The organism is Bacillus sp. YH3-2-B2 (assembly GCF_053663335.1).
Genome location: NZ_JBSJQE010000003.1, coordinates 686,646 through 801,988, shown reverse-complemented (window position 1 = coordinate 801,988; position 115,343 = coordinate 686,646). Strand labels below are relative to the sequence as shown.

The 115,343-nt window shown below is 47.6% G+C and carries 110 protein-coding genes, 2 tRNA genes, 1 pseudogene, 1 riboswitch and 2 other annotated features (2 of these 116 cut by a window edge); of the genes and pseudogenes, 95 read left to right on the top strand and 18 right to left on the bottom strand.

The features are described 5' to 3' along the window. The 11 genes from ytfJ to ACWJJX_RS14125 form a co-directional block, all read left to right on the top strand. Window positions 1-3: the end of a GerW family sporulation protein gene (gene ytfJ / locus ACWJJX_RS14175; RefSeq protein ID WP_003152423.1), read on the top strand. The gene continues 438 nt to the left of window position 1, outside the view; only the last 3 of its 441 coding nucleotides appear in the window; its start codon lies beyond the left edge, outside the window; the stop codon is at window positions 1-3. Between the two features lie 115 nt (window positions 4-118). Then, window positions 119-622 (top strand): thiol peroxidase, encoded by a 504-nt coding sequence (gene tpx / locus ACWJJX_RS14170; protein ID WP_007613091.1) that lies wholly within the window; start codon window positions 119-121, stop codon window positions 620-622. A gap of 61 nt (window positions 623-683) precedes the next feature. Further along, the gene (locus ACWJJX_RS14165) at window positions 684-1,670 is read left to right on the top strand and encodes a class I SAM-dependent methyltransferase (protein ID WP_173613153.1); all 987 of its coding nucleotides are present in this window, start codon (window positions 684-686) and stop codon (window positions 1,668-1,670) included. Window positions 1,671-1,981: 311 nt separating this feature from the next. Beyond that, window positions 1,982-3,169, top strand: a complete 1,188-nt coding sequence (locus ACWJJX_RS14160; RefSeq protein ID WP_003152426.1) for an acetate kinase — start codon at window positions 1,982-1,984, stop codon at window positions 3,167-3,169. Window positions 3,170-3,268: 99 nt separating this feature from the next. Continuing rightward, window positions 3,269-3,781 carry a MogA/MoaB family molybdenum cofactor biosynthesis protein gene (locus ACWJJX_RS14155; RefSeq protein WP_003152427.1) on the top strand — a complete coding sequence of 171 codons (513 nt, stop codon included), beginning with the start codon at window positions 3,269-3,271 and terminating at the stop codon, window positions 3,779-3,781. A gap of 151 nt (window positions 3,782-3,932) precedes the next feature. Beyond that, window positions 3,933-5,144: an argininosuccinate synthase gene (locus ACWJJX_RS14150; RefSeq protein WP_003152428.1), complete on the top strand. Its 1,212-nt coding sequence runs from the start codon at window positions 3,933-3,935 to the stop codon at window positions 5,142-5,144. Further along, window positions 5,141-6,517, top strand: coding sequence for an argininosuccinate lyase (gene argH, locus ACWJJX_RS14145; RefSeq protein WP_454023056.1), 1,377 nt, complete (start codon window positions 5,141-5,143; stop codon window positions 6,515-6,517). The genes ACWJJX_RS14150 and argH overlap by 4 nt, the downstream gene beginning before the upstream one ends. 74 nt (window positions 6,518-6,591) lie before the next feature. Continuing rightward, window positions 6,592-6,720: a hypothetical protein gene (locus ACWJJX_RS14140; RefSeq protein WP_003152430.1), complete on the top strand. Its 129-nt coding sequence runs from the start codon at window positions 6,592-6,594 to the stop codon at window positions 6,718-6,720. Between the two features lie 137 nt (window positions 6,721-6,857). Next, window positions 6,858-7,625 carry an SDR family oxidoreductase gene (locus tag ACWJJX_RS14135; protein ID WP_071391504.1) on the top strand — a complete coding sequence of 256 codons (768 nt, stop codon included), beginning with the start codon at window positions 6,858-6,860 and terminating at the stop codon, window positions 7,623-7,625. Between the two features lie 60 nt (window positions 7,626-7,685). After that, on the top strand, window positions 7,686-8,372 hold the full coding sequence (locus tag ACWJJX_RS14130; RefSeq protein ID WP_003152432.1) for a metal-dependent hydrolase: 687 nt from the start codon (window positions 7,686-7,688) through the stop codon (window positions 8,370-8,372). Between the two features lie 139 nt (window positions 8,373-8,511). Further along, the gene (locus ACWJJX_RS14125) at window positions 8,512-9,828 is read left to right on the top strand and encodes a CBS domain-containing protein (RefSeq protein WP_003152433.1); all 1,317 of its coding nucleotides are present in this window, start codon (window positions 8,512-8,514) and stop codon (window positions 9,826-9,828) included. A 28-nt stretch (window positions 9,829-9,856) separates the two neighbouring features. Here the strand turns inward: ACWJJX_RS14125 and ACWJJX_RS14120 are convergent, their stop codons facing one another. Next, a complete protein-coding gene (locus tag ACWJJX_RS14120; RefSeq protein WP_003152434.1) occupies window positions 9,857-10,159 on the bottom strand; it encodes a YtpI family protein in 303 nt (100 codons plus the stop codon). 116 nt (window positions 10,160-10,275) lie between these two features. On the opposite strand from ACWJJX_RS14120, the gene ACWJJX_RS14115 reads away from it, so the two are divergent. Continuing rightward, window positions 10,276-11,217 (top strand): DHH family phosphoesterase, encoded by a 942-nt coding sequence (locus tag ACWJJX_RS14115; protein ID WP_003152435.1) that lies wholly within the window; start codon window positions 10,276-10,278, stop codon window positions 11,215-11,217. Window positions 11,218-11,234: 17 nt separating this feature from the next. On the opposite strand, the gene ACWJJX_RS14110 is transcribed toward ACWJJX_RS14115, so the two are convergent. The 3 genes from ACWJJX_RS14110 to ACWJJX_RS14100 form a co-directional block, all read right to left on the bottom strand. Further along, window positions 11,235-11,426 carry a hypothetical protein gene (locus tag ACWJJX_RS14110; RefSeq protein ID WP_003152436.1) on the bottom strand — a complete coding sequence of 64 codons (192 nt, stop codon included), beginning with the start codon at window positions 11,424-11,426 and terminating at the stop codon, window positions 11,235-11,237. Window positions 11,427-11,531: 105 nt separating this feature from the next. Next, window positions 11,532-12,035, bottom strand: a complete 504-nt coding sequence (ytrI, locus tag ACWJJX_RS14105) for a sporulation membrane protein YtrI (protein WP_454023055.1) — start codon at window positions 12,033-12,035, stop codon at window positions 11,532-11,534. After that, window positions 12,032-12,373 carry a YtrH family sporulation protein gene (locus ACWJJX_RS14100; RefSeq protein ID WP_003152438.1) on the bottom strand — a complete coding sequence of 114 codons (342 nt, stop codon included), beginning with the start codon at window positions 12,371-12,373 and terminating at the stop codon, window positions 12,032-12,034. Before ACWJJX_RS14100 ends, ytrI begins: the two co-directional genes overlap by 4 nt. 142 nt (window positions 12,374-12,515) lie before the next feature. Here ACWJJX_RS14100 and dnaE point away from each other — a divergent pair, with 142 nt between their 5' ends. The 7 genes from dnaE (at window position 12,516) to ACWJJX_RS14065 (ending at window position 22,831) form a co-directional block, all read left to right on the top strand. Further along, window positions 12,516-15,854 carry a DNA polymerase III subunit alpha gene (dnaE, locus tag ACWJJX_RS14095; RefSeq protein WP_454023054.1) on the top strand — a complete coding sequence of 1,113 codons (3,339 nt, stop codon included), beginning with the start codon at window positions 12,516-12,518 and terminating at the stop codon, window positions 15,852-15,854. Between the two features lie 139 nt (window positions 15,855-15,993). Continuing rightward, complete coding sequence (locus ACWJJX_RS14090) at window positions 15,994-17,226, top strand: NAD(P)-dependent malic enzyme (protein WP_007613079.1); 1,233 nt, start codon at window positions 15,994-15,996, stop codon at window positions 17,224-17,226. Between the two features lie 328 nt (window positions 17,227-17,554). Then, window positions 17,555-18,427, top strand: a complete 873-nt coding sequence (gene accD, locus ACWJJX_RS14085; protein ID WP_003152441.1) for an acetyl-CoA carboxylase, carboxyltransferase subunit beta — start codon at window positions 17,555-17,557, stop codon at window positions 18,425-18,427. Next, window positions 18,412-19,389: an acetyl-CoA carboxylase carboxyl transferase subunit alpha gene (gene accA, locus ACWJJX_RS14080; protein WP_454023053.1), complete on the top strand. Its 978-nt coding sequence runs from the start codon at window positions 18,412-18,414 to the stop codon at window positions 19,387-19,389. The genes accD and accA overlap by 16 nt, the downstream gene beginning before the upstream one ends. A gap of 191 nt (window positions 19,390-19,580) precedes the next feature. Continuing rightward, complete coding sequence (gene pfkA, locus ACWJJX_RS14075) at window positions 19,581-20,540, top strand: 6-phosphofructokinase (RefSeq protein WP_003152443.1); 960 nt, start codon at window positions 19,581-19,583, stop codon at window positions 20,538-20,540. Window positions 20,541-20,579: 39 nt separating this feature from the next. After that, complete coding sequence (gene pyk, locus ACWJJX_RS14070; RefSeq protein WP_017418349.1) at window positions 20,580-22,337, top strand: pyruvate kinase; 1,758 nt, start codon at window positions 20,580-20,582, stop codon at window positions 22,335-22,337. A 110-nt stretch (window positions 22,338-22,447) separates the two neighbouring features. After that, window positions 22,448-22,831 carry an FxsA family protein gene (locus tag ACWJJX_RS14065; RefSeq protein WP_003152445.1) on the top strand — a complete coding sequence of 128 codons (384 nt, stop codon included), beginning with the start codon at window positions 22,448-22,450 and terminating at the stop codon, window positions 22,829-22,831. A 32-nt stretch (window positions 22,832-22,863) separates the two neighbouring features. Here ACWJJX_RS14065 and ytvI read toward each other — a convergent pair whose 3' ends face one another. Then, window positions 22,864-23,979 carry a sporulation integral membrane protein YtvI gene (gene ytvI / locus ACWJJX_RS14060; RefSeq protein WP_003152446.1) on the bottom strand — a complete coding sequence of 372 codons (1,116 nt, stop codon included), beginning with the start codon at window positions 23,977-23,979 and terminating at the stop codon, window positions 22,864-22,866. Between the two features lie 97 nt (window positions 23,980-24,076). On the opposite strand from ytvI, the gene ACWJJX_RS14055 reads away from it, so the two are divergent. After that, on the top strand, window positions 24,077-24,541 hold the full coding sequence (locus ACWJJX_RS14055) for a DUF441 domain-containing protein (protein WP_077722694.1): 465 nt from the start codon (window positions 24,077-24,079) through the stop codon (window positions 24,539-24,541). 422 nt (window positions 24,542-24,963) lie between these two features. Further along, window positions 24,964-25,374, top strand: a complete 411-nt coding sequence (locus tag ACWJJX_RS14050) for a YjdF family protein (RefSeq protein WP_077722693.1) — start codon at window positions 24,964-24,966, stop codon at window positions 25,372-25,374. A 479-nt stretch (window positions 25,375-25,853) separates the two neighbouring features. Here the strand turns inward: ACWJJX_RS14050 and ACWJJX_RS14045 are convergent. Beyond that, a pseudogene (locus ACWJJX_RS14045) lies at window positions 25,854-25,962 on the bottom strand (peptidoglycan-binding domain-containing protein); the annotation flags it as partial. 454 nt (window positions 25,963-26,416) lie between these two features. Here ACWJJX_RS14045 and citZ point away from each other — a divergent pair. The 9 genes from citZ (at window position 26,417) to coaE (ending at window position 37,737) form a co-directional block, all read left to right on the top strand. Then, window positions 26,417-27,535, top strand: coding sequence for a citrate synthase (gene citZ / locus ACWJJX_RS14040; RefSeq protein ID WP_017418343.1), 1,119 nt, complete (start codon window positions 26,417-26,419; stop codon window positions 27,533-27,535). 160 nt (window positions 27,536-27,695) lie between these two features. Beyond that, complete coding sequence (icd, locus tag ACWJJX_RS14035) at window positions 27,696-28,967, top strand: NADP-dependent isocitrate dehydrogenase (RefSeq protein ID WP_003152454.1); 1,272 nt, start codon at window positions 27,696-27,698, stop codon at window positions 28,965-28,967. Window positions 28,968-29,012: 45 nt separating this feature from the next. After that, the gene (mdh, locus tag ACWJJX_RS14030; RefSeq protein ID WP_003152455.1) at window positions 29,013-29,951 is read left to right on the top strand and encodes a malate dehydrogenase; all 939 of its coding nucleotides are present in this window, start codon (window positions 29,013-29,015) and stop codon (window positions 29,949-29,951) included. A 215-nt stretch (window positions 29,952-30,166) separates the two neighbouring features. Then, window positions 30,167-30,886 (top strand): response regulator transcription factor, encoded by a 720-nt coding sequence (locus ACWJJX_RS14025; protein WP_003152457.1) that lies wholly within the window; start codon window positions 30,167-30,169, stop codon window positions 30,884-30,886. Next, window positions 30,879-32,618: a two-component system histidine kinase PnpS gene (gene pnpS / locus ACWJJX_RS14020; RefSeq protein ID WP_454023052.1), complete on the top strand. Its 1,740-nt coding sequence runs from the start codon at window positions 30,879-30,881 to the stop codon at window positions 32,616-32,618. Before ACWJJX_RS14025 ends, pnpS begins: the two co-directional genes overlap by 8 nt. 246 nt (window positions 32,619-32,864) lie before the next feature. Then, window positions 32,865-35,504, top strand: a complete 2,640-nt coding sequence (gene polA, locus ACWJJX_RS14015) for a DNA polymerase I (RefSeq protein WP_156735640.1) — start codon at window positions 32,865-32,867, stop codon at window positions 35,502-35,504. 24 nt (window positions 35,505-35,528) lie between these two features. After that, entirely contained in the window at window positions 35,529-36,359 is an 831-nt protein-coding gene (gene mutM / locus ACWJJX_RS14010; protein WP_454023051.1) for a DNA-formamidopyrimidine glycosylase, read from the top strand. A 136-nt stretch (window positions 36,360-36,495) separates the two neighbouring features. Beyond that, complete coding sequence (gene ytaF / locus ACWJJX_RS14005; protein ID WP_071391517.1) at window positions 36,496-37,128, top strand: sporulation membrane protein YtaF; 633 nt, start codon at window positions 36,496-36,498, stop codon at window positions 37,126-37,128. 15 nt (window positions 37,129-37,143) lie between these two features. Further along, complete coding sequence (gene coaE / locus ACWJJX_RS14000; protein WP_031379146.1) at window positions 37,144-37,737, top strand: dephospho-CoA kinase; 594 nt, start codon at window positions 37,144-37,146, stop codon at window positions 37,735-37,737. A gap of 38 nt (window positions 37,738-37,775) precedes the next feature. On the opposite strand, the gene ACWJJX_RS13995 is transcribed toward coaE, so the two are convergent. Continuing rightward, window positions 37,776-38,618 (bottom strand): aldo/keto reductase, encoded by an 843-nt coding sequence (locus tag ACWJJX_RS13995; RefSeq protein WP_003152464.1) that lies wholly within the window; start codon window positions 38,616-38,618, stop codon window positions 37,776-37,778. Window positions 38,619-38,676: 58 nt separating this feature from the next. After that, window positions 38,677-39,876, bottom strand: a complete 1,200-nt coding sequence (locus tag ACWJJX_RS13990; protein WP_063174673.1) for an MFS transporter — start codon at window positions 39,874-39,876, stop codon at window positions 38,677-38,679. Window positions 39,877-40,059: 183 nt separating this feature from the next. Here ACWJJX_RS13990 and ACWJJX_RS13985 point away from each other — a divergent pair, with 183 nt between their 5' ends. The 9 genes from ACWJJX_RS13985 (at window position 40,060) to thrS (ending at window position 49,393) form a co-directional block, all read left to right on the top strand. Further along, window positions 40,060-40,446, top strand: coding sequence for a winged helix-turn-helix transcriptional regulator (locus ACWJJX_RS13985; RefSeq protein WP_003152469.1), 387 nt, complete (start codon window positions 40,060-40,062; stop codon window positions 40,444-40,446). A 207-nt stretch (window positions 40,447-40,653) separates the two neighbouring features. Next, window positions 40,654-41,676: a glyceraldehyde-3-phosphate dehydrogenase gene (locus tag ACWJJX_RS13980; RefSeq protein WP_454023050.1), complete on the top strand. Its 1,023-nt coding sequence runs from the start codon at window positions 40,654-40,656 to the stop codon at window positions 41,674-41,676. A gap of 238 nt (window positions 41,677-41,914) precedes the next feature. Further along, entirely contained in the window at window positions 41,915-42,295 is a 381-nt protein-coding gene (gene speD, locus ACWJJX_RS13975; protein ID WP_003152471.1) for an adenosylmethionine decarboxylase, read from the top strand. Between the two features lie 248 nt (window positions 42,296-42,543). Further along, a complete protein-coding gene (gene nrdR, locus ACWJJX_RS13970) occupies window positions 42,544-43,002 on the top strand; it encodes a transcriptional regulator NrdR (protein ID WP_003152473.1) in 459 nt (152 codons plus the stop codon). 111 nt (window positions 43,003-43,113) lie between these two features. Continuing rightward, a complete protein-coding gene (locus ACWJJX_RS13965; protein WP_063174675.1) occupies window positions 43,114-44,523 on the top strand; it encodes a replication initiation and membrane attachment family protein in 1,410 nt (469 codons plus the stop codon). Between the two features lie 24 nt (window positions 44,524-44,547). Continuing rightward, on the top strand, window positions 44,548-45,483 hold the full coding sequence (gene dnaI, locus ACWJJX_RS13960) for a primosomal protein DnaI (RefSeq protein WP_007408085.1): 936 nt from the start codon (window positions 44,548-44,550) through the stop codon (window positions 45,481-45,483). A gap of 31 nt (window positions 45,484-45,514) precedes the next feature. Then, window positions 45,515-46,156 carry a TVP38/TMEM64 family protein gene (locus tag ACWJJX_RS13955; RefSeq protein WP_070082726.1) on the top strand — a complete coding sequence of 214 codons (642 nt, stop codon included), beginning with the start codon at window positions 45,515-45,517 and terminating at the stop codon, window positions 46,154-46,156. Window positions 46,157-46,221: 65 nt separating this feature from the next. Continuing rightward, a complete protein-coding gene (gene ytxC, locus ACWJJX_RS13950; protein WP_003152478.1) occupies window positions 46,222-47,052 on the top strand; it encodes a putative sporulation protein YtxC in 831 nt (276 codons plus the stop codon). A gap of 409 nt (window positions 47,053-47,461) precedes the next feature. Next, window positions 47,462-49,393, top strand: coding sequence for a threonine--tRNA ligase (thrS, locus tag ACWJJX_RS13945; RefSeq protein ID WP_015417978.1), 1,932 nt, complete (start codon window positions 47,462-47,464; stop codon window positions 49,391-49,393). 53 nt (window positions 49,394-49,446) lie between these two features. Here the strand turns inward: thrS and ACWJJX_RS13940 are convergent, their stop codons facing one another. Beyond that, window positions 49,447-50,241 carry an HAD family hydrolase gene (locus tag ACWJJX_RS13940; RefSeq protein ID WP_454023049.1) on the bottom strand — a complete coding sequence of 265 codons (795 nt, stop codon included), beginning with the start codon at window positions 50,239-50,241 and terminating at the stop codon, window positions 49,447-49,449. 184 nt (window positions 50,242-50,425) lie between these two features. Here ACWJJX_RS13940 and ACWJJX_RS13935 point away from each other — a divergent pair, with 184 nt between their 5' ends. From ACWJJX_RS13935 to ACWJJX_RS13900, 8 genes are all read left to right on the top strand, one after another. Then, the gene (locus ACWJJX_RS13935; protein WP_031379151.1) at window positions 50,426-52,207 is read left to right on the top strand and encodes a sensor histidine kinase; all 1,782 of its coding nucleotides are present in this window, start codon (window positions 50,426-50,428) and stop codon (window positions 52,205-52,207) included. Beyond that, window positions 52,185-52,919: a LytR/AlgR family response regulator transcription factor gene (locus ACWJJX_RS13930; protein WP_058906272.1), complete on the top strand. Its 735-nt coding sequence runs from the start codon at window positions 52,185-52,187 to the stop codon at window positions 52,917-52,919. Before ACWJJX_RS13935 ends, ACWJJX_RS13930 begins: the two co-directional genes overlap by 23 nt. 129 nt (window positions 52,920-53,048) lie before the next feature. Further along, the gene (gene lrgA, locus ACWJJX_RS13925) at window positions 53,049-53,489 is read left to right on the top strand and encodes an antiholin-like murein hydrolase modulator LrgA (protein ID WP_454023048.1); all 441 of its coding nucleotides are present in this window, start codon (window positions 53,049-53,051) and stop codon (window positions 53,487-53,489) included. 12 nt (window positions 53,490-53,501) lie between these two features. Then, window positions 53,502-54,185 carry an antiholin-like protein LrgB gene (lrgB, locus tag ACWJJX_RS13920; RefSeq protein WP_063174677.1) on the top strand — a complete coding sequence of 228 codons (684 nt, stop codon included), beginning with the start codon at window positions 53,502-53,504 and terminating at the stop codon, window positions 54,183-54,185. A 181-nt stretch (window positions 54,186-54,366) separates the two neighbouring features. After that, window positions 54,367-54,497: a sequence feature (ribosomal protein L20 leader region), on the top strand. A gap of 58 nt (window positions 54,498-54,555) precedes the next feature. Next, window positions 54,556-55,077, top strand: coding sequence for a translation initiation factor IF-3 (gene infC / locus ACWJJX_RS13915; protein WP_071543361.1), 522 nt, complete (start codon window positions 54,556-54,558; stop codon window positions 55,075-55,077). 12 nt (window positions 55,078-55,089) lie between these two features. Beyond that, complete coding sequence (rpmI, locus tag ACWJJX_RS13910) at window positions 55,090-55,290, top strand: 50S ribosomal protein L35 (protein ID WP_003152493.1); 201 nt, start codon at window positions 55,090-55,092, stop codon at window positions 55,288-55,290. Between the two features lie 31 nt (window positions 55,291-55,321). Beyond that, complete coding sequence (rplT, locus tag ACWJJX_RS13905; RefSeq protein ID WP_003152495.1) at window positions 55,322-55,681, top strand: 50S ribosomal protein L20; 360 nt, start codon at window positions 55,322-55,324, stop codon at window positions 55,679-55,681. 57 nt (window positions 55,682-55,738) lie between these two features. After that, entirely contained in the window at window positions 55,739-56,005 is a 267-nt protein-coding gene (locus ACWJJX_RS13900; protein WP_003152496.1) for a DUF1294 domain-containing protein, read from the top strand. 13 nt (window positions 56,006-56,018) lie between these two features. Here the strand turns inward: ACWJJX_RS13900 and ACWJJX_RS13895 are convergent, their stop codons facing one another. Beyond that, entirely contained in the window at window positions 56,019-56,411 is a 393-nt protein-coding gene (locus ACWJJX_RS13895) for a hypothetical protein (protein ID WP_003152498.1), read from the bottom strand. 183 nt (window positions 56,412-56,594) lie between these two features. On the opposite strand from ACWJJX_RS13895, the gene ACWJJX_RS13890 reads away from it, so the two are divergent. The 12 genes from ACWJJX_RS13890 (at window position 56,595) to cstA (ending at window position 71,382) form a co-directional block, all read left to right on the top strand. Then, window positions 56,595-57,680 carry a M42 family metallopeptidase gene (locus ACWJJX_RS13890; protein WP_454023047.1) on the top strand — a complete coding sequence of 362 codons (1,086 nt, stop codon included), beginning with the start codon at window positions 56,595-56,597 and terminating at the stop codon, window positions 57,678-57,680. Window positions 57,681-57,822: 142 nt separating this feature from the next. Further along, window positions 57,823-58,788, top strand: a complete 966-nt coding sequence (locus ACWJJX_RS13885) for a glycoside hydrolase family 43 protein (RefSeq protein ID WP_015387871.1) — start codon at window positions 57,823-57,825, stop codon at window positions 58,786-58,788. Window positions 58,789-58,972: 184 nt separating this feature from the next. Beyond that, window positions 58,973-60,466 (top strand): L-arabinose isomerase, encoded by a 1,494-nt coding sequence (gene araA, locus ACWJJX_RS13880; protein WP_102421663.1) that lies wholly within the window; start codon window positions 58,973-58,975, stop codon window positions 60,464-60,466. Between the two features lies 1 nt (window position 60,467). Next, window positions 60,468-62,153, top strand: coding sequence for a ribulokinase (gene araB, locus ACWJJX_RS13875; RefSeq protein ID WP_146284234.1), 1,686 nt, complete (start codon window positions 60,468-60,470; stop codon window positions 62,151-62,153). Then, a complete protein-coding gene (araD, locus tag ACWJJX_RS13870; RefSeq protein ID WP_003152509.1) occupies window positions 62,146-62,835 on the top strand; it encodes an L-ribulose-5-phosphate 4-epimerase in 690 nt (229 codons plus the stop codon). The genes araB and araD overlap by 8 nt, the downstream gene beginning before the upstream one ends. Then, a complete protein-coding gene (locus ACWJJX_RS13865) occupies window positions 62,813-63,619 on the top strand; it encodes an HAD-IIA family hydrolase (protein ID WP_414017890.1) in 807 nt (268 codons plus the stop codon). The genes araD and ACWJJX_RS13865 overlap by 23 nt, the downstream gene beginning before the upstream one ends. Next, the gene (locus ACWJJX_RS13860; protein ID WP_146284238.1) at window positions 63,616-64,800 is read left to right on the top strand and encodes a sn-glycerol-1-phosphate dehydrogenase; all 1,185 of its coding nucleotides are present in this window, start codon (window positions 63,616-63,618) and stop codon (window positions 64,798-64,800) included. Before ACWJJX_RS13865 ends, ACWJJX_RS13860 begins: the two co-directional genes overlap by 4 nt. Window positions 64,801-64,831: 31 nt before the next feature. Further along, window positions 64,832-66,127, top strand: a complete 1,296-nt coding sequence (locus ACWJJX_RS13855) for an ABC transporter substrate-binding protein (RefSeq protein WP_173613161.1) — start codon at window positions 64,832-64,834, stop codon at window positions 66,125-66,127. A gap of 41 nt (window positions 66,128-66,168) precedes the next feature. Further along, the gene (locus ACWJJX_RS13850; protein WP_003152513.1) at window positions 66,169-67,110 is read left to right on the top strand and encodes a carbohydrate ABC transporter permease; all 942 of its coding nucleotides are present in this window, start codon (window positions 66,169-66,171) and stop codon (window positions 67,108-67,110) included. Window positions 67,111-67,128: 18 nt separating this feature from the next. Continuing rightward, window positions 67,129-67,956 (top strand): carbohydrate ABC transporter permease, encoded by an 828-nt coding sequence (locus tag ACWJJX_RS13845; protein WP_007612991.1) that lies wholly within the window; start codon window positions 67,129-67,131, stop codon window positions 67,954-67,956. 18 nt (window positions 67,957-67,974) lie between these two features. After that, window positions 67,975-69,474, top strand: a complete 1,500-nt coding sequence (gene arfA / locus ACWJJX_RS13840; RefSeq protein WP_454023046.1) for an arabinosylfuranosidase ArfA — start codon at window positions 67,975-67,977, stop codon at window positions 69,472-69,474. A gap of 111 nt (window positions 69,475-69,585) precedes the next feature. Then, window positions 69,586-71,382, top strand: a complete 1,797-nt coding sequence (gene cstA, locus ACWJJX_RS13835; protein WP_044053510.1) for a carbon starvation protein CstA — start codon at window positions 69,586-69,588, stop codon at window positions 71,380-71,382. A gap of 68 nt (window positions 71,383-71,450) precedes the next feature. Here cstA and ACWJJX_RS13830 read toward each other — a convergent pair whose 3' ends face one another. From ACWJJX_RS13830 to sspI, 4 genes are all read right to left on the bottom strand, one after another. Next, on the bottom strand, window positions 71,451-72,779 hold the full coding sequence (locus ACWJJX_RS13830) for a (Fe-S)-binding protein (RefSeq protein ID WP_156735627.1): 1,329 nt from the start codon (window positions 72,777-72,779) through the stop codon (window positions 71,451-71,453). Next, window positions 72,776-74,188 carry a glycolate oxidase subunit GlcD gene (glcD, locus tag ACWJJX_RS13825; protein ID WP_416405734.1) on the bottom strand — a complete coding sequence of 471 codons (1,413 nt, stop codon included), beginning with the start codon at window positions 74,186-74,188 and terminating at the stop codon, window positions 72,776-72,778. The genes ACWJJX_RS13830 and glcD overlap by 4 nt, the downstream gene beginning before the upstream one ends. A 99-nt stretch (window positions 74,189-74,287) precedes the next feature. After that, the gene (locus tag ACWJJX_RS13820) at window positions 74,288-75,373 is read right to left on the bottom strand and encodes a CdaR family transcriptional regulator (protein WP_102421654.1); all 1,086 of its coding nucleotides are present in this window, start codon (window positions 75,371-75,373) and stop codon (window positions 74,288-74,290) included. A gap of 61 nt (window positions 75,374-75,434) precedes the next feature. Further along, window positions 75,435-75,650: a small acid-soluble spore protein SspI gene (gene sspI / locus ACWJJX_RS13815; RefSeq protein WP_003152527.1), complete on the bottom strand. Its 216-nt coding sequence runs from the start codon at window positions 75,648-75,650 to the stop codon at window positions 75,435-75,437. Between the two features lie 120 nt (window positions 75,651-75,770). On the opposite strand from sspI, the gene ACWJJX_RS13810 reads away from it, so the two are divergent. The 3 genes from ACWJJX_RS13810 (at window position 75,771) to pheT (ending at window position 80,341) form a co-directional block, all read left to right on the top strand. Next, window positions 75,771-76,517: a TrmH family RNA methyltransferase gene (locus tag ACWJJX_RS13810; protein WP_007408111.1), complete on the top strand. Its 747-nt coding sequence runs from the start codon at window positions 75,771-75,773 to the stop codon at window positions 76,515-76,517. Between the two features lie 361 nt (window positions 76,518-76,878). After that, the gene (gene pheS / locus ACWJJX_RS13805; RefSeq protein ID WP_003152530.1) at window positions 76,879-77,913 is read left to right on the top strand and encodes a phenylalanine--tRNA ligase subunit alpha; all 1,035 of its coding nucleotides are present in this window, start codon (window positions 76,879-76,881) and stop codon (window positions 77,911-77,913) included. Between the two features lie 13 nt (window positions 77,914-77,926). After that, window positions 77,927-80,341, top strand: coding sequence for a phenylalanine--tRNA ligase subunit beta (gene pheT, locus ACWJJX_RS13800; RefSeq protein ID WP_094247676.1), 2,415 nt, complete (start codon window positions 77,927-77,929; stop codon window positions 80,339-80,341). Between the two features lie 36 nt (window positions 80,342-80,377). On the opposite strand, the gene rnhC is transcribed toward pheT, so the two are convergent. Continuing rightward, on the bottom strand, window positions 80,378-81,319 hold the full coding sequence (gene rnhC / locus ACWJJX_RS13795) for a ribonuclease HIII (RefSeq protein ID WP_012118136.1): 942 nt from the start codon (window positions 81,317-81,319) through the stop codon (window positions 80,378-80,380). A gap of 133 nt (window positions 81,320-81,452) precedes the next feature. Here rnhC and zapA point away from each other — a divergent pair, with 133 nt between their 5' ends. From zapA to ACWJJX_RS13770, 5 genes are all read left to right on the top strand, one after another. After that, the gene (gene zapA / locus ACWJJX_RS13790) at window positions 81,453-81,710 is read left to right on the top strand and encodes a cell division protein ZapA (protein WP_003152533.1); all 258 of its coding nucleotides are present in this window, start codon (window positions 81,453-81,455) and stop codon (window positions 81,708-81,710) included. Window positions 81,711-81,717: 7 nt separating this feature from the next. Next, window positions 81,718-82,251, top strand: a complete 534-nt coding sequence (locus ACWJJX_RS13785; RefSeq protein ID WP_003152534.1) for a CvpA family protein — start codon at window positions 81,718-81,720, stop codon at window positions 82,249-82,251. A gap of 105 nt (window positions 82,252-82,356) precedes the next feature. Beyond that, window positions 82,357-84,069: a DNA polymerase/3'-5' exonuclease PolX gene (polX, locus tag ACWJJX_RS13780; RefSeq protein WP_077723170.1), complete on the top strand. Its 1,713-nt coding sequence runs from the start codon at window positions 82,357-82,359 to the stop codon at window positions 84,067-84,069. Between the two features lie 20 nt (window positions 84,070-84,089). After that, window positions 84,090-86,447, top strand: coding sequence for an endonuclease MutS2 (locus ACWJJX_RS13775; RefSeq protein ID WP_454023045.1), 2,358 nt, complete (start codon window positions 84,090-84,092; stop codon window positions 86,445-86,447). 16 nt (window positions 86,448-86,463) lie between these two features. Then, window positions 86,464-86,868 (top strand): DUF350 domain-containing protein, encoded by a 405-nt coding sequence (locus ACWJJX_RS13770; RefSeq protein WP_229154299.1) that lies wholly within the window; start codon window positions 86,464-86,466, stop codon window positions 86,866-86,868. A gap of 138 nt (window positions 86,869-87,006) precedes the next feature. Here ACWJJX_RS13770 and ACWJJX_RS13765 read toward each other — a convergent pair whose 3' ends face one another. Further along, window positions 87,007-87,684, bottom strand: a complete 678-nt coding sequence (locus ACWJJX_RS13765; RefSeq protein WP_454023044.1) for a DUF2711 family protein — start codon at window positions 87,682-87,684, stop codon at window positions 87,007-87,009. Between the two features lie 105 nt (window positions 87,685-87,789). Here ACWJJX_RS13765 and ACWJJX_RS13760 point away from each other — a divergent pair, with 105 nt between their 5' ends. The 9 genes from ACWJJX_RS13760 (at window position 87,790) to ACWJJX_RS13720 (ending at window position 98,418) form a co-directional block, all read left to right on the top strand. After that, window positions 87,790-89,478, top strand: coding sequence for an AMP-binding protein (locus ACWJJX_RS13760; protein ID WP_454023043.1), 1,689 nt, complete (start codon window positions 87,790-87,792; stop codon window positions 89,476-89,478). Window positions 89,479-89,566: 88 nt separating this feature from the next. Next, complete coding sequence (locus ACWJJX_RS13755) at window positions 89,567-90,151, top strand: TetR/AcrR family transcriptional regulator (protein ID WP_007408119.1); 585 nt, start codon at window positions 89,567-89,569, stop codon at window positions 90,149-90,151. A 13-nt stretch (window positions 90,152-90,164) separates the two neighbouring features. Further along, on the top strand, window positions 90,165-90,944 hold the full coding sequence (locus ACWJJX_RS13750) for an enoyl-CoA hydratase (RefSeq protein ID WP_454023042.1): 780 nt from the start codon (window positions 90,165-90,167) through the stop codon (window positions 90,942-90,944). Window positions 90,945-90,957: 13 nt separating this feature from the next. After that, window positions 90,958-91,731 (top strand): electron transfer flavoprotein subunit beta/FixA family protein, encoded by a 774-nt coding sequence (locus ACWJJX_RS13745; protein ID WP_017418310.1) that lies wholly within the window; start codon window positions 90,958-90,960, stop codon window positions 91,729-91,731. 31 nt (window positions 91,732-91,762) lie between these two features. Next, complete coding sequence (locus ACWJJX_RS13740; RefSeq protein WP_454023041.1) at window positions 91,763-92,740, top strand: electron transfer flavoprotein subunit alpha/FixB family protein; 978 nt, start codon at window positions 91,763-91,765, stop codon at window positions 92,738-92,740. Window positions 92,741-92,948: 208 nt separating this feature from the next. Further along, window positions 92,949-94,439 carry an alpha-N-arabinofuranosidase gene (locus ACWJJX_RS13735; RefSeq protein ID WP_454023040.1) on the top strand — a complete coding sequence of 497 codons (1,491 nt, stop codon included), beginning with the start codon at window positions 92,949-92,951 and terminating at the stop codon, window positions 94,437-94,439. A gap of 152 nt (window positions 94,440-94,591) precedes the next feature. After that, entirely contained in the window at window positions 94,592-94,906 is a 315-nt protein-coding gene (gene trxA, locus ACWJJX_RS13730) for a thioredoxin (protein WP_003152560.1), read from the top strand. A 143-nt stretch (window positions 94,907-95,049) separates the two neighbouring features. After that, window positions 95,050-96,822, top strand: a complete 1,773-nt coding sequence (gene uvrC, locus ACWJJX_RS13725; protein ID WP_071391533.1) for an excinuclease ABC subunit UvrC — start codon at window positions 95,050-95,052, stop codon at window positions 96,820-96,822. A 61-nt stretch (window positions 96,823-96,883) separates the two neighbouring features. After that, window positions 96,884-97,063, top strand: a riboswitch (Lysine riboswitch). 125 nt (window positions 97,064-97,188) lie between these two features. Then, window positions 97,189-98,418 carry an aspartate kinase gene (locus tag ACWJJX_RS13720; RefSeq protein WP_454022409.1) on the top strand — a complete coding sequence of 410 codons (1,230 nt, stop codon included), beginning with the start codon at window positions 97,189-97,191 and terminating at the stop codon, window positions 98,416-98,418. 46 nt (window positions 98,419-98,464) lie between these two features. Here the strand turns inward: ACWJJX_RS13720 and ACWJJX_RS13715 are convergent, their stop codons facing one another. Next, window positions 98,465-98,911: a YslB family protein gene (locus ACWJJX_RS13715; protein ID WP_176283450.1), complete on the bottom strand. Its 447-nt coding sequence runs from the start codon at window positions 98,909-98,911 to the stop codon at window positions 98,465-98,467. 296 nt (window positions 98,912-99,207) lie between these two features. Between ACWJJX_RS13715 and sdhC the strand changes: the two genes are divergently transcribed. The 14 genes from sdhC (at window position 99,208) to ACWJJX_RS13645 (ending at window position 108,657) form a co-directional block, all read left to right on the top strand. Beyond that, window positions 99,208-99,816 carry a succinate dehydrogenase cytochrome B558 gene (gene sdhC / locus ACWJJX_RS13710; protein ID WP_003152571.1) on the top strand — a complete coding sequence of 203 codons (609 nt, stop codon included), beginning with the start codon at window positions 99,208-99,210 and terminating at the stop codon, window positions 99,814-99,816. 33 nt (window positions 99,817-99,849) lie between these two features. After that, on the top strand, window positions 99,850-101,610 hold the full coding sequence (gene sdhA, locus ACWJJX_RS13705) for a succinate dehydrogenase flavoprotein subunit (protein ID WP_003152573.1): 1,761 nt from the start codon (window positions 99,850-99,852) through the stop codon (window positions 101,608-101,610). 2 nt (window positions 101,611-101,612) lie between these two features. Further along, entirely contained in the window at window positions 101,613-102,371 is a 759-nt protein-coding gene (sdhB, locus tag ACWJJX_RS13700; RefSeq protein WP_003152575.1) for a succinate dehydrogenase iron-sulfur subunit, read from the top strand. Window positions 102,372-102,430: 59 nt separating this feature from the next. Continuing rightward, on the top strand, window positions 102,431-102,868 hold the full coding sequence (locus ACWJJX_RS13695; protein ID WP_003152577.1) for an acyl-CoA thioesterase: 438 nt from the start codon (window positions 102,431-102,433) through the stop codon (window positions 102,866-102,868). 120 nt (window positions 102,869-102,988) lie between these two features. Beyond that, on the top strand, window positions 102,989-103,213 hold the full coding sequence (gene gerE / locus ACWJJX_RS13690; RefSeq protein WP_003152579.1) for a spore germination transcription factor GerE: 225 nt from the start codon (window positions 102,989-102,991) through the stop codon (window positions 103,211-103,213). Between the two features lie 186 nt (window positions 103,214-103,399). Next, a complete protein-coding gene (locus tag ACWJJX_RS13685) occupies window positions 103,400-103,840 on the top strand; it encodes a MarR family winged helix-turn-helix transcriptional regulator (protein WP_003152580.1) in 441 nt (146 codons plus the stop codon). Window positions 103,841-103,847: 7 nt separating this feature from the next. Continuing rightward, window positions 103,848-104,666, top strand: a complete 819-nt coding sequence (gene racE, locus ACWJJX_RS13680) for a glutamate racemase (protein ID WP_012118125.1) — start codon at window positions 103,848-103,850, stop codon at window positions 104,664-104,666. Between the two features lie 107 nt (window positions 104,667-104,773). Further along, the gene (locus ACWJJX_RS13675; RefSeq protein WP_003152582.1) at window positions 104,774-105,859 is read left to right on the top strand and encodes a GerMN domain-containing protein; all 1,086 of its coding nucleotides are present in this window, start codon (window positions 104,774-104,776) and stop codon (window positions 105,857-105,859) included. Between the two features lie 109 nt (window positions 105,860-105,968). Continuing rightward, on the top strand, window positions 105,969-106,706 hold the full coding sequence (gene rph, locus ACWJJX_RS13670; protein ID WP_146284267.1) for a ribonuclease PH: 738 nt from the start codon (window positions 105,969-105,971) through the stop codon (window positions 106,704-106,706). Window positions 106,707-106,717: 11 nt separating this feature from the next. After that, entirely contained in the window at window positions 106,718-107,314 is a 597-nt protein-coding gene (locus tag ACWJJX_RS13665; protein ID WP_101562325.1) for an XTP/dITP diphosphatase, read from the top strand. Window positions 107,315-107,329: 15 nt separating this feature from the next. Then, on the top strand, window positions 107,330-107,839 hold the full coding sequence (locus ACWJJX_RS13660) for a YfcE family phosphodiesterase (RefSeq protein WP_146277271.1): 510 nt from the start codon (window positions 107,330-107,332) through the stop codon (window positions 107,837-107,839). Between the two features lie 113 nt (window positions 107,840-107,952). Next, window positions 107,953-108,026 (top strand) — tRNA-Arg (locus tag ACWJJX_RS13655). A 122-nt stretch (window positions 108,027-108,148) separates the two neighbouring features. Next, window positions 108,149-108,222 (top strand) — tRNA-Arg (locus ACWJJX_RS13650). 249 nt (window positions 108,223-108,471) lie between these two features. Then, window positions 108,472-108,657, top strand: coding sequence for a hypothetical protein (locus tag ACWJJX_RS13645; RefSeq protein WP_007408136.1), 186 nt, complete (start codon window positions 108,472-108,474; stop codon window positions 108,655-108,657). A 39-nt stretch (window positions 108,658-108,696) separates the two neighbouring features. Here ACWJJX_RS13645 and ACWJJX_RS13640 read toward each other — a convergent pair whose 3' ends face one another. Next, window positions 108,697-109,047 carry a hypothetical protein gene (locus ACWJJX_RS13640; protein ID WP_020954258.1) on the bottom strand — a complete coding sequence of 117 codons (351 nt, stop codon included), beginning with the start codon at window positions 109,045-109,047 and terminating at the stop codon, window positions 108,697-108,699. 422 nt (window positions 109,048-109,469) lie between these two features. Next, window positions 109,470-109,721, top strand: a binding site (T-box leader). 119 nt (window positions 109,722-109,840) lie between these two features. Between ACWJJX_RS13640 and ilvB the strand changes: the two genes are divergently transcribed. The 5 genes in view from ilvB to leuB are tightly spaced (at most 22 nt apart) and all read left to right on the top strand, a layout consistent with a single transcriptional unit that may run on beyond the window. Then, window positions 109,841-111,565 (top strand): acetolactate synthase large subunit, encoded by a 1,725-nt coding sequence (ilvB, locus tag ACWJJX_RS13635; protein WP_146277269.1) that lies wholly within the window; start codon window positions 109,841-109,843, stop codon window positions 111,563-111,565. Continuing rightward, complete coding sequence (gene ilvN, locus ACWJJX_RS13630) at window positions 111,562-112,080, top strand: acetolactate synthase small subunit (protein ID WP_003152598.1); 519 nt, start codon at window positions 111,562-111,564, stop codon at window positions 112,078-112,080. Before ilvB ends, ilvN begins: the two co-directional genes overlap by 4 nt. Window positions 112,081-112,102: 22 nt before the next feature. Beyond that, window positions 112,103-113,131, top strand: coding sequence for a ketol-acid reductoisomerase (gene ilvC, locus ACWJJX_RS13625; protein WP_003152600.1), 1,029 nt, complete (start codon window positions 112,103-112,105; stop codon window positions 113,129-113,131). Further along, the gene (locus tag ACWJJX_RS13620) at window positions 113,118-114,674 is read left to right on the top strand and encodes a 2-isopropylmalate synthase (RefSeq protein ID WP_156735616.1); all 1,557 of its coding nucleotides are present in this window, start codon (window positions 113,118-113,120) and stop codon (window positions 114,672-114,674) included. The genes ilvC and ACWJJX_RS13620 overlap by 14 nt, the downstream gene beginning before the upstream one ends. 20 nt (window positions 114,675-114,694) lie before the next feature. After that, window positions 114,695-115,343: the 5' portion of a 3-isopropylmalate dehydrogenase gene (leuB, locus tag ACWJJX_RS13615; RefSeq protein WP_003152604.1), read on the top strand. Its footprint extends 449 nt past the window's final position; 649 of the gene's 1,098 nt are visible here — the first part of the coding sequence; its start codon is at window positions 114,695-114,697; the stop codon falls past the right edge of the window.

Genomic DNA, 115,343 nt, shown 5'->3' with positions numbered 1-115,343 from the left:
TAACAGAAAAGTTAACTGCCGCCCGCAGTTAGCTTTTTTTACGATGCGGCATAACCTTTGCAGTTTGCATAAAACTCGACTATGATAGAGCTATACATAGATAAAGGGAGGAATCAGAATGGCTGAAATTACATTTAAAGGCGGAGCCGTGACGCTGATCGGACAAGAAGTGAAACCGGGTGACCAAGCTCCTGACTTCACGGTTTTGACAAACGGATTAGAAGAGAAGACATTAGCAGATATGAAAGGGAAAGTAACGATCATATCCGTTATTCCTTCCATTGACACAGGCGTATGTGACGCGCAGACACGCCGCTTCAACGAAGAAGCCGCAAAACTCGGTGATGTGAACGTTTATACAATCAGCGCCGACCTTCCGTTTGCACAAGCGCGCTGGTGCGGAGCGAACGGAATTGATAAAGTGGAAACATTATCGGATCATAAAGAGATGTCATTTGGTGAAGCATTCGGTGTTCACATCAAAGAACTTCGTCTTTTGGCACGTTCCGTATTTGTCCTTGATCAGGACGGAAAAGTCGTTTACGCGGAATACGTAAGCGAAGCGACAAACCACCCGAATTATGAAAAGCCTATCGAAGCTGCAAAAGCGTTAATCAAGTAAAGAGAGAAAAAGAGCTCCGGGTGCTGCCGCGGAGCTCTTTTCATGGCAAGGAGGAAACAGCATGCAACACGACCATGTCGGTCAGATTTATGAACTTTTAGATGAAGCCGCCCAAGTGATAGCAGAAGGCCTTGAGATTTCTTATATTGAGGGGCTTGCGGAGGCGGGAGAGATGTATTTTCTTGAAACGGCCGACCAGCTTCCGCTTCAGGAAAAGCAAGCCGGCGAGCTTAAAAGCCTGCTTGCGAAAGCAGACTTCAGAAAATGGGAGCATGAATGGATCCGCAAGGCGTTCCAGCTCGCCATTTTAAAAGGACTGAAAGATAAGTCCCATCCGAACAGACAGATGACGCCTGATACGATCGGCCTTTTCATCAGTTACCTCGTGAATAAATTTACGGGCGGCCGAAAAGGCCTGACATTGCTGGACCCCGCCTGCGGCACCGGAAATCTTCTGCTGACCGCGGCAAACCAGCTTTCTGACAAAGCGGCAAAAAGCTTCGGCATTGAAATCGACGATGTCCTTCTGAAGATCGCTTATGCTCAGGCGAATCTGCAGGAAAAAGAAATGGAGCTGTTCTGCCAGGACAGTCTTCAGCCGTTATTTATCGAACCGGCCGATGCGGTTATCTGCGATTTGCCGGTCGGCTACTATCCGAATGACGAAGGCGCTCAAGCGTTTGAGCTGAAAGCGGATGAAGGCCACTCATTTGCTCACCACTTATTTATTGAGCAGAGCGTCAAACATACAAAACCGGGCGGATACTTATTTTTTATGATTCCGAACCATCTGTTTGACAGCGCGCAAAGCGATAAACTGAAGCGGTTTTTTGCGGAAAAAGTGTATATCAACGCCCTTCTCCAGCTGCCGGCTACGATGTTTAAAGACGAAGCGCAGGCAAAGAGCATTTTAATCTTGCAGAAAAAAGGCGAAGACACAAAGCCGCCGAAACAAGCGCTTTTGGCGAATCTTCCTTCTTTTGCGAACCAGCAGGCGATGCGGGAGATGATGGCAAAATTGGATCAATGGATTCAAAAAGAAAAATAATGACGAAAAAGCAGTGTGAGACGCAAAATCCCGCGCTGCTTTTCGCTTTTTAAAATGAATGGAAATCAGGGCGAAAACACAAATTAAGGAAAGAAAATAATATTCCGTAAGGCCGTGCCGTCCATTTGGCACAAATGAGATTTATCAGAAAATATCGACTTCGTGTTGTAAGCGGTACCAATGTGGATGTTGACTTGAAATGCTGGGTTGACAATGTTTAAATGGAAAAGTCAGATATTTTTTGGACCGCAGTTATGGTCTGGGAAAAAAGAACGAACAAACGAAGAAGAATTTTGATAGGAGCGTCATTTATGTCTAAAATTATTGCAATTAACGCAGGAAGCTCATCTTTAAAATTTCAGTTATTCGAAATGCCTTCAGAAAAGGTGCTAACAAAAGGTTTAGTAGAACGGATCGGTATCGCCGACAGCGTTTTCACTATCTCTGTTAACGGCGAAAAAAATACAGAAGTGACAGATATTCCGGATCATGCGGTTGCGGTGAAGATGCTGCTTCACAAGCTGACTGAATTCGGTATTATAAAGGATTTAAATGAAATTGACGGAATCGGCCACCGTGTGGTTCACGGCGGAGAAAAATTCAGCGATTCTGTTTTGCTTACGGATGAAACAATCCGTGAGATTGAAGAGATTTCAGAACTTGCGCCGCTTCATAATCCGGCTAACATCGTCGGCATTAAAGCCTTTAAAGAAGTGCTTCCGGATGTGCCTGCGGTTGCAGTGTTTGATACGGCGTTCCACCAAACGATGCCTGAGCAATCTTACCTGTACAGCCTTCCGTACGAATACTACGAGAAATACGGCATCCGCAAATACGGTTTCCACGGCACTTCTCATAAATACGTGACACAGCGCGCAGCTGAGCTTCTCGGCCGCCCGCTTGAAGATTTGCGTCTGATTTCCTGCCACCTCGGTAACGGCGCAAGTATCGCGGCCGTAGAAGGCGGAAAATCCATTGATACGTCAATGGGCTTCACACCGCTTGCGGGTGTTGCGATGGGAACACGTTCAGGAAACATCGACCCTGCATTGATCCCGTACATTATGGAAAAAACGGATCAGACGGCAGATGAAGTATTAAATACGTTAAATAAAAAGAGCGGACTGCTTGGCATATCCGGTTTCTCCAGCGACCTTCGCGATATCGTAGAAGCTTCAAAAGAAGGAAACGAAAGAGCGGAAACGGCTCTTGAAGTGTTTGCAAGCAGAATCCATAAATACATCGGTTCTTACGCTGCGAGAATGAGCGGCGTTGACGCGATTATTTTCACTGCGGGTATCGGTGAAAACAGCGTTGAAGTCAGAGAACGCGTGCTTCGCGGCTTAGAATTCATGGGTGTATATTGGGATCCTGCGCTGAACAACGTGCGCGGCGAGGAAGCGTTTATCAGCTACCCTCACTCTCCTGTCAAAGTCATCATCATTCCGACTGACGAAGAGGTCATGATCGCACGCGACGTTGTCCGCCTTGCACAGTAATGATCGAAAAAAGCACATCCTTTAGGGTGTGCTTTTTTATTGAATGCCCCAGAGTCAAACGTTACGATATGTTTAATACATAAACGATGAGGTGAAGCAATGAGTGTGCATGAACATAAACAAGAAGCCCCGTCAGCCGTGCGCTGCAAGGTGATAACAGTCAGCGACACGAGAACGAAAGAAACCGACAAAAGCGGTCGCGTCATGATGGATTTCATCAGAGAAGCGGGATTTGAAACGGTCGCTTATGACATTGTAAAAGATGAAAAAGATGAATTGCAGAAAGCCGTTTTATCCGGCTGTATGGATGAATATACAGATGCGGTGCTGTTAAACGGAGGGACGGGCATTGCCGAAAGGGATGTCACAATTGAAGCGGTCACGCCGCTGTTTTCAAAAGAACTCCCGGGATTCGGCGAGCTGTTCCGCATGCTGAGCTATACGGAGGACATCGGTTCCGCCGCCATTTTGTCCAGAGCGGCAGCGGGTGTGATCCGAAATACCGCAGTCTTCTGCACGCCCGGCTCCTCAGGCGCCGTAAAGCTTGCAATGAGTAAACTGATTATTCCTGAACTGCCTCATGTGCTCCGGGAAATCCGAAAAGATTTATAAATGTATAAAAAGGCTTTGCTCCGCTCAAAAAATTGGGTGGGGTTTTTTTTATAAAAGGCTTGAAAAAACAGAATTTACTTGTTACAGTGTATACATACAAAATGCATTTTTATTAATTAAAACTAATTTTTATACAAAGGGAGCTTTTAACATGGCAGAACAAAAAAAGGTTGTATTGGCATACTCAGGAGGTCTTGATACTTCTGTAGCGATAAAATGGCTGCAAGAACAGGGATACGATGTTGTTGCCTGCTGCTTAGATGTTGGGGAAGGAAAGGATTTGGCATTCGTTCAGCAAAAAGCGCTGGAAGTTGGCGCCGTAAATTCGTATGTGATTGATGCGAAAGAAGAATTCGCCCGGGAGTACGCGCTCATTTCTATGCAGGCCCATACAATGTATGAAGGCAAGTATCCGCTCGTATCTGCACTATCCCGTCCGTTAATCGCGAAAAAACTCGTTGAAGTGGCGGAAAAGGAAAACGCGGTGGCCGTAGCGCACGGCTGCACGGGAAAAGGCAACGATCAGGTTCGTTTCGAAGTATCCATTAAATCATTAAATCCTGATCTGGAGGTCATTGCTCCGGTCCGTGAGTGGCAATGGTCGCGTGAAGAAGAAATTGAATACGCTGCAAGCCGCGGCATACCGATTCCGATCAATCTTGACAGCCCGTATTCCATCGACCAGAACCTATGGGGACGCGCCAATGAATGCGGTATATTAGAAGATCCGTGGGCGGCGCCGCCTGAAGGGGCATATGACCTGACAGCATCTCTTGAAAACACGCCGGACGTTCCGGAAATCATCGAAATCGCATTTGAAGCCGGTGTTCCGGTTTCAATCGACGGCGTAACCTACCCGCTCGCTGATTTAATTCTCAAGCTGAACGAGACTGCCGGGAAACACGGCATCGGCCGGATTGACCATGTGGAAAACCGCCTGGTCGGCATTAAGTCCCGTGAAGTTTATGAGTGCCCGGGCGCCATGACTTTGATTACGGCTCACAAAGAGCTTGAGGATCTGACTTTAGTGAAAGAAGTGGCCCATTTCAAACCGGCAATTGAACAAAAACTGTCTGAAATCATCTATAACGGTTTATGGTTCTCGCCGTTAAAAGACGCGCTGCTTGCATTCCTGAAAGAAACCCAAAAGCACGTCACCGGCGTTGTGCGAGTCAAGCTGTTTAAAGGCCATGCCATTGTAGAAGGACGTAAGTCGGAATATTCACTCTACGATGAAAAACTTGCGACATATACAAAAGACGATGCGTTTGACCATCATGCGGCAATCGGCTTTATCGAGCTTTGGGGACTGCCGACAAAAGTAAACAGCATTGTGAAAAAGAAGGAGCAGATTGAAGCATGAAGAAGCTTTGGGGAGGCCGTTTTCAAAAAACACCGGAAAAGTGGGTCGATGAGTTCGGCGCATCCATCACATTCGACCAAAACTTAGTCAAAGAGGATATTACAGGATCTCTCGCTCATGCGGCAATGCTAAAAAAATGCGGCATTCTGACGGAAGAAGAAGAAGGCGCCATCCGACAGGGGCTGCAGACCCTCCTGCAAAAAGCAGAGGAAGGAACGCTTGAATTCTCTGTTGATTATGAAGATATCCATTTGAATATTGAAAAAATACTGATCGAAGAAATCGGACCGCTAGGCGGCAAGCTCCATACCGGCAGAAGCCGGAATGACCAGGTTGCGACAGACATGCATTTGTATTTGAAAGATCATGTCTCGCATATCATCGTGCTGATTGAACAGTTCCAAAAAGCGCTGATCGAAAAAGCGGAGGCCAATGTCGAGACCATTCTGCCGGGGTACACCCATTTGCAGCGGGCTCAGCCGATTTCTTTCGCCCACCATCTGCTTGCTTATTTTTGGATGCTTGAACGGGATAAAGAGCGTTTTCGGGATGCTATGAAGCGGATTAACATATCGCCGCTCGGATGCGGGGCGCTTGCCGGAACTACGTTTCCGATAGACCGTAACTATTCGGCGGAGCTGCTCGGTTTTGACTCCATTTATGAGAACAGTCTTGACGGAGTCAGTGACAGAGATTTTATTCTCGAGTTTTTAAGCGGCAGCAGCATGCTGATGATGCACCTTTCACGTTTATCAGAAGAAATCATTCTATGGTGCTCGCAGGAATTCAGATTCATTGAACTGGATGATACGTACGCGACGGGAAGCAGCATGATGCCGCAGAAGAAAAACCCCGACATGGCGGAGCTGATCCGCGGTAAAACCGGACGCGTATACGGCGATATGATGGGTCTTTTCACGATTATGAAAGGGCTCCCGCTCGCTTACAATAAAGACCTGCAGGAAGATAAAGAGGGCATGTTTGACACGGTGAAAACCGTAGAAGGAAGCCTTCAGATTTTCACGGGCATGATTGAAACGATGAAAGTAAACAAAGACATCATGAAACAAGCGACAAAACAAGATTTTTCAAACGCGACGGAACTTGCCGATTATTTAGCTAAAAAAGGCATGCCGTTCAGAGAAGCGCATGAAGTGGTCGGCAAGCTTGTGTACAGCTGTATTGAAAAAGGAATCTATTTAAGTGATATGGCATTTGAAGAATTCCTTCAAGCCAGCAGTCTCTTTGAAGAAGATATCTATACAGTGCTAGATCCGCATCATGCGGTTGAAAAAAGAATGAGCGCCGGCGGAACGGGTTTTCAGCAGGTAGAACAGGCGCTCGTAAAAGCAAAAGCCTGCGCCGGCATTTAATTTGCTGAAATTTCCTTCATATTTTCCCATCATATCAGACACCCTACATCTATAAAAGATGGGAGGTAGAAGGAATGCGCAAAGAACAAGACCGTTACATCTATGATGAAAAAGAAAGTGAAGAAACGGCCAGGCTCATCTCAGAGGCATACCAAAGCGGTTATGTCGGCATGGAGGAAGCCTCTGCTCCTTCAGAAAATTAAGCTGTCTGTAAAGACGGCTTTTTTTTCGTGCAGACGAAGTGCAAAAAAGTGATATTGCCGTTTGTTTATAGTAAAGTAGAGGGAGAAACGTCTTGATTTTATTGAAGCGGCTACGTTGCCTGGGGAGGGTATTCAATGTGCGACATGCTCTAATCACTGCCGGTACAAAGGGATTGGGCCGAAAAGTGACTGAAATGCTTCTGGAAAAAGGATTTTCTGTCACAGTGAATTACAGACAGGACGAAGAAGCGGTCGCTTGTCTGAAGGCGGATTATCCCGGGTGCCATGACAGATTGCAATTCGTTAAGGGCGATGTAACCCGGAAAGAAGATCTCATGCGGATCGCCGATGCAGCCCTTCAGCAGTTTGGAAGGATTGACATACTGATTAACAATGCCGGGCCGTACATATTTGAGCGCAAAAAGCTTGCCGATTACTCCGATGACGAATGGTATGGCATGCTTGAAGGGAATTTAAGCGCCGTTTTTCATCTGTTTAAAGCGGTTATCCCGGTCATGAGACAGCAGCGGTTCGGCCGGATTATTACATACGGTTTTCAAGGAGCGGACCATGCCCCCGGCTGGCTTCACCGTTCCGCTTTCGGAGCGGCTAAAGTCGGATTGGCTTCGTTAACGAAAACCATTGCGATTGAAGAAGCCGAATCAGGCATTACAGCCAATATGGTCTGCCCGGGCGATATTGTAGGAGATATGAAAGAAGCGTCTATAGAGGAAGCAAGACAGAAAATCGGCAAAGAAAAGACGCCGATCGGCAGGTCCGGAACCGGAGAGGACATTGCGAGAATCATCGCCTTTTTATGTGAAGAAGATTCCGATCTTGTAACCGGAACGGTCATTGAAGCAACAGGCGGGCTGAATGTGATTAACAGGCATCAATCCCTGTAAGTTTTTTCGTTTGTCAAAAAGGGAACTTGATAAATATTAATTTTTTATGAGGTGAAAACGATGAAAGTGACTTATCACGGACATTCTGTCATTCAAGTGGAAACGAAAACCCATAACATTATTTTTGATCCGTTTCTGACCGGAAACAGTCTGACAAATTTGAAACCGGAAGAAGTGAAAGCGGATGTCATCCTGCTTACTCACGGACACAATGACCATGTCGGAGATACAGAGCAGATCGCCAAACAAAACGATGCGCTCGTCATTGCGCCGAACGAGCTGGCCGTTTATCTCGGCTTTAAAGGTTTAAAGGTCCACCCGATGCATATCGGAGGGGCGCACCAATTTGATTTCGGCAAAGTAAAACTGACACAGGCGTTCCACGGATCGGCGGTCACTGATGAAGAAAACAAAACCATCACATACACCGGGATGCCGGCCGGGATTTTATTAACGATTGACGGCAAAACGATTTTCCACGCCGGCGATACGGCGCTGTTCTCAGATATGAAACTGATCGGGGAACTGAATCACATTGACCTGGCGTTTCTGCCGATCGGTGATAACTTCACCATGGGGCCTGAAGATGCGAAACTCGCGGCTGAATGGCTGAGAGCGAAACAGGTCGTTCCCGTTCATTACAATACATTCCCCGTCATTGAACAGGACCCTGACGCTTTCGCTGAAAGTCTGCCCGGAGGCGTCGGCAAAGTCATGGCGGTCGGCGAGACCATTGAGCTTGCCTGACATATGTGTCAAAGACCTTCTGAATCAAGCATTCAGAAGGTCTTTTTTGTGATGCCGCCTTTTTTCGGGCGTCTCATTGCGAATGAATCCCCCGTACCCTTATAATAAAAGCAGAAGACTGTCCTTAGAGGTGAAACGCTTGGCAACAAAGCATGAACAAATCCTATCATACATAGATTCGCTTCCTGTCGGTGAAAAAATTTCGGTCAGAAGAATTGCGAAAGAAATGAAAGTCAGTGAAGGAACGGCTTACAGAGCCATTAAGGAAGCCGAAAACAAAGGATTCGTTTCCACTATTGAACGTGTGGGGACCATCCGGATTGAACAGAAGAAAAAAGAAAATATTGAAAAGCTGACATACGCTGAGGTCGTCAATGTGATCGACGGCCAGGTGCTCGGCGGAAAAGCAGGTCTGCATAAAACGTTGAATAAGTTTGTGATCGGGGCGATGGAGCTTGACGCGATGATGCGTTATACGGCGGCGGGGAACCTGTTAATCGTCGGGAACCGAATCAACGCCCACCGCCAGGCGCTTGAAGCGGGCGCGGCCGTTTTGGTAACAGGAGGGTTTAATACCGACGACAGCATTATCGAGCTGGCCGATATGCTTGAGCTTCCGATTCTCTCCACGAGCTACGATACCTTTACGGTAGCCGCGATGATCAACCGGGCGATCTATGATCAGCTCATAAAAAAAGAGATTGTGCTCGTGGAAGATATTTTGACGCCCGCAGATCGGACAGTGACGCTGTTCCCTAAGGATAAACTGGAGAAATGGTACGAAAAGAACTATGAAACCGGACACGGCCGCTTTCCGGTTATCGATCAGCAGATGAAAATCCACGGAATCCTCACGCCGAAAGATATCGCGGGGCATGACCGGTCAGTTCCCATTGAAAAAGTAATGACCAAAAACCCTGTCACGGTGATCGGAAAAACATCTGTCGCCTCAGCGGCTCAAATGATGGTTTGGGAAGGAATTGAAGTGCTTCCGGTGACAGACGGGCATCACAAACTGATCGGAATGATCAGCCGCCAGGATGTCTTAAAAGCGCTTCAGATGGTTCAAAAGCAGCCTCAGGTCGGAGAAAAGCTGGATGATATTGTTTCAAGGGGATTTAAAGAAGAGGAAGATAACAAAACGCCGGCCGTTTATCAATATGAAGTCACGCCGCAAATGACCAATCAGCTCGGCACGATTTCTTACGGGGTGTTTACCACGATTTTAACCCAGGCCGCCAGCCGATTTTTACGCTCCCGCAAACGCGGCGAGCTGGTCATTGAAAGCATTACGATTTTCTTCCTGAAGCCCGTACAGATGGAGTCGGTCATTGAAGTGAAACCGCGCATTTTAGAGGCGGGCCGGAAATTCGGGAAAATGGAAGTGGAAGTGTCAAGCCAAAGCGGCATCGTTTCAAAAGCGATGCTCATGGTGCAGCTGATGGAGAGAAGTTAAGGGACACACCCGGGTCCCTTGGCATTCATTATGCGTGGTCCCTCTCCGCTTCCTTTGCATGGATGGGCTCATAATGCTTATAGGCTTTATACCCGGCCCATGCGCTGCCTGCTCCGATTAAAATGAAGACGCCGCCGATGACCAGGGTCAGAACGGAGTGGAACAGAATCATTTGGTTTACTCCGTACAAAAGCACCAGCGCGCCTAATGCCATACTTGATTTAGCCGAAAAACATTCCTTCTCCAGCGCCCGTTTCGTCTGGATTCCTTTTACTTTGTAATACACGTAAAAGCAGGCAGAAAGCCCGATGAGAAAAACAAAAACCAGCATAAATGAAATCCTCCATTATATGAGTTTGCAAAACCGTTTATACCGTTGCTGAAAGATTTTCCTTTTCCATGGATAAAGAGTATGATTAAATGAATAAAAACGAAAAGGAGAAAACGATGAAATCCGAACTGATCAGAACCATATCATTATATGACACCATTATCTTACATAGACATGTGAGGCCTGACCCGGACGCCTACGGTTCGCAGTGCGGCCTTACGGAAATCCTGCGGGAAACGTATCCCGAAAAAAATATTTTTGCCGTCGGACAGCCTGAACCGTCCTTGTCTTTTTTATATTCCCTCGATGAGGTGGATGACGAAACCTATAAAGATGCTCTTGTCATCGTGTGCGACACCGCAAACCAAGGCAGGGTCGACGATCAGCGCTACCATTCCGGCGCAAAGCTCATGAAAATAGACCACCATCCAAATGAAGATCCGTATGGCGATCTGTTATGGGTCGATACGAATGCAAGCTCCGTAAGCGAAATGATCTATGAGCTGTACCTGGAAGGAAAGCAGCACGGCTGGAAACTGAATACGAAAGCAGCTGAGCTGATCTACGCGGGTATCGTCGGTGATACGGGGCGCTTCTTGTTCCCGAACACCACAAAAAAGACATTAAAATACGCGGGAGAGCTCATTGAGTTCCCATTTTCATCGTCAGAGCTGTTCAATCAATTGTATGAAACAAAGTTAAATGTGGTGAAGCTTAACGGCTTTATTTATCAAAATGTGTCACTGTCTGAAAACGGCGTCGCTTCCGTTTTCATTAAAAAAGACATTTTGGAGACATATGGAACCACCGCTTCTGAAGCGTCGCAGCTTGTCGGAACACTCGGAAATATTTCGGGTATCCGCGCTTGGGTGTTTTTCGTAGAAGAAGACGATCAAATCAGAGTCCGGTTCCGTTCAAAAGGTCCGGTCATCAACGGAATTGCCCGGAAATACAATGGCGGCGGACATCCGCTTGCGGCCGGCGCATCCATCTTCAGCTGGGATGAAACCGATCAGATTCTTGCTGATCTGGAAGAGGTATGTAACGAACACAAGTAGAGGGGAGACCCTCTTTCTTAGTGTTCATCTGTCACGGGGATGAACCAGCAGCCGAATTCAGTCAGGTCTTCGTAGACGCGGAGATTACAGATTTGGAGTTCTTTTTTTATGAGGGAAGCGAGTGTGTCTGTTTCTGCATATGCGGAATAGCCTTGTCTGATTCGGGCTGCATGATCTTTTGCCAAGCGGCGTTCACTAAAAACCTCCATTTTCCCTTCCTCCCTTCAGAATCGTTGAAAATGTCTCATCTACAGTTTATAAAAAAGCGGAGAAAAAAGCGACAGATCTATGGAAAATTTTTAAAAATGACATAATTACGTCGCAAAAGAAATATGAATTTCGACAGACAATCTCGTATAAATCGTCAGTTCCTTTACTTCAGCTTTAAATTCCTTCTCATTTATGGTGTATATTTTGTTTTCGATCGTCCGTTTTAAAAGTTCCTTTGTTTTATACACGCTTTCAATATCCTTTGTGATGACTTCAGAAATATTATCTTTCACCTGCTCCTCAAATTTCATCTTGTCAGGCTGGGTAATTCTGTATTTTTCCCCATTAATCAGCTTCACATCAACACTTTGGATGAGAAGTCTTTGCTTATTATCCTCATTTAATTTATGAAGATCTTTCTGATAGATGGAGATTTGGTTTTTTAAATCCCGCGCGTGCTCCCGCTGCTTTTCAATTAACGTCACCTGTTCTTCCTGAAACGTTCCGTATGTAAACAGAAAGAACAGCCAGCTGACGATGGCTCCGCACATCATTCCCGCAAAAAAACGCTGCCATCCCGGTTTTTTATAATACTCTGGAATTCTCATGATGACATATTCTCCTGGGTCAGCCATGAAATAATCAGCCAGCCGGTCTGCGCGCCGCCCATTGCTGAAATAATTAAAAGAAGCTGTTTGAAGATGTCGCGCGTGTTGCCTTCAAACAGCCCCCGCTCGAAACTGTATACCGCGTCAAATGTTCCCCCGATGGCCGCGACAAGCGCCCAGATCTTCAGTCTGTTCGCCAATTTTGTGATCGCCGTCAGCGGAGGCTCGCCTGATAAATAAGCTCCTAGTCCGCCGATCAGCGCGCCTCCGAGCAACACACCGAGAGCGATAAAATAACTGCTGATGAAATTCGCCATAAAGCCGGCTTCCTGATCCATATATACACCACCTCACTTTTCTATCATATTGAGCGAAACGGACAAGTATGATGATGAGTCAAAAAAGAACATTTGTTTCTTAAGAAAACCCGTCTTATAATGTAGAAAGGCAAAATGAACGTATGGGAAAGGAGTGGCGGCATTGTCTTTTGTTCACCTGCAAGTACATAGCGGCTACAGCCTGTTAAACAGCGCCGCTTCTGTAAAAGAGCTTGTTACACAAGCGAAGAAACTCGGATATTCATCATTGGCGCTGACGGACGAAAATGTGATGTACGGCGCCATTGAGTTTTATAAAGCATGCAAATCAAACGGAATTAAGCCGATTATCGGTCTGACGGCTTCTATATACACGGACGATACAGAGCTTGAAGCACACCCGCTCATTCTTTTAGCGGAGACAAACACCGGTTATCAGAACCTGGTGAAAATCTCAAGTGCGCTGCAATCCATGGCAAAGGGCGGCATGAAGCGAAAATGGATGAAGAGCTATCATGAGGGGCTGATCGCCATTACGCCCGGTGAAAACGGGTACATTGAAAGCCTGCTTCAAGCCGGGAAGTTTGAAGAAGCTGTCCGGGCTGCCGAAGGATTCCGGGAGCTGTTCGGAGACGGCCGTTTTTATTTAGGGTACCAGCCGTTTAAAGGACATGAGACGCTATCAGAAGAGATTCTCCGCCTGTCAGCCGAGACGGAAATCGCTGTCTGCGCTGCGGGGGATGTCCGCTATATCAAGAAAGAAGATCAAGATGCGTACCGCTGTCTGTGCGCTATTAAAGCCGGAGAGAAATGGGAGGATCAGAGCGGGAATCTGCCGGACTTATACTTGAGGGCGCCTGAAGAAATGACAGAGCTTTACACGCGGCATCCGGAGGCGATTGAAGCAGCCTCGCGTATCGCCCGGCAATGCCGGGTCGATGTCAGCCTCGGACAGACACAGCTTCCGTCTTTTCCGGCGCCGGACGGCAAATCAGCCGATGACTATTTGGCGGAAGTCTGTCATGAGGGGCTGCGTCTCCGTTTCGGCACTCCTGATGAGCGGGCTGTCCGCCGGCTTGAATATGAGCTGGACGTCATCAGGCGCATGAAATTCAGTGATTATTTTCTCATCGTATGGGACTTTATGAAGTACGCGCATGAAAAGGGCATTGTGACAGGCCCGGGAAGGGGGTCCGCGGCAGGCTCGCTTGTCGCTTACTCGCTTTTCATTACCGACGTGGATCCGCTTAAACATTCTCTGCTGTTTGAGAGATTTCTTAATCCCGAGCGGATCAGCATGCCGGATATTGATATCGATTTCCCTGATACGAGAAGGGATGAGGTCATTCAGTATGTGCAAAATAAGTACGGGGCCATGCACGTCGCCCAGATTATCACCTTCGGGACATTGGCCGCAAAGGCGGCGTTAAGGGATACCGGGAGAGTGTTCGGAATCAGCCCGAAAGAAGCCGACCAGCTTGCCCGCCTGATTCCGTCAAAACCGGGAATGACGCTTAAGGAGGCGAGGCGGCAGTCCGCTCAGCTGAACAGGCGGCTGTCCGAATCCTCCGTTCTTCATAAAGTGTTTCAGATCGCAAGGAAAATTGAAGGTCTTCCGAGACACACGTCAACACACGCGGCCGGGGTCGTTCTCAGTAAAGAGCCGCTTTCGGAAGTTGTCCCTCTTCAAGAAGGGCATGACGGCGTGTATTTAACGCAGTATGCGATGGATCACCTGGAAGATCTCGGTCTTTTGAAAATGGACTTTTTAGGTTTGCGCAACCTGACGCTTATTGAATCCATTAAAACGATGATTGAAAAAGAGACGAATACGAAAATTGATTTTTCCGAGATTTCTTATCAGGATGAAAAAACGTTCTCGCTATTGTCAAACGGTGATACGACGGGCATTTTTCAGCTGGAATCATCAGGAATGAGAAACGTGCTGAAGCGCCTGAAGCCGTCAAGACTGGAAGACATTGTCGCGGTGAACGCGCTTTACAGGCCGGGACCGATGGAAAATATTCCGTTATTTATCGATCGGAAGCACGGCCGCGCGCGTGTGGAAGTGCCGCACGAGGACGTAAGAAATATTCTCAGTGACACTTACGGCGTCATCGTCTATCAAGAGCAGATAATGATGATCGCCTCGCGCATGGCAGGGTTTTCATTAGGTGAAGCGGATCTGCTCAGACGGGCTGTCAGCAAAAAGCAAAAGGACATTCTGGACAGAGAGCGAAGCCATTTTGTTGAAGGGTGCTTAAAAAAGGAGTATTCTGTAGTCACTGCAAACGAGGTCTACGATCTGATTGTAAAATTCGCTAACTACGGCTTCAACAGAAGCCATGCTGTCGCATACAGCATGATCGGCTATCAGCTCGCCTATTTAAAGGCGCATTATCCGTTATATTTTATGTGCGGGCTGTTGACGAGCGTCATCGGCAATGAGGACAAAATATCGCAATATCTGCATGAAGCGAAGGGGAGCGGGATTCAAGTCCTTCCGCCGTCAATAAACAAAAGCGGTTTTCCGTTTGCGCCGGAAAACGGAGCCGTCAGATACAGTTTGCGGGCCGTTAAAAACGTAGGCGTCTCGGCAGTGAAAGATATTTATAAAGCAAGAACACATAAACCGTTCGAGGATCTTTTCGATTTCTGCTTTCGCGTACCTGCAAAAAGCGTGAATCGGAAAACCATCGAAGCCCTTATATTTTCTGGCGCCATGGACGAATTCAATCAAAATCGCGCCGCCTTGCTGGCTTCCGTTGATGTGGCTTTAGAGCACGCTGAACTTTTTCGTGCAGACGATGACCAAATGGGATTGTTTTTGGAAGAATCGTTCTCCATTAAGCCAAAATATGTAGAGGCTGAGGAATTTCCGCTCGTGGACAAGCTTCGGTTCGAAAAAGAAGCTCTCGGTGTTTATTTCTCAAGCCATCCTTTGTCTGCTTTCAGGGATCTCCTGAACAAACGGGGGGCGCAAGCGATCACAGCAGCGCGGCAGATGCCGAAGGGACAGCTGTCAATCGGCGCTTTGCTCGCGGGCATCAAAACGATTCGGACAAAGACAGGTCAGCATATGGCGTTTCTCACATTAAGCGATGAAACGGGAGAAATGGAAGCCGTCGTGTTTCCTGACCAATATAGAAGGCTGTCTCCGCTGTTAAAAGAAGGCGCGCTTTTATTCGCCGCCGGAAAAATGGAAGAGCGTCAGGAGAAGACACAATTCATCATGTCATCCGCCTCTCTTCTTGAGCAGACGGAGGCAGACAGAGCGCCGTCTGTTTACATCAAAATCGAAGGCAGCCGGCACAATCAGGAGTTTTTGGAAAAGATGAAGCGTATTTTACTGGAGCATAAAGGGGAAACCGGCGTTTATCTATATTATGAAAAAGACAAGCAGACGATCAGGCTGCCGGATACTTTTCATATTCAGGCGGACCATCAGGCGTTATACCGTTTAAAAGAGCTGCTGGGCCGCGAAAACGTCGTGTTAAAATAGTGGTAACAATAATCGTTTTGTTATACAATTGAAACAATTGTGCTATCTTATTTAAAGATTCTGAAATTTTTCACCTCCAGCGATTGTACCAGTCTATGCGGCAGAATATGTAACAAAGTACTTAAAAGGAGTGTTTAGAATGTCATTAAGAGAAGAAGCGTTACATTTACACAAAGTAAATCAAGGAAAGCTGGAATCAAAAGCAAAGGTAGAAGTCAGAAACGCGGACGACTTAAGCCTTGCCTACTCTCCCGGAGTAGCTGAGCCTTGTAAAGAGATTTATGACGATAAAAATAAAGTATATGATTATACAATGAAGGGGAACATGGTAGCAGTCGTAACAGACGGATCAGCCGTTCTCGGTCTCGGTAATATCGGGCCTGAAGCTTCACTTCCGGTCATGGAAGGGAAAGCGGTGCTGTTCAAAAGTTTCGCGGGCGTGGATGCATTCCCGATCGCGCTTGACACAAACGATGTGGACAAAATCATTGACACTGTAAAGCTGCTTGCACCGACATTCGGCGGTGTCAACCTTGAAGATATTGCGGCGCCGAACTGCTTCATTATCGAAGAGCGCCTGAAAAAAGAAACAAACATTCCGGTTTTCCACGATGATCAGCACGGCACTGCCATCGTAACCGTTGCCGGACTTGTAAACGCGCTGAAATTATCAGGAAAATCCATGTCATCCATTAAAGTTGTGGCAAACGGAGCGGGAGCGGCAGGCATCGCGATCATCAAGCTTCTTTACCATTTCGGCGTACGCGACATCGTGATGTGCGACTCTAAAGGAGCGATTTACGAAGGGCGTCCGGCCGGCATGAACGCGGTGAAAAACGAAGTGGCCAAGTTTACAAACCAAGACCGCAACGACGGTTCGCTACAGGATGTCATTAAAGATGCAGACGTCTTTATCGGCGTATCAGTCGAAGGCGCGCTGACGAAAGAAATGGTGGAGAGCATGGCGAAAGATCCGATTATCTTCGCAATGGCCAACCCGAATCCGGAAATCATGCCTGAAGACGCGCGCGCAGCCGGCGCTAGCGTAATCGGAACAGGCCGTTCTGATTTCCCGAACCAGGTTAACAACGTGCTGGCATTCCCTGGAATTTTCCGCGGGGCGCTTGACGTTCGCGCGACTCACATCAACGAAGAAATGAAAATTGCTGCGGTTGAAGCGATTGCTTCCCTTGTTTCAGAGGAAGAATTAAGCGCTGATTATGTCATCCCGGCTCCGTTTGACAAACGCGTGGCTCCTGCCGTTGCGAAAGCTGTTGCGAAAGCAGCGATGGAAACGGGCGTCGCCAGAATTACGGTCGATCCTGAAGAAGTGGCTGAAAAAACAAGACAGCTCACGGTCATCGGCGAATAATAACACAAAAATTGAAATGGCAGCGCGTTGGAAAAAACAACGCGCTGCTGTTCAATATACGGACTGCCGGCATTTTTTTAAGGGCAGGTCTTAAAAAAATTTCAGCAGAATCCTTATTTCTTTTGAAAACGCTGACAGATAAGGCTGAACAACGCTTTTGACGGTATGAAATCCGTCCGTTTCCGTCTGTTTTGCAGCAAAAAATGTCGAATGGAGGATGACACCGTTTGACAAAAAAAGTACAATAGTTTCGGTAAAGTTATTATTAAGTCTATCTAATCGGAAGACATGCAGTGAAGAGAACCCTTCACAAAAGGGAGGTAATCATTTGTTAAAGGATATATTCACAAAAAAGAAAAAATATGCTTCCGTGCCGTCTGAGCAGGCAAAACATGATGTTCCGGAAGGCATTATGACAAAGTGCCCCAAATGTAAAAAAATCATGCTCACAAAAGAGTTAGATAAAAACCTGCGCGTCTGCATGAACTGCGGGCACCATTTCCCGATGAATGCAAAGCAGCGCATTGAAAGCCTCCTGGATGAAGACTCATTCGAAGAATTCAACCAGGGAATGATATCTGAAAACCCGCTCGGTTTCCCGGAATACTTAGAAAAAATCGAAAAAGACCGTGAGAAAACATCGCTGAATGAAGCGGTGGTTACCGGCAAAGGAACCATCAGCGGATTCCCTGCCGTGATCGCAATCATGGATTCAACATTCCGAATGGGCAGCATGGGTTCGGTTGTCGGCGAAAAAATCACGCTTGCAATTGAAAAAGCAAAAGAGGAAAAAGTCCCATTTATCATCTTTACCGCTTCCGGCGGCGCACGTATGCAGGAGGGGGTCTTAAGTCTTATGCAAATGGCAAAGACAAGCTCTGCATTAAAACTGTTCAGTGAGGAGCAGGGACTGATTATTTCTGTCATGACCCACCCGACGACAGGCGGCGTATCGGCCAGTTTCGCGTCTCTCGGTGATTATAATTTCGCTGAACCGGGCGCCTTGATCGGATTTGCCGGAAGACGTATTATTGAACAGACGATCGGGGAAAAACTGCCGGAAGATTTCCAGACGGCGGAATTTTTATTAAAGCACGGCCAGCTTGATGCGGTGATTCACCGAAACGACATGAAAGACAAACTCGCATTTCTGCTGGACATGCACCAAACAGGAGGTGAGCATGAGTGGCTGCAAGATTAGAATTTGAAAAACCGGTGATTGAACTGCAGACGAAAATCGCCGAACTGAAAAAATTCACCCAAGATTCGGAGATGGATTTAAGCGCTGAAATCGCAAGGCTTGAAGACCGGCTCAGCAAGCTCCAGGATGAGATTTATAAAAATCTGAAGCCGTGGGACAGAGTGCAGATCGCACGCCTTCCCGACCGGCCGACGACGCTTGATTACATTCAATACCTGTTTACCGACTTTTTTGAGTGCCACGGAGACAGAACATACGGAGATGATGCTGCGATTGTCGGCGGAGTCGCCAAATATCACGGCATGCCGGTCACCGTCATCGGACATCAGCGCGGAAAAGACACGAAAGAAAACCTTGTCCGCAATTTCGGGATGCCTCACCCTGAGGGCTACCGCAAAGCGCTTCGTCTCATGAAGCAGGCGGATAAGTTCAACCGCCCGATTATCTGCTTCATCGACACGAAGGGAGCGTACCCGGGTAAAGCGGCGGAGGAACGGGGACAAAGTGAAGCCATCGCCAAGAACCTGTTCGAGATGGCCGGCCTGACAGTGCCTGTCGTTTGTATCGTCATCGGGGAAGGCGGCAGCGGAGGCGCGCTTGCGTTAGGTGTGGGCAACCGCATGCTGATGCTTGAGAACTCGACGTATTCCGTTATTTCTCCTGAAGGAGCCGCATCCATTTTGTGGAAAGACTCCAGCCTTGCGAAAAAAGCGGCCGAAACCATGAAGATTACTGCGCCCGATTTATTAGAATTAGGAATTATTGATGATATGATTAAAGAAGTGAAGGGCGGAGCTCACCATGATATCAAGCAGCAGGCGGGCTACATTGACGGTATTCTTAAAGAAACGTTAAAATCTCTTCTTCAATTGAACGCCAAAGAATTGATCTCACAGCGCTATGAAAAATATAAAGCAATCGGGAAAGTTTCGGTTGAGGATCAATATATCGGGGTAAACTGAATAGACGTGAAGCCTATGGCTCACGTTTATTTTTTGTGATTTTTGTGATATTCCTTAAATTTTATTTAAAAACAATTTATTTAATTGTATAATAGGTAAGGTTTCATGGGAGCTCAGGCGTCCCTTTTCATTGTTTTAGGGCAATGATCATGATATGTTTAACATATATATGTTGCTGAGGTGAATAGGAAATGAAGCGTATAGGAGTACTAACGAGCGGCGGGGATTCCCCGGGTATGAACGCTGCGGTGCGCGCGGTTGTGCGGAAAGCTATCTACCACGACGTCGAAGTGTACGGAATTTATAACGGTTATTCAGGATTAATCAGCGGAAAAATAGAAAAACTGGAGCTGGGTTCGGTCGGTGACATCATCCACCGCGGCGGAACAAAGCTGTATACGGCCAGATGTCCTGAATTCAAAACAGTTGAAGGCCGTGAAAAAGGAATCGAAAATTTAAAGAAACTCGGCATTGAAGGTCTTGTCGTCATCGGCGGAGACGGTTCATACATGGGTGCGAAAAAATTAACGGAACACGGGTTTCCGTGTGTGGGTGTACCGGGTACGATAGATAATGACATCCCGGGAACTGATTTTACGATCGGATTTGATACGGCGTTAAACACCGTAATTGATGCGATTGATAAAATCCGTGACACCGCTACGTCTCATGAGCGTACATACGTTATTGAAGTGATGGGGCGCCATGCGGGCGACATTGCTTTATGGGCAGGTCTTGCAGGCGGAGCGGAATCAATTTTAATTCCTGAAGCGGACTACGATATGGAGGAAATTATCGGCCGTTTGAAGAGAGGGCACGACCGCGGCAAAAAACACAGTATCATCATCGTTGCAGAAGGGGTAGGCAGCGGGGTTGAATTCGGAAAACGCATCGAAGAAGAAACGAACCTTGAAACACGGGTATCCGTTTTAGGGCACATCCAGCGCGGCGGATCTCCAAGCGCTTCTGACCGGGTTCTTGCAAGCCGCCTCGGCGCTTACGCGGTTGAGCTTCTGCTTAAAGGAAAAGGCGGACGCTGCGTAGGTATACAAAACAACAAGCTTGTAGACCATGATATTATAGAAATTTTAGAATCAAAACATACTGTTGAACCAAACATGTATCAGCTTTCAAAAGAACTGTCTATTTAAGGCGGAAGAAGCTGAAGATTTCAGAAGGAAGTGAACGAGTTGAAAAAAACAAAAATCGTTTGTACAATCGGTCCGGCCAGTGAAAGTGTAGAAATGCTGACAAAATTGATGGAAGCGGGTATGAACGTTGCTCGTCTGAATTTTTCACACGGTGATTTCGAAGAGCACGGCGCAAGAATCAAAAACATCAGAGAAGCCAGCAAAAAGCTCGGCAAAAACGTGGGGATTCTCCTCGATACGAAAGGTCCGGAAATCCGCACGCACGATATGGAAAACGGCGCGCTTGAGCTTCAGGCGGGAAATGAAATTATCGTTTCTACGAAACAGGTGCTGGGAACGCTTGAAAAATTCTCAGTTTCTTATGAAGGCCTGGCAGACGACGTGTCAGCAGGGTCTATCATCCTGCTGGATGACGGTTTAATCGGATTGGAAGTGCTGGAATCAAATCCGGAAAAACACGAAATCAAAACAAAAATCTTAAACAGCGGCACGCTGAAAAATAAAAAAGGCGTAAACGTTCCCGGCGTCAGCGTCAACCTTCCCGGAATTACTGAAAAAGACGCCAAAGACATCGTATTCGGTATCGAGCAAGGCGTTGATTTCATCGCTGCGTCATTTGTACGCCGTTCTACGGATGTCCTGGAAATCCGCGAACTGCTTGAAGAGCATAACGCGTCTGACATTCAAATCATTCCTAAGATCGAGAACCAGGAAGGCGTGGACAACCTGGATGCGATCCTGGAAGTATCTGACGGCCTAATGGTAGCGCGCGGAGACCTCGGCGTAGAGATTCCGGCCGAAGAAGTGCCGCTCGTGCAAAAAGAAATGATCAAAAAATGCAACGCGCTGGGCAAACCGGTTATTACTGCGACACAAATGCTAGACAGCATGCAGCGCAACCCTCGTCCGACACGTGCTGAAGCAAGTGACGTTGCTAACGCCATTTTCGACGGCACAGATGCGATCATGCTTTCCGGTGAGACGGCTGCGGGACAATATCCTGTTGAGGCGGTTCAAACAATGTTTAACATTGCCACACGCACGGAAGAATCTCTGAACTATAAAGAAATTCTGTCTAAACGCAGAGATCAGGTCGGCATGACGATTACCGATGCGATCGGCCAATCAGTTGCGCACACGGCGATCAATCTGAGTGCGGCAGCTATCGTGACGCCTACAGAAAGCGGCCATACGGCGCGTATGATCGCGAAATACCGTCCGCAGGCTCCGATTGTAGCCGTTACGGTTAATGAGTCTGTATCACGCAAACTCGGCCTTGTATTCGGTGTATTCCCGTCAAGCGGCCAAAACGCGAATTCTACAGATGAAATGCTTGAAGACGCGGTTCAAAAATCACTTGACAGCGGCATCGTGAAACGCGGTGATCTGATTGTCATTACAGCAGGTTCTGTCGGTGAATCAGGCACAACGAATCTGATGAAAGTCCACACTGTCGGCAGCATTATCGCGAAAGGGCAAGGCATCGGACGCAAATCTGCATTCGGTCCGGTCGTTGTTGCAAAAAATGCGAAAGAAGCTGAACAAAAAATGACAGACGGCGCAGTATTGGTTGCTTCAAGCACTGACCGCGACATGATCGCTTCACTTGAAAAAGCATCAGCGCTCATCACTGAAGAAGGCGGTCTGACAAGCCATGCAGCCGTTGTCGGTTTAAGCTTGGGCATTCCGGTTATTGTCGGCCTTGAGAACGCAACTTCAGTTTTAACAGAAGGACAGGTTATCACAGTTGACGCTGCCCGCGGCGCTGTGTATGAAGGCCGCGCAAGCGTTCTTTAAACAGCTTTAAAAAAGAGAGGGGGGTTCTCCCTTCTCTTTTGTCTTTAGGTTGATTTTCCTATTCCCATGCGGGCGGTGACGCGCTTTTAGAAGGGCAGGAGGGCAGAAAAATGAGAGTGTTATTCTTACTGTTTATCGTATGTCCGGCAATTGAAATCGGTTTGTTTCTGCTGGCGGGAAAATGGCTCGGTATTTTTCCGACCTTCCTTCTCATCATTTTGACAGGCGTGTTAGGCGCTTTGGTGGCAAAAAGACAGGGAACCGATGTGTATCATCGGGTGATGCGCGACCTGCAGCACGGCAAAATGCCGGGGGAAGCGCTTCTTGACGGAATATGCGTCTTTTTCGGAGGCCTGCTTTTGATGCTTCCGGGTTTTCTGTCCGATATTGCAGGGGCCTGTCTTCTGATTCCGTTCACTCGGAACCGCATGAAGCCGTTTTTGTTCAAATGGCTGAGAGGGATGTCAAAAAACAAGCGGATCATTATCAAATAAAAAACGGCAGCCTTCTTACAGGGCTGCTGTTTTTATTTGGATTGAACAGTAATATAGGCCCATATTTCTTTTAGAGCGCCCGTTGTGATAAAGGCCTGAATGAAAACGAGCAGCGCGGGCCCGGCAGCCAGTCCTAAAATTCCGAACAATTTAAAGCCGGCAAACAGGGCGATTAAGGTCGCAAGCGGATCAAGTCCGATTGACTTGCTTAAAATTTTCGGCTCCGTCAGCTGGCGCTGAATGAGAACCACAATATATAAAACACCGAGACCGATCGCTTGGGGAAGCTGACCGGCAATGGCCAAATACATAATCCAGGGAACAAAGACCGACCCGGCGCCGAGATACGGGAGCAGATCAACCAGGCCGATAAAAAAGGCGATGGTTGCCGCATGCTCAATCCCTAAAAGAAAAAGTCCGATAAAGACAATGATCATCGTGAAAAGTATGAGCACGGCTTGCGCCTTAATGAAACCTGCCATCGCTTTTTTCAGCTCTCCCGATACGGCCTTGGCGTTTGCTGAAACCCGTTCCGGAAAAATGGAATAAAGCAGCGCCTTCAGCTTATGCCAGTCCTTTGTCATAAAAAAAGTCGCCAGCATTGCGAAAATGAAGACGGCAGCTGTATTGGGAAGGAAGGCAATCCATTTCGGCACCAGCTCCAAAAGATGTGAAAGCATGAGTCCCGCATTTTTAGCGGCTGTATCACCGAGGGTCTGAATATGCGTCACGATGGAAGCCTGCTGATTGGTTTCCAGCCCGTTAAATAGGACGGTCAGCTCGTGGTACAATGGCTGAATGCGGGAAGTGAACAGCTCTTCGCAATACGTCATAAAGGCGCTGATATGGGGAGGGAGCGTTTTGGCCAGATAGGCGGTTCCCGAAATGATTTCCGCAACGAGAAATGTCGCCGCGCCGAGAAGAATAAGCAAAAAGAAGACCAGGACAATGACTGTATTGACTGACCGGGGCAGCCCCGTCAGTTTGTCCAGCCAGTCAACAACGGGAATGATCGCTGATGACAGAATAAGGGCGATCAGAAACGGATAAGTTAACGGAAATGAGGCGTAACCGGCCGCTAAAGCGCCGCCGGCCGCAGCGAGTACAAACAGCGCGCGGAAAAAAACAGTTGCATAGTGCGGATTCACATCGATCCTCCTCTCGGTCGGCACGTCCTATTACATTAGTTTATTCGTCAAAAAAAAGGATATGATTACAGATATGATGAAAGAGGGTGCTTTCAGGATGTTTACACAGGCGAATTTATTTTTACTATTATTGCTGGCCATCGCATTGGTAGCCAAAAATCAGTCATTGCTTTTTGCCGTCGGCTTTCTCATTGTGATAAAAGCTGTCGGTCTTGATCAGAAACTATTTCCGGTTATTCAGTCAAAAGGCATCAACTGGGGGGTCACCGTCATTACAATCGCCGTTTTAGTGCCGATTGCCACAGGTGATATCGGTTTTAAACAGCTCGGAGAAGCGATGAAATCATATTATGCGTGGATCGCTCTCGGTGCCGGGATCGCGGTTGCCTTAATCGCCAAAAACGGTCTTACCTTATTGGAAAACGACCCTCATATTACAACGGCGCTGGTCATCGGCACGATACTTGCCGTCGCGCTTTTCGGAGGCGTCGCCGTCGGCCCGTTAATCGGCGCCGGAATCGCCTACTTGGCCATGCAAATCGTTAAAATATTCACTCCATAAAGTAAAAAAGCGGCGTAAAGCTGCTTTTTTTTGCGAGTGAAAATAAGAGTTTGCAGCGCATTTTGTAGTTCAGACAAATGCCATTTGCATTATTCCGAGGAATGAAGTGGCTTACCATGTAACAAAGAACTTCGGAATCGCCGGCGCATATTTTGCGATGACAGCGATGCAGTAAGGCGGTTCCAATTGATGAATGGATTAAAAGCTGATGGAATTTATGCACTTGAACCAAATCAAAACTTGAAGTGTTGTTAAAATAAGCGGAGACCCTTTCCTTCAATTTGAAAGTTTGTTAAATTTATAATGAGAATGAAAAAACACAATTCGGTTGGTAGTCCGGATGCATGATTTAAAATGTCAGTAACCTTCCCCTCCTCGGGATGTCCATCATTCTTCAGTAAATTTAGGAGGAGGGAATCGTTATGAAATTAACGGTTTACTACGATGGTCAGTTTTGGGTAGGAGTCATTGAAGTTGTGAATAATGGGAAATTAAGAGCAGTTCGTCATTTGTTTGGACAAGAGCCCAAGGATTCAGAAATCATGCATTTTGTTCATAATCAACTTTTACAGACTCTCTCCCGCACTGGACAAGAAGGGGTTTGTGTTAAAGCAAAATCTAAGAAATTAAATCCAAAAAGATTGCAACGACAAGCTTCTAAAGAGATGAAAAATATCGGGATATCAACTAAGGCGCAAAAAGCGATAAAACAGGAGCTTGAAGCAAGAAAAGAAAAGAAAAAACAACTGAATAGAAAACAAAGAGAAAAAATAAAGGAACAAAAATATTTAATCAGAAAACAAAAAGCAAAAGAAAAGCATAGGGGCAAATAATTGGAGAACCCGATGAAGCCCTTCGATTGAAAAGTTGAGCGGCATCAGTTTTTTCTTCGGACTGATTTAGAAAAAAGAAGCAGAAATCGAGCCCTTCTCGAGATGAGGAGGGTTTTTCTGCATTTATTTAACTTCACTTACATCAGTAAATGAGTCAGTTTCAATTGATGAACGGTTTGATGAGGATATTTACGGGCTGAGTGCAAAAGCGAAAATCTTGTCTTAGCTGAAGTAATCATAAACTCTCTTTTTTATGAAGGGAGATGATTAATTTGAAAAACTAATTGTATTGTTGATCTTATATTTTCGTTAAGCTCTATCACAGTGGCTGCTGTTAAAACAGAACACCGCCAGAACCTAAAAGATTCTCAAGAGCTATTTGATGTTTTTATGTAAGAACTTTTATGTAAAGATATATTAACAATGTCCGTAAATTCTATAAGGCTGCCACTAAGAGACATTAATGGGAAGGCTTTATATTATAGCAAGGACCATATTTTCGTCTTTGTCTTTGGCCCATAAATGCCGTCAGCAGTCAGGCCGTACATTGGACTGGAATCGTTTGACTGCATTTGCTGTTTTCGGTCCGATAAAATTGAGAACTCTGCCCCATTCATATTATTCACTTTCCTAAGAAGGGGATTAAATTTGCGGTGAAGTTGTCGCGCCTGTCCTTTTAATGTTTCCCCAAAGCTCCCCCAAATGAAAACATGAGAATACATGGTTTTACAAAGCATCTGAAAGCAAGCGATTAAATTTATCAACGCCAAGCCTTGATATATAGGGCTTTTAAAACATTTTTAGTTAAAAGTCTACAAATTAATCAGATTATTGTTTATAATAAGAATAGGCTTAAACTTAAATAAGCTTATAAGAATTTGTTATGTTCCTCTATAAGCATACCGGTTATGTAACCGCAACCAGTGAAATGTAAGCATTTTCTTAAAGGGGAAAGGGATTGTTTGCATGACTCATTTTAAGTAAGCCGTATGTTTTATATACTCTTTAAAGGGGAATTTTGATTGAAAAGGAGAGGTTGAATATGACAGCAACACGCGGTCTTGAAGGGGTTGTAGCAACAACATCATCTGTAAGCTCTATTATCGACGATACCCTTACATATGTAGGGTACGATATTGACGACTTGACAGAGAATGCAAGTTTTGAAGAAATCATTTATTTGCTGTGGCATCTGCGCCTGCCGAATAAAACGGAACTTGCTGAACTGAAAAAACAGCTTGCGAAAGAAGCTGCCGTTCCACAAGAAATCATTGAGCACTTCAAATCCTATCCCCTCAATAACGTACATCCAATGGCTGCGCTCCGGACGGCGATTTCATTACTCGGTCTGACTGACAGTGAAGCCGATGTCATGAATCCGGAAGCGAACTACAGAAAAGCCATCCGTCTGCAGGCGAAAGTGCCGGGCATTGTCGCCGCTTTCTCAAGAATCCGCAAAGGACTTGATCCTGTTGAACCGAAGGAAGAGTACGGAATCGCGGAGAACTTCCTTTACACCTTAAACGGTGAAGAGCCTTCTCCGATCGAAGTGGAAGCGTTTAACAAAGCGCTCATTCTTCATGCGGATCATGAGCTGAACGCATCAACATTTACGGCGAGAGTATGTGTCGCCACCTTATCTGATATTTACTCAGGCATCACTGCCGCCATCGGCGCTTTAAAAGGACCGCTTCACGGCGGAGCCAATGAAGCCGTCATGAAAATGCTGACAGAAATCGGCGAAGTGGAAAACGCCGAGCCTTATATCCGCAGCAAAATGGAGAAAAAGGAAAAAGTAATGGGCTTCGGACACCGTGTGTATAAGCATGGAGACCCGCGCGCCAAACACTTAAAAGAAATGAGCAAACGCCTGACGAATCTGACGGGTGAAAGCAAATGGTACGAGATGTCAATCCGTGTCGAAGAAATCGTGACGTCGGAGAAAAAACTTCCGCCTAACGTTGATTTCTATTCCGCATCTGTATACCACAGTCTCGGCATTGATCACGATCTGTTCACGCCGATCTTTGCGATCAGCAGAATGTCAGGATGGATCGCCCATATTCTTGAACAGTACGATAACAACCGCCTCATCCGCCCGCGCGCTGATTACACGGGCCCGGATAAGCAGACTTTTGTTCCGATTGATGAAAGAGCCTGATCAAACGGGAGGCTGGTGATTTTCATGTCGTTAGCCTCTTGTTAATCAAGCCCGGATTGGTTTACAATTTTGATAGAATCTTGAGAAAAGTCATTTTATTTTTTATACAAGAAAAATAAAATGTTTTCTAAATATGAATTACATACTGGGAGGTAATATTGTGTCACAAGGTGAAAAAATTACAGTCTCTAATGGAGTATTAAACGTACCAAATAATCCGATTATCCCGTTTATTGAAGGCGACGGCACAGGCCCTGATATTTGGAACGCCGCTTCTAAAGTATTGGAAGCCGCTGTTGAAAAAGCATATAAAGGCGAGAAAAAAATCACGTGGAAAGAAGTTTATGCCGGTGAAAAGGCTTATAATAAAACAGGTGAGTGGCTTCCTGCCGAAACGCTGGAAGACATCAGAGAGTACTTCATCGCCATCAAAGGTCCTCTGACGACGCCGGTCGGCGGCGGTATCCGTTCTCTGAACGTGGCGCTGAGACAGGAGCTTGATTTGTTTACGTGCCTGCGCCCTGTCAGATATTTCACGGGAGTGCCTTCTCCGGTCAAACGTCCTGAAGATACGGATATGGTCATTTTCCGCGAGAATACGGAAGATATTTACGCCGGAATTGAGTATGCGAAAGGTTCTGAAGAAGTTGAAAAGCTGATCAGCTTCCTGCAAAATGAAATGGGCGTTAACAAAATCCGTTTCCCTGAAACGTCAGGAATCGGGATCAAGCCTGTTTCTGAAGAAGGCACAAGCCGCTTAGTCAGAGCTGCCATTGAGTATGCGATCGAAAACGGCCGTAAGTCTGTCACGCTTGTCCACAAAGGAAACATCATGAAGTTCACTGAAGGGGCATTTAAAAACTGGGGCTACGAGCTTGCCGAAAGAGAATACGGAGATAAAGTATTCACTTGGGCTGAATATGACCGCATTGTCGAAAAAGACGGAAAAGAAGCGGCTGATAAAGCGCAGAGCGAAGCGGAAGCGGCAGGAAAAATCATCGTCAAAGACAGCATCGCTGATATTTTCCTTCAGCAGATCTTGACCCGTCCGAGCGAATTCGACGTCGTGGCGACAATGAACTTAAACGGAGACTATATCTCTGACGCGCTTGCCGCTCAGGTAGGCGGAATCGGAATCGCGCCGGGAGCGAACATCAACTATGAAACAGGGCATGCGATTTTCGAAGCGACTCACGGAACGGCTCCTAAATATGCCGGCCTTGACAAGGTCAACCCGTCATCCGTCATCCTTTCAGGAGTGCTTCTTCTTGAACACCTGAACTGGAATGAGGCTGCTGACTTGATCATTAAATCTATGGAAAAAACGATTGCTTCAAAAGTAGTAACGTACGATTTTGCTAGATTAATGGACGGTGCAACCGAAGTGAAGTGTTCAGAGTTCGGTGAAGAGCTCATCAAAAACATGGACTGAACCTAAAGCAGACTTCTAATGAAGCCAAAAAAGGAGAAGAGAATCATGGGAAAAACACGCAGTAAAGTTTCTGTTATCGGAGCAGGATTTACGGGAGCGACAACAGCCTTTCTTACAGCTCAAAAAGAGCTTGCGGACGTTGTGCTCGTTGATATTCCGCAATTAGAAAACCCGACAAAAGGAAAAGCGCTAGACATGCTCGAAGCAAGTCCGGTTCAAGGATTTGACGCGAAAATCACAGGCACGTCCAACTACGAGGACACAGCCGGTTCTGATATCGTCGTCATCACAGCCGGAATTGCGAGAAAACCAGGCATGAGCCGTGATGATCTCGTATCTACAAACGAAAAAATCATGAGAAGCGTCACACGTGAGATCGTGAAATACTCTCCTGACTGCATTATCGTTGTATTGACAAACCCTGTTGATGCGATGACATATGCGGTGTACAAAGAATCAGGCTTCCCGAAAGAACGCGTCATCGGACAATCCGGAGTGCTTGACACTGCGCGATTCAGAACATTCGTCGCTGAAGAATTAAACCTGTCTGTAAAAGATGTGACCGGTTTTGTTCTTGGCGGACACGGTGACGACATGGTTCCTCTCGTCCGTTATTCCTATGCGGGCGGCATTCCGCTTGAAACGCTTATCCCGAAAGACCGTCTTGATGCGATTGTAGAACGCACAAGAAAAGGCGGCGGGGAAATCGTCAACCTTCTCGGAAACGGAAGCGCCTACTACGCGCCTGCTGCATCATTGACTGAAATGGTAGAAGCCATTTTGAAAGATCAGCGCCGCGTGCTTCCGACCATCGCTTACTTAGAAGGCGAATACGGTCATGAAGGCATTTACTTAGGCGTACCGACGATTATCGGAGGAAACGGCCTAGAGCAAATCATCGAGCTTGAACTGACAGACTATGAAAAAGCGCAGCTGAGTAAATCAGTTGAATCTGTCAAAAACGTGATGAAAGTATTGTCATAAGAAAAAAGGGAAGGCTTCCGAATCAGAAGCCTTCCTCTTTTTACAATTAATGAAAGCGTTTTCTTTTTCCCTAAGCGATCCTTTCTCTGAAAATGATCAAAAAGGCGAATTGTCTGAACGGGCAGTATTGGATAAAATGAAATCATAAAGTGATATGCAGCACATAAAATAGAGAAAATTGGATGTCGGGGAAAATAGACAGCGGAGGGCGCAGCATGAACAAAAAAATTTTAGTTGTAGATGATGAACAATCTATCGTTACTCTTTTACAGTATAATCTGGAACGGTCCGGCTATGATGTCATAACCGCATCAGACGGCGAAGAGGCTCTGGAGCTGGCAGAGAATGAAAATCCGGATTTAATCGTACTGGATGTCATGCTGCCGAAAGTGGACGGAATCGATGTCTGTAAACAGCTCAGACAGCAGAAAATGATGGTCCCGATCTTGATGCTGACAGCAAAAGATGAGGAATTTGATAAGGTGCTGGGACTGGAGCTCGGAGCGGATGATTACATGACAAAGCCGTTCAGTCCGCGGGAAGTCACTGCGCGGGTGAAAGCCATTTTAAGAAGGGCTGACATTTCTTCGCTGTCACAAGGCAGAGAAGAGGAAAAGGACGGGCAGATCCTCATCGGCGAGCTGAAAATTCTTCCGGAGCATTACGAAGCGTACTTTAAGTCAGAACAGCTGGAATTGACGCCTAAAGAATTTGAACTGCTTCTGTATTTGGGAAAACACAAGGGAAGAGTGCTGACGAGAGATCTTCTGCTGAGCGCGGTCTGGAACTATGATTTTGCCGGGGATACCCGGATTGTTGACGTTCATATCAGCCATCTGCGCGACAAAATCGAATCAAATACCAAAAAACCCATCTATATTAAAACAATCAGAGGTTTGGGGTATAAACTGGAGGAGCCAAAAATGAATGAATAAAGTCCGTGTGCGTCTGTTCGCTTTACTCGTTGTATGTATCATATTGGTTTTCAGTGTTCTCGGCCTTTTTTTACAGCAGCTTATTTCTTCATCCGCTGAAGAAAGAACGGCGGATCAGCTGAAAAAGGAATCGGTATACATAGCGGGCCTTCTTGACACCGGCCGAATCGGCAATAAAAGCAATGAAACGGTAATCCGTGACGCCGGCCGCACCCTCGGTATAAACGTCTCCGTGCTCAACGAGAAGGGTGACGCCGTATATCATTCCGGCAGTCGTGCTGATGATTCAGCCGTAAAGGAGTTCATTTCTCACAATAAAAGCGAGGAAGCCGTACAGTCGAAAAGCAAAGTCATCCGCGGCACTGCCGTAAAAAATGACGCCGGGAAAATTGCGGGGCATGTACTCGTTTCCTCGGATATCAACGGCGGTTCAAGCGTTACCGGAGAAATGTGGGGCATGCTGGCAGCAAGTCTTTGTACCGCTTTTATCATTATCGTTTTCTTTTATACAAACATGACGTCCCGTTACAAAAAATCAATCGACGCCGCGACAAAGGTGGCGACGGAGCTGTCCAAAGGGAATTACGACGCCCGCTCCTACAGCGGCTACGCAAGGCGGTCGGACCGTCTCGGGCGTGCGATGAACAGCCTGGCGGTTGATTTAATGGAAATGACAAGAACGCAGGATATGCAGCGCGATCGTCTGTTAACCGTCATTGAAAATATCGGATCCGGTTTGATTTTAATAGACGGGAGAGGTTTTATCAATCTCGTGAACCGGTCATACACGAAGCAGTTTCATACAAAGCCTGAACGTCTGCTTCGGCGCCTTTACCACGATGCGTTTGAACATGAGGAGATCATTCGGCTTGTCGAAGACATTTTTATGACGGAGACGAAAAAATGCCAGCTGCTCAGACTTCCCATCAACATTGAGCGGCGCTACTTTGAAGTTGACGGCGTTCCGATCATGGGCCCTGATGATGAATGGAAGGGCATCGTCCTCGTTTTTCACGATATGACGGAAATTAAAAAATTGGAGCAGATGAGAAAGGACTTCGTCGCCAATGTCTCCCATGAACTGAAAACACCGATCACCTCGATTAAAGGATTTACGGAAACACTGTTAGACGGAGCGATGAAAGACGAAAAGGCGCTTTCAGACTTTCTGTCTATCATTCTGAAAGAAAGTGAGCGGCTCCAATCTCTCGTGCAGGATTTATTGGATTTATCCAAGATGGAGCAGCAAAACTTTACGATGCGCGTAGAGTCCTTTGATGCTGCAAAAATTCTGCATGAAATTGAGGCGCTTTTGCAGCATAAGGCTGAGGAAAAAGGCATCAGCTTTCAGCTCGATCTCCCGGAAGAGCCGATTTTTGTGACGGGTGATGCGCACAGGCTGAAGCAGGTATTTTTGAATCTGGCGAACAATGCCCTGACCTACACGCCTGAAAAAGGGACGGTGGGGATTTCGGTACATGTGAAAGAAACCGTTGTCGATATCAAAGTGTCCGATACGGGAATCGGCATTCAGAAAGAAGAGATCCCGCGGATATTTGAGAGATTCTACCGCGTGGATAAAGACAGAAGCCGCAACTCGGGAGGAACCGGCCTCGGCCTCGCCATCGTGAAGCACTTAATAGAAGCCCATGAAGGTAAAATCGAGGTCACAAGCGAGCCTGGACAGGGAACTGTGTTCACTGTGACGCTGAAGCGGCCGCCGGCAGCGTGATCAGCTTTACAAAGGATTAACAATTTCTTCATGACCTGTTAAACCTATCTTGTTAGGATATAACAGAACCCCTTCATCCAAGGAGCCAATTTTGACGGCGGGAACGCGTTTTCTTGTTCCCGTCCTTTTTTGCGTTTTCACGGGGTCCGCTCATTTTCCTTTCAAATTGAACTTTGTTAAAATAAGAGAAGCTGTGAGATTAAAAAACAGAGGAATGACGAGCTTTTGCTCTTAGGAGGATATTGAATGACGGAACGAAAAAAATTAGTGCTTGTCGACGGAAACAGTCTGGCGTACCGGGCGTTTTTTGCATTGCCGCTTTTAAGCAATGAAAAAGGCATTCATACAAATGCCGTATACGGGTTTGCGATGATTTTAATGAAAATGCTGGAGGATGAAAAACCGACCCATATGCTGGTGGCTTTTGATGCGGGAAAAACCACTTTCCGCCACAGCACGTTTAAAGAATATAAAGGCGGAAGACAAAAAACCCCGCCGGAGCTTTCAGAACAGATGCCGTTCATCCGCGAGCTCCTCGATGCCTACAACATCAGCCGCTACGAGCTTCCTGAATATGAAGCGGACGATATTATCGGCACGCTTGCCGTATCTGCTGAAAAAGACGGCTTCGAAGTGAAGGTCGTTTCGGGGGACAAGGACTTAACCCAGCTTGCCACCGGGAAAACGACCGTTGCCATTACGAGAAAAGGCATTACCGACGTAGAAGATTACACGCCGGAGCACGTGCAGGAAAAGTACGGTCTGACCCCTTTGCAAATCATTGATATGAAGGGATTAATGGGGGATTCATCCGATAACATACCGGGCGTCCCCGGCGTCGGAGAAAAAACCGCGATTAAGCTCTTAAAGCAGTTCCATTCGGTTGAGAAACTGCTTGATTCCATTGATGAAGTCAGCGGAAAAAAATTAAAAGAAAAGCTTGAAGAATATAAGGAACAAGCCCTGATGAGCAAAGAGCTGGCGACGATTATGACAAATGCGCCGATTGAAGTCAAGCCCGAAGATTTAGATTACCAAGGGTTTGACCGTGAACAAGTTGTTGCCATTTTTAAAGACCTCGGTTTTAATACGCTTCTTGAGCGGCTCGGAGAAGAAAGCGGGGAAACGGCGGAAGAAAATTTTGAAGACATCAATGTCGAAACGGCAGAAGAAATCACCGAAGATATGCTCGTTTCGCCGTCCGCTTTGGTCGTCGAACAAATCGGTGATAACTATCACGAAGAACCGATCCTCGGCTTTGCCATCGTGAATGAAACAGGTCTTTATTATATTCCGAAAGAAATCGCCATTCAGTCTGAAGCTTTTAAATCTTGGGCTGAAGATGAATCAATGAAAAAATGGGTGTTCGACAGCAAACGTTCCGTCGTCGCTTTGCGCTGGCAGGGAATTGAGCTGAAGGGAACGGAATTTGACGCGCTTCTTGCTGCCTACATTATAAACCCGGGCAATTCGTACGACGATGTCGCGAGCGTAGCGAAAGAATACGGGCTGAATATCGTTTCAAAAGATGAAGCGGTATACGGAAAAGGCGCAAAACGCGCCGTTCCGGCTGAAAAAGAGCTTGCCGATCATCTCGCGCGGAAAGCGTCTGCCGTTAACAGCCTCCGTGACAAACTGCTTGACGCTTTGGAAGAAAATAATCAGCTTGAGCTTTATGAAGATCTTGAACTCCCGCTTGCGCTAATTCTCGGAGAAATGGAATCAATGGGCGTCAAAGTGGATGTTGAAAGACTGAAGCGAATGGGAGAAGAGCTCAAGGCAAAACTGAAAGAATATGAAGAAAAAATCCATGACATCGCCGGTGAGCCGTTTAACATCAATTCACCAAAACAGCTCGGCGTCATTCTGTTTGAAAAACTCGGCCTGCCGCCAGTAAAGAAAACAAAAACAGGCTATTCCACTTCAGCTGATGTGCTTGAGAAGCTTGCAGACAAACATGATATCGTCGCGTACATTCTGCAATACAGACAAATCGGCAAACTCCAATCGACTTATATTGAAGGGCTGCTGAAAGTCACGCGCAAGGATTCTCATAAGGTGCATACACGATTCAATCAGGCATTGACGCAAACCGGACGCCTCAGTTCAACGGATCCGAACCTGCAAAATATTCCGATCCGGCTGGAGGAAGGGCGGAAAATCCGTCAGGCTTTCGTACCGTCCGAACCGGACTGGCTTATTTTCGCCGCCGATTATTCACAAATTGAATTAAGGGTGCTTGCGCATATTTCAAAAGATGAAAATCTGATCGAAGCGTTTACGAATGACATGGACATTCACACAAAAACCGCCATGGACGTGTTTCATGTCAGTGAAGATGAAGTGACACAAGCGATGCGCCGCCAGGCAAAGGCCGTCAATTTCGGGATCGTTTACGGCATCAGCGATTACGGGCTTTCGCAAAACCTCGGCATCACCCGGAAAGAAGCGGGCGCTTTTATTGACCGCTATTTGGAGAGCTTCCCGGGCGTCAAGGCATATATGGAAGAATCGGTGCAGGAAGCGAAACAAAAAGGATATGTGACGACACTTATGCAGCGCCGCCGCTATATCCCTGAGCTGACCAGCCGCAACTTCAACCTGCGGAGCTTTGCGGAACGGACGGCCATGAATACGCCGATTCAGGGAAGCGCCGCTGATATTATTAAAAAAGCCATGATTGACATGGCAGCTGAGCTGAAAGAGAAAAACCTGAAGGCGCGGCTGCTGCTTCAGGTGCACGATGAATTGATTTTTGAAGCGCCTAAGGAAGAAATTGAAATATTAGAAAAGCTGGTTCCTGAAGTGATGGAGCATGCTTTGGCATTAGACGTGCCGCTGAAGGCTGATTATGCTTCAGGGCCGTCCTGGTACGATGCAAAATAAACAGAAAAAAAGGAAGTGATGATTGTGCCGGAATTACCAGAAGTTGAAACGGTCCGGCGCACTCTGACCGGTCTTGTGAAGGGGAAAACGATTGAATCGGCGGATATCAGATGGCCGAATATCATCAAAAAACCCGCCGAGCCGGAGGAATTCGCGCGGCAAATTGCAGGAGAAACGATCCGATCCATCGGAAGAAGGGGAAAGTTTTTGCTTTTCCATTTGGATCATTATGTCATGGTGTCCCACCTGCGGATGGAGGGGAAATACGGTCTTCATCAGGCCGATGAGCCTGACGATAAACATGTGCACGTCGTGTTTCACATGACGGACGGAACACAGCTCCGCTACCGGGATGTCCGGAAATTCGGCACGATGCATTTGTTTGCGCCGGGAGAGGAACGGAATGCATTGCCGCTTTCACAGCTCGGGCCCGAACCAGATGATGAAGCATTTACCGCCGATTATTTAAAAGAGCGGCTTGCAAAAACGAACCGCGCGGTGAAAACCGCCCTGCTCGATCAAAAAGCGGTCGTCGGCCTCGGCAATATTTATGTCGATGAAGCTTTATTCCGGGCGCGGATTCACCCTGAGACAAAAGCGAACAGCCTGTCTGACGGGCAGATAAAAACGCTTCATACAGAAATTAAAGACACCCTTCAGGAAGCGATTGACGCGGGCGGGAGCACCGTCCGGTCTTATATCAATTCTCAAGGGGAAATCGGAATGTTTCAGCTCAAACATTACGTATACGGCAAAAAGGATGAACCGTGCAAAACGTGCGGCACGATGATTTCTAAAATCGTGGTCGGCGGAAGGGGGACGCATTTTTGCGCCCGCTGCCAAAAAAAATCATAAACTGAAGCTGTTCAAGCAGGCGGCAGCAGAATGACTTTTTTCTAACACAGTTGATGACCTTTCTCCATATATATATTGTGATTCACCCAATAGGCATATGCCACAATTGCCGATCAAGAGAAAGGGAGAAACGGATATGGAGATTGTTTCTTTGCTGCTTTTGGCTTTTGCTGTCAGCTTGGACAGTTTTTCAGTCGGGTTTACGTACGGTTTGAGAAAAATGAAAATCCCGTTCAAAGCGATTGCCGTGATCGCCTGCTGTTCAGCCTCTGTGATGTTTATATCCATGCTGATCGGCCATTTTCTGACAAAGATTTTTCCCGTATCCGTCACGGAGAAACTGGGCGGGCTGATCTTAATCGGAATCGGGGCATGGGTCATCTGGCAATTTTTTAAACCGGCTAAAGAGCCGGATTACTTATTGCATGAAAAAACGCTGCTTAATCTTGAAGTGAAATCGCTCGGCATCGTCATTCATATTTTGAAAAAACCGACCAGCGCCGATATTGATCGATCCGGAACCATTAACGGAGTCGAGGCGCTTCTGCTCGGTATCGCCTTATCCATTGACGCGTTTGGCGCCGGGCTGGGAGCGGCCATTCTCGGCTTTTCTCCGGTTATGATGAGCGTGACTGTCGGGGTGATGAGCTCGCTGTTTGTTTCACTCGGCATAAACGCTGGGCATTTGCTCTCAAGATGGGATTGGATAGATAAAATGACATTTTTGCCGGGAGTCCTGCTGATTATCATCGGGATTTGGAAAATGTAAGAAGGAGTGGGCTTTTTGAGCTTGGTCATCGGTTTAACGGGAGGCATCGCAAGCGGCAAAAGCACGGTAGCGCGTATGCTGATCGACAAAAAAATAACAGTCATTGATGCGGATGTCATCGCGAAACAGGCGGTGGAAAAAGGAATGCCGGCTTACGGACAAATTGTGGAAGCATTCGGAAAAGACATCCTGCTGGAAAACGGCGGCATTGACAGAAAAAAACTCGGTTCTATCGTTTTCACTGACGAACAGAAGCGTCTGAAGCTGAATCAGATCGTTCATCCGGCAGTGCGTGCGGAAATGCTGAAACAGCGGGATGAAGCCGTTGCGAGAAAAGAGCAGTTCGTCGTTTTGGATATACCGCTTTTGTATGAAAGCGGGCTTGATTATCTTGTCGGCAAGGTGCTCGTCGTCACCGTACCGGCAGACATTCAGCTCAAACGGCTGATGGAGCGGAATTCCCTTACAGAAGAAGAAGCGATGAGCCGGATAACGTCGCAAATGCCTTTAGCGGACAAAGCAAAAAAAGCTGACGCCGTCATTGATAACAGCGGCAGTCTTGAACATACAAAGCACCAGCTTGAGGAAGTATTGAGCGGCTGGGCATAAACAAACACCGTTCGGAAAGCCGAACGGTGTTTTTCTGGTTAAAAATCAAAATTGTCAGGGTCCGGACCGACACGGAGATTTTCGTTCAGATCATCAATCCGCTTCATATCGTCAGCTGACAGTTCGAAATCAAAGACATTTGCATTTTCTTCAATACGGTGTTTTTTAGTTGATTTCGGAATGGTGATGACACCGTTTTGCAAATCCCAGCGCAAAATCACTTGAGCGGCTGATTTGCCGTACTTCTCAGCGATCTCCTGTAAGACGGGGTGATCAAGCAGCTGCCCTTGCATCAATGGCGACCACGCTTCAAGCTGAATGCCTTGTTCAGTGCAGAAAGCAAGCAGTTCTTTCTGTGTCAGGCGCGGGTGGTACTCCACCTGGTTGATCATCGGCTTGATTTCCGTTTCTTTCATGAGATGTTTCAGATGGTGAATTTGGAAATTGCTGACCCCGATCGCCTTAATGCGTCCATCCCGGTAGAGGGTTTCGAGCGCCCGCCACGCATCGATGTACTTTCCTTCGACAGGCCAATGGATCAAATATAAATCTAAATAATCTAAACCGAGTTTTTCTAAGCTTGTGTCAAACGCTTTTAACGTTTCTTCATATCCTAAATCGGCATTCCATACTTTTGACGTGACAAAAATGTCTTCACGTTTTAATCCCGCTTCTTGCAGCCCTTGGCGGATGCCTTCGCCGACACCTTCTTCATTTCCGTAAATCGCGGCGGTATCAACGCTGCGATAGCCGTGCACCAATGCCGTTTTCACCGCGTTGACGAGTTCCGCGCCTTCCTCTACTTTGAAAACTCCGATGCCGAACCAAGGCATCTCTACTCCGTTATGCAATGTTGCTTTTGCTTGTAAATGTGTTGTCATGTATATATTCCTCCTATTATTTGTCTGTTGAAAAAATCAAAATGCGCTGAAGAAAAACTCACCTCCTTTCAATGGCAGTGCGATCCCGCTTTTCAAGCTTCCTGCTCCATCCGGTTAATACGACCGCGCTGAGCACCATCAGCGCCCCGATCCAAGCGGTATGAATGATTCCGATTGAGTCTGTAATGATTCCGCCGGCAAACGAGCCGATCGCGATTCCGGCATTAAATGCCGCGATATTTAAGGCTGATGCTGTATCAACGGCGCTTGGCGCAAAACGTTCACTCAGCATCACGACATATACCTGAAGGCCCGGCACATTCATAAACGCCAACAGCCCCATGAAAATAATGGTGATCAGCCCGGCTGTTTTAAACGGTGCGGTAAAAGTCAGGACAAACAGCACAGCAGCCTGGACAATGAACATATAAAACAAGGCTTTCAGCGGATTCCGGTTTGATAAACGGCCGCCAATCATGTTTCCGATGGCAATCGCAATTCCGTAAATGAGCAGGATGGCTGCGACGGTTTCTTTCTGAAAACCGGTTACCTCCTGAAGAAGCGGAGATAAATACGTAAACACGACAAACGTTCCGCCGTAGCCTAACGCTGTAATAATAAATAAAAGCAATAACCGGCCGTTTGTGACGAGTTTGACCTGCTCGGAAAATGCGGTTTTCGTCCCTTTGCGCAAATGTGACGGAACGAGAAGCGCGTTTGTGAGGAATGCGATGATTCCTACCGCCACAATGACGGCAAATGCGATTCTCCATCCGAATTGCTGGCCGAGATAGGTGCCGAACGGAACGCCGGTCACCGTAGCCACCGTCAGCCCCGTGAACATAATGGAAATCGCGCTTGCTCTTTTATGCTCCGGCACGATATTGGCGGCGATCGTTGCCCCGATTGACATGAAAATGCCGTGGGAAAAAGCCGAAATGACCCGTGCCGCCAGTAAGACGCCGATTGAGGAAGCGCTCGCTGCGAGTGTATTTCCGGCGATAAAAATCAACATCACCCAGAGCAGCAGCGTTTTCCGCGACATGCCGGATGTGAGAGACGTTAAAACCGGCGCGCCGAATGTCACGCCCAGAGCATACATGGAAACGGTAAGTCCCGCCGTTGTCACAGGTATATGCAGATCTTGAGATATAAGCGGCAGCAGTCCGACGCTGATAAATTCGGTTGTGCCGATCGCAAAAGCGCTGACGGCTAATGCCAGCAGCGCTGGTAAATAGCTTTGGCGATGTGAAGACATCTGTTTTCCTCCTTGAACGATAATGTATGGTTGAAATGATGCCGGGTAAACGATATAAGTATAAGAGTACATTCCTTTTCAGCCGGCAAATGTCATTATGATTGATAGAAGTGTCATTGAAAAGAACGTACTTTTAAGTGCCATAGGCACTTTTTAGTTCCTATAGATGAGGAGGAATTACCGTTGCTGAAGAAAAAATACAATATATCCGTAGAGGCAGCGCTTGAAGTGATCGGCGGAAAATGGAAGTGTGTGATCCTCTGCCACCTCATGCGCGGGAAAAAACGGACAAGCGAATTGAAGCGGCTTATGCCGGACATCACCCAGAAGATGCTGACACAGCAATTGCGGGAGCTGGAAGCTGACGGCGTCATCAACCGGATCGTGTACAATCAGGTGCCGCCGAAAGTGGAATACGAGCTGAGTGAATACGGGCACAGTCTGGAAAGAATTTTAAATGCGCTGTGTGACTGGGGCGCGATGCATATTGCTAAACGGTACGGCGAGGTGTCTTCCGTTTTAGAGGACAGCATTTTAAATGACAAATTTAAAGAACCGGGACAAATATAAGAAAAAAGCAGGCAGCCTGAGACGCTGATCCTGCTTTTTTTATGGAAGAAAGATCATTTTATATGCAAAAAAACCGATTGAACAACATATTGATCGGTATAAGGGTGGATTTTTATCAAGTTGTACTGGCGGATTTCTTTTAATGTGTTATACTATATATAAATAAAGGTAAATTAGAGTGGCATATTAAAAAGGGGTGACCTGAGCATGAAGGTAAAAGTAGCAATCAACGGGTTTGGAAGAATCGGAAGAATGGTGTTCAGAAAAGCAATGGAAGATGATCAAATTCAAATAACAGCCATTAATGCAAGCTATCCCCCGGAAACGCTTGCTCATTTGATAAAGTATGACACAATTCACGGCAAATACGATCAAGAAGTTGAGACCGCCGACGACAGCCTGATCGTCAACGGAAAACATATTATGCTGTTCAATCGCCGGGACCCGAGAGAGCTTCCGTGGAAAGAATGCGGAATAGACATCGTCGTAGAGGCAACGGGGAAATTTAATTCAAAAGAAAAAGCGATGAGCCATATTGAAGCAGGGGCGAAAAAGGTCATTTTAACGGCTCCGGGCAAAAATGAAGACGTTACCATTGTCATGGGAGTAAATGAAGAGCAGTTCAACCCCGATGAACATGTCATTATTTCAAATGCATCCTGCACGACAAACTGCCTTGCGCCGGTCGTCAAAGTGCTTGATCAGGAATTCGGGATTGAAAGCGGCCTGATGACGACTGTTCACGCTTACACGAATGATCAAAAAAATATCGACAATCCGCATAAAGATCTGCGGAGGGCGAGAGCGTGCGGAGAATCCATCATTCCGACTTCTACAGGCGCCGCTAAAGCGCTGTCGCTCGTGCTGCCTCATTTGAAAGGAAAACTTCACGGTCTTGCTTTGCGTGTTCCCGTTCCGAATGTGTCATTAGTGGACCTTGTCTGCGATCTGAAAACAGATGTGTCTGCCGAGCAAGTGAACGCCGCTTTCCAAAGAGCCTCAAAAACGTCGATGTACGGAATTCTTGATTATTCGGATGAGCCGCTCGTTTCTTCGGATTATAATACGAATTCACACTCTGCGATCATCGACGGACTGACAACGATGGTGATGGAAGACCGAAAAGTAAAGGTGCTCGCCTGGTATGACAATGAATGGGGATATTCCTGCCGGGTCGTTGATCTTATCCGTCACGTCGCCGCGCGAATGAAACACCCGTCAGCTGTGTAGACTAAAGATCATGGACATTTGTTAGAAAAAAACCCTTAACGGCATATTCGCAAAAAACACACCTTGCAAAATAAACTTAAACACAGTATACTATCTTTCGTGAACTTCTTGCTCGTGACTGCTTCGGAATTACTTAAAGGGTTAGGACCTCTCCGGACTAACTTTCCCCCGTGGTAAATGGCCGGGTCAGTTCTCGGAAATTCACTTTTTTAATTCTTGTTAAGGGGGGTCCATGATTATGGAAACAATGGGGCGTCACGTCATCTCCGAGCTGTGGGGATGCGATTTTGATAAGCTCAATGACATGGATTTTATTGAAAAAACGTTTGTAAATGCTGCTTTGAAATCAGGAGCTGAGGTGCGCGAGGTCGCATTTCACAAATTTGCACCGCAAGGCGTAAGCGGAGTCGTTATTATCTCTGAGTCACATTTAACGATTCACAGTTTTCCTGAACACGGATATGCAAGCATTGATGTTTATACTTGTGGAGACCTGGATCCTAATGTGGCTGCGGATTACATTGCGGACGCATTACATGCAGATACAAGAGAAAACATTGAAATACCGAGAGGAATGGGGCCTGTACAGATTAAACAGGCACAAGCGAAAGTACTGTAATTTTCAAAACGCAAACACAAGGGAGCTAAGCTGAAAAAGCCATTACGCGCTTTGAAGCTGATGCTCCTTTTCTAATGTAAAAAAACAGCATTGCTTTTTCTTTAAGCATTTTTTTTGTAAAATAGAAAAGATAAGGCCGGTCTATCGGCTCTCCCAACAAATAGGCTCATCCTAGAAACGTTGGCGGGCATTTACCGGAAGCTTGCGAACCGCATTACAGCAACGAAACAGATGGGAGCTGATCCAATTTGAAATGTCCTTCATGCCAGCATAACGGTTCCCGCGTACTTGATTCACGGCCTGCGGACGAAGGGAAATCAATCCGCAGAAGGCGGGAATGCGAAGCCTGCCATTACCGCTTCACTACATTTGAGAAGTTTGAAGAGATGCCTCTGATCGTCGTGAAAAAAGAAGGCGTCCGGGAAGAATTCAGCCGTGAAAAAATGCTGCGCGGGTTAATTAAAGCTTGTGAAAAAAGGCCCGTTCCTTTAAAAACATTGGAAGACATGTGCTTTGACATTGAAAAAGAGCTGAGAAACCAAGGCGTATCTGAAGTCAAAAGCGAACTTGTCGGAGAAATGGTAATGGACCGCCTGGCGAAAATCGATGAGGTGTCTTATGTCCGCTTTGCCTCCGTCTACCGGCAGTTTAAGGATATAAACGTGTTTATCGATGAATTGAAAGATTTAATAAAGAAAGAACGCTGAGAGAGCTAAGAGATTGTGTCTGGCTCTTTTCTCATGAGCAAAATTGGCATTTGATAGATCGCAGAAACGGTGTAAAATGAGAGTAGAAACATATCGGAAGGTTTGAGAATCATGGCTGACTATTGGAATGACGTATTGCCTGTAGATCCTTATACGGTCAAAAGCCGTTCGCTTCTTCAGGATGTCGACAGACAGGTTTTGACACATCTGTACCAGCCGCTGATCGGTTCTTTTGCATTCTCCCTTTATATGACCTTATGGGGGGAGCTGGAGCAGAACCGCTTGTGGGGAGCGGAATCCACGCACAGGCAGCTGATGGGCATGATGCAGTCAAATTTAAAAAAGATTCATCATGAACAGGGAAAGCTTGAAGGAATCGGGCTGCTGAAAGTGTATATCCGGGAGTCCGAGCAAAAAGAGCGGATGTTTATTTATGAGCTGCTGCCCCCGCTCAGGCCGAATGATTTTTTTGAAGACGGCATGCTGAATGTCTTTCTTTATAACAGAGTCGGTAAAACGAAATACCAGCAGCTGAGACAATTTTACACGCACCCTTCCGTCGGCGCGGGCGCAAGGGAAATTACCCGTCCGTTTAATCACGCTTTTGCCTCTTTTCAGCCGAGTGAATGGAAAATGACGCCTGATATGGAAGAGGCGATGAAGCTCCCCGAGGACTATGAGACGGCGTCTGTCGGACAAGCGCCTTCCTATACGGTGACGGAGGAAGTGTTTGATTTTGAGCTGTTTTTGGCGGGGTTATCAGAAACGATGATACCGCGCAAATCAATCACACAGGATGTGCGGGAGAGCATTAAAAAGCTTTCATATTTATACGGAATAGATCCTATCTCCATGCAGCACGTCGTCATGACCGCAATTAATGAACAGGATACGATAACGGCCGAAGCGCTGAGGAAAGCGGCCAGCGACTGGTACCAAATTGAAAGAAGCGGCAAGCTTCCGGAACTGATTGATAAAACACAGCCTGTCACCTTGAGAGAAAACCGGACGGAAAAGGACGATTCATTGAACGGCGAACTCATCGCACAGCTTGAGACCATATCACCGAGAAAGCTTCTTCAGGACATTGCGGACGGGACCGAGCCGTCAAAAGCCGACCTGCAGATCATCGCCGATATTATGTTCGAACAAAAGCTTGAGCCCGGCGTCACCAATGTGCTGATTTATTATGTCATGCTGAAAACGGATATGAAGCTGTCCAAAAACTATATCCAAAAAATCGCCGCCCACTGGGCCAGAAAGAAAGTCAAAACGGTACGGGAAGCAATGAAGCTCGCAATCGAAGAGCACAGGCAATATCTTGATTGGGCGGACGGCAAAACAAACGGCGCGGCGCGCGGCAAAAAAAACGTCCGGGAAGAAAAGCGCCCTGATTGGATGAAAGAAGAAGAAACCGGGAAGAAACAAGAACAGACGGCTCTTTCCGCACAGGATCTTGAAGAACAGAAGAAAAAAATGATGGAAGAAATGAAAAAACTGAAAAAATACTCTGCCTATTGAGACAGAGAAGCGGGGTGATATTGAATGGAACCGATCAGCCGATCCTTAGAAGGCGTGACGAAAAGACCTGACTTTCAAAAACGCCTGGAACGAATGCAGCAGCAAGTCATGGCCGACGAAGACGTCCAGGCTTTTTTGAAGGAACAGAAAGATGTAATCAATCAAAGCATGATTGACAGAGGGTTAAATAAACTGTACGAATTCGTTCAGCAAAGCAAACAGTGCGCCTTCTGTTCGAAAGACAGCCGGACGAACAGCCTGCTTGAAGGCTACCATCCGAAGCTTGTGATCAACGGGCGTTCCATTGATATTGAATATTACGAATGTCCGGAAAAGAGAAAGCTCGACCGCCAGAAAAGGCAAAAGTCCCTGATGAAGAGCATGTATATCCAGCAGGATCTTCTCGGCGCGACGTTTCAGCAGATCGACATTACCGATCCGAGCAGACTCGGCATTTTCCAGCATGTGACGGATTTTCTGAAGAGCTATAATGAAACGGGAAAAGGCAAAGGCCTGTATCTGTACGGAAAATTCGGAATCGGAAAGACATTTATTTTAGCCGCCATTGCCAACGAACTGGCGGAAAAAGAGTATTCATCAATGATCGTATATGTTCCCGAATTTGTCAGAGAGCTGAAAAACTCGCTCCAGGATCAGTCGTTGGAGGCGAAACTGAATATGGTGAAAACGACGCCCGTACTGATGCTTGATGACATCGGAGCGGAATCAATGACAAGCTGGGTCAGGGATGAAGTCATCGGCACCGTGCTTCAGCACAGAATGAGCCAGCAGCTTCCCACTTTCTTCTCGTCTAATTTTTCACCAGACGAGCTGAAGCATCATTTTACGTATTCACAGCGGGGAGAAAAGGAAGAAGTAAAAGCGGCAAGACTGATGGAGCGGATTTTATATTTGGCTTCGCCCGTCCGTCTTGACGGGGAAAACCGCCGCCGTTCATGATGCCGGCGTCCAATGGGAAGGATTTGAGGGAATGAGGAATAAGAAGGCTGTCACTTGGGCTGCGGCTGCGGCGGGAGCGGGTCTTTTGCTGTGGGCAAACCGCAAATATCTGAATCTGTCGCCTAAGGAGATCCGGCTGTGGGTGTTATCGTTCGGTGTTTTTGCGCCGCTTGTGTTTATCGGAATTTCCATCGTCAGGCCTTTTGTGCTGTTTCCCGTATCAATCGTTTCCGTCGCCGGAGGATTGGCGTTCGGCCCGTTTTTCGGCACCATGTATACGCTGGCGGGCTCAATGGGCGCTGCCGCCGCGTCTTTTTTTGCGGCGGGGCTGTTTGCCTTTAATGAGAAAAGCCGTCATGGAAAAATGGAAGCCATTCAAAAGCAGATGAAAACCAATGGCTTCTTTTATATTTTTATCTTGCGCATTCTGCCTGTTAACTTTGATGTGATCAGCTATGCCGCGGGCCTATCGAAAGTCAGGCCGGTAACGTATTTTTTGGCGACCGCAGCGGGCATCATTCCGGGGACGATCGTCCTGAATGTGCTCGGCGCGAGCTTTATGTCCGGCAATGTGCTGACCGTACTCTGCGTGATCTGTCTTTACGTCGTATTTTTATCGCTTCCCGTTATATTTAAAAAGAAGGTGCGTCATTTGTTCGGCGGTGAAAGCTAACCTTTACGTCTATTTTAAAAACATCCCCCATATACTTGTAACAGATGCCGTAAGGGGGGACAAATATGCTTGAAGTGATCTTTGAAGATGACCACGATACCGCCGCTTTTTTACATCTCATTCAGCAATCGGACGACCGGAGACATTTTATTGTCCGTGAAGGCATAAAAAAAGTCGGAATCGCAAGGTCTGAAACGGCTTTTTGCGTTCAGCGCTTTATTGAGCCGATACTTGTCAGGTTTTTTTTGGAATGCAAAGAAGACGAGCATATGCTTTCGCTTATTGAGGACGCATACTGCTTCACCGATCAGGATGAACAGCAGCAAATCCTTCAGCTTGCACACAGCATTATGGAAGGAGAGCTTGAGGATCATCCGTTTGAGCCGAAGAAAGAGCCGCGCACACAGTTTATTTCAGATGCGCTCCGGACGATTTCACTTGATGCGGGTGTTTTTTCCGTGCGTTCGTTTCAGACGTTCCGGCTCGGCAGGTATTATGAGAGGCTCAGAGAATACGCGGAGGCTGCGATAGATGAATACCGGATGGAACAGGAATATCAAAACTTTATCCAGTCTCTGAGAGATTATGTGACATCCAATCCGCCGCGGATGAAGAAAGTCCGCATCGTACATGACCGGGCTTTTACGCTGTGGGAGCTGCGCTATGTGTCAGAACGGGAACAGAAAAAATACATAGACAGACGGTTTGTGCGGGAGCACCCGATGTATATAGATTCCCATCTCCTTGCGCCGCTGATCTCCATTGCGCCTGAGACGGTAGAACTGTATACGGACAAACCGGAACATATGATGTCCAGAACGATTCAAAACGTGTTTCAGGAGAGGGTGCGCCTTTTTCCGCTGGGCGCGTTTGCAGCCGAGAAGACGGAAGGATAGCCGCTCGGACGGCCTTGTGTAAGCGGCAGGGCTGTCTGTGTGAAATCAGACGGAAAACCGAGTTGCATTTTTCTCACAGACATTTTATAATACATAAAAGATTAATGATTGCTACACGTATTGATAAGGACATGAAGCATTGATACCGGCTTTATAAGAGAGGAGAGCCCAGGCTGAAAGCTTTCCAGCTATGGATCATTGTCTTTACCGCCTTTGAACTTCAGCTGTGAACGCCGGAATAAGCGCCAGTAATAGCTGACGGGAACTCCCGTTACAGAGTTTAGAGCCGCAGGTGCCGAAACAATCGGCCGCGCGGAAAAAAGGGTGGAACCACGATTCCGTTTATTTAACCTCGTCCCTTTCATAGGGGGCGGGGTTTTTGATTTGCATAAAAAAAGGAGTGACGAAGATGTCAGATATGATCAACATCACATTTCCGGACGGAGCGGTAAAGGAATTTCCGAAAGGAACAACAACAGAAGATATCGCGGCATCCATCAGTCCGGGATTAAAGAAAAAGTCTTTAGCCGGAAAACTGAACGGACAGGAAATTGATTTAAGAACGCCGATTCAAGAGGACGGTGCCGTAGAAATCATTACAGAAGGCACAGAAGAAGGTTTGAACATCATGCGGCACAGCACGGCGCATTTATTGGCCCAGGCGATTAAACGCATTTATAAAGATGTGAAATTCGGAGTCGGCCCCGTCATTGAAAACGGGTTCTATTATGACGTTGAAATGGAGCAGGCGCTGACGCCGGATGACCTTCCGAAGATTGAAAAAGAAATGAAACGCATCATCGGTGAAAATCTGCCGATCATCCGAAAAGAAGTGAGCCGTGATGAAGCAAAAGCCATGTTTGCGGAAATCGGCGATAATCTGAAGCTTGAATTGCTGGATGCCATCCCAGAAGACGAAACGGTCTCCATTTATGAGCAGGGCGAATTTTTTGACCTGTGCCGCGGCGTGCATGTGCCGTCTACAGGCAAAATTAAAGAATTTAAGCTGCTGAGCCTTGCGGGCGCATACTGGCGCGGCGACAGCAAAAACCAAATGCTTCAGCGCATTTACGGCACGGCCTTCTTTAAAAAGGATGACTTAAAAGAGCATTTGCGCATGCTTGAAGAAGCGAAAGAGCGTGACCACCGAAAACTGGGCAAAGAATTAAAATTGTTTGCCAACTCTCAAAAAGTCGGACAAGGTCTGCCGCTCTGGCTGCCGAAAGGCGCGACCATCCGCCGCGTGATCGAGCGCTACATTGTGGATAAAGAGCTGAGCCTCGGTTATGAGCACGTCTATACGCCTGTTCTCGGAAGCAAAGACCTGTACGAAACATCGGGCCACTGGGATCATTATCAGGATACAATGTTCCCGCCGATGGAAATGGACAATGAAACACTCGTGCTCCGTCCGATGAATTGTCCTCACCATATGATGATTTACAAACAGGACATTCACAGCTACCGCGAGCTTCCGATCCGGATTGCAGAGCTGGGAACGATGCACCGATACGAAATGTCCGGGGCGCTTTCAGGTCTTCAGCGCGTACGCGGCATGACGTTAAATGACGCGCACATTTTCGTCCGCCCTGATCAGATTAAAGAAGAATTCATCCGCACCGTCCGTTTGATTCAAGACGTATACGAAGACTTCGGCCTGAATGATTACACATTCCGCCTGTCTTACCGCGATCCTGAAGACACGGAAAAATATTTTGATGATGATGAGATGTGGAACAAAGCGCAATCCATGCTGAAGGCGGCAATGGATGAGATGGGGCACGACTATTATGAAGCGGAAGGCGAAGCGGCGTTTTACGGCCCTAAGCTTGACGTGCAGGTGAAAACGGCGATCGGCAAAGAAGAGACATTGTCAACTGTACAGCTTGACTTCCTTCTTCCGGAACGCTTTGATCTCACTTACGTCGGAGAAGACGGCAAACAGCACCGCCCTGTCGTTATTCACCGCGGCGTCGTGTCAACGATGGAGCGTTTCGTTGCTTTCTTAATCGAAGAGCACAAGGGCGCCCTTCCGACATGGCTTGCGCCGGTGCAATTCCAAGTCATTCCTGTATCACCGTCCGTGCATCTTGACTATGCGAAAAAAGTGCAGGAGCGCCTGCAGCGCGAAGGCCTGCGTGTCGAGCTTGACAGCCGGGACGAAAAAATCGGCTATAAAATCCGTGAAGCGCAAATGCAAAAAATCCCGTACATGCTTGTGGTCGGTGACCAAGAAGCGGAAAACGGCGCGGTAAACGTCCGGAAATACGGCGAGCAGAAATCAGAAACCGTCTCATTGGACGATTTTGTGAAAAAGGCTGTAGCCGAAGCGAAAAAATAACCGGAAATACAAAAACCCCGTTCATTCAGAATGGGGTTTTTTTGCGTATAAAATTATCTTTCTTTTTGTTTCTCTATAATCGCAAACAGCTCGTGAAGATCGCTGATCACGTAATCAGGCGCAATGTCCGTATCATTTTTCTTTTGTGTCCGGTTTACCCAGACTGTCGTAATGCCTGCCCGTTTCGCTCCCAATATATCAGTATTGAGGTTATCTCCGACCATCATGGCGTCTTCTTTTTTCAGGTTCAGGAGGCTGAGGCAATGTTCGAATATGGAGGCATCGGGTTTCCCTTTTCCGAAAGCGCCTGAGATGACGATTTCATTAAAATAAGGCGCGAGCTCAGGAACGCCGGCTAGTTTTTCTTTCTGCAGGCTGGGATCGCCGTTTGTCAGCAGAAGCAATTCATAAACACCTTTCAGCTTATCAAGCACCGCAAACGTTTCATCATACACATACGGGCGCTGTCTGCGTTCCGCCGCGAAAAACTCCGCCAAATATTCGCCGTAAGCCGCATCGTCTATACCGACGCTTTTTAAGCCGTTCGTCCAGGCGTTTCGTCTGTATTCCGGCGCAATCCGATTCAGCTGTTTAAATCCTTCGCTGACCGGCTCGGAAAAATTCGCCCACAATCCTTCAAACGGATTAATGCCGATCATGACCGTATAAGGATAGGTTTCGTATGACATATACAATTCCCGTGCCGCTTTCCGAACCGCCTCTTCAAATGTATGCGGGTCAAGGCCATATTTTTTTTCCGCTTGTAAACATGTTTCCCTGAATGTTGTTCTGACGCTTTTTTCATCCCATAACAGTGTATCGTCCAAATCAAAAAATACGGCTTTCATGATCTTCTCCTCTTTGTTATATTCTGAAACTCTCTGCCGCAAGGCTCCCGTTTATTCTACAATAGATACATAGACTGTGAAAGATGTTTTCAGATGATTTGAAAAAAACAGGCAGGTTTGTGTCAGATTCTGTCTCAGGCTCTAAAACGTGATAAAATACAATTTGAAAGAACAGGTGAAAAGTATGCTGCATTTGATCATCATGATGCTGGAAAGAGTCGGAATTATCGTCATATTGGGATTTGTTCTGGCTCATACCAGATTGTTCAGACAGGCGCTCCAGCAGCCTGAGAGCTATAAAGGCAAAGCGGTGCTGATTTCAATTTTCTCGCTGTTCAGTATCATCAGCAACTATACGGGAATAGAAATTCAGCGGAATACAATCATGAATAATGACTGGGTGTTCCAAATTAATCCGTCCGGTTCAATTGCCAATACAAGAATTATGGGCGTTGAAATCGGCGGACTCTTAGGCGGTCCGTATGTGGGAATCGGCGTCGGCATACTGGCCGGCCTGCATCGTTTATCACTCGGCGGCGCGACCGCAGTCAGCTGTGCCGTCTCATCCGTTTTAGCGGGCATTTTGTCCGGCTGGATCGGACGGTATTTCAGAAAACGCTATGCGATGCCGACACCGCGTGTGGCCGCGCTTGTCGGACTCGGAATGGAATCGCTGCAAATGCTGCTCATCCTCTTGATGGCCAAGCCGTTTTCTGATGCTTGGACGCTTGTGAGCATCATCGGCATCCCGATGATATTGGTAAACGGGTCAGGGACTTTTATTTTTCTTTCGATCATTCAGTCGATTATCCGGAAGGAAGAACGGGCGAGAGCCCTTGAAACCCACAGGGTGCTGATGATTGCCGATCAGACGCTTCCGTTTTTCCGCCAGGGGCTGAATGAAAGCTCATGCAAAAGCGTCGCCGCCATCATTCACAGGCAAACAGGAACCGACGCGGTATCGCTTACGGATAACGAAAAGATTTTGGCGCACGTCGGGGCGGGTGCCGACCATCATATTCCGTCTGAAAGCCTGATCACCGGATTGTCAAAACGCGTCATTAAAACGGGTCATATTATGAAAGCGACATCAAAGGAAGAAATTGAATGCACGCACGATCCCTGTCCGCTGCATGCGGCGATCGTATTGCCGCTGACGTCAAACGGCAAAACGATCGGGACGTTGAAAATGTACTTTAAAAGCCCGTCAGGATTAAGCCGGGTTGAAGAAGAGCTTGCAGAAGGACTCGCCATGCTGTTCTCAACCCAGCTTGAACTCGGCGAGGCGGAACTGCAGAGCAAATTGCTGAAAGACGCAGAAATAAAAGCGCTTCAAGCACAGGTCAATCCGCATTTTCTGTTTAATGCGATCAATACGATTTCTGCACTTTGCCGTACGGATGTGGAAAAAACCCGAAAGCTTCTGCTGCAGCTCAGCGTCTATTTCCGTTCCAATCTGCAGGGAGCAAGGCAGCTGCTCATCCCGCTTTCTAAAGAACTGAACCATCTGCAGGCGTATCTATCATTGGAGCAGGCCCGTTTTCCCGGGAAATATAAAATCAGTCTTGAAATCGAACGCGGTTTGGAGGACATCGAAATTCCTCCTTTTGTGCTGCAGATTCTCGTCGAAAATGCGCTTCGCCATGCATTTTCAAGAAAGCAGGACAGCTGTGCCGTCAATGTCAGCGTGGTATCCGCCGGTCAGTCGGTTTTAATGCGGGTTGGAGATAACGGAAGGGGAATTGATCCGGAATTGCTGTCCGTGCTCGGAAACCGTCCGCTCCCGTCTAAAGAAGGGACGGGAACCGCGCTTTACAATTTAAATCAGCGGCTGATCGGGCTGTTCGGCCCACAAGCAGCCCTGCGATTGGAAAGTGAGGCCGGCAAAGGTACGGACGTATCATTTGAGCTGCCTTTGAAACTGATGACTAAAGGAGAAGAACATGCTGAAGGTGTTAATCGTTGATGATGAAATGCTGGCAAGAGATGAATTAGCTTATTTGCTGAAACGGACGAATGAAGTAAGTGACATAAACGAAGCTGAAAATATTGAATCCGCTTTTGACAGTATGATGGATCAAAAACCGGATCTGCTGTTTTTGGACGTTGATTTGTCAGGAGAAAACGGATTTGACATTGCCAAACGGCTGAAAAACATGAAAAATCCGCCGGCCGTCGTTTTTGCGACGGCGTATGACCAATTTGCTTTAAAAGCTTTTGAAGTCGACGCGCTCGATTATTTAACGAAGCCTTTTGATGAAGAAAGAGTGCGCCAGACGATCAGAAAGTTTAAAAGAGTGAAGCTGGACAGGGCAGGAGCCGTCTCGGAGCAGCCGTCCGCAGCCGGAGCGCATAAACTGGCTGTATCAGCCGGTGAATCTATTGTCATTTTAGATACGAAGGACATTATTTACGCCGGCATGGAGGACGGACACGTTTCCGTCAAAACGTTTGCCGCGTCTTATTCCGTTCATGAAACTTTGGCGGTCATTGAGAAAAAACTGCCTGATACGGGTTTCTTGAGAGTGCACCGCGCGTTCATCGTGAATACGGAGCATATTACGGAAATTCATCCGTGGTTTAATTCGACTTACAATCTGATTCTAAAAGACGGCTCTAAAATTCCCGTCAGCCGTACATACGCCAAGGACTTAAAAAAGCTGCTTCATATTATATGAGGCGGCTTTTGCATTTCAGCAGCCGTTTTTTGCATTTCAGAATGAATATTCAGCCGTTTGTTATGAAAGCGCTTTAAAAAGCGATTTCTCTTTTATAATGGACCTAACAAAGAGAAAGAGGTGAAGAAAATGAGTGCGAAAAAAGTGTACGGATTTCTGACACAAGCATTTATTTTTGCCGTAATTATGCTCATATCTAATGGGATTGCAGCGATTGTTCCCATTCCTATACCCGCTTCCGTAGTAGGTTTGGTGTTATTATTTGTCCTCTTAGGCCTGAAAGTGATTAAGCTTGAACAAGTAGAAACGCTGGGAACATCATTAACGTCACTGATCGGATTTTTATTTGTCCCGTCGGGCATCTCCGTGATGAATTCACTTGGCGTCATGCAGCAGTACGGCGTGCAGATCGCACTCGTCATCTTACTCGCCACCATCATTCTGTTAGGGGCGACGGGCCTTTTTTCTCAGCTGATCTTGTCTGTCAGCCAAAAACGTCAGAAGGCTGCTCCGGCTGATAAACAAACGGTGCGCCGTTCCAATCAGGAAAACGAACTTGTGCAGCATTAGGAGGGAAAACGGATGAGTCCATATTTCGGTATTGTCGTTTCACTTGCGGCCTTTGGCATCGGCACGTATTTATTTAAAAAAACGAGAGGCTTTTTCCTCTTCACCCCGCTGTTTGTCGCGATGGTGCTTGGAATTCTTTTTCTGAAGCTCGGCGGTTTTTCATATGAAGATTATAAAAGCGGAGGAGACATTATTAAATTCTTCCTGGAGCCCGCGACGATCGCTTTTGCCATCCCTTTATACAAACAGCGTGACAAGCTGAGAAAATACTGGTGGCAGATCATGTCTTCCATCATTGTCGGCTCTATCTGCTCAGTCACGATTGTCTATTTGATCGCAAAAGGCATTCATCTTGACGCGGCCGTTATGAAAAGCATGCTTCCGCAGGCGGCGACAACGGCAATTGCCCTTCCGCTGTCAAAAGGGATCGGCGGCATCACCGACATCACCGCTTTCGCCGTTATTTTCAACGCCGTTATCGTCTATGCTCTTGGCGCTTTATTCTTAAAACTGTTTAAAGTAAAGCACCCAATCTCTAAGGGACTGGCTCTCGGCACATCAGGACACGCACTCGGTGTTGCGGTCGGCATTGAGATGGGGGAAGTAGAAGCGGCAATGGCAAGTATCGCGGTTGTCGTCGTAGGAGTGGTGACGGTGCTGGTCATTCCGGTATTCGTTCAGCTCATCGGAGGATAAACCCGGGTTATAGACCCGGGTTTTTTATTGTGTTGGCACGCCCGCGGGCGGCATATAACGAAATTTCACATTTTTCCTTGCGCTCGCCCCGGCATCGTGTTAAAATGAAAAAGTTGATCCGGAGAAGTCATTCTTGACTAATGATCCGGTATTGTGTAGAATAGTTATTGAATTGAATATAAATCACAAGCAGAGGCACCCGCTTCTCACCTGATTGACACATTCATGTAGTTGGCAGGTTGACCGTACATTTTTATTTATGCAGATGTTCGTAGTGTGGGTGTGTTGTCATGCCCGCACTTTTTGTTTGCCTGCAGAATGCAGTCAAAAAGCGTTGTGAATCAATTCGAAGAAACTATGGAGGTGGCTCATTATTAGCAAAGATCAATTGGTTAATGAGGGTATCCGTGCACGTGAAGTTCGTCTGATCGGACAAAATGGCGATCAGCTCGGCATCAAGTCCCGTCAGGAAGCACTTGAAATCGCCGGCCGCGCAAATCTTGACCTTGTGTTAGTTGCAGCAAATGCAAAACCGCCTGTCTGCCGCATCATGGACTACGGTAAGTTCCGATTCGAGCAGCAGAAAAAGGACAAAGAAGCACGCAAAAATCAAAAAATCATTAACTTAAAAGAAGTTAGATTAAGTCCGACGATCGATGAGCATGACTTTAACACGAAATTGCGCAATGCGATTAAATTCCTTGAAAAAGGCGATAAAGTGAAAGCTTCTATCCGCTTTAAAGGGCGCGCAATCACTCATAAAGAAATCGGCCAGCGCGTATTGGACCGTTTCTCTGAAGCATGTGCGGAAGTTGCGACAGTCGAAACAAAACCAAAAATGGACGGCCGCAGCATGTTCTTAATGCTCGCGCCGAAAAACGAAAAGCAATAAGGAGGAAATCCCATGCCAAAAATGAAAACTCACCGCGGATCTGCTAAACGTTTTAAAAAGACAGGTTCTGGGAAGTTAAAACGTTCTCATGCATACACAAGTCACTTATTCGCCAACAAATCCCAAAAGCAAAAGCGTAAGCTTCGCAAGGGTGCTATTGTGAGCGCAGGAGACTTCAAACGCATCAAACAACAGCTTGCCAACATCAAGTAATCGGACAAGGAACAATTAGGAGGGAAATCTAATGCCAAGAGTAAAAGGCGGAACTGTTACACGTAAGCGTCGTAAAAAGGTTCTTAAATTAGCAAAAGGTTATTTCGGTTCAAAACATACATTATACAAAGTAGCAAACCAGCAGGTCATGAAATCAGGAAACTATGCATTCCGTGACCGCCGTCAGAAAAAACGTGATTTCCGTAAGCTTTGGATCACTCGTATCAACGCTGCTGCACGTATGAACGGTCTTTCTTACAGCCGTTTAATGCACGGTCTTAAGCTTTCAGGCATCGAAGTAAACCGCAAAATGCTTGCTGATCTTGCTGTAAACGATCTTACTGCTTTCAATCAGCTTGCTGATGCTGCTAAAGCTCAGTTAGACAAGTAAGTTGAAAAAGCCGCTCTCTTTCCGGGAGCGGTTTTTTTACGTAAAGGGTGACAATCAATGGCTCTCTTCATTTACGCCGTATTGATAAACGGATACGGCTTTTGGATCATGGGCGCTGATAAAAGAAGAGCAAAGGCGCACAGGTGGAGAATATCAGAGAAACGAATATGGCTCACAGCCGCCATGTTCGGCTCACTCGGCGTATGGATCGGCATGCGCACCTTCAGGCATAAGACGAAGCACAAATCCTTTTTATACGGGGTGCCGCTGCTTTTTCTCACTGAAGCCGCCCTTGTGCTCATGTATTTGATGTATAAAAAATAAAAAGCAGGAGAGCTTATCGCTCGCCTGCTTTTTTCGCTTTTTTGATGGGCTGGTCCCAATCAATCTTGCAATTCGGGTAACGCTCCAATACCTTTTTTTCGACTTCTTCAAAATCACCTGCAGAAAAGCGGTTCAGCTTTTCCGGATTTTCGGTCCATACAAATATCGTATGAATAAACAGCGGATGATCTTTGGAAGGGATATGCTTTTCTCCTTCAAAGAGCACTCCTTTATAAGTAAGCTGGAGATTTTTTCGCGTGTTTTTCTGTTCGTCAATAAAATAAAAATTCTCTTTTGATTGCGCCAGTCTGAGCCTTCTTTTCGGGTTTGCGTAAAATTTGACGCACATGTAAATAAAATAAATAAGAAGTGCAAGCAAGACAATCCTTAATACTGTAATGGCCATATGTGTGAAGGCACCTCCTCACCTTTGTCATGATCTGATGTAATACGAAAAACAAAACAAAAAGTTTCATTTTTTTAAAAGAAATAGATAAAAACATTTACCCGTTTTTCAGGCGAATTAATCGTATGCTTCAGCATTGGTTTTGTATAATAAGAAGGGTAGTGAAAAAAAGGAGGTTTATTGATGACAAAATTAGATGAAACGCTCACCATGCTGAAAGCGTTAACGGATGCAAAAGGGATACCGGGAAATGAGAGAGAAGTAAGACAAGTGATGAAATCATACATAGAACCATTTGCCGATGATGTCACAACAGACCGGCTGGGAAGTTTAATCGCCAAAAAAACCGGCAAAGAAAACGGTCCGAAAATCATGATCTCAGGGCATTTAGACGAAGTCGGTTTTATGGTGACGCAAACCACTGATAAAGGCTTTCTCCGCTTTCAAACCGTCGGCGGCTGGTGGTCTCAGGTCATGCTGGCCCAGCGCGTTACCGTCGTGACAAAAAAAGGGGACATCACGGGGATCATCGGTTCGAAACCGCCTCACATTCTGCCTCCTGACGCCAGAAAAAAAGCCGCTGATATTAAAGAGATGTTCATCGATATCGGGGCGTCCAGCCGTGAAGAAGCAATGGAATGGGGCGTTCTTCCGGGTGACCAGATTGTGCCGTATTTTGAATTTACAGTGATGAACAATGAAAAGCATTTATTGGCGAAAGCATGGGACAACCGTATCGGCTGTGCGATTGCCATCGATGTATTAAAAAATCTGAAAAACAGTGATCACCCGAATGAAGTATACGGGGTCGGAACGGTTCAAGAAGAAGTCGGGCTGCGCGGGGCGAAAACAGCGGCACATACGATCCAGCCTGATATCGCGTTCGGTGTGGATGTCGGAATTGCCGGAGATACACCGGGAATTTCTGAAAAAGAGGCGCAAAGCAAAATCGGCGAAGGGCCGCAAATTATTCTGTATGACGCGTCAATGGTATCTCACAAAGGGCTGCGCGACCTTGTCGTGAACACGGCGGAAGAAGCGGGAATTCCGTATCAATTCGATTCCATTGCCGGAGGGGGCACGGATTCAGGTTCCATTCATTTAACCGCAAACGGAGTGCCGGCGCTGTCCATTACGATCGCGACGCGCTACATTCACACTCATGCCGCTATTTTGCATCGGGATGATTATGAGAATACGGTAAAATTGATCACAGAAGTGATTAAAAAATTAGACCGGGAAACGGTTGACCGTATTACTTATCAATAAAGATACGGAAGAATCTGCTTTTTTAAGCAGATTCTTTTTTTTGTCTGTACAAATATGAGCCTTGCGTCTACAATAAGAAAAGACATAGAAAAATCTGACAACATGTTTTTGAAAGCGCTTTAAAAAAGGGGAGGATTTACAAATGAAAAACAGATTCAGACGCATGATCCGCTTTTCGTGCGCAGCCGTTACAGCCGGTCTGCTTCTGATGTCTTCATCTCCGGCATCTGCCGCGTTTTGGGGGGCATCAAATGAATTGCTTCATGATCCGACAATGGCGAAGGAAGGAAACACGTGGTACGCTTTCGGAACCGGTTTGGAAGGGGAGAGGGGGCTTCGCGTCTTAAAGGCGGGCAGCGGCGGCGTATGGACCGTTCAGAAATCAATCTTTACTTCCCCGCTGTCATGGTGGGGCAATTATGTGCCGAATTACGGGCTGAATCAATGGGCCCCCGATGTTCAATATTTTAACGGAAAGTATTGGCTGTATTATGCCGTTTCTTCATTCGGCAAAAATACCTCCGCGATCGGTCTTGCATCATCTACAAGCCTCAGTTCGGGAAACTGGAAGGACGAAGGGCTTGTCATCCGTTCGACAAGCGCCAATAACTACAATGCAATTGATCCGGAGCTGACAATTGATAAAGACGGAAACCCTTGGCTTGCCTTCGGTTCTTTTTGGAGCGGCATTAAACTGACAAAGCTTGATAAAAATACAATGAAACCGACGGGATCACTTTATTCCATCGCTGCCAGGCCGAATAACGGCGGAGCTTTGGAAGCGCCGGCCATCACCTACCAGAACGGCTACTATTACTTAATGGTGTCGTTTGATAAATGCTGTTCAGGCGTGAATAGTACGTACAAAATCGCTTATGGAAGATCCAAAAGCATCACCGGCCCATATCTCGATAAAAGCGGGAAAAGCATGTCTGAAGGCGGAGGGACGATTCTTGATTCCGGCAATGACCGCTGGAAAGGCCCGGGCGGTCAGGACATTGTGAACGGGAATATTTTAGTGCGTCATGCGTATGATGCCGAAAACAGCGGAATTCCGAAGATGCTCATCAATGATATCGATTGGAGTTCAGGCTGGCCTTCCTATTAATTGATCAGCCGGGCATGTGTGTCCGGCTTTTTTACTTGCAATAAAAGATTGACAGTTTGATTCCTCCTTAACTATAATGAAGTTGTTCGTACAAATAAAAGAATAAAAGTTTTATTATTTATATTCGTACGTATATTTATTTAAAAATGCAAGCGCTTTATTTTGATGGGAAGGGGAAATGAATGTGCTTCAGAACAAAGAATATGAATTTTGGTTTGTAACGGGAAGCCAGCACTTATACGGAGAGGAAACGCTTCAGCTTGTCGATAAACACGCAAAGGGAATATGTGACGGTCTCAGTGGGGTGTCATCAAGATACAAGATCAGGCATAAACCGGTTGTCACGTCATCTGAAACGATCAGAGAGGTTTTGCGGGAAGCGCAGTATCAAGAAAACTGTGCCGGGGTCGTGACATGGATGCATACATTTTCCCCTGCGAAAATGTGGATTGAAGGTCTTTCCGCTTTTCAAAAGCCGATGCTTCATCTGCATACCCAATATCACCGCGACATCCCGTGGGAAACGATTGATATGGACTTTATGAACAGCAACCAATCCGCTCACGGAGACCGGGAATACGGATATATCCAGTCAAGAATGGGGCAGACGAGAAAAGTCATCGCAGGCTATTGGAATGATGAGGAAGTCAAACATGACATTTCACAATGGATGAACACGGCTGCCGCTTGGAATGAAAGCAGGAATATTAAAGTAGCCCGGTTCGGCGACAATATGCGGAATGTGGCGGTTACTGACGGAGACAAAGTCGGCGCCCACATTCAATTCGGCTGGCAGGTTGACGGGTACGGAATCGGCGATCTTACCGAGGTGATGAACAATGTCACCGACGCAGAAATTGAGGCGCTTTATGAGGAATACGACAAATTGTATGTCATCAGCGACGAAACGAAGCGGGATGAAGCAAAAGTTGCTTCCATTAAAGAACAGGCGAAAATTGAACTCGGATTAACGGCCTTTCTCGAACGGGGCGGATATACAGCGTTTTCGACCTCCTTTGAAGTTTTGCACGGAATGAAGCAGCTTCCGGGTCTTGCCGTTCAGCGTCTCATGGAAAAAGGGTACGGATTTGCCGGCGAAGGCGATTGGAAAACGGCTGCCCTTGTGCGAATGATGAAAATAATGGCGGACGGAGAACAAACCTCCTTCATGGAAGATTATACGTACCATTTTGAACCGGGTCGTGCGATGATTCTCGGATCACATATGCTTGAAGTATGTCCGACGATCGCCCTTGATCAGCCGAAAATCGAAGTCCATCCTCTCTCAATCGGAGGGAAGGAAGATCCGGCCCGGCTGGTCTTTAACGGGATTGGCGGTTCAGCCATCATCGCCAGCATCATTGATATCGGCGGGCGATTCCGTCTCATTCTGAATGAAGCGGAAGGCAGGGAAATTGATCATGATATGCCGAATCTCCCTGTGGCGCGGGTGCTGTGGAAGCCGGAGCCATCACTGAAAACAGCTGCGGAAGCATGGATTTTGGCGGGGGGCGCCCACCATACCTGTATGTCCTTCCGGCTTACGGCTGAACAGATGCTTGACTGGGCTGAGATGGCAGGCATTGAAAGCATCTTTATTTCCCGCAATACCGAAATACATGAGCTGAAAAAAGAGCTGAAATGGAATGACGTATTATACCGGCTGGGAGGGAATTGATATGGCGTATACGATTGGTGTTGATTTCGGCACATTGTCCGGCCGGGCGGTGCTTGTCAATGTCCGCACGGGCGAAGAAATCGCGTCTGCGGTAAAAGAATACACTCATGCCGTCATCGACCGCACGCTGCCGAAGACGGGTGAAAAACTCCCTCGGGACTGGGCGCTTCAGCATCCTGCCGATTATATCGAAGTTCTGGAAACGGCGATTCCGAACCTGCTTGAGCAGGCGGGCGCTGATCCAAAAGACGTGATCGGCATAGGAATTGATTTTACTGCCTGCACGATTTTGCCGATAGACGGCGCGGGGCAGCCGCTTTGTATGCTGCCGGAATTTGAACGGGAACCCCACAGTTATGTGAAGCTGTGGAAGCATCATGCGGCTCAAAAACATGCAGACCGTTTGAACACGATTGCCGAAGACACAAAGGAACCATTCCTTAAAAGATACGGCGGTAAAATTTCTTCTGAATGGATGATCCCGAAAATCATGCAAATCGCGGAAGAAGCGCCGCATATATACAAGGCGGCAGATCGGATTGTGGAAGCGGCAGACTGGATCGTCTATCAATTGTGCGGTTCATTGAAGCGAAGCAACTGCACGGCCGGCTATAAAGCAATCTGGAATGAGGAGACGGGATATCCGCCGGATCATTTTTTCGAAAGGCTCAACCCGTTAATGAAAACGATTACACAGGATAAATTAAGCGGCACGATTTATTCAGTCGGGGAAAAAGCAGGAGGTTTGACCGAAAAAATGGCGGAGCTGACCGGGCTTCTGCCGGGGACGGCCGTTGCCGTCGCCAATGTCGACGCTCACGTGTCAGTGCCCGCGGTCGGTATTACAGAGCCGGGGAAAATGCTGATGATCATGGGAACGTCTACCTGCCATGTGCTGCTCGGCGAGGAAGAACATATCGTCCCCGGTATGTGCGGAGTCGTCAATAACGGTATTTTGCCCGGATATGCGGGATATGAAGCGGGGCAGTCCTGTGTCGGCGACCACTTTGAATGGTTCGTCAAAACGTGCGTTCCGAGCGACTATGAGAAGGAAGCTGAGGATAAACACATAGACATTCACGAGCTGCTCAGCAAAAAAGCAGCTGAACTTGTTCCCGGGGAAAGCGGCCTTCTCGCGCTTGACTGGTGGAACGGAAACCGCTCAACCTTGGTGGACGCCGATTTGACGGGCATGATGCTCGGCATGACGCTGCACACGAAGCCGGAAGAAATCTACAGGGCATTGATTGAAGCGACGGCGTTCGGAACGAGGATGATTATCGAAACGTTCCGGGAAAACGGCGTTCCGGTCGAAGAGCTTTACGCAGCCGGAGGAATCGCCGAAAAAAATCCGTTTGTCATGCAGATTTACGCAGACGTCACAAATATGGACATTCAATTATCCGGATCTCCGCAGGCACCTGCACTGGGCTCCGCGATTTTCGGAGCGCTCGCCGCGGGACGGGAAAACGGAGGATTCTCCAATATTGCTGAAGCATGCGCGCATATGGGGAAATTAAAAGACGGCTTTTATGCCCCGAACCGGGAAAGAGCTGAGATTTATGACAGCTTATATGCGGAATATAAAGAGCTCGTACACTACTTCGGTAAAGAAAACAATGTCATGAAACGCCTGAAAGCCATTAAAAACCGTGATTTTGCGAAAGGGGGGAGCCGCCATGCTTGAAGCGTTAAAAGAAGAAGTGCTCGCCGCCAATCTGAAGCTTGAGGAACATAACCTTGTCACGTTTACATGGGGGAATGTCAGCGGCATTGACAGAGAGAGCGGGAGAATCGTCATTAAACCGAGCGGTGTCGATTACAGTGAGCTGACTGCTGACAAACTGGTCGTCCTGAATGAGGACGGAGACATTTTGGAAGGCTCGCTGAAACCGTCTTCTGACACGCCGACCCATCTTTATCTATATAAAGCGTTTCCGGCTATCGGCGGAATCGTTCATACTCACTCCCGCTGGGCGACGAGCTGGGCGCAGTCCGGAAGAGACATACCCGCTCTCGGAACGACTCACGCGGATTACTTTGAAAGCGCTATACCCTGCACGAGGGAAATGTATGAAGAAGAAATTGTCAAAGATTACGAGTATCATACAGGCAAAGTTATAGCCGAAACCTTTCAAAACGAACCGTATGAACAAAATCCGGGTGTCCTCGTCCACAGCCACGGCCCGTTCTGCTGGGGGACGGACGCGCTGAATGCCCTGCATAACGCCGTTGTGCTCGAAACGGTAGCGGAAATGGCCTACCATTCGCTTATGCTGAACAAACAGCTCAGTCCGATCGACAGAGTGCTGCATGATAAGCATTTTTACAGAAAACACGGGGCGAATGCTTATTATGGCCAAACTTGACGCAGCCGGGTTTCTGATTGATTTAGACGGAACCGTATTCAGGGGGCGGGAGCTGATTGACGGCGCAAAAGAAGCCGTTCATACCCTTCAGTCACTGGGCAAAGCCGTTGTCTTTTTAAGCAACCGCGGCAATCTATCAAGAGCAATGTGCCGAAAGAAACTGTTGGGTGCCGGTATCCGCACGGATGAACGGAGCATCGTGCTGTCCTCCAGTGTGACGGCATCATTTTTAAAGAAGCATTATCCTTTGTCAAAGGTCTGGGTGTTAGGAGAGAAAGGGCTGACTGATGAACTCGCTTTAGCGGGTGTCACCCTGGCGCAAAATCCGCAGGCGGCAGACTGGCTTGTCATTTCCCTGCATGAAACCGTCACCTATGAGGATCTGAATCTCGCTTTTAAGGCGGCTTCCTCCGGCGCGCGCATCATCGCCACGAATCGGGACCGCTCTTTTCCGAATGAAGGCGGCCATGCCATGGATGTCGCGGGAATGATCGGGGCCATTGAAGCATCCGCCGGAGCAAAAACGGAGCTTGTCATCGGCAAACCGTCTTGGCTGATGGCTGAGGCGGCATGTGAAGCGCTCGGACTTCCCCCTGAGGAATGCGCCATTATCGGAGACAGCCTCGAATCTGATATCGCAATGGGCAGGCTGTACGGAATGAAAAGCGTATTGGTTCTGACGGGGTCGGCCAAACTTGGGGAGCCCCGTCTATATGAACCTGACATCGTCCTTAATTCTATTAAAGACCTGACAGAATTAGCGAAGGAGGGAATCCTTTTATGAAACGTTCTCCTGAGGACATTCAATCCGAGTTTGACAAGGAAGGGGCCAGCCGCTCACCGATTCAAATAGAAGATATCGTGATCGGGGCGAATGCAAAAGAAGAGCTTCTCAGATTTCTGCAAAAAAAATGCTGGAATCATCCGGTCCTCGTCTGTGACCGGAACACGTACGAGGCGGCGGGACGTCTGCTTGCGGACGAATTAAGGGCAGGCGGAATCAAAGCATCAAAAGTCATCATTCCGGAGCATGAAGCCGGGGCCGCCGCGGCTGATGAGAGGACATTGGTCTATACGCTGATCAATCTCGCGGAAGAGACGGATGTCATCATTGCGGCCGGTTCAGGAACGATTCACGACATTACGCGGTTTGCCGCTTATCAGCGCGGTTTGCCGTTTATCTCATTCCCCACCGCTCCGTCAGTCGATGGTTTTACATCGGCGGGAGCGCCGCTCATATTAAACGGAATCAAAACGACGATCCAAACGAAAGCACCGATCGCCTTATTTGCCGATACGAATGTATTAAAAGAAGCGCCCCGTTCAATGACAGCCGCGGGCTTCGGAGACATGCTCGGAAAAATAACATCGCTGGCAGATTGGGAGATTTCCCGCAGGCTTGCGGGTGAGCCGTACTCAGAAGCAGGGGCGAAGCTTGTGAAAGACGCGCTTTGGCAGTGCATTGATCACCGCGCTGACATTGCCATGGGAACGGAGGCCGGCATTCAGATACTGATGGAAGCGCTGATCGTTTCGGGTCTTGTCATGCTTGCTCTCGACCACTCCCGCCCCGCCTCAGGAGGAGAGCATCACATCTCGCATTGGATTGAGATGGAAATGCTGAAGGCAAAACAGCCTCCGATTCTCCACGGTGCGAAGGTCGGCTGTGCGTGCGCGGTGCTGAGTGATATTTACAAAGAACTGGCTTGTCACGAAAAGCTTGCTGAACTGCCGCCGCACTTTCGCGAGGCGATTCAGTCTGCATATGAAGGGCTTCCCGACGGCAAAACAATTGCCGGGTGGCTCTCATCTGCGGGAGGTCCCGCCTGTTTTGATGAGATCGGTGTAAAAAAGGACCTTGTCAGCGATGCGCTTAAGCATGCGTACACACTGCGAGACCGTTATACCGGTTTAACCATCATAAATGAAAATGCAGCGCTCTTTGCACATCATTTGCATCAATAGCCGCACGGCCTAAAGTGGAAGGGGTAATGACATGAAAAAAACGACCGCTGTATGTTTGGTGCTGATGATGCTCTTCTTGTTTACCGCCGGCTGTTCACAAGAACGGACTGCCGGCCGGCCGGGAGAAACGGAGCTGACGTTTTGGACGTTTAACGGCCTGCACGAACAGTTTTATCAGGAAATGGTCAAAGAATGGAATCAGAAGTATCCGGATCGCAAAATCAAGCTGAATACCGTTGTTTATCCTTATGGACAAATGCATGATAATTTATCGGTTTCGCTGATCGCGGGTGAGGGGCTTCCCGATATAGCCGACGTGGAATTAAGCCGGTTCTCGAACTTTCTGAAGGGGAAGGATATCCCGCTTGCCGATCTGACGCCGCTGATTGAAAAAGACCGCGATAAGTTTGTGGAAGCGCGTCTGGCCTTATACAGCAAAAACGGAAAATTGTACGGCCTTGATACACATGTGGGGACGACAGTCATGTTTTACAACATGGATATCATGAAAAAAGCGGGCGTTGATCCCGCCTCCATTAAGACATGGGAAGATTACCGGCGGGCAGGGAAAAAAGTGCGTAAGGCTGCTGGGAAACCGATGGGAACGGTTGAAACAAACGATTCCGCCACATTCCTATCCATGATTTCGCAGCAAGGGTCAGGCTACTACAGCAAAAACGGAAAAGTGATTCTGAACAGCAAGACGAATACAGATACACTGAATGATGTAAAGGACATGGTAAATGATAAAACCCTTCTGCCGGCTCCCGGCGGCGGCCATCACAGCGAAGAATACTACGGTTTTATGAATCAGGGCGGGGCAGCCTCCGTGCTGATGCCCATTTGGTACATGGGACGGTTTATCGATTATATGCCTGATTTAAAAGGAAAAATGGCGATTTACCCTATGCCGGCCTGGAAAGAAGGCGGTGACAGATCAGCGGGTTTAGGCGGAACAGCCACCGTCGTGCCGAAGCAGGCTGAACATCTGGAGCTCGCGAAAGAATTTCTCGGATTTGCGAAAGGTTCAAAGGAAGGGAACATAAAGCTGTGGACGGTGCTCGGCTTTGACCCGCTCCGCTGGGACGTGTGGGATTCAAAAGAATTGAAGGAGAAAAACAAGTACACGGATTTCTTCCAGAACGGTACGTCAATTTTTTCCTCGCTTCTTGAAATAAAAGATGAGATCAATCCGATTTATCTGCATGAAGACTTCTCTAAAGCGGCTGATCTCGTTGTCAGACAGGTGCTGTTCGATGCGCTGAAGACGCAGGAAAAAACACCTGAGGAAGCCTTGGACGAGGCGGCAGAGCAATTGGAAAAATAGGAGAAGCCGCCCTATTTAACAGTGAAAGCGGGGGAGCTTTTATGAGACCTGTAAAGACAGAGACAGCGCAAACCGTTTCTGCAGTCCGGAAGAAGCCGCGCCGGCGCAATGTGCTGTATTCAAAAAAAGCGGCGCCTTATCTTTTTACGGCGCCATTTATCATTTCGTTTCTCGTTTTCTTTTTGTATCCGATCATCAGCGTGTTTATCATGAGCTTTCAGCGGATACTGCCGGGAGAAATTACATTTGTCGGGTTTTCCAATTATACCGCTCTTCTTAATCCAACCTTTTATACGGCATTATTTAACACATTGGAATATACTTTCTGGACGCTGATCGTGCTGATTCCGGTGCCGCTTCTTTTGGCGGTGATTCTGAATTCGAAGCTCGTCAGGTTCAGAAATGTGTTTAAATCGGCTCTGTTTGTACCGGCTTTAACATCGACGATCGTAGCGGGGATTATTTTCCGGCTGATGTTCGGAGAAATGAATACGTCGCTTGCAAACGAGCTGATGATGAAGCTTGGCGCATCACCCCAAAACTGGCTCAACAACAAAGGTACCGGCATGTTTTTAATGGTGCTGCTTGCGTCATGGAGGTGGATGGGCATTAACATTCTTTACTTTCTGGCCGGATTGCAAAACGTGCCGAAAGAATTGTATGAGGCGGCTGAAATTGACGGGGCAAGTACGTGGAAAAAGTTCCGGCATATCACCCTTCCATTTTTAAAGCCGGTGTCCGTTTATGTGTTAACGATCAGTATGATCGGCGGTTTCAGAATGTTTGAGGAAAGCTATGTGCTTTGGCAGAATAATTCCCCGGGCAATATCGGCCTCACGCTTGTCGGTTATTTATATCAGCAGGGGCTTGCATACAACGAAATGGGGTACGGTGCCGCAATCGGAATTGTGCTTTTGCTTGTCATCTTACTAGTCAGCCTTGTTTCACTGAAACTGTCCGGTTCGTTTAAAGGGGAGGGATAAGCGTTGCGTAACAATTACATGTTTTCCGTGTACAGAGTCGCGTTTACCTTGTTTTTTATCATGCTGAGCCTGCTGTATATCTTTCCGATGATCTGTCTATTGCTCGGTTCTTTAAAGCCGTCATCTGAGCTGATGCGCATCGGGCTGAATCTGCGTCTTGATCCAGATGTGATGAGCCTTGATAACTACACCTATTTGTTCAACGGGGGGAGCATTTATTTCAAATGGTTTTTTAACAGCCTGCTGCTCGGCGTCCTCACCACGGTTCTCACGCTGTTTTTTTCCTCTTTGATCGGCTACGGACTCGGTGTCTACGAGTTTAAAGGCAGAAATATTATTTTCGTTCTTGTGCTGATCATTATGATGGTGCCTCTTGAAGTGATGATGCTTCCGTTGTTCAAATTGACGGTGGGTCTTCATTTGATCGATTCTTATACGGGGGTGATTCTGCCGTTTATTGTGTCGCCTGTCGCCGTGTTCTTTTTCCGGCAATATGCGCTCGGACTTCCGAAGGATCTGCTTGATTCAGCGAGAATGGACGGCTGCACCGAATTCGGCATTTTCTTCAGAATTATGGCGCCGCTCATGAAACCGGCATTCGGAGCAATGATCATTCTTCAATCTTTAAACAGCTGGAATAACTTTTTATGGCCGCTGATCGTGCTTCGGTCGAAAGAAATGTTTACGCTTCCAATCGGACTTTCAGGGCTGCTGAGTCCGTACGGCAACAACTATGACATGCTGATTTCCGGGTCCGTTTTTGCGATACTGCCGGTGATCATCATATTCTTGTTTTTCCAAAAATACTTCATTTCCGGCCTTACAGTAGGCGGAGTGAAGGGATAGAGAGAGGGAGGAAATGTAATGAAAAAAGCGGGAATTACAGCAGATAAAGAATATATCATCGGTGAAGTGGACAAACGGATGTACGGATCATTTATAGAACATATGGGCCGGGCGGTGTATGAAGGCATTTATGAGCCCGGACACCCGAAAGCCGACAAGGACGGCTTCAGAACAGACGTGCAGGAGTTAATCAAAGAATTGCAAGTGCCGTTCATCCGCTATCCGGGAGGGAATTTTCTCTCAGGCTACAATTGGGAGGACGGCGTCGGGCCGGTGAAGGACCGCCCGCGGAGGCTTGATTTGGCATGGCAGACGACAGAAACGAACGAAGTGGGGACGAATGAATTTTTAACGTGGGCGAAAAAAGTGAACGCCGAAGTGAATATGGCGGTCAATCTCGGGACGAGAGGGATCGATGCCGCCCGGAACCTCGTCGAATACTGCAACCATCCTGAAGGGTCATACTGGAGCGACTTACGAAAATCGCATGGATATGAAAAACCTTACGGCATCAAAACATGGTGCTTAGGAAATGAGATGGACGGCCCTTGGCAGATCGGTCATAAAACGGCGCATGAATACGGACGGCTCGCCGCTGAAACAGCAAAGGTGATGAAATGGACGGACCCGACGATCGAATTGGTGGCTTGCGGAAGCTCAAACAGCGGCATGCCGTCCTTCATCGAGTGGGAGGCCGAGGTGCTTGAGCATACGTACGAGCATGTGGATTACATTTCACTGCATACGTATTACGGCAACCATGAAAATGATCTTGAGAACTATTTGGCGAAGTCTATGGATTTAGACCATTTTATTAAATCCGTCACAGCCGTATGTGATTATATGAAAGCGAAAAAACGCAGCAAAAAAACGATTCACCTTTCTTTAGATGAATGGAATGTGTGGTATCACTCAAATGAAGCGGATAAAAAAGTGGAGCCATGGATTACGGCCCGGCCGATTCTCGAAGACATCTACAATTTTGAAGATGCGCTGTTGATCGGTTCACTGCTGATTACGATGCTGCAGCATGCGGACAGACTGAAGATCGCCTGTCTCGCCCAGCTTGTCAACGTGATTGCGCCTATCATGACTGAAAAGGGCGGAGAAGCATGGAGGCAGCCGATCTTTTACCCTTACATGCACGCCTCAGTCTACGGGAGAGGGGCTTCAATGAAGCTGCTGATCACCTCCCCGAAATACGACTCGGCGGACTTTACGGATGTGCCGTATGTTGATGCCGCGGCCGTTTACCATGAAGAGGATGAAGCACTGACCATTTTTGCCGTCAACAAAAGCAAGGAACCGATGGAAACGGAGATCAAACTGAGGGGGTTTGAAGATTACCGCATCATTGAGCATATCGTGCTGGAGCATCAGGATATGAAAGCAACCAATCAAAAAAACAGAAAAGAAGTCATTCCTCACTCCAACGGAACGTCTTCGGCAAACGCTGAAGGGATAACGGCACATTTTACTCCGCTGTCCTGGAATGTCATCCGTTTATCAGGAAAATAATGTTCCGAAAAGCCGGGCTGCCGCTGCCGGCTTTTTTTTACGCAAAAATCATCTCCTGTTATCTGATAATTATGATAATATTTAGAAAAAGAGAAAAGGGGCTGGGATTAAATGAATGCGATTACAATCGTCATAGCGTCTATATGTATTTTGGCGATCGCCTATCGGCTTTACGGTACCTTTATGATGGTCAAAGTATTAAAAATCAATGATCAGACACCGACTCCGGCCCATGTGCTTGAGGATGGGAAAGATTATGTGCCCACGAATAAGTGGGTGTCATTCGGCCACCACTTCGCGGCAATCGCCGCTGCCGGCCCGCTTGTCGGACCGATTCTGGCAGCTCAGTTTGGCTATCTGCCCGGGCTTTTATGGCTGTTAATCGGAGCAGTGATCGGGGGAGCCGTGCACGATATTGTCGTATTGTTTGCATCAATGCGGAAAAACGGGAAAACGCTTTCTGAAGTCGCCAAAGAAGAGCTCGGCCCGGTGGCGGGCTTTTGCACCGGTCTTTCCATGCTGTTTATCATTACGATCACGATGGCGGGTCTGTCCATGGTTGTGCTGCACGCGCTTGAGAAAAACCCGTGGGGAACGTTTGCGGTGGGGATTACGATTCCGATCGCGATGGGGGTCGGCCTCTACTATAAAAAAACGGGCAATCTCAAACTCGCATCAACTGTCGGGTTTCTTTTGTTAATGGCCGGTGTTGTAATCGGGCCGCGGCTGCAGACAACGGCTCTCGGGGACATGCTGACACTTGACGCGAAAACGCTTGCAGTGGCGCTTCCCGTCTATGCGTTTTTCGCCGCGGCGCTTCCGGTTTGGCTTTTGCTGGCTCCGCGTGACTATTTAAGCAGTTTTATGAAAATCGGGGTTTTTGCCGCTTTGATCGCAGGCGTCTTTTTCGTCAATCCCGCCATTAAATTCCCGGCCGTAACGGAGTTTATTCACGGCGGAGGGCCGGTGATCGCGGGTCCTGTCTGGCCGTTTATTTCAATAACGATTGCCTGCGGCGCCATTTCGGGCTTTCATGCATTTGTCGGTTCTGGCACAACGCCGAAAATGCTGGATAAATGGAGTGATATAAAACCGGTTGCTTTCGGAGCGATGCTTGTGGAATGTCTCGTCGGAATTATGGCGCTCATTGCAGCTGCCGCTCTTGAGCCCGCCGACTATTTTGCCATTAACAGCACGCCTGAAATATTCCGCGCCCTCGGGATGAATGTCGTCCATCTGCCTGAATTGAGTAAAGAAATCGGGCTCAGTCTGGAAGGAAGAACGGGCGGAGCCGTTACGCTTGCCGTCGGAATGACGTATATCTTTACGGAGATTCCGTTTTTCAGTCATTTGGCTTCGTACTTTTTTCAATTCGTCATTATGTTTGAAGCGGTGTTTATTTTAACGGCGATTGATGCGGGAACCCGTGTCGCCCGGTACTTGATTCAAGAGTTTTTCGGAGAAGTCTATAAGCCGCTGAAAAAAACAGACTGGCTGCCGGGCTCGATTTTCTCAAGCGCGCTCGCCTGCCTGCTGTGGGGCTATCTTCTGTATTCGGGCGACATCAGTTCCATTTGGGCGCTGTTCGGCGTATCCAATCAGCTTATGGCATCTGTCGGCTTAATCATCGGTGCGACCGTCGTATTAAAAATAGCGGATAAGCGGCGCTATATGCTGACATGTCTGATTCCTCTCGCTTATTTGTACGTGACCGTCAACTATGCGGGTTATTGGATGGTGCGGTATGTGTATTTGAACCCCGAAGCGGCGGGATACAGCGTGCTGAATGGCGTTTTATCCATTATCATGCTGATTCTCGGGCTTGTGATTATCATTGCGGCTGTGAAAAAATGGGCGAATGTATGGCGTGATCCGAGTGCCAGACTGGAAGCTTCAATACCCGGATAAATCCGCGGCCGATCCGAACATTGCAGCATCATAAAAGCAGAGAGCCGATCGGTCTCTCTGCTTTCGGCTTATGACAAATCCGCCGCTTCCAAAAGGTAATCCGCCAAATGAACCGCGCGGACACGGTCTGTTAATCCTTCGCGTAAAATGCCGAGCTGCATTTGCAGAAGGCATCCGGGATTGGCTGTCACGATGACGGCCGCCTCCGTTTTTCCGGCGGCTTTCATCTTGCTGTCTAATATTTTCATAGACATTTCTGACTCTGTTATATTATAAATTCCCGCCGACCCGCAGCAGCTGTCGGCCTTTTCCATTTCTCTGTACTCAGCCCCTTTAATGCTTTTCAAAAGCGTGCGCGGTTCCTCTGACGTATGCATCACATTGCGGAGATGGCAGGAGTCCTGATATGTGACGATATGAGGAGACTGCGCCCGCAGGTTTTTTTGATGGAACTTCAGATCAACCAGTACGGATGAAAAATCTTTGAGCTTCCGGACAAATTGTTCGGCACGTTCCGCCCATCCAGGTTCATCTTTCAGTAAATGCGGATATTCCTGAAGAAAGGCGCCGCATCCGCCGGCGTTTGTAATGATATAATCAGCGTCAAGCGCCTCAAAAGCGGCGATATTCCGCTTGGCCAGTTCTTTTCCCATCTCTTTTTCTCCGCTGTGCCCGTGAAGCGCGCCGCAGCACGCCTGGCCGTCCGGAACCGCGATTTCACACCCGGCCGCCTGTAAAAGCGCCGTTGTCGCATGATTTGTCGCTAAAAACATCGTATCCATTAAGCAGCCCGAGAAAAAAGCGGCCCGTTTTTGGACGGGACCCGCGGCAGGAAGAAAACGCGGCCTTTCCTTCATGTCTTTCCGTTTCGGGGCGGGCGGGAGCACTTGTTCCATTGTGCGCAGATGTTCAGGCAAAACGCGCAGCATACCGGTTTTTCTGATGGCGGTCTGCAGTCCCGATCTTTGGTATATTCCGAGAAGATTCACGGCTGCCTGCATGCGGTTTTGATGAGGGAAAAGCCCGGTGAAGGCGGCTTTCCGCAAGAGGCGCACGCCCGGCTTATGTTTTTTATTTTGATGAATGATATCCCTCGCTTCTTCAAGCAGCTGTCCGTAATTGACCCCTGCCGGACAAACGGGCTCGCATGCCCGGCATCCGAGACACAGCGAAAGTGAGCGCTCGACATCTTCATCCGGTTCGATCAGTCCGTCTGTGACGGCTTTCATCAGGGCGATCCGGCCGCGCGGCGAATGGGATTCTTGAAATCCCGATTCGATATAGGTCGGACAGGAAGGAAGGCAAAAGCCGCAGCGCATACAGTTCAGCAATTCACCTTCATCCATGCGGGTTTTGAATTCTGTTTGAATGTGTTGCTGCTCTTTAGCCGTTGTCATTTCATCACCACCACGCGTTTCCTTGATGAATTGGCGAATATTTTTCCCGGATTCAGCAGATTTTGGGGATCAAGCGCTTGTTTGATCGCTTTCATGGCGGTGATGCCTTCTGTTTTCAGCTTCATTTCTAAATACGGCGCTTTTACGATACCGACCCCGTGTTCACCCGTTATCGTCCCGCCCAGCTCAATCGCTTTTTCAAAAATGGCGGCAAAAGCTTTTTCGACACGTTCCATCTCCTCTGCATTTCGGATATCGGTGGTGCACGTCGGATGAAGGTTGCCGTCTCCGGCATGGCCGAATGTGCAGATGGACAGGCCGTATGTTTCTGCAATCTCGTTAATGGCTCTGACCATATTGGCAATTTGTGATCTCGGCACGGTGGCATCTTCCAGAATCGTCGTCGGTTTCAGTCTGGCGAGAGCTGATAATGCGGACCGTCTGGCCTCTGTAAGCGCGAATGCTTCCTCCTCGGTTTCAGCCGTTTGGACGGATACGGCTGCTCCGTTTTTACAGATGGCTTCGATTTTTTCCATATCGCGTCTGACCGTGTCGCTGTCACCGTCCTGTTCGATCAGCAGTACGGCTTTTGCGTCTGTCGGAAGCCCGATCTTGGCGTAATCTTCAATGACCTGCAGTGTCGGCTGATCCAGAAATTCGAGTGTGGCCGGAATGATTTTTTCAGCGATGATGGCAGAAACAGATTCCGCAGCCGCTTCAATATGTTCATAGAGTGCAAGCAGCGTTTTTTTCGTTTCCGGCTTCGGAACCAGCTTTAAAGTCGCTTCCGTCACAACGCCGAGCGTCCCTTCTGATCCGACGAAAAGCCGGGTCAGATCATAACCGGCGACATCCTTTGTCAGCTTCCCTCCTGTGCGGATGATATCGCCTGAAGCCAAGACGGCTTCAAGGCCGAGGACATAATCCCGGGTGACGCCGTACTTCAAACCGCGCAGTCCGCCGGAATTTTCATTAATATTCCCGCCGATCGTCGATATTTTCATGCTGCTCGGATCAGGCGGATAAAATAAACCTTTTTGCTCAACCGCACGGATCATATCTTGCGTAATCACGCCCGGCTGGACGGTTGCCGTCAAATTTTCTTCATCAATTTCAAGAATGCGGTTCATATGTTTGAATAAAAGCACAAGACCGCCTTCAGACGGACATGTGCCGCCGCATAAGTTTGTGCCTGAACCCCTCGGCACAATCGGAATGTCATGCCTGCTGCAAATCGTTAATATACGGGACACGTCATCCGCGCTGCGGGGGGCGATTACCGCATCCGGCATGGCTTGCAGCTGAGGAGCCGCATCATAAGAATACACTAGACGCCCCGCCGCCGAATCATCATAATTCTCCTTCCCGACCGTCCGGATGAACGCTTCTTTTGCCTCTCGTGAAATCATGTTCTCCCAACCTCCCTGATAAGAAAAGCGTTTTCATTTAATTGTAAAGAAAAACGATTCCGCACACTATGGAGAAACATATGAAAAATGATGATATGATTACGTACTTTTTGTATGTTGATCTAAAAAGCGGAGCGCCAAATAAAAAGCCGTTATGTCTTCGGGATGGTCAAGCTTCATATTTGTCAGTGATTCCAGTTTGGAAAGACGGTAGCGCAATGTATTGATATGAATATGCATGTCGTCGGCGGTGCGCTTTAACGATAATTGCCGGTCGAAAAAGGCACGCAGCGTATCCAGAAGTTCTTCCCGGCCGAGTACATGCTTGAGAACCCGCCGTGAAAATTCCGACCGCGTGCCGGGTGCGATATCGGCAATACACATATCCAGTTTTAAATCTTCTTCAAAGACGGCCTGCTTGTCACCGATTCCGGCTGAAAGTGCTTTATCCGCCTGTTCGTATGATTCCGCGAGGCGCTCTCCCGGAACGATCCGTCCGATGCCGGCGGTGACAGGCTGCCCAAAAACGGCGCCGATCTTTTTGATGAGCTGTGTTTTGGAAGCCGAATTTGCTTCATGATTAATGAGAATGCGTTCATTTCCCCAGCGGACAAACAGGTCTTCAGGGCATTCGTTCTGCCAGAGCCGCCCGAGCTCCTCCGCTTTATATTGCTCATAACGTCCTTGAATGAGTATGATCCGGCGGTATGCGTGAAGGTCTGCGCCGATGAGCTTTGCTTTTTCTAAAAAGCCCGGAGACCATTCTTTCAGCTGCAGCCAATCAACCATAAAGGATTCAAGCATTCTCGCACGCCACTGCGCTTCTTCCATATGGCGCGTTTCTTTAATAAACAGCTCCGTCATTTTCCTGAGCAATTCTCCGAAAGGCAGGATATCGTCAGGGTCTCCTGTCAGACCGAACACTCCGATCACCTCATGGCCTGAAAAAACGGGGAGGTTCAGTCCTGCTTTTACGCCCTGGAGCCGTTTTTCATCTTCTTTCGTAATGATGACATTCCGTTTTTCGCGGGCGCAGATCAGTGCGCCTTCATGAAACCATCCGGCGCGCGCCTCGTTGGTGCCCGCGATGATCATCCCTTTTGTATCGGCAATAATCACTTCGCGGCTGTACATATGTTTGACTTCGGCAATCAATTTTTTTGCCAGTTCCGGCTGTAACTGCATGGCGATCCCCCTCGCCATTATTATACAAAAAAAACCGGGTGTGCCATCACCCGGTTCATGCTTATTGCGCAGGTTTTAATCCGCCTTCAAGTGTTTTGAGCATTTCATTTTTTTCTGAGTCTGACGCATGCTGCCAAAGAACTTCGAATAAGACGCCGAGGCCCGGAAGCATTTTTTCTTCACCGCTTTGGATGGCGTCAACGATAGTATGCTCCAGCTGATCCTGGTTATTGCCGGTTACATTGGCAATAACGGCGTTGCGTAAATTAAGATCCATTACAACCGCTCCTTTTTCCTGAATGTGATACGCATATTCTTACCGCGCACGCGGTTTATTATGTGCTGTTCTTGAGATATAATAACAACATGCATGAAAAAAGGAGAGCACAGACATAAAGTGAAACGAATCGACTCTGCAAAAAACCAAAAAGTGAAGGACTGGAAAAAACTTCACACAAAAAAAGAGAGACTTAAAACGAATACATTTCTGATAGAAGGAGAGCATCTGGCAGAAGAAGCGCTCAAATCAAAGGGAACGGTAAAAGAAATTCTCGTAAACGATGAGAGCGCCATCCCGGCCGATCTGGACATGAGCATTCCGTGCTACGTGCTGAGCGAAGACGCGTTTTCAGCCGTGACGGAAACGGAAACGCCGCAGCGGATCGCCGCGGTCTGCCATATGCCGGATAAGCAGCCTGATCAGCTGAAACGGCTGCTTCTGATTGATGCCGTGCAGGACCCGGGGAATTTAGGAACAATGATCAGAACGGCAGATGCGGCGGGAATCGACGCCGTTGTCCTTGGTGAGGGAACGGCAGACCCGTACAACGGAAAAACGCTGCGTTCAGCACAAGGTTCTCATTTTCATATTCCCATTTTAAAACGTCCGCTTGATGAGTTTACCGCTGAGCTGAAATCACAAGGCGTCGCGATCTACGGCACGGCGCTTGAAAACGGTGCCGCTTATCAAAGCGTGAAGCCTGAAGAATCGTTCGCGTTAATCGTCGGGAACGAGGGGGCGGGAGTGGACGCCGGCCTTCTGCAAAAAACCGATCTCAACCTGTACGTTCCGCTGTACGGACAGGCGGAATCGCTGAATGTGGCGGTAGCGGCCGCCATCCTCGTTTATCATCTCAGAGGATAGGTTGCGAAAAGCCTTGGATTTCACTATAATAGATAGCAATAATGTAAAAACCGTGACAGAGGACGTCAATTTTTGCACACGCTGCCTTCCAGGGAGAAAATGCCGCTGACTGAGAGCATTTTTATCGCAGCACAGAAATTGATTTTCACCTCTCGAGTTGTCACCGGGACCGCGCCAAACGCGCGTAAAGGTGAACCGGAACGATCGTTTCCGTTATGTCAATGAAGCTGTCGGCAGATGAAGTCTGCCTTAAAAAGGGTGGTACCGCGGCCACAACTCGTCCCTTCTCTCAAGGGGCGGGTTTTTTTGTTTTCTGAAAAAGGCATAGAACGGTTTGGTTTACATAAAAGGAGGATGCATGATGGAAGAGAAGCTTAAACAGCTTGAACTGGAAGCTGCAGAAAAAGTAGAAGCGGCGGGTTCATTAAAAGAAGTTAACGACATTCGGGTGCAATATCTCGGAAAAAAAGGGCCGATTACAGAAGTTCTCCGCGGCATGGGCAAACTGTCCGCCGAAGAGCGCCCGAAAATGGGAGCGCTCGCCAATGAAGTGAGAGAGCGCATTGCAGCAGCCATTACGGCGAAAAATGAACAGCTTGAACAAGAAGAGATGAATAAAAAACTCAGCAGCCAGACGATTGACGTCACATTGCCGGGCAGTCAGGTAAACATCGGCGGGCGCCATCCGCTGACGGTCGTTATTGAAGAAATTGAAGATTTATTTATCGGCATGGGATATACCGTCGAAGAAGGCCCTGAAGTGGAAACGGATTATTACAACTTTGAGGCGCTGAACCTGCCGAAGGAACATCCGGCCCGCGACATGCAGGACAGCTTTTACATTACAGAAGAAATGCTGATGAGAACGCAGACGTCACCGGTGCAGACGCGCACGATGGAAAAGCATAAAGGAAAAGGCCCCGTCAAAATCATTTGTCCCGGTAAAGTGTATCGCCGCGACAACGATGACGCGACACATTCCCATCAGTTCATGCAGATCGAGGGTCTCGTCGTGGACCGCAAAATCAGCATGAGCGACCTGAAAGGCACGCTTGAATTGGTCGCCAAAAAAATGTTCGGCCAAGACCGTGAAATCAGGCTCCGTCCGAGCTTTTTCCCATTCACAGAGCCTTCTGTCGAGGTGGATGTAACCTGCTTTAAGTGCGGCGGCCAAGGCTGCTCCGTCTGCAAAAAAACAGGCTGGATCGAAATTCTCGGCGCCGGCATGGTTCACCCGAACGTGCTGAAGATGGCCGGATTCAATCCTGAGGAATACCAGGGTTTCGCTTTCGGAATGGGTGTTGAACGTATCGCGATGCTGAAATACGGCATTGAAGATATCCGCCATTTCTATACCAATGATGTCAGATTCATTTCGCAGTTTAAACAGGCGTAAGAGGAGGATACACATGTTTGTTTCATATAAATGGTTAGAAGATTACGTTGACTTGCAGGGAATCGACCCGGCCGTGCTTGCAGAAAAAATTACAAGAGCCGGTATTGAAGTTGAGGGTATCGAGTATAAAGGGGAAGGCGTAAAAGGCGTTGTCATCGGACACGTGCTTGAGCGTGAACAGCACCCGAATGCCGACAAACTCAACAAATGCCTTGTTGATATCGGTGCGGAGGAACCCGTGCAGATTATCTGCGGCGCCCCGAATGTTGATAAAGGACAGAAGGTTGCCGTTGCAACGGTCGGAGCCGTGCTTCCCGGCAATTTCAAAATTAAAAAAGCCAAGCTGCGCGGCGAAGCGTCTCACGGCATGATCTGTTCCCTTCAGGAGCTTGGCATTGAAAGCAAGCTCGTGGCGAAAGAATATGCGGAGGGCATTTTCGTTTTTCCGAATGATGCTGAAACGGGAGCTGACGCAATGGCGGCCCTTCAGCTTGATGATGCGATTTTAGAATTGGGCTTAACGCCGAACCGCGCCGACGCGATGAACATGCTTGGCGTGGCTTATGAAGTTGCGGCTATCCTCGGCGCAGAGGTAAAGCTTCCGGAGGCTTCATATGAAAAAGCGGCAGAAAAAGCGGCGGATGCTGTTTCCGTCAAGATTGAAGATACGCAGGCCAATCCGCATTATGCCGCAAAAATCATTAAAAACGTCAAAATCGGCCCGTCACCGCTTTGGATGCAGACGAAGCTGATGAATGCAGGCATCCGCCCGCATAATAACGTCGTGGACATTACAAACTTCGTCCTCCTTGAGTACGGACAGCCGCTTCACGCTTTCGATTACGACCGATTCGGTTCAAAAGAGGTCGTCGTCAGAAAAGCGGCGGAAAACGAAACCATCGTGACGCTGGATGAACAAGAGCGCAAGCTGTCAAGCAGCCATTTGGTCATCACAAACGGAAAAAAAGCGCAAGCCGTTGCGGGAGTCATGGGCGGAGCTGAGTCTGAAGTCCGTGAAGATACCACTGCGATTTTACTGGAAGCCGCTTATTTCGACGGACAGACCGTCCGCAAAGCGTCGAGAGACCTCGGACTGAGAAGCGAAGCGAGCGCCAGATATGAAAAAGGCATTGATCCGGCCCGCGTTTTGCTGGCGGCTGAACGGGCCTGCAGTCTCATTCAGGCATATGCCGGCGGAGAAGTGCTCTCAGGCACGGTTGAAGAAAACCATCTGAAAATCGAAGCAAACAACATTCACGTGTCTGTTGAAAAAGTGAACGCCGTGCTTGGCATGGCAATCGCTAAAGAAGAAATCATCAGCATTTACAAGCGCCTCGGGTTTGCAGTCGGTGAAGCTGAAGACGTTCTCGTCGTAACGGTGCCGTCGCGCCGCGGAGATATTAGAATAGAAGAAGACCTGATTGAAGAAGCGGCGAGATTGTACGGATATGACAATATTCCGTCCACGCTTCCGGAAACGGCCGGCACGACAGGCGGCTTGACACCGTATCAGGCAAAACGCCGGAAAGTGAGACGTTTCCTTGAAGGAGCGGGTCTTTCACAAGCGACCACTTATTCATTAACGAATGATAAAAAAGCGGCCGCTTTTGCGATCGAAAAATCATTCAACACGATGCTTTCTCTGCCGATGAGCGAAGAAAGAAGCATTCTCAGACACAGCCTCGTGCCGAATCTTCTTGAAGCCGTTTCATACAATCTGGCCAGACAGACTGATTCCGTTGCTTTATATGAAACGGGTTCTGTATTTCTGACGAAAGAAGAAAACACAAAACCGGTTGAAAAAGAACGGGTTGCCGGAGCTGTAACCGGATTGTGGCGCAAAAATTTATGGCAGGGTGAGAAAAAGCAGGTTGATTTCTTCGTCGCCAAAGGAATCGTTGAAGGCCTGCTGCATCAATTGAATGTGTCAGACCGGGTTGAATTTGTCCAGTCTGAACGCAAAAACATGCATCCCGGCCGGACGGCAAACATTCTATTGAACGGTTCGCTTGCCGGATTTATCGGCCAGGTGCATCCGGCAATGGAAAAAGAGCTGGATATCAAAGAAACGTATGTGTTCGAGCTTGATCTGCACGCGCTTCTGACCGAGGAAACAGAACCTGTCGTGTATACGCCGATTCCGAAGTACCCGTCTGTCACGCGCGACATTGCGCTTGTGGCAGATAAAACCGTTACAAGCGGACAGCTCCAAGCCGTGATCAAAGAAGCCGGCGGCGTGCTGCTGAAAGAAGTCACCGTATTTGATGTGTACGAAGGTGAGCATATGGAAGAGGGCAAAAAATCCGTCGCCTTCTCGCTCCAATATGTTAACCCTGAACAAACATTGACAGAAGAAGAAGTGACAAAAGTACATGAAAACGTGCTGAAAGCGCTGGAAGAAACGTATCAGGCGGTATTAAGAGGATAAAGAAAAAGCTTGCAGATCATTCTGCAAGCTTTTTTATTATGACCGTTTCCGTTCTACAAGGCGTTTCGCTTTTTGCGTATTGGCAAAATGAAGTTTGGTGAACGTTCTGAGCGCACCTTCTCCCTTATTGATGATCAGCTTGGCGGCAGCTTCATCGACGTGCGGCCCCGCGCCTTTTGGAATCGTCATCCCAGCCTCACGGGAAAGCTTATCCATTTCAATTAAGAAAGAATATCGCGCAATGATAGAGGCTGCGGCGACGGAAAGATGTATGCTTTCCGCTTTCGTGCTGAAAAACGTTTTTTCTTTTACGATATCCCGTCCGGAAAGATGCTTAAAATAAATGCCGGGCTCTGCGAATTGGTCAATCAGAATCGCTTCCGGTTTAACGCCGTTCATTTTTCTCAGCAGATTGGAAATCGCCTGATTATGAAGGAGCGCCTTCATTTTTCCTTGGCTCATGCCTTTTTCCTGCATCTGATTGTATTTTTCGTTTTTTAACACAAGCAGGCTGTAAGGAATGGTTTTAATTAACAGTTTGGCGATTTCAATAATCTGCGGATCTTTTAAATCCTTCGAATCCTTCACACCGAGTTCTTTCATTAAAGAAAGCTTTGTTTTGTCGGCGTAAGCGCAGGCAACCGTTATCGGCCCGAAGTAATCGCCTGTTCCGACTTCATCAGAGCCGATCACTGACATGGAGGCAATGCCCGCCGGGGGAGCGTAAAGCGGGTCGGCCGCTTTTTTGACGGTTTTCTTTGCTTTCGGCGCCTCAGCCGTTCCCCAGCGGGCCGCTTCTGTGCCGGCGTTTTTTCCTTGAAAGAGAACCTTGCCCGAGCGGTAGGCTGTAATGGTACAGCCCGGAGGCTTGGCCTGGAAGACGGCGCCCTGCGGAACGGCGGGAGTTAGGGAGCCGGCATAGGATTGTTTCATTTGTTCCATAGCGGAAGCGGATACTTTTATAACAGAATGGGACACGATATAATCTCCTTTTTTGGCACTTTTCACTGTATATACCAGTGTATCATAACAGCCCGAGGCTCGTCTTTCCATTCAAACGATAATCGTGGTATGATAGGAACTAGGATTCTCGCGGAATGGAGGAGAAACGTTGTCTGACGGCAAAAAAACCAAAACGACAGTAAACATTTACGGCCAGCACTTCACCATTATCGGAGAAGAAAGCAAAGCGCACATGCGCCATGTGGCCGGAATGGTTGATGATAAAATGAGAGAAATCAACGAGAAAAATCCATATCTTGATATAAATAAGCTCGCTGTATTGACTGCGGTCAATGTCGTGCATGATTATATGAAACTGCAAGAAAAATATGAAATACTGGAGCGGCAGCTTAAAGAAAAGGAATGAACACCATATGATAGATATCATCATCTTAGTTCTGCTCTTAATGGGCACATTGCTTGGATTAAAAAGAGGGTTTATCCTCCAATTTATATATTTAACGAGCTTCATCCTCTCGATTGCGTTTGCGGCGCTTTTTTACAAAAATCTGGCCCCGCATCTGAGTTTTATACCCGCGCCTGATTTTTCCGGCGGGCAGGCGGCTCTGTCTTTTATTAAAGGAAACGTGGAGACGGCTTATTACAACGCGATCGCGTTTGTCATTTTGTTTATCATCGCAAAGATTCTGCTCCGGATTATCGGAGCGGCGCTTAATATCATCGCCGGCATTCCGGTCATTAAACAGATCAACAAACTGCTGGGCGGGGTGCTTGGATTTCTGGAAGTCTATTTATTTGCGTTTATCCTGTTATACGTCGCATCCGTACTGCCGGTAAGCGCGCTTCAGGATATGCTCGCACAATCGACGCTTGCAAATATCATCACACATCATACGCCGTATCTGTCAGGGCTCCTGCAAGAACTGTGGGCCCAGTACGGGGCATAAAAAACTTCTCTTGACCGGAGAAGTTTTTTTCAAGCTCTGCGTCAGTTGTGCCGGAGGAGAAAAATTTGTATGATGAAAAGCAGGAAACGACTGGGGGTTAACAGTATGCATAAAAAAGATATCATCAGGCTGCTTGAAACGATTGCGGTCTATATGGAACTGAAAGGGGACAACCCGTTTAAAATATCAGCCTTCCGAAAAGCGGCAGCGGCGCTTGAGCAGGATGACCGCAGCCTGTCGGAAATCGACGACATGATGTCTTTATCCGGAATCGGAAAAGGCACCTACGGCGTCATTCGTGAATATATGCAGGAAGGTGTGTCCGGCACGCTTCTCCAATTGCAGAAAGAAGTCCCGGAAGGCTTGGTTCCTCTTTTGAAGCTTCCGGGCCTCGGCGGCAAAAAAATCGCCAAGCTGTACCAGGAACTGGGTGTTCATGACGCGGAATCGCTGAAAGAAGCATGCGAGCAGCAAAAAGTACAGGGGCTCGCCGGTTTCGGCAAAAAAACGGAGGAGAAAATCCTTCAGGCTCTCGGAGAAGCCGGAAAACAGCCGGAACGGTTTCCGATCGGCTATGCGCTCAGCATTGCTTCAGTCATTGAAGAACATTTGGCCCGGCTGACGGATATTCAGAAATATTCCCGGGCCGGCAGTCTCAGAAGAGCGCGGGAAACCGTAAAAGATCTGGATTACATTATCGCTACAGATCATCCGGAGGCTGTCAGAGAACAGCTTCTTTCCCTCCCGAACGTAAAAGACGTGATAGCGAGCGGGGATACAAAAGTATCGGTTATCCTCACATTTGAATATGAGACGAGTGTGGATTTCCGGCTTGTGACAGAGGAACAGTTTGCCACCACACTGCATCATTTTACCGGTTCTAAAGATCACAACATTAAAATGCGCCAGCTGGCGAAAGAGCGCGGTGAACGGATCAGTGAATACGGAGTAGAAACCATAGAAACGGGAGACGTCAAAACATTCCCGAGCGAAGAAGCGTTTTACGCCCACTTCGGTCTGCCGTTTATTCCTCCTGAGCTCAGAGAAAGCGGGCAGGAGGTCGACACGTACCGGGAAGAAACGGACCTTGTGGAGCATAAAGCGATAAAAGGCGATCTCCACATGCACTCAGCCTGGAGTGACGGCGCTTTTTCCATCAGAGAAATGGCAGAAGCATGTATGGCAAAAGGCTACCAGTACATGGCGATCACCGACCATTCCCAATATTTAAAGGTAGCCAACGGGTTAACGGCCGAACGGCTCAAAAAACAGGCGGAAGAAATTGACGCGTTAAACGCTGAATTTGAACATTTTCATATTTTTAAAGGCGTAGAAATGGACATTCTCCCCGACGGTTCGCTTGATTATGATGACAGTGTTCTGTCTGAAATGGATCTTGTCATCGCATCTATTCATTCAAGTTTCAGCCAGCCGGAGCATGTCATTATGAAACGGCTTGAACAGGCGCTGACGAATAAGCACGTGGACATTATCGCCCACCCGACGGGCCGCCTGATCGGCAGACGGGCCGGCTATGAAGTCGACATCGATATGCTGATTGAGCTCGCCGCCAAAACAAATACGGCGCTTGAACTGAATGCAAACCCCGCGCGCCTCGATTTACGGACTGAGCATCTGATCAAAGCAAATGAAAAAGGTGTGACTTTGGTCATTAATACCGATGCCCATAATATCGAGATGCTCGATGATATGAAAACGGGCGTGACCGCTGCGCGCAAAGGCTGGACGGAGACAAAACATGTGTTAAACGCCCGGCCGCTACATGAGGTCAAAGCATTTCTGACGCGCAATGATTAAGTAAGGAGGACCATAAAACCGTGCAGCAAAAAGTGTTATCATCACTTGAATTTCATAAAGTAAAAGAACAGATTACCGCACATGCCGCCTCATCGCTCGGCCGGGAGAAGCTTCTGCAGCTGAAACCTTTGACGGATCTCGCAGACATCCAAAAACAGCTGGATGAAGTCGAAGAAGCATCCGCAATCATGCGCTTGAGAGGCCATGCTCCGTTCGGCGGCCTGACCGACATAAGATCCGCTTTACGGCGGGCGGAAATCGGCAGTGTGCTGACGCCGACGGAATTCACCGAATTGTCCGGGCTGCTGTATGCCGTTAAACAAATGAAGCATTTTATCAGCCAAATGACAGAAGACGGCGTCGGCATACCGCTGATACAGGCCCATGCAGAAGAGCTGATTACATTAGGCGATTTGGAAAGGGAGATTAACTCCTGCATTGATGACCATGGTGAAGTGCTTGATCATGCGTCTCCCGCTTTAAGGGGAATCCGCACGCAGCTCAGGACGCTTGAATCAAGAGTCAGAGACCGGCTTGAATCGATGCTGCGTTCATCTTCCGCTTCTAAAATGCTGTCTGACACCATCGTTACGATTCGGAATGACCGCTTTGTCATCCCGGTCAAACAGGAATACAGATCAAGCTACGGCGGAATTGTCCACGATACATCTTCATCCGGTGCTACACTGTTTATTGAACCGCAGGCGATCGTAGATATGAACAACTCGCTTCAGCAGGCGAAAGTAAAAGAAAAACAGGAAATCGAACGGATTCTCCGGATGCTGACGGAGCATACCGCTGAACACACACAAGAAATCGCTCAAAATGTGGAAGTGCTGCAGACACTGGATTTCATTTTCGCCAAAGCGAGATACGCAAAAGCGATGAAGGCGACAAAACCATTCATGAACGGAGACGGCTTTATCCGTCTGAAAAAAGCGCGCCATCCGCTGCTGCCCCAAGATCAAGTCGTGGCCAACGATATTGAACTGGGCGGAGATTATTCAACGATCGTCATCACGGGACCGAATACGGGCGGTAAAACCGTTACGTTAAAAACACTCGGGCTGCTGACGATAATGGCGCAGGCAGGATTGCACATACCGGCTGATGAGGGATCGGAAGCAGCCGTATTTGACAATGTGTTTGCCGATATCGGCGATGAACAGTCGATCGAACAAAGTCTGAGTACGTTCTCATCCCACATGGTCAATATCGTCAATATATTAAAAGACGTGTCTGAAAACAGTCTTGTGCTGTTCGATGAACTCGGTGCCGGAACAGATCCGCAGGAAGGGGCGGCGCTTGCCATGAGCATCCTTGACGAAGTTCACCGGACAAACGCCAGAGTGCTTGCGACCACGCATTATCCGGAACTGAAAGCATACGGATATAACAGACAAGGCGTCATGAATGCCAGCGTTGAATTTGACATTGAAACGCTTTCGCCTACCTATAAGCTCCTGATCGGAGTGCCGGGCCGAAGCAACGCATTTGAAATCTCAAGACGCCTTGGGCTTCCGGAGCATATCATCGGCCAGGCGAAGTCAGAAATGACCGCCGAACATAACGAAGTCGATTTGATGATTGCATCGCTTGAAAAAAGCAAAAAAAGAGCGGATGAAGAGCTTTCTGAAACCGAATCACTCAGAAAAGAAGCAGAAAAACTGCACAAAGAGCTTCAGCAGCAAATCATTGAGCTGAATGCCCAAAAAGATAAAATGATGGAAGAAGCCGAGCGGAAAGCTGCTGAAAAACTGGAAGCCGCCGCAAATGAAGCCGAACAGATTATCCGCGAGCTCAGGTCCATCAAGCAAGAACACAGATCCTTTAAGGAACACGAGCTGATTGACGCCAAAAAACGTCTCGGAGACGCGATGCCGGCTTTTGAAAAATCAAAGCAGCCGGAAAGAAAAACAGAGAAAAAACGCGAGCTGAAGCCGGGCGACGAAGTAAAGGTGCTCACATTCGGACAAAAAGGGGCGCTGCTTGAAAAAACCGGCGAGAAAGAATGGAACGTCCAAATCGGCATCCTCAAAATGAAGGTGAAGGAAAAAGATCTCGAGTTTCTCAAATCGGCTCCTGAACCGAAAAAAGAAAAAGCAATCACCGCCGTAAAAGGGAAGGATTATCACGTATCCCTTGAACTTGACCTCAGGGGAGAGCGTTACGAAAACGCCCTCAGCCGCGTCGAAAAATATTTAGATGACGCGGTGCTTGCCGGCTATCCGAGAGTGTCCATCATTCACGGAAAAGGCACGGGCGCCCTCCGAAAAGGGGTGCAGGATCTTCTGAAAAACCACCGCAGCGTGAAAAGCTCGCGGTTCGGGGAAGCGGGAGAAGGAGGATCAGGCGTAACGATTGTCGAACTAAAATAAAAAGGGAGAAAACGTCATGAATGCTTTTTGGGAAAATGAGCTTGTTGAAATCGCGGCTTATTACAGTGTGGCCGTCTTGTGTCTCGTCATTTTTCTGACCGTGTTTGAATTGGTGACATCCTATAAAAACTGGGTGGAAATCCAACAAGGCAATCTTGCGGTGGCAATGGCGACCGGAGGGAAAATTCTTGGTATCGCGAATGTCTTTCAGCACAGCATCGCCCAGCATAATTCGCTTTTGCAAATGATCGGCTGGGGCGTATACGGATTTATTATGCTTTTAATCAGCTATTTTATCTTTGAATTTCTGACGCCCCGGTTTAAAATTGATAAAGAAATTGAAAAAGATAACAGAGCTGTCGGCTTTATTTCATTTGTCATCTCAGTCGGCCTGTCATTTGTGGTGGCCGCCGGGATTTAAGGGGACGGGGAAAAATGGAGAAGCTTGCGAAAGTGCTGCTGTCGGCAGCGGGGATTTTTCTGTTCATCGGACTTATTTATCTGGTCATGACATCTTAATACTGAAAAAAGGCTGCCGAACTCAAATCGGCGGCCTTTTTTATTGAGAATACCAGTTTATGCAGGCCGTATCAGAGCAAATGACGGCTTCCCAATTCATGGCGTGGACAACAGACGGCATGTCTTGTTCTTCCATAAGAAAGAGTGTCGTAAAAGAATCATATATGCTCATAAAAGCGGCGCGCCGCTTTACATCGGCAATGATCATGTCAGCCCGCAGCAGTCCGCATACATCCGAAGCCGCCGTTTGATTGAGTGAAAATATGCCTTTCTCTTCGACAGGTTCATAATAAGTGCAGCGCTTTATGCCTTTTGAACGGAACACATCCAAAAGTCCCGGAATCAAAAATGGCGAAGTGACATCATCGCTCGGCAAGTACAGATCGGGATGATGGAGCCGATTTAACCGCTCGGCGGATTCAGGATGTGCATATTCCTCCCGCAATGCCATGACAGCAGTCATAAGCGCAAGCGCCGTTTCTTTTTCAGAACGCAGGCCGCAAATGCTCATGACGGTTTGCCAGGAAACGGGTCTGCCCATCGCGATGATCTCCTCATCACTCGGATACATATATTCATAAGGCCGTTTGCGCTTTTGCTCTTCCCGACCATCCGGCATCCGGACAAAGGGATGGAGCAAAAAGGCGGCCGACGTAAACGGCTTCGGCAGCTGGCGCAGGGTAGGAACTCCCTCTTCAAAATGCAGCGTTTCCAGCAAACTCAACACCTCCCGAAACTCGAAATTTCACATGAAACGCTTTCCCATTCCAATCACCCTTCTGCTATAATAATAGCGTATAGGAAAACAGAAGGGAGAGGTATTATGCAGTCTGAAAAGCCATGGCTTTCTCAATATCCCGAAGAGATTCCGCATGAGCTTGAATTTACCGATCAAACCCTGCCATCCAATCTGACAAACTCCGCAGCTCAATTCCCGAACCATACCGCCATTTATTTTCTCGGAAAAAAACTCACATTCCAAGACGTTCTCACAGATTCATTAAAGCTAGCCGCTTTTTTACGCAAAACAGGCCTGAAAAAAGGTGACAGAGCCGCCATTATGCTGCCCAATTGTCCGCAGTCGGTCATCGCTTTTTACGGCGTATTGTTTGCCGGCGGCATTGTCGTTCAGACCAATCCTCTCTACACGGAACACGAGCTTGAGTATCAGCTGAAAGACAGTGCGCCGCGCGTGATCATCACCCTCGATATGCTGTTTCCGAAAGTGATAAAAATGAAAACGTTATCACTCGTCGAACGCATTATTACAACAAGTATAAAAGACTTTTTGCCGTTTCCGAAAAATATGCTTTATACGCTCACGCAAAAACAACAGGTGCATATTGATTATGACGGCTGCGAACAAATTCACAAATTAGCGGATATTTTAAAAAACGAAAAAGCGGAGGAAGCGGAGCCATTTGATATTGACCCTGCGCATGACATCGCCGTGCTTCAATACACGGGCGGAACAACCGGCTATCCGAAAGGCGTCATGCTCACACACCGAAACATTCAGGCCAATACAGAAATGTGCGCCGCCTGGATGTACAAAATGAAAAAGGGAGCCGAAAAGGTGCTCGGCATCGTGCCTTTTTTTCATGTGTACGGATTGACCGCCGTGCTCAATTTTTCCATTATGCAGGGATGTGAAATGATCCTTCTTCCCAAATTCAATCCTCTTGATACCCTGAAAACAATCGACAGGCTGAAGCCGACGGTTTTCCCCGGGGCGCCGACGATTTACATCGGGCTGCTGCATCACCCGGGGCTGAATAAGTATGATCTGTCCTCCATTGAAAGCTGTCCGAGCGGTTCAGCGGCGCTTCCGGTTGAGGTCAAACAGAAATTTGAAAAAGTGACCGGAGGAAAGCTTGTGGAAGGCTACGGATTATCCGAAGCATCACCGGTTACCCATTCAAACTTCATCTGGGGAAAAAATAAACCCGGCAGCATCGGCTGTCCCTGGCCCAATACCGATGCCGGAATCTATTCAGAAGAAAAAGGCGGGCTTGCGGAGCCGTATGAACACGGCGAGCTGATCGTAAAAGGCCCTCAGGTCATGAAAGGCTACTGGAATAAGCAGGAGGAGACGGCGCGTGTCAACAGAGACGGCTGGCTGTTTACCGGAGATATGGGATATATGGATGAGGAAGGATTTTTCTACATCGCCGACAGGAAAAAAGACATCATCATTGCCGGCGGATACAACATTTACCCCCGGGAGGTGGAAGAGGCCCTTTATGAGCATGAAGCCGTTCAGGAAATCGTCGTGGCGGGCGTTCCTGATTCCTACAGGGGGGAAACGGTGAAAGCATTTATCGTTTTGAAAAAAGGCGCTGAGGCAGATCCCGATGAGCTTGATGCGTTTGCAAGAGAGCGGCTTGCGCCGTACAAAGTCCCGAAGCTGTACGAATTCAGAAAAGAGCTTCCGAAAACGGCCGTCGGAAAAATATTAAGAAGGCGTCTGGTCGAAGAGGAAGATGCTTCCCATGAAAACAAGGTGCCTTAAAAGAAAAACTTGACAAAATCGGGAATCCTTTTTATCATGAAGTTATGAATGAATAGTCATTCATTTATTGAAGGAAGGAACGATGACATTGAACCAAAAACGGCCAAAGTATATGCAGATTATTGATGCAGCAGTAGAAGTCATAGCGGAAAACGGCTATCACCAATCACAGGTGTCCAAAATCGCCAAGCAGGCCGGCGTTGCGGACGGCACCATCTATTTATATTTCAAAAACAAAGAGGATATACTCATTTCTCTTTTTAAAGAAAAGATGGGCCAGTTCATTGAACGCATGGAAGAAGAAGTGAAAGAAAAAACGACGGCAAAAGAAAAACTCGCTCTCGTTATTAAGCAGCATTTCACACTGCTCGGCAATGACCGCCACCTCGCGATTGTGACTCAGCTTGAGCTCAGACAGTCGAATATCAAGCTGCGCCTGAAAATCAATGATATTTTAAAAGGTTATTTAAACATGCTGGACACCATTTTGACCGAAGGAATCAAGTCGGGGGAATGGAAAGACAATCTCGACGTCCGCCTCGCCCGGCAGATGATATTCGGGACGATAGATGAAACAGTGACAACATGGGTGATGAACGATCAGAAATATGATCTTCCGGATTTGTCAGACAAGGTATTGGAGCTGTTGGTGTCAGGGATTCATCAAAACTAAAGGGGGTTGACGGATGAACAGCCTTTCGATGGTGGTGGAACAATCTGTTGCGGTGATCACCATTAATCATCAGCCGGCCAACGCGCTGTCCGGTGCGGTTTTAGATGAGTTGTCCGGTCTGTTCGACCGCTGTGAAACAGATGACAGCGTCAGAAGCATCATCATTCGCGGAGAGGGGAAATTTTTCTCGGCGGGCGCCGATATAAAGGAATTTACGTCGCTTGAAAATCTTGAGCAATCTTCTGCCATGGCGGATAAAGGCCAGCAGCTGATGGAAAGAATTGAAGGGTTTCCGAAGCCCGTTATCGCGGCGATTCACGGCGCTGCGCTCGGCGGCGGCCTTGAGCTTGCCATGGCCTGCCATATCAGAATCGCAACATTGGATGCAAAGCTCGGCCTGCCCGAGCTGAATCTCGGCATTATTCCGGGCTTTGCCGGGACGCAGCGGCTTCCCCGGTACGTCGGTACGGCGAAAGCGCTTGAAATGATCGGCACTTCAGAACCTGTGACCGGAGAAGAAGCGCTCAGCCTCGGTCTTGTCACGATAGGCGCCGAACATGAGGAAGAGCTGCTGCAAAAAGCGAAAACGCTCGCGGGCAAGTTTGCGGAAAAAAGCCCGCAGTCGATGGCTTCTCTGCTTGAGCTCCTTTATTCAAACAAGGTCTATTCTTATGACGGCGGCTTAAAGCTTGAAGCAAAGCGATTTGGGGAAGCATTTGCATCAGATGACGCAAAAGAAGGCATTCAGGCATTTCTCGAAAAAAGAAAGCCTCAATTCGGTGGGCGAAGATAAAGGGGATAAGAATATGAATCTATTTGTACTGATGAAACGGACGTTTGACACAGAAGAGAAAATCGTCATTGAAGCAGGAAAGATTCAGGAGGACGGGGCCGAATTTATCATTAATCCGTATGATGAATACGCCATTGAAGAAGCCATTCAGCTGAAGGAAGAGCACGGCGGAACCGTGACCGCCGTAACCGTCGGCGGAGAAGATGCGGAGAAAGAACTGAGAACCGCCCTTGCGATGGGCTGTGATCAGGCGGTGTTAATCAATATTGAAGATGATTTGAGCGATCCTGACCAATACTCCATTTCAACTATCTTATATCATTATTTCAAGGACCGGGAATATGATCTGATTCTCGGCGGAAATGTCGCGATTGACGGCGGTTCCGGCCAAGTGGCTCCAAGGCTTGCCGAACTGCTTAACATTCCTTGCGTCACAACGATTACAAAACTGACAATCAGCGGCGATGAAGCTGTGGCAGAGAAAGACAACGAAGGGGATACCGAAATCATTAAAACCTCACTTCCTTTAGTCATCACGGCACAGCAAGGCTTAAACGAGCCGCGCTATCCGTCGCTTCCGGGCATTATGAAGGCGAAGAAAAAACCGCTGGAAGAACTTGAGCTCGATGATCTCGGCATTGATGAAGATGATGCCGCACCGAAGCTCAAAACGATCGAACGTTTTCTGCCGCCGCAAAAAGAAGCGGGCAGACTGATCGAAGGAGAAGCCGCTGAGCAGGCGAAGGAGCTTGTATCACTGCTGAGAAAAGAAGCCAAAGTCGTATAAACTGATATTAAAGAAACTGGGGGATGTCAGAATGGGAAAAAAAGTGATCGTACTCGGAGAAATTCGTGACGGCGCCTTACGGAACGTCACCTTTGAAGCCATAGCCGCAGGCAAAACCATTTCCGGCGGAGGAGATGTCATCGGCGTGCTGATGGGAAAGGGCGCGGCTGATGCAGCATCAGAACTCATTCAGTACGGCGCCGACAAAGTATTTACGGCCGATTCGCCGGGGCTTTCTCAGTATACGGCGGACGGATATGCCGCGGTTCTCGGGGATTTGATCGAAAATGAAAAGCCTGATGCGGTCATTTTCGGCCACACTTCTATGGGAAAAGATTTGTCACCTAAGCTTGCGGCCCGGTTTGAAACGGGGCTGATTTCAGACAGCACGGATGTAAGCGTTACCGGAGATAACATCGTTTTTACAAGACCGATCTATTCCGGCAAAGCCTTTGAACAGGTGATTTCAACTGATCCTTTCATTCTGGCGACAATTCGTCCGAATAATATTCAGGCATTAGAAAAAGACGCGAACCGGACGGGTGATATTGAAGAGCTTGCGGCGCCTCCGGCAGATTTGCGGACGGTCATTGAAGAAGTAGTCAAAAAAACGGCGGACGGCGTGGATTTATCAGAAGCGAAAATTATCGTAGCAGGCGGCCGCGGTGTAAAAAGCAAAGATGGATTTGAACCGTTAAAAGAACTTGCCGAGGTGCTCGGAGCAGCGGTGGGCGCTTCGCGCGGCGCGTGTGACGCGGACTACTGCGACTATTCTCTTCAAATCGGCCAGACGGGAAAAGTTGTCACGCCGGATTTGTATATCGCCTGCGGCATTTCCGGAGCGATTCAGCATTTGGCGGGCATGTCAAACAGTAAGGTCATCGTTGCCATTAACAAAGACCCGGAAGCGGAAATATTTAAAATAGCGGACTACGGAATTGTCGGCGATTTGTTCGAAGTGGCACCGCTTCTGACCCAGGAATTTAAAAATGCCAATATTCATTCATAATCAAAACCCTCTGGCTTATTTGTCAGAGGGTTTTGATTTGTGTTAATTAGTTCGTACAAATTACAGATTAATAAAACAATAGATTGACATGTACGAACCAATGTAATAAGCTTTTGTAAAGCGCTTACAAACTTATCCATTCAGCATACATCCCAGATAGATCGGCTCTAGTGCTTTCATTCTTATTAAGGGGAAGGAATGATCAAGTTTGTCTCACAATACGGCAGTCATTCAAACTGATATCACACGGGGAACCATTAATAAAAACATATACGGACATTTCGCGGAACACCTGGGAAGAGGCATATATGAGGGCATCTGGGTCGGAAAAGATTCCGATATTCCGAATACCGGAGGGGTCAGGACGGATGTCGCCGCCGCCCTCAAACAGCTTCAGATTCCCGTCCTCAGGTGGCCGGGCGGCTGTTTTGCTGATGAATATCATTGGGCGAACGGCGTAGGGAAACGCAAAACCATGCTGAATACCCATTGGGGCGGGACGATTGATTCTAATGAATTCGGCACGCATGAGTTTATGATGCTTTGTGAACTGCTCGGATGCGAACCGTACATCGCCGGAAACGTCGGCAGCGGAACGGTTAAAGAAATGGCTGATTGGATTGAATACATGACGTTTGAAGCAGGCACCCCGATGTCCGACTGGAGAAAAGAAAACGGGCGGGAAAAACCGTGGAAGCTGAAATATTTCGGAATAGGAAATGAGAACTGGGGCTGCGGCGGAAACATGCATCCTGAGTATTATGCCGACCTTTACCGAAACTTTCAAACCTATGTCCGCAATTACAGCGGTAATGAAATCTATAAAATTGCCGGCGGCGCGAATGTCGACGATTACCGCTGGACTGAAATTTTAATGAAAAAAGCCGCGGATCTCATGGACGGGCTGAGCCTGCATTATTACACAATACCGGGCGACTTCTGGAAGGGGAAAGGATCAGCGACGGAGTTTACGGAAGATGAATGGTTCATCACGATGAAAAAAGCGGCGCATATGGATGAATTGATCACAAGGCACAGCGCCATCATGGATCAGTACGATCCCGAAAAAAGAGTCGGGCTGATCATTGATGAATGGGGCACGTGGCTTGATCCTGAGCCGGGCACGAATCCGGGCTTTCTGTATCAGCAGAATACGATCCGCGACGCCCTTGTCGCCGCCGCGCATTTTCACATTTTTCATCAGCACGCAGACCGCGTACAGATGGCCAATATCGCGCAAACCGTCAACGTGCTTCAGGCAATGATCCTGACAGAAGGGAACGATATGCTGTTGACGCCGACGTATCATGTGTTTGATATGTTTAAGGTGCACCAGGACGCATCTCTTTTAGCCTCAGAAACAATAGCGGCCGGGTACGAATGGAATGACGGCCGGCTCCCGCAAGTCAGCATTTCAGCGTCCAAACAGCAAAACGGAGACATACATATCAGCATTTGCAATATCGATCATCTGCACAAAGCTGACGTGAAGATTGAACTGCGGGGCATGAAAAAGACAGGGACGCCTTCGGGAACGATTCTGCACGCGGAAAAAATGAATGCCCGCAATACATTCAGCAGTCCGGAAAACGTCAAACCGAAGCCGTTTTCCGGGTTTGCTCAAAAGGGAGGAAAACTTGAGGCGGAGCTTCCTCCGATGGCGATTGTATTAATCACGCTGCCTGCGGATCCATCTTAAGTTTTGAACGCCCGCCGCCCGGTTATAATACACTGTATAAATAAGATTATTTCCGGCGGGTTCGGGAGAAAATAATATAAGCATTAAATTAGCATGAACGAATGGGAGATGCTATACTAAAAATCATCATTTGACAATTGGAGGAATAACAAATGGCTATCGTAAAAGCAACTGATCAATCGTTCTCAGCTGAAACAAGTGAAGGTGTCGTATTGGCTGATTTCTGGGCTCCTTGGTGCGGACCTTGTAAAATGATCGCGCCCGTTCTTGAAGAGCTTGATCAAGAAATGGGAGACAAATTGAAAATCGTCAAAATCGACGTGGATGAAAACCAAGAAACTGCCGGTAAATACGGCGTCATGAGCATCCCGACACTTCTCGTGCTAAAAGACGGAGAAGTCGTTGAAACATCTGTCGGCTTCAAACCGAAAGAAGCTCTTGAAGAGCTTGTAAACAAACATCTGTAAGCCGAAAGCTTCCGTTACGGCAGGGCGATTCCTTTGAAAGGGAATCGCCTTTTTTTGATCTTCCAAAAGCTGAGAATGGAGAAAAACAAATGTTCGTGATACACTGAATGGACACGAGAAATGAATGTAAGGAAGGGTAACGTATGAATAAACAACTGAAAGAAAAGCTGGCCCTCCTTCCCGATCAGCCGGGCTGTTATTTAATGAAAGACCGTCAAAAAACAGTCATCTACGTGGGGAAAGCGAAAGTCTTGAAAAACAGGGTGCGGTCTTATTTCACCGGTTCTCACGACGCAAAAACCCAACGGCTTGTGACGGAGATTGAGGACTTTGAATATATCGTGACTTCCTCCAATCTTGAAGCGCTTATTTTGGAAATGAATCTGATTAAAAAATACGATCCGAAATACAACGTCATGCTGAAAGATGATAAAACCTATCCCTTTATAAAAATCACCCATGAACGCCATCCTCGGCTGATTGTCACCCGGAATGTCAAAAAAGACAAAGGACGCTATTTCGGCCCGTATCCGAATGTGCAGGCGGCGCGGGAAACGAAAAAACTGCTGGACCGCCTTTACCCGCTCAGGAAATGCTCAAAGCTTCCGGACCGCGTCTGTCTTTATTATCATCTCGGACAATGCCTCGCCCCATGTGTAAAGGATATATCTGAGGAGACAAACCGCGAGATTGTTGAAGACATCACCCGTTTTTTAAAGGGAGGGCATAACGAAATCAAAAAAGAGCTTGAAGCGAAAATGGCAGAAGCGGCCGAAAAGCTTGAATTTGAACGGGCTAAAGAATTCCGCGACCAGCTTGCTCACATCGAATCGACGATGGAGAAGCAGAAAATGACCATGAATGACCTTCTGGACCGCGATGTGTTTGCATATGCCTACGATAAAGGCTGGATGTGCGTCCAAGTCTTTTTTATACGCCAAGGAAAACTGATCGAACGCGATGTCAGCATGTTTCCGATGTATCAGGAAGCGGATGAAGAGTTTCTGACCTTCATCGGCCAGTTCTATTCCAAAAACAATCACTTTCTGCCTAAGGAAATTCTGGTGCCTGACAGCGTTGACAGGGACATGATCAGCGAGCTGTTGGAAACCGCCGTGCATCAGCCGAAAAAAGGCCCGAAAAAAGAGCTGCTTTTGCTTGCGCACAAAAATGCGAAAATCGCCCTGCGGGAAAAATTCTCGTTAATCGAGCGGGATGAGGAACGGTCAATCGGTGCAGCCGAACGGCTTGGCGACGCACTGAATATTTACACGCCGCATCGGATTGAAGCGTTTGACAACTCCAATATTCAAGGCACAAACCCCGTATCGGCCATGATTGTCTTTATAGACGGAAAACCGAATAAAAAGGAATACCGCAAATATAAAATTAAAACCGTAACAGGGCCTGATGATTACGGCTCAATGAGGGAAGTCGTCAGAAGAAGATACACGAGGGTGCTCCGCGAAAACCTTCCGCTGCCGGATTTAATCATCATTGACGGCGGAAAAGGGCAGATTAACGCGGCGCGCGACGTGCTCGAGAATGAGCTCGGCCTTGATGTCCCGGTAGCGGGATTGGCGAAAGATGATAAACACCGGACATCGAACCTGTTGATCGGCGACCCGCTTGAACCGGTGTTTCTGGAGCGGAACAGCCAAGAGTTTTACCTGCTTCAGCGCATTCAGGACGAAGTTCACCGTTTTGCGATCAGCTTTCACAGACAGATCCGGGGAAAAAGCGTCTTTCAATCCGTTCTGGATGATATCCCCGGAATCGGCGAAAAACGCAAAAAAATGCTCTTAAAACATTTCGGATCTGTCAAAAAGATGAAGGAAGCAAGCCTTGACGATATCAAAAAAGCCGGTGTCCCGGCCGCGGCGGCCCAGCTGCTGTTTGAAAAATTAAAAAAATAGTATTGTGCTTTCCTGAAAAATCTGCTAGAATGTGAACTAATTTCATAAGATCGTGTTATATGGTGAAGATAGAGGTGCGAACTTCAATAGTAAGCCTTTGGAGAATGATGGATTCTGTGAAAAAGGCTGAAAGGGGAGCGTCGCCGAAGTGTATCACATCCCATCGGTGTGATTTGCTGGCCTTGCATTAAATAAATGTAAGGCTGTCAAGAATTCATTTTCTTGGAGGGCTATCTCGTTGTTCATAATCAATCGTAATGATATGAAAAAGCAATGAGAGCTATTCCTCTCATTGCTTTTTTTATTGTGGACAAAACGCTCTTTTCTCCTCACCCGCACGAACCAAAATGTAAAGGGTGGTCTAGTATGGGTCTTATCGTACAAAAATTCGGAGGCACTTCCGTGGGCTCTGCCGAAAAAATTCAAAATGCCGCAAATCGCGCCATTGCTGAAAAGCAAAAAGGCCATGATGTCGTAGTCGTCGTTTCGGCAATGGGAAAATCAACCGACGCGCTCGTTAACCTCGCGGCTGAAATCACATCTGAACCAAGCAGACGCGAGATGGATATGCTTTTGTCTACGGGGGAGCAGGTCACGATTTCGCTTTTGGCCATGGCGCTTCAGGAAAAAGGATATGACGCCGTCTCTTATACGGGCTGGCAGGCGGGTGTCCGCACGGAAGCCGTTCACGGCAATGCGAGAATTACGGATATTGATATCACGGCGATTCGTTCGCAGCTTGCAGAAGGCAAAATTACAGTCGTTGCCGGTTTTCAGGGCGTAACGGAAGACGGCGGCATCACGACGCTCGGACGGGGCGGTTCCGATACGACGGCGGTCGCTCTTGCAGCAGCGCTGGATGCGGATAAATGCGACATTTATACAGATGTTCCGGGCGTATTTACGACAGATCCGCGGTATGTCCGGTCAGCGAGAAAACTGGCGGGGATTTCTTATGATGAAATGCTGGAGCTTGCAAATCTCGGAGCGGGTGTTCTTCACCCGCGGGCGGTTGAGTTCGCAAAAAACTACCAAGTGCCTTTAGAAGTGCGGTCAAGCACGGAGCATGAAGCCGGAACATTAATTGAGGAGGAATCATCAATGGAGCAGAATTTAATCGTCAGAGGAATTGCATTTGAAGACCAGATCACAAGGGTGTCCGTTACGGGCCTTGCAAGCGGACTGACAACACTTTCAACAATCTTCACCGCGCTGGCAAAACGAAACATCAACGTTGACATTATTATTCAGACACAGTCGGACGATGGGGAAGCGGATATTTCTTTCTCAGTGAAAACGGAAGATGCCGCGCAAACGGTCGCCGTGCTTGAAGAATATAAAAACGCGCTTAACTATGAAAAAATTGAAACCGAAAGAAAACTGGCGAAAGTCTCCATTGTCGGGTCGGGCATGGTTTCAAATCCCGGCGTCGCCGCGGACATGTTTGCCGTACTGGCGGAAAAAAATGTACAAGTCAAAATGGTAAGCACATCCGAAATAAAAGTATCAGCGGTTGTCAGCGAAAATGATATGGTGAAAGCGGTCGAAGCGCTTCATGACGCGTTTGAGCTTTCTAAACAGCCGTCTGCCGTATAAACGGGCAGGCAAAAAGGCGGGACTTGGAGTCACCGCCTTTTTTCAATTATACAGGGTCCTTCATATCCCATTTTACGGTCAGGACGACTTTATCCGCTCTCTTTTTTACCTGTTCATAAGATTCTGCAATCTGATCGTTCATCAATTGAATCTGTTCGGCTATAAAACCGGCTTCAAGCTGGAAACAAGGCTCTTTCTGATGTTTGAGCCTGTTGGACACGAGCGGTCCTTCCAGTTCAAATTCCAATTCTTGTTTTTTTGATCCTGCGTTTGTCAAAGTTCCCCAGCCGGCTTTTTCAAAAAAGGCGGGGATTTCTTCCCACGATTGAAGAGGAAATTTGCGGGCGAGGCGTTTTCCCGCCCAATACATCATCGATGAATGCTCCGGGCCGAGGATATCCGGAAGCATGATTTCCCGGATTAATTCGTAGCCGTATGCGCTGACGTCGAGTTCAGTTAAAGGTTCTAAAGCTGCTTCATAATTATTCTTCATATTATGTATTCCCCTCTCTCCTTCGTTTATTATAGCTTAAACAGGGGGGAGGATTACAGGATGATCCTATAAAACCCGTGAAAAAAAGTGAGAAAGATATCGCAGGAAAATAAAATTTTCCCTCCAGATAATCAATTCCGAAAATTATAATTTATGTACACGTTTTCTTGACGCCCTTTTGAGGGAGGAGTAAAATGAAATTGTCAATAAATTTTAATAAAGTGCTTACAATTGAAACGAAGTGGGGGCAGAGATTTTAGTACATTTCGCACTTAAATCAAACAGGGGGTAAAGTAATGTCTGGGAACAGAGAGTTTTATTTTCGAAGATTGCATTCCTTGCTCGGTGTTATTCCGGTCGGCATCTTTTTGATCCAGCATTTAGTCGTCAACCAATTTGCCGCAAGGGGAGCGGATGCGTTTAACAAGGCGGCCGGCTTTATGGACAGTCTGCCGTTCAGGTATGCGTTAGAAATTTTTATTATTTTCTTACCTTTAATTTATCATGCGGTTTACGGTGTGTACATAGCATTTACTGCGAAAAACAACGCTGGCCACTACAGTTATTTCAGAAACTGGATGTTTGTGCTTCAGCGTGTCACTGGTATTCTCACCCTTATTTTCGTCAGCTGGCATGTGTGGCAGACGCGGATTGCCGCGCAGATGGGCGCTGAAGTCAACTTCGATATGATGGCGAATATTCTGAGCTCGCCGTTTATGCTCGGTTTTTACATTGTAGGCGTTTTATCGGTCATTTTCCACTTTTCAAACGGCTTATGGTCTTTTGCGGTCACATGGGGGATCACGGTCACGCCGCGTTCTCAAAGAATTTCGACTTACGTGACGCTGATTATATTTTTAGCGCTTTCATACGTAGGTTTAAAAGCGATTTTTGCGTTTGTGTAAGAGAACTAGATTACTAGAGGGAGAGGGGCTATCATGAGTCAATCAAGCATTATCGTAGTCGGCGGGGGTCTAGCCGGCCTCATGGCGACAATTAAAGCAGCGGAATCAGGCACGGCCGTGAAATTGTTTTCCATCGTTCCTGTCAAACGCTCTCACTCGGTCTGCGCGCAGGGCGGGATAAACGGAGCTGTCAACACAAAAGGGGAAGGAGACTCTCCGTTTGAGCATTTTGATGACACGGTATACGGAGGCGACTTTTTGGCAAACCAGCCTCCTGTAAAAGCGATGTGTGAAGCGGCACCGTCCATTATCCACTTATTGGACCGCATGGGGGTTATGTTTAACAGAACGCCGGAAGGGCTCTTGGACTTCCGCCGTTTCGGGGGTACACAGCATCACAGAACCGCTTACGCGGGAGCGACGACGGGTCAGCAGCTTCTTTACGCACTGGACGAGCAGGTGCGCAGATATGAAGTGGCGGGTCTCGTCACAAAATACGAAGGCTGGGAATTCCTCGGCGCCGTTCTTGACGATGAGCGCACGTGCCGCGGTATCGTAGCCCAAAATCTGACCAATATGCAAATCGAGTCATTCCGTTCTGACGCCGTTATTATGGCGACGGGAGGACCCGGAATCGTATTCGGAAAATCAACAAACAGTATGATCAACACGGGATCTGCCGCATCAATCGTCTATCAGCAGGGCGCTTATTATGCAAACGGCGAATTTATCCAAATTCACCCGACAGCAATCCCGGGGGACGATAAACTGCGTCTGATGAGTGAATCGGCGCGCGGCGAGGGCGGTAGAGTCTGGACGTACAAAGACGGAAAACCTTGGTACTTCCTCGAGGAAAAATATCCGGCTTACGGAAACCTCGTGCCGCGGGATATTGCGACACGTGAAATCTTTGACGTGTGCGTGAATCAGAAACTCGGCATCAACGGAGAAAACATGGTGTATCTCGATCTGTCGCACAAAGATCCGAAAGAGCTTGACGTTAAGCTTGGCGGCATTATCGAAATCTATGAAAAATTCATGGGCGATGACCCGCGCAAGCTTCCGATGAAAATTTTCCCTGCCGTTCACTATTCGATGGGCGGACTGTGGGTTGATTATGATCAGATGACAAGCATCCGCGGACTGTTCGCAGCGGGTGAATGTGATTATTCAATGCACGGAGGAAACCGTTTAGGGGCGAACTCTCTGCTTTCCGCCATCTACGGAGGAATGGTGGCCGGACCGAATGCGGTGAAATATGTTTCCGGACTTGAAACATCAGCGGAAGACCTGTCTTCTTCATTATTTGATTCCTATGTGAAAAAAGAAGAAGAAAAATGGGCCGATATCATGAAGATGGACGGCGACGAAAATGCCTACGTGCTTCATCGTGAGCTCGGAGAATGGATGACGGCCAACGTCACGGTGGTCCGCCACAACGACAAGCTTTTGAAAACGGATGACAAAATCCAAGAGCTGATGGAACGCTTTAAGAAAATCAATATCAACGATACGACAAAATGGAGCAACCAAGGGGCGATGTTCACCCGCCAGTTCTCCAATATGCTTCAGCTTGCCAGAGTCATCACGCTCGGCGCATATAACCGAAATGAAAGCCGGGGAGCGCACTATAAACCGGATTTCCCTGAAAGAAATGACGATGAGTGGCTCAAAACGACGATGGCTAAACATGCCGGTCCGTTTGAAGCTCCGGAATTTGAATATCAGGATGTCGATGTATCACTGATTGCGCCCCGTAAACGTGACTACTCGAAGAAGAAGGTGGCGAAATAATCATGAGTGAGAAAAAGATACGGTTTATCATTACACGCCAGGATACGCCCGAAAGCGCGCCATACGATGAAGAATTCGAAATCAATTACCGCCCGAATCTGAACGTGATTTCCGCCCTGATGGAAATCCGCAGAAATCCCGTGAATGCAAAAGGAGAGAAAACCACTCCGGTCGCATGGGACATGAACTGTCTTGAAGAAGTATGCGGCGCCTGCTCCATGGTCATCAACGGAAGACCGCGCCAGTCATGTACGGCGCTGATTGATAAGCTGGAACAGCCGATCCGTCTGAAGCCGATGAAAACATTCCCGGTTGTCCGTGACCTTCAGGTTGACCGCAGCAGAATGTTTGATTCACTGAAAAAAGTGAAAGCATGGGTGCCGATTGACGGAACTTACGATTTGGGGCCGGGGCCGAGAATGCCGGAAAAACGCCGCCAGTGGGCATATGAATTGTCTAAATGCATGACATGCGGCGTCTGCCTCGAAGCCTGCCCGAACGTCAACAGCAAGTCGAAATTCATGGGGCCTGCCCCGATGTCGCAAGTGCGTCTGTTTAACGCCCATCCGACGGGCGCGATGAACAAAGCAGAACGTTTAGAAGCTTTAATGACAGACGGCGGCCTCGGAGATTGCGGGAATTCACAAAACTGTGTTCAATCCTGTCCGAAAGGCATTCCGCTTACGACTTCAATCGCTGCTTTGAACAGAGATACCAATTTACAAGCATTCCGTAATTTCTTCGGAAGCGACAGAGTATAAGAAAGAGAAAAAGAGCCTCTTCCGCACGGGAGAGGTTTTTTTATAAGGAGCTGAAGGTGATGAAACAACCGCAATATATTGATATCCCGTTTGAAGAATGGAGACAGTCGTTTTCTTTCTTTACTGAAGTATCGGTTCGTTTTTCAGAAACGGATATGTTCGGCCATATGAATAATGTAACCCCTTTCATCTATTTTGAAGAAGCACGGATCGCTTATTTTAAACAGCGGGGCATGACGGCGCAAAACTCGGAAACGATGACGGTCGTCGCAAGCCAGCAGTGCGACTATATGCGTCAGGTGATGCCGTATGAAAATCTGCGGATTTATGTGAAAGCAAGCGCTGCCGGAAATGCGTCCGTCACCCTTCATTACCTTGGAGAAAATGAGTCGGGCCTGCCGTGCTTTACAGGTTCCGTCGTTATGGTTCAAGTGTCGAAAAAAAGCGGCAAAGCGGTCAGCTGGACGGAGCGGGAGAAAGGCATTCTGCTCGCCTGAACGGATAACTATTTCTCTAAGAGACGTCACCTCCGAAGCGCCCTTTACATATGATATCTTGACTATATAAACCCATTCGTTTCAGATTCGCTCTCACCTTAGCAAGGAGGGTTACAATACTTGAAGGAGAAAGATTTTCAATCAAAGCCGCTGCTGACCAAAAGAGAAAGAGAAGTATTCGAATTGCTCGTTCAAGACAAGACAACAAAGGAAATTGCAAGCGAGCTATTTATCAGTGAAAAAACTGTACGGAATCACATTTCAAATGCCATGCAGAAGTTAGGTGTGAAAGGGCGTTCGCAAGCTGTTGTCGAGCTTCTTAGAATGGGTGAGCTAGAGCTCTGATTCTTGCCGGTTTTCCTTCTTTACGAGAAGGAGCCGGTTATTTGCGTTGGCGCCCGGGCTGATGGGCATGCGGTGAAAATCCCGGTTTTTCCTTTTTCTCCGTCAGTCTTGCATTTTCTTAAAAAAAGAAGGAAAATAGACACGGAGCGCATAGCCCAGAAAGATCCTTGAGTGAGGGATGGACAAATGACATCAAAATCTGTAGAGCATGTTGCGGATATCGAAAAATCACTCCGCCATATCGCTGCGATCATTAAACAAAAAGGAAGAGAAATCCTTAACCAATATGCAATTACACCGCCGCAATTCGTGGGGCTTCAATGGCTTTATGAATTGGGGGATATGACAATAGGCGAATTATCAGGCAAAATGTATTTGGCTTGCAGCACGACGACGGATCTGATAGACCGCATGGAAAAAAATAAGCTTGTCGAGCGGGTCAAAGACCCGGCTGACAGACGGGTCGTCAGAATTCATCTTCTCGCTGAAGGAGAGCGCATTATCCAAGAAGTGATTTTGAAAAGACAGGCTTATTTGCGGGATATGTTTGCGACATTTTCCGAAGAAGAAACAGCCGCTTTCGAAAAATCATTATTGAAACTGCAGCATGAAATGAAAAGAAAATGAGGCGATTTTGTTGGAACAGCCGATAGGAGTCATTGATTCCGGGGTTGGCGGGTTAACCGTTGCTAAGGAAATCATGAGACAGCTACCGAAGGAAAATATCATCTATGTGGGAGATACAAAACGCTGCCCGTACGGCCCGCGTCCTGAAGAAGAAGTTCTTCAATACACGTGGGAAATGACCGATTACCTGCTGGAAAACCACCATATCAAAATGCTCGTGATCGCCTGTAATACGGCCACGGCCATTGCCTTGGAGGATATTCAGCGCAAAACGGATATTCCGGTTGTCGGCGTCATTCAGCCGGGTGCGAGAACGGCGATAAAGGTCACGAAAAACCAGCATATCGGCGTCATCGGCACGGTCAATACCATTAAAAGCAGAGCGTATGAGCAGGCGCTGCTCGGGTTAAACGCAGAACTTCAAGTTGAGAACACGGCTTGTCCGCTGCTCGTGCCGTTTGTGGAAAGCGGACGGTTTCTTCAGGAATCAGCGGAGGAAGCGGTTGAAGCATCGCTTGAACCTTTAAAAGGTACATCAATTGACACCTTGATTTTAGGATGTACGCATTATCCGATTTTAAAAGACCCGATTCAGAATTATATGGGAGAGCATGTGAAAATCATTTCCTCCGGAGACGAGACGGCGAGAGAAGTGAGCACCATCTTGTCTTATAAAGGTTTGTTAAACCAATCGAAACATGCACCGGAGCATCAATTTCTTACAACGGGAGAGCGGAACGGCTTCGCAAAAATTGCCGAAGACTGGTTCGGCCACGAAATCGGCCATGTCGAGTGCATCTCCCTTCAAGAGCCGGTCAGAAAATAAATCAAAAAAACCCCGCTGTTTACAGCGGGTTTTTTTGCGCTTCCCGGTCTATTTCCCGGACAGGGCTCGTATACATCATAGTACAAACAGCCTTAGGAGGGAAAAGTATGCTGAAAAAAGGACCTGCAGTCATTGCTGCAACATGTCTTACTTCGGCTTTTGTGTTATCTGGATGCGGTTTGTTTCAATCCGATAAAACAGCCGGGGAAATTGACCCGCCTCAAGACATTTCATATGTAAAGGATGAAGCGGGAATTCAGGCAAAACCAAAGCAGTCAGAGAAAAACGGCACTTCTAAAGCCGACCAGCCGGCCAATACAGTCATGCGAGAGCTGTATCTGATTGATAAAAACGGCTATGTCGCAGCACAGACACTGCCTCTTCCGAACAGTGAGGGAACCGCAAAGCAGGCCCTTGAGTACTTGGTTCAGGGAGGGCCTGTATCAGAAATCCTGCCGAACGGCTTCAGAGCGGTGCTCCCTGCGGATACGACGGTAAATGTCGATATTAAAAAAGACGGAACTGCCGTCGCTGATTTTTCGAAGGAATTTAAAAACTATAAAAAAGAAGACGAACAAAAAATCCTGCAATCGATTACATGGACGCTTACCCAATTCAGCTCAATAGATAAAGTCAAAATCAGAATCAACGGGCACGAATTGAAAGAAATGCCGGTGGGCGGCACGCCGATTACGGGCGACTTAAGCAGAAAAGACGGGATTAATATTGAAACGGCCGGAGTGAATGATCTGACAGACACCCATCCGCTGACTGTATATTATCTGGCGGAAACAGAGACAAGCGAATACTACGTGCCTGTTACAAAGCGGATTGACAATTCGGAAACAAATGACATCACCGCTGCCGTTGAACAGCTCACCGACGGACCGGGCAAAGCAAGCGGGCTTTTGACGGACTTTAATAACGATGTTAAGCTTCTCAGCAAGCCGAAAGTGAAAGACGGCCAGGTTACACTGGACTTTAACAGCTCTATTTACGGAAGCGCCGACGAAAAAACAAAAATGGTGTCATCGGGCGTACTGGACAGCATCGTTCTCACGTTAACCGAACAGCCGTCGATTAAAAGTGTTTCTATAAAAGTAAACGGAAAATCAGAACTGGTGAATGAAAAAGGAGAATCCCTTTCAAAACCTGTTTCGAGGCCGGCACAAGTGAATACGGGTAGTTTTTAATTTGCGATTTTTGATATACTAGTAAAAAAGAGGTTAGCGTTCCGGCTGCCTCTTTCTTTATTCACAATCCGGAACAAAAGGTTTATGTACATATAATCGGAGGTAAAATATGAGACACGACGGAAGACAGCACGATGAGCTGCGCCCTATCACATTTGATTTGGATTTTATCACTCACCCGGAAGGCTCTGTTTTAATTACAGCGGGAAATACAAAGGTCATCTGTAATGCATCTGTGGAAGACCGGGTGCCGCCATTTTTACGCGGCGGAGGAAAAGGCTGGATCACAGCGGAATACAGCATGCTTCCCCGCGCGACGAATCAAAGAACGATAAGAGAATCTTCAAAAGGAAAGGTCTCCGGCAGAACGATGGAAATTCAGCGGCTGATCGGGCGCGCGCTCCGGGCCGTCGTTGATTTGGAGAAGCTCGGCGAACGGACGATCTGGATCGACTGTGACGTCATTCAAGCTGACGGCGGAACAAGAACGGCTTCCATTACGGGCGCATTCTTGGCAATGGCCATTGCGACCGGCAAACTCGTAAAAAGCGGCGTTATCAAAACCTCTCCTGTGACAGATTATCTCGCGGCCATTTCTGTCGGGAAGGATAAAGAAGAAGGCCTTCTTTTGGATCTGAATTATGAAGAGGATTCGGCTGCTGAAGTCGACATGAATATCATCATGACGGGAAGCGGACGTTTTGTAGAGCTTCAAGGGACGGGCGAAGAAGCCACATTCTCCCGTGAAGATTTAAACGGACTGTTAAGCCTTGCCGAAAAAGGAATCCAGACGCTTATTCAAAAGCAAAAAGAAGTGCTCGGAGAAACATTGCCTGAACTGAAATAAGAAAGAGAGGCCTGATCAGCGTGAAAGAAGCCATTATTGCGACACACAATCAGGGAAAAGTGAAAGAATTCAAGGAAATACTCGAACCGAAAGGCTACAGCGTCTCTTCTTTGGCGGAAATCGGATTTACGGAAGAAATTGAGGAAACCGGACATACCTTTGAAGAAAACGCCATCTTAAAAGCGGAAGCTGTGGCAAAAGCCGTCAACAAAATGGTCATTGCAGACGACTCCGGTTTATCAGTGGACAACCTTGGAGGCAGACCGGGCGTTTATTCAGCCCGTTATGCCGGAGAAGCAAAAGATGATAAGGCGAATATGGACAAGGTGCTGTCAGAATTAAAAGGCATCGAAAAAGAGCAGCGCACGGCCCGTTTCCGCTGCGCCCTTGCCGTCAGCATTCCGGGGCAGGAAACAAAAACGGTCGAAGGTCATGTTGAAGGGTATATTGCAGAAGGACCCGAGGGAGATAACGGGTTCGGCTATGATCCCATTTTTATTGTGAAAGATAAAGATAAAACCATGGCCCAGCTGACAAGCGCTGAGAAAAACAAAATCAGCCACAGGGCTGAGGCGCTCAAGAAACTGTCAAAGCTGCTTGATTCATAAGGGGGAGCGTATGCAATGAAAGTGCTGATAATAAGTGACAGTCACGGCCTTGAAAACGAGCTGGAGACGATTGCAAAGCGGCACGAAGACGAAGCGGATCTGATGATTCATTGCGGTGATTCAGAGCTTGACGCCGCACATCCGGCGCTCACGCCGTATCACACGGTAAAAGGCAATTGCGACTTTGGCGGCGGGTTTCAGGATGAACTCCTTCTGGACGCCGGCTCAAAGAAAATTCTGGCCGTTCACGGGCATCTTCACGGCATTAAACAGTCACTTTTAACTGTTTTTTACCGGGCGGAAGAGCTTGGGGCGGATATCGTCTGCTTCGGCCACTCACATATTGCCGGGAGTGAAGTGCTTCGGGGCAAGCTTTTGATTAATCCGGGCAGCATCCGTCTTCCGAGAGTCCGCAATGTGAAAAGCTATGCCATTCTTACTCTTACAGAAAGAGAAGGCGCCGTGACATTTTACGATGAAACGGGTCGGGAATTGAAGGACTTGGGGAATACAATCAGTTTTTAACAAGTGATGGGGGAGATTTCATTCTTCCCCATCAAAAGTTTTTAAAAAAATATTGACTTATGATTTGAACCTGTATATAATAAATCTTGTCGCTGATACATAAAGCAAAAGCTGTCCCAGTAGCTCAGCTGGATAGAGCAACGGCCTTCTAAGCCGTCGGTCGGGAGTTCGAATCTCTCCTGGGACGTACAAAAAAAGAGCTGGTGACATCAGATTGAAAACTGATGCCGCTGGCCTTTTTTATCGGATGACTATATTGTCAATTCGCTGATATCATGGTAAAATGATCAGCAGATATTTGTTTTTCATGTCCCAGTAGCTCAGCCGGATAGAGCAACGGCCTTCTAAGCCGTCGGTCGGGAGTTCGAATCTCTCCTGGGACGTATAAAAAACCTCAAGCCCTGACAATGGGTTTGAGGTTTTTTTGTATTTTATTTTTATTTTACGAAACAAAAGTTCCGTATTTGATGAAAATTGTAAAGTAATTTTAATATAAATGAAACTTAATGTAATATTTACCGTAATAAATATATGTATAAAGATACTTAAGGCGCCCTTGAGTGATAAATTATCTGATTTCTATCATATGTTTTGTCGATGATTGATAGAAAGACAGCAGGAGGAATTAGCTTTTGAAGTACGCATTTGCATATAAAAATCACAATATAGAAACGATCTTTTGCGGAAAAGACGAGCTGTTTGAGGAACTGAAACAATTTTTAATCACTCAATGCGGTTTAATCATTGTTGAGGTTTCAAGGGCTGATTACTATACGGAGCAGGAAATGAATCAGTGGAATGACCGTTATACTCTGTGAATAAGAAAAGAAACCGGCCGTGTGAGACCGGTTTTTGTATCATCTGAATCCGCTCGGAGCGCTGAAGCCCCCGGCATGGCCGCTGAAACCGCCTCCGAGCGCGCCGGGATGTGCCCCGGCGCCGAGGCTTCCGCCGACGTCACTGAAGGTTTGGCCGTAGTACCCGGATGTATAAGGGTACGGAACGAATTGCTGTCCGGCGAATGACAGCGTGCTTTGCGGGGTCTGCTGTCCGTATCCGGATGACGGGAATCCCTGCTGAAAAGAAGGGCCGCCTTGATATGGTGCTGTATGCATCGGGGCCGGAGGATAGTAAGACTGCGGCGGTAAGACCGGTAAAGGCGGAAATCCAGGAGGCAGGCCCTGCATGCCTGATAACATCTTATTCATGACATCACTCATTTCTTACGAGATAAGAACAGTGTATGCGTATGTCTGTATAAAGAGCCTGTTCAATCGAACGGAATATCTGACAAGCATGCCGGAAGGACAGAGAAAAATCGCGTAATAAAATGTGACATATTCGTATATGAACGGAAAAATTTCATGTAATCTTGAGAGATTAATAAAAAAATGATAAAAACTTTTAATATTTACAGATCCCTTTGTACCAGTAATGAAAGCGTATACAAAGTAGATTGATTAATCTAAATTGTCTAATAATTATAAAAATGCTGTTGACACTGTCTGCAAACGGGCGTAATATGAGTTCAAACAAAAATAAATAAATGATTCACGCTAAAAAGAAAAATCATAAAACACTGAAAAAACAAACAAATGAAGGTTCTTTTTTAATAAAAGAGCTGCCATAATAAAAAGCGCAGAAGAGGATAAGTAGCTTTGCTGAAGTTTTTCACAGAGAGCCGGTAACGCTGAGAGCCGGTAAAACAAATCAAAGTGAACTCCCCTCAGAGTGCCGGTCTGAAATGTAAAGAGTAGGACTCGGCCGAGTGAACGCAATGTTTACTCGTTATCAAAACGGATAATCATTATCCATGAGACGGTCTGCATATGACCGTAAACAAGGGTGGTACCGCGGAGAGCAAAGCCTTTTCGCCCCTTTTGGCTATCGCATGAAATGCTTGGCTGAATGTGGGTGGGAAGGCTTTTTTATTTGCGTCAGCCGGCGCTGCGTTTTATGAATTGGATTTTAGAAGGGAACATTGAAAAGGAGGAACTGAAAATGGGCACAAATGTACAGGCGGATTCTTTGTCTGCCGATTGTACAAAAACAATGAACGGGGCTCTGATGCTGATTGAATCATTAAAGAAAGAAAATGTCGAGATGATCTTCGGCTATCCGGGGGGAGCCGTCCTTCCGATTTACGATAAACTGTATCAATCAGGATTGGTTCACATCCTGCCCCGCCACGAGCAAGGCGCGATTCATGCGGCAGAAGGGTATGCGAGAGTCTCCGGAAAGCCGGGGGTTGTGATTGCTACCTCCGGACCCGGAGCGACAAATTTAGTTACCGGTCTTGCGGATGCGATGATTGATTCGCTGCCGCTCGTAGTGTTTACCGGTCAGGTGGCCACTTCGGTCATCGGCAGCGACGCTTTCCAGGAAGCCGACATTTTAGGAATTACGATGCCGATTACGAAACACAGCTACCAAGTCCGCCGTCCGGAAGATCTCCCTCGTGTGATTAAAGAGGCGTTCCATATCGCCACGACGGGAAGACCGGGCCCGGTATTAATTGATATACCGAAGGATGTCGCAGCATTTGAAGGAGAATTCAGATATGATCACGAGATCAATCTTCCGGGTTATCAGCCGGTAAAAGAGCCTAACTATCTGCAGATCCGAAAGCTCGTGGAAGCTGTCAGCAGTGCGAAAAAGCCGGTTATTTTAGCCGGAGCGGGTGTTTTGCATGGTAAAGCTTCAGAAGATTTAAAAAATTATGCCGAACAGCAGCAAATTCCGGTAGCGCACACGCTTCTCGGTCTGGGCGGTTTCCCGGCAGACCATCCTCTTTTTCTGGGAATGGCGGGGATGCACGGCACATACACAGCGAATATGGCGCTTTATCACTGTGACTTGCTGATCAGCGTCGGGGCGCGGTTCGATGACCGCGTGACCGGAAATCTGAAGCATTTTGCAAAATCGGCCAAAGTAGCGCATATCGATATTGATCCTGCTGAAATCGGAAAAATTATTGAAACGCAGATTCCGGTGGTCGGCGACAGTAAAATCGTCCTTCAGGAATTATTGAAGCAAAACGGAAAACAGGGACAGACAGAGGAATGGAAACAGCAGCTTTCAGAATGGAAAGAAGAATATCCCCTTTGGTATACAGACGACAGAGAAGAGGGCTTGAAACCCCAAAAGCTGATTGAGTATATTCACCAATTCACAAACGGTGAGGCGATTGTGGCGACGGATGTCGGCCAGCACCAGATGTGGGCGGCTCAGTTTTATCCTTTCCGAAAGGCTGATAAGTGGGTGACCTCGGGGGGGCTCGGCACAATGGGCTTCGGCCTTCCGGCGGCTATCGGAGCGCAGCTGGCCGATCGTAACGCCACGGTCGTTGCCATCCTCGGAGACGGCGGTTTCCAGATGACCCTTCAGGAATTAGATGTCATCCGGCAGCTGAATCTTCCTGTCAAAGTGGTTATCTTGAACAACGAATGTCTGGGCATGGTCAGACAGTGGCAGGAAATCTTCTATGAAGAACGCTATTCTGAATCCAAATTCTCGGCGCAGCCTGACTTTGTCAAATTGTCAGAAGCCTACGGCATTAAAGGCGTCCGGATTTCATCGGAAGAAGAGGCGGAAGAAGAGCTTAAAAAGGCGCTTTCATCAAAAGAACCGGCCGTTATTGACGTCCGGGTCGCTAAAAGCGAGAAAGTATTCCCGATGATCGCGCCGGGTAAAGGACTTCATGAAATGGTGGGGGTGAAACCTTGAAACGCATTATCACATTAACGGTGGTCAACCGCTCGGGGGTATTAAACCGGATCACCGGCCTGTTTACAAAAAGACACTATAATATCGAAAGCATCACTGTAGGCCACACGGAAACAAGCGGTGTTTCAAGGATTACATTTGTCGTCCATGTGGAAGGCGAAAATGACGTAGAGCAGCTGACAAAGCAGCTTAACAAACAAATTGACGTCCTGAAAGTGACGGATATTACAAACCAATCGATTGTACAGCGTGAGCTGGCATTAATCAAAGTTGTTTCCGCACCGTCGGCCAGAACGGAAATTAATGGAATTATTGAGCCGTTCAGAGCTTCCGTCGTTGATGTCTCAAGAGACAGCATCGTCGTTCAGGTTACCGGCGAATCTAATAAAATCGAAGCGCTCATAGAGCTTCTCAAACCTTACGGAATTAAAGAAATCGCGAGAACGGGCACAACGGCTTTTGCGAGGGGAACCCAGCAGAAGGCGTCATCCAATAAAACAATTTCAATTGTATAACACAAAAAAGGGAGAGATTAAAATGGTAAAAGTATATTATAACGGTGATATCAAAGAGAACGTATTGGCAGGTAAAAAAGTAGCGATTATCGGTTACGGTTCACAAGGTCATGCACACGCGCTGAACTTAAAAGAAAGCGGAATTGATGTCATTGTCGGCGTCAGACAAGGTAAATCATTTACACAGGCCCAAGAAGACGGTCATAAAGTCTTTTCGGTAAGAGAAGCGGCTGCCCAGGCTGATATCATTATGGTTCTTCTTCCGGATGAGCAGCAGCAAAAAGTATATGAAGCTGAAATCAAAGATGAATTGACGGCGGGCAAGTCATTGGTATTCGCACACGGATTTAACGTCCATTTCCATCAGATCGTGCCTCCTGCTGATGTGGATGTATTCCTTGTCGCCCCTAAAGGACCTGGACACCTTGTCAGAAGAACATATGAACAAGGCGCGGGCGTACCGGCATTGTTTGCCATCTACCAGGATGTATCAGGCGAAGCGAAAGATACGGCTCTTGCTTATGCAAAAGGAATCGGCGGAGCGCGTGCGGGGGTTCTTGAAACAACATTTAAGGAAGAAACGGAAACGGATTTGTTCGGTGAGCAGGCTGTTCTGTGCGGAGGTTTAACGGCGCTTGTCAAAGCGGGTTTTGAAACGCTGACAGAAGCCGGCTACCAGCCTGAACTCGCATACTTCGAGTGTCTGCACGAACTGAAGCTGATCGTAGACTTGATGTATGAAGAAGGATTGGCGGGCATGAGATACTCTATCTCCGATACGGCTCAATGGGGAGACTTTGTATCAGGACCGCGCGTAGTCGATGCGAAGGTAAAAGAATCGATGAAACAAGTATTAACGGATATTCAAAACGGTACATTCGCAAAAGAATGGATCGTGGAAAACCAAGTGAACCGTCCTCGTTTCAATGCGATCAATGCAAGCGAAAACGAGCATCAGATTGAAAAGGTCGGCAGACAGCTTCGTGAAATGATGCCGTTTGTCAAACAAGGCAAAAAGAAGGAAGCGGTGGTCTCCGTTGCGCAAAATTAATGTTTTCGACACGACCCTTCGTGACGGTGAACAATCTCCCGGGGTCAACCTCAATTCCCGGGAGAAACTGGCGATAGCCAAGCAGCTTGAAAGACTCGGGGTGGACATTATTGAAGCGGGATTTCCCGCTTCATCCCGAGGTGATTTTTTAGCCGTGCAGGAAATCGCAAGAACGATTAAAAATTGTTCGGTAACAGGGCTTGCCCGATCTGTCAAAGGTGACATTGACGCAGCCTGGGAAGCGCTGAAAGACGGGGCCAGCCCGCGCATTCACATCTTTATCGCCACCTCTGACATTCATCTGAAGCATAAGCTGAAAATGACGCGGGAAGAGGTTAAGGAAAAAGCGGTTGAAATGGTGAAGTATGCAAAAGAACGCTTTCCGATCGTTCAATGGTCGGCAGAAGATGCATGCCGCACCGAACTTCCGTTTCTGGCTGAAATCGTAGAAAAAGTGATTGATGCCGGCGCGAGCGTCATCAACCTGCCGGACACTGTAGGTTACCTGACGCCTGCTGAATACGGAAACATCTTTAAATATATGAAGGAACACGTTCCGAATATCAGCCGGGTAAAGCTCTCAGCCCATTGCCACGATGATCTCGGAATGGCGGTTGCCAACTCACTTTCGGCAATTGAGAACGGCGCTGATCAAATTGAATGCGCCATTAACGGCATAGGAGAAAGAGCCGGGAACGCCGCGCTAGAGGAAATCGCCGTTGCGCTTCATGTCAGAAATGACGCGCATCAAGCCGATTCATCTCTCAATCTTCATGAATTGAAGCGGACGAGTGATCTTGTCAGCAAACTGACGGGCATGGCCGTTCCCCGCAACAAAGCAATCGTCGGAGATAACGCTTTCGCACATGAATCCGGCATTCACCAAGACGGTTTCCTGAAAGAAAAATCAACATATGAAATCATTTCACCGGAACTTGTCGGCGTGACTGCTGATGCGCTCGTACTCGGAAAGCATTCCGGACGCCATGCGTTCAAAGACCGCCTGAATGCGCTTGGATTCCAGTTTGATAGTGAGGAAATCAATAAATTTTTTACGATGTTTAAAGAACTGACCGAAAAGAAAAAAGAAATCACCGATGATGACTTGATTTCTCTTATTTTAGAAGAAAAAGTGACGGACAAAAAAATCGGCTATGAATTTCTGTCTCTGCAAGTGCATTACGGGACGTCTCAGGTGCCGACTGCAACAGTCTCTTTGAAAAATCAGGAAAACGAACAGCTGATGCAAGAGGCGGCAACGGGGGCGGGCAGCGTAGAAGCCGTTTATAATACGCTCGGGCGCTGCATCGATAAAAATATTGAACTGACAGACTACCGCATCCAATCCAACCGGAAAGGCGAAGACGCGCTGGCTCAAGTTTATGTCAGAGTGACCGTGAACGGAAAAGAAACATCAGGGCGGGGAATCGCGCAGGATGTTCTGGAAGCTTCTGCTAAAGCTTATCTGAACGCCGTGAACCGGCAGTTGGTGCTGGATTGCAATTTAGACGGATTAAAGAGACAGACTGCGGTCGGCTCGTAATAGAAAGGAGAACGTTTGATTTGAAAAAACGCATTGCTTTGCTTCCCGGTGACGGAATCGGACCGGAAGTGGCGGAATCAGCGGCAGATGTATTGAAAAGCGTTGCCGAACAATTCGGACATGAATTTGAATTTGAAAACGGACTGATCGGGGGAGCGGCCATTGACGCCCATCAAAACCCCCTTCCTGAGGAGACGGTGGCTCTTTGTGAAAGATCCGACGCCATCCTGCTCGGGGCAGTCGGCGGACCGAAATGGGACCAAAATCCTCCGGAGCTCAGACCGGAAAAAGGCCTGCTCGGCATCAGAAAAAAACTCGGCCTGTTTGCGAATCTGCGTCCCGTGACCGTATTTGAAAGCTTGTCTGAGGCGTCTCCGCTGAAAAAAGAATATATCAGCGGCGTCGACTTTGTAATCGTCAGGGAACTGACGGGCGGCCTCTACTTCGGAGAACCGAGCAGACAGTATGTCAATGAAGCGGGAGAAAAGGAAGCGGTCGATACCCTTTTTTATAAGAAAGAAGAAATCGCACGCGTTGTCAGAGAAGCCTTTAAGATGGCTGCCGGCAGAAAAGGAAAAGTGACGTCCGTTGATAAGGCGAATGTGCTTTCTTCAAGCAGGCTGTGGCGGGAAACGGCAGATGAAATCGCAAAAGAATTTCCTGATGTGA

What these genes read in the sequence shown, in the direction of transcription:
- ACWJJX_RS13935 (WP_031379151.1), top strand. Translation starts at nt 50,426, where the DNA reads ATGCTGCATTTGATCATCATGATGCTGGAAAGAGTCGGAATTATCGTC.
- glcD (WP_416405734.1), bottom strand. Translation starts at nt 74,188, where the DNA reads ATGATTTCACGAGAGGCAAAAGAAGCGTTCATCCGGACGGTCGGGAAG.
- ACWJJX_RS14115 (WP_003152435.1), top strand. Translation starts at nt 10,276, where the DNA reads ATGAAATCCGAACTGATCAGAACCATATCATTATATGACACCATTATC.
- ACWJJX_RS13885 (WP_015387871.1), top strand. Translation starts at nt 57,823, where the DNA reads ATGAAAAACAGATTCAGACGCATGATCCGCTTTTCGTGCGCAGCCGTT.
- ACWJJX_RS13720 (WP_454022409.1), top strand. Translation starts at nt 97,189, where the DNA reads ATGGGTCTTATCGTACAAAAATTCGGAGGCACTTCCGTGGGCTCTGCC.
- sdhA (WP_003152573.1), top strand. Translation starts at nt 99,850, where the DNA reads ATGAGTCAATCAAGCATTATCGTAGTCGGCGGGGGTCTAGCCGGCCTC.
- pheS (WP_003152530.1), top strand. Translation starts at nt 76,879, where the DNA reads ATGGAAGAGAAGCTTAAACAGCTTGAACTGGAAGCTGCAGAAAAAGTA.
- ACWJJX_RS13980 (WP_454023050.1), top strand. Translation starts at nt 40,654, where the DNA reads ATGAAGGTAAAAGTAGCAATCAACGGGTTTGGAAGAATCGGAAGAATG.
- lrgA (WP_454023048.1), top strand. Translation starts at nt 53,049, where the DNA reads ATGAGTGCGAAAAAAGTGTACGGATTTCTGACACAAGCATTTATTTTT.
- ACWJJX_RS13640 (WP_020954258.1), bottom strand. Translation starts at nt 109,047, where the DNA reads ATGAATAAGATGTTATCAGGCATGCAGGGCCTGCCTCCTGGATTTCCG.
- sdhC (WP_003152571.1), top strand. Translation starts at nt 99,208, where the DNA reads ATGTCTGGGAACAGAGAGTTTTATTTTCGAAGATTGCATTCCTTGCTC.
- pheT (WP_094247676.1), top strand. Translation starts at nt 77,927, where the DNA reads ATGTTTGTTTCATATAAATGGTTAGAAGATTACGTTGACTTGCAGGGA.
- sspI (WP_003152527.1), bottom strand. Translation starts at nt 75,650, where the DNA reads ATGGATCTTAATTTACGCAACGCCGTTATTGCCAATGTAACCGGCAAT.
- argH (WP_454023056.1), top strand. Translation starts at nt 5,141, where the DNA reads ATGAAGAAGCTTTGGGGAGGCCGTTTTCAAAAAACACCGGAAAAGTGG.
- ACWJJX_RS13675 (WP_003152582.1), top strand. Translation starts at nt 104,774, where the DNA reads ATGCTGAAAAAAGGACCTGCAGTCATTGCTGCAACATGTCTTACTTCG.
- ACWJJX_RS13890 (WP_454023047.1), top strand. Translation starts at nt 56,595, where the DNA reads ATGACAAAATTAGATGAAACGCTCACCATGCTGAAAGCGTTAACGGAT.
- ACWJJX_RS13660 (WP_146277271.1), top strand. Translation starts at nt 107,330, where the DNA reads ATGAAAGTGCTGATAATAAGTGACAGTCACGGCCTTGAAAACGAGCTG.
- ACWJJX_RS13745 (WP_017418310.1), top strand. Translation starts at nt 90,958, where the DNA reads ATGAATCTATTTGTACTGATGAAACGGACGTTTGACACAGAAGAGAAA.
- ACWJJX_RS14130 (WP_003152432.1), top strand. Translation starts at nt 7,686, where the DNA reads ATGAAAGTGACTTATCACGGACATTCTGTCATTCAAGTGGAAACGAAA.
- ilvB (WP_146277269.1), top strand. Translation starts at nt 109,841, where the DNA reads ATGGGCACAAATGTACAGGCGGATTCTTTGTCTGCCGATTGTACAAAA.
- polA (WP_156735640.1), top strand. Translation starts at nt 32,865, where the DNA reads ATGACGGAACGAAAAAAATTAGTGCTTGTCGACGGAAACAGTCTGGCG.
- ACWJJX_RS13965 (WP_063174675.1), top strand. Translation starts at nt 43,114, where the DNA reads ATGGCTGACTATTGGAATGACGTATTGCCTGTAGATCCTTATACGGTC.
- rplT (WP_003152495.1), top strand. Translation starts at nt 55,322, where the DNA reads ATGCCAAGAGTAAAAGGCGGAACTGTTACACGTAAGCGTCGTAAAAAG.
- ACWJJX_RS14065 (WP_003152445.1), top strand. Translation starts at nt 22,448, where the DNA reads ATGAGAGTGTTATTCTTACTGTTTATCGTATGTCCGGCAATTGAAATC.
- cstA (WP_044053510.1), top strand. Translation starts at nt 69,586, where the DNA reads ATGAATGCGATTACAATCGTCATAGCGTCTATATGTATTTTGGCGATC.
- ytrI (WP_454023055.1), bottom strand. Translation starts at nt 12,035, where the DNA reads ATGAGAATTCCAGAGTATTATAAAAAACCGGGATGGCAGCGTTTTTTT.
- mdh (WP_003152455.1), top strand. Translation starts at nt 29,013, where the DNA reads ATGGGAAAAACACGCAGTAAAGTTTCTGTTATCGGAGCAGGATTTACG.
- ACWJJX_RS13750 (WP_454023042.1), top strand. Translation starts at nt 90,165, where the DNA reads ATGAACAGCCTTTCGATGGTGGTGGAACAATCTGTTGCGGTGATCACC.
- ACWJJX_RS14140 (WP_003152430.1), top strand. Translation starts at nt 6,592, where the DNA reads ATGCGCAAAGAACAAGACCGTTACATCTATGATGAAAAAGAAAGTGAA.
- ACWJJX_RS13990 (WP_063174673.1), bottom strand. Translation starts at nt 39,876, where the DNA reads ATGTCTTCACATCGCCAAAGCTATTTACCAGCGCTGCTGGCATTAGCC.
- speD (WP_003152471.1), top strand. Translation starts at nt 41,915, where the DNA reads ATGGAAACAATGGGGCGTCACGTCATCTCCGAGCTGTGGGGATGCGAT.
- trxA (WP_003152560.1), top strand. Translation starts at nt 94,592, where the DNA reads ATGGCTATCGTAAAAGCAACTGATCAATCGTTCTCAGCTGAAACAAGT.
- dnaI (WP_007408085.1), top strand. Translation starts at nt 44,548, where the DNA reads ATGGAACCGATCAGCCGATCCTTAGAAGGCGTGACGAAAAGACCTGAC.
- rpmI (WP_003152493.1), top strand. Translation starts at nt 55,090, where the DNA reads ATGCCAAAAATGAAAACTCACCGCGGATCTGCTAAACGTTTTAAAAAG.
- ACWJJX_RS13855 (WP_173613161.1), top strand. Translation starts at nt 64,832, where the DNA reads ATGAAAAAAACGACCGCTGTATGTTTGGTGCTGATGATGCTCTTCTTG.
- ACWJJX_RS13955 (WP_070082726.1), top strand. Translation starts at nt 45,515, where the DNA reads ATGAGGAATAAGAAGGCTGTCACTTGGGCTGCGGCTGCGGCGGGAGCG.
- sdhB (WP_003152575.1), top strand. Translation starts at nt 101,613, where the DNA reads ATGAGTGAGAAAAAGATACGGTTTATCATTACACGCCAGGATACGCCC.
- ACWJJX_RS14100 (WP_003152438.1), bottom strand. Translation starts at nt 12,373, where the DNA reads ATGGATCAGGAAGCCGGCTTTATGGCGAATTTCATCAGCAGTTATTTT.
- ACWJJX_RS13695 (WP_003152577.1), top strand. Translation starts at nt 102,431, where the DNA reads ATGAAACAACCGCAATATATTGATATCCCGTTTGAAGAATGGAGACAG.
- ACWJJX_RS14155 (WP_003152427.1), top strand. Translation starts at nt 3,269, where the DNA reads ATGAGTGTGCATGAACATAAACAAGAAGCCCCGTCAGCCGTGCGCTGC.
- ACWJJX_RS14025 (WP_003152457.1), top strand. Translation starts at nt 30,167, where the DNA reads ATGAACAAAAAAATTTTAGTTGTAGATGATGAACAATCTATCGTTACT.
- ACWJJX_RS13845 (WP_007612991.1), top strand. Translation starts at nt 67,129, where the DNA reads ATGTTTTCCGTGTACAGAGTCGCGTTTACCTTGTTTTTTATCATGCTG.
- uvrC (WP_071391533.1), top strand. Translation starts at nt 95,050, where the DNA reads ATGAATAAACAACTGAAAGAAAAGCTGGCCCTCCTTCCCGATCAGCCG.
- ACWJJX_RS13930 (WP_058906272.1), top strand. Translation starts at nt 52,185, where the DNA reads ATGCTGAAGGTGTTAATCGTTGATGATGAAATGCTGGCAAGAGATGAA.
- ACWJJX_RS13685 (WP_003152580.1), top strand. Translation starts at nt 103,400, where the DNA reads ATGACATCAAAATCTGTAGAGCATGTTGCGGATATCGAAAAATCACTC.
- ACWJJX_RS14165 (WP_173613153.1), top strand. Translation starts at nt 684, where the DNA reads ATGCAACACGACCATGTCGGTCAGATTTATGAACTTTTAGATGAAGCC.
- ACWJJX_RS14090 (WP_007613079.1), top strand. Translation starts at nt 15,994, where the DNA reads ATGTCATTAAGAGAAGAAGCGTTACATTTACACAAAGTAAATCAAGGA.
- ACWJJX_RS13860 (WP_146284238.1), top strand. Translation starts at nt 63,616, where the DNA reads ATGAAACGTTCTCCTGAGGACATTCAATCCGAGTTTGACAAGGAAGGG.
- ilvC (WP_003152600.1), top strand. Translation starts at nt 112,103, where the DNA reads ATGGTAAAAGTATATTATAACGGTGATATCAAAGAGAACGTATTGGCA.
- ACWJJX_RS13760 (WP_454023043.1), top strand. Translation starts at nt 87,790, where the DNA reads ATGCAGTCTGAAAAGCCATGGCTTTCTCAATATCCCGAAGAGATTCCG.
- ACWJJX_RS13865 (WP_414017890.1), top strand. Translation starts at nt 62,813, where the DNA reads ATGCTTATTATGGCCAAACTTGACGCAGCCGGGTTTCTGATTGATTTA.
- ACWJJX_RS14055 (WP_077722694.1), top strand. Translation starts at nt 24,077, where the DNA reads ATGTTTACACAGGCGAATTTATTTTTACTATTATTGCTGGCCATCGCA.
- ACWJJX_RS14110 (WP_003152436.1), bottom strand. Translation starts at nt 11,426, where the DNA reads ATGGAGGTTTTTAGTGAACGCCGCTTGGCAAAAGATCATGCAGCCCGA.
- ytaF (WP_071391517.1), top strand. Translation starts at nt 36,496, where the DNA reads ATGGAGATTGTTTCTTTGCTGCTTTTGGCTTTTGCTGTCAGCTTGGAC.
- pnpS (WP_454023052.1), top strand. Translation starts at nt 30,879, where the DNA reads ATGAATAAAGTCCGTGTGCGTCTGTTCGCTTTACTCGTTGTATGTATC.
- ACWJJX_RS13895 (WP_003152498.1), bottom strand. Translation starts at nt 56,411, where the DNA reads ATGGCCATTACAGTATTAAGGATTGTCTTGCTTGCACTTCTTATTTAT.
- pfkA (WP_003152443.1), top strand. Translation starts at nt 19,581, where the DNA reads ATGAAGCGTATAGGAGTACTAACGAGCGGCGGGGATTCCCCGGGTATG.
- lrgB (WP_063174677.1), top strand. Translation starts at nt 53,502, where the DNA reads ATGAGTCCATATTTCGGTATTGTCGTTTCACTTGCGGCCTTTGGCATC.
- ACWJJX_RS14150 (WP_003152428.1), top strand. Translation starts at nt 3,933, where the DNA reads ATGGCAGAACAAAAAAAGGTTGTATTGGCATACTCAGGAGGTCTTGAT.
- araB (WP_146284234.1), top strand. Translation starts at nt 60,468, where the DNA reads ATGGCGTATACGATTGGTGTTGATTTCGGCACATTGTCCGGCCGGGCG.
- ACWJJX_RS13820 (WP_102421654.1), bottom strand. Translation starts at nt 75,373, where the DNA reads ATGCAGTTACAGCCGGAACTGGCAAAAAAATTGATTGCCGAAGTCAAA.
- ytxC (WP_003152478.1), top strand. Translation starts at nt 46,222, where the DNA reads ATGCTTGAAGTGATCTTTGAAGATGACCACGATACCGCCGCTTTTTTA.
- citZ (WP_017418343.1), top strand. Translation starts at nt 26,417, where the DNA reads ATGACAGCAACACGCGGTCTTGAAGGGGTTGTAGCAACAACATCATCT.
- araD (WP_003152509.1), top strand. Translation starts at nt 62,146, where the DNA reads ATGCTTGAAGCGTTAAAAGAAGAAGTGCTCGCCGCCAATCTGAAGCTT.
- ACWJJX_RS14050 (WP_077722693.1), top strand. Translation starts at nt 24,964, where the DNA reads ATGAAATTAACGGTTTACTACGATGGTCAGTTTTGGGTAGGAGTCATT.
- ACWJJX_RS13900 (WP_003152496.1), top strand. Translation starts at nt 55,739, where the DNA reads ATGGCTCTCTTCATTTACGCCGTATTGATAAACGGATACGGCTTTTGG.
- ACWJJX_RS13770 (WP_229154299.1), top strand. Translation starts at nt 86,464, where the DNA reads ATGAATGCTTTTTGGGAAAATGAGCTTGTTGAAATCGCGGCTTATTAC.
- ACWJJX_RS13850 (WP_003152513.1), top strand. Translation starts at nt 66,169, where the DNA reads ATGAGACCTGTAAAGACAGAGACAGCGCAAACCGTTTCTGCAGTCCGG.
- rph (WP_146284267.1), top strand. Translation starts at nt 105,969, where the DNA reads ATGAGACACGACGGAAGACAGCACGATGAGCTGCGCCCTATCACATTT.
- tpx (WP_007613091.1), top strand. Translation starts at nt 119, where the DNA reads ATGGCTGAAATTACATTTAAAGGCGGAGCCGTGACGCTGATCGGACAA.
- thrS (WP_015417978.1), top strand. Translation starts at nt 47,462, where the DNA reads ATGTCAGATATGATCAACATCACATTTCCGGACGGAGCGGTAAAGGAA.
- ACWJJX_RS13940 (WP_454023049.1), bottom strand. Translation starts at nt 50,241, where the DNA reads ATGAAAGCCGTATTTTTTGATTTGGACGATACACTGTTATGGGATGAA.
- polX (WP_077723170.1), top strand. Translation starts at nt 82,357, where the DNA reads ATGCATAAAAAAGATATCATCAGGCTGCTTGAAACGATTGCGGTCTAT.
- ACWJJX_RS13740 (WP_454023041.1), top strand. Translation starts at nt 91,763, where the DNA reads ATGGGAAAAAAAGTGATCGTACTCGGAGAAATTCGTGACGGCGCCTTA.
- ACWJJX_RS13830 (WP_156735627.1), bottom strand. Translation starts at nt 72,779, where the DNA reads ATGACAACGGCTAAAGAGCAGCAACACATTCAAACAGAATTCAAAACC.
- ACWJJX_RS13995 (WP_003152464.1), bottom strand. Translation starts at nt 38,618, where the DNA reads ATGACAACACATTTACAAGCAAAAGCAACATTGCATAACGGAGTAGAG.
- arfA (WP_454023046.1), top strand. Translation starts at nt 67,975, where the DNA reads ATGAAAAAAGCGGGAATTACAGCAGATAAAGAATATATCATCGGTGAA.
- ACWJJX_RS14160 (WP_003152426.1), top strand. Translation starts at nt 1,982, where the DNA reads ATGTCTAAAATTATTGCAATTAACGCAGGAAGCTCATCTTTAAAATTT.
- ACWJJX_RS13715 (WP_176283450.1), bottom strand. Translation starts at nt 98,911, where the DNA reads ATGAAGAATAATTATGAAGCAGCTTTAGAACCTTTAACTGAACTCGAC.
- ACWJJX_RS13785 (WP_003152534.1), top strand. Translation starts at nt 81,718, where the DNA reads ATGATAGATATCATCATCTTAGTTCTGCTCTTAATGGGCACATTGCTT.
- ACWJJX_RS14120 (WP_003152434.1), bottom strand. Translation starts at nt 10,159, where the DNA reads ATGCTGGTTTTTGTTTTTCTCATCGGGCTTTCTGCCTGCTTTTACGTG.